Source organism: Janthinobacterium sp. FW305-128, from assembly GCF_020858135.1.
Taxonomy (GTDB): domain Bacteria; phylum Pseudomonadota; class Gammaproteobacteria; order Burkholderiales; family Burkholderiaceae_D; genus Janthinobacterium.
Window position 1 is genome coordinate 1 of record NZ_JACYMK010000001.1, and the last position, 113881, is coordinate 113881.

The following is a 113881-nucleotide window of genomic DNA, read 5'->3' on the forward strand; positions in this document are numbered from 1 at the left end:
GTCCACATCGTCAATCACTCCAAAACATCAAAGATGCTTTGACCTGAAAGTTGCTATAAAGTTTTTAAACCGTTACTTAGCTGCGTTGCAGGCCCACCTTGCCGTCCTGCACGGTGAAGCTGGCCAATGTCGCGATGCCGGATGTGTTGTCGCGTACATTTTCCAGGCCCTGGAACAGAGCCGTGCTTTTTTCTGGCGTGATCTCCAGCAACATATAGCCGCGCTTGTCGCTGCGTCCGTAGCGGATGTGCGGGTTCATCGCCACGTACTGGTCGGTGCGCGCCTGCGGGCGGGAACTCGACGTGATCGAAGTGCCGCAAAACTCGGTCGCCAGCACGGGATTATCCTTGCCGGCGGGCCGCATGGCGTTGCGGCTCAGTTCCGTCGCATAAAAAGTGTGCACGTCGCCCGACAACACCAGCGGGTTGCTGGCCTTGCTGCTGCGCAAGGCGTCGAGCAGATGCTGGCGCGCCATGGGATAGCCGTCCCAGCCATCAGTCCAGACGCGCTCGTCGCCGGGCCGCACGATGGGTACCTGACTCGATTGCGCCATCAGGGTTTGCTGGGCGAGGATATTCCAGCGCGCCGGGGAATCATCGAGACCGGTTTGCAGCCAGCGCTGCTGTTCCTCGCCCAGCATCGTGCGGTCGGGCTTGAGCAAGTCGGGACAGTTGCGCGTGGTGACGGAATTGGAGCCGCCACGGCCCGGTTTGGCGCAGGCGTGGTAGGCGCGGTATTGCCGGTCGTCCAGCACGTGGAAGCGTGCCAACCGGCCCCAGTCGTAGCGCTGGTAGATGCGCATGTCGACAAAGCCGCGCCGCCCCAGCGGCAGCAGGCGCAGCGGCATGTGCTCATAAAACGCCTGGTAGGCGGCCGCGCGGCGCTGCAGGAAGGTGGGCGTGAGCAACTCGTCGCGGTCGTTGCCGTAGTCGTTGGCCACTTCATGGTCGTCCCAGGTGACGATCCACGGCGCGGCCAGGTGCGCGCCCTGCAAGTCGCGGTCGCTCTTGTATTGCGCGTAGCGGGCGCGGTACTCGTCCAAGGTAAAACTTTCATGCGTGCGCACGGCCCGGTCCGGGTGCTGCAGCTGGTACGGCCCCCACTCATAAATGTAATCGCCGAGGAAGGCCACGAGGTCGGGCGCCGCCGCCGCGATGTGCCGGTGCGCCCCATACGCGCCGAATTCCCAGTGCTGGCACGAGGCGACGGCCAGTTTCAGCGAGGCAGGCATGGAGGCGGGTTCGGGCGCCGTGCGCGTGCGGCCCACGGGGCTGACGGCGTCGCCCAGCATGAAGCGGTACCAGTACCAGCGTCCGGGCGCCAGACCGCCCGCGTCGACGTGCACGCTGTGCGCGAGGGCGGGCATGGCCGTCGCTTGCCCCTTGGCGGCGATGCGCCGGAAAGCCTCGTCTTCGGCCACTTCCCAGCGCACGTTCAGGGCGATGGCGGGCGTGGCGGCTGCGTGCAGCGGGTCGTAGCAGATGCGCGTCCACAGCACGACGGCGTCGGGCAAGGGCGAGCCGGAAGCGACGCCGAGCGCAAACGGATAAGCCGTGCCGTTCAGGCGCGTGGCGGCGCCGGCGCTGGAACCGGACAGCACAGTGCCGGCCGCGGCCAGCGCCGTGATGCGCGCAGCGCTCAGCAAGAAGATGCGGCGCTGGCTATCCATGGTGTGGAATGATTACGACAATCAAGACGCCAATAAGGTCTCGATCGGCGGCACCTTGCGCGGCTTGCGGTCGGAGTCCGTCGCCACGTAGATCAGGGTCGCTTCCGTGACTTTCACGATGCAGGCCTGCAGGCGGTTGCGCTCGGCATACACCTCGACATTGACGGTGATCGAGGTATTGCCCACCTTGACGATGTCGGCGTAGAAGGACAGAAGATCGCCGACGAAGACGGGATTTTTGAAGACAAAGGAATTGACGGCGATGGTGGCGACACGGCCGTTGGCGCGCCGCGTGGCCGGCAGGGAGCCGGCGATATCGACTTGCGCCATGATCCAGCCGCCGAAGACGTCGCCGTACACATTGGCGTCGGACGGCGCGGGCATCATGCGCAATTCCGGCATTTTTCCGGCGGGCAGGCCGGAGGCGAGGCAGTTGTCGGGACGGTCTGGGGAGGTGCTCATCTTTTATTCTCATGAAAGGCTACAATTGCTGCGATTGAACCATAAAAAGCCGACCTTCGCCATGCGCCGTTCCCAGACTCCCCCTCCGCCCCGCTCGCCAGCTTCCGCCAGCCACAGCGATTTCGCCACCATCAAGACCTTGCTGCCCTACCTGTGGGTCTACAAATGGCGAGTATTGCTGGCGCTGCTATGCCTGGTCGGCGCCAAGCTCGCCAACGTGGGCGTGCCCCTGATCCTGAAAAAACTCGTCGACGCCATGACGATCACGGCCGCGCATCCGCAAGCGCTGCTGGTGTTGCCCGTGGGCTTGCTGGTGGCGTACGGCTTGCTGCGCCTGTCGACCACCTTGTTTACGGAACTGCGCGAATTCCTGTTCGCCCGGGTCACGCAGCGGGCCGTGCGCACCATCGCCCTGCAAGTGTTCCGCCACCTGCATGCGCTGTCCCTGCGTTTCCATTTGAACCGCCAGACGGGCGGCATGACGCGCGATATCGAACGGGGTACGCGCAGCGTCGGCTCGCTCATTTCCTACACCCTGTTCAACATCCTGCCGACCCTGGTGGAAATCACCCTCGTGCTCGGCTATCTGGTCTTGCATTACGACATCTGGTTCACCGTGATCACGGCGGTGGCGCTCGTGTCGTACATCGCGTTCACCGTGCTGGTGACGAACTGGCGCACGCATTTCCGCCGCACCATGAACGACCTCGACTCGAAGGCGAATACCAAGGCCATCGATTCGCTGATCAACTATGAAACCGTAAAATATTTCGGCAACGAGGATTACGAAGCGAAGCGCTATGACGAAGGCTTGCAGCGCTACGAATCGGCCGCCGTGAAATCGCAGACCTCGCTATCCCTGCTCAATACCGGGCAGTCCTTGATCATCGCCACGGCCGTCACCTTGATTTTGTGGCGCGCCACCGTGGGCGTGATCGCCGGCACGATGACCCTGGGCGACCTGGTGCTGGTGAATGCCTTCATGATCCAGCTGTACATTCCCCTCAATTTCCTCGGCGTCATTTACCGCGAAATCAAGCAAAGCCTGGCCGACATGGAGCGATTGTTTTCCCTGCTGAACGAGAACCGCGAAATCGCCGATACGCCGGACGCCAAGCCGCTCGTCACGCGGGGTGCGGCCGTGCGTTTCGAGCACGTGAATTTCAGCTATGAAGCCAAGCGGCAAATCCTGTTCGACGTGGATTTCCAGATCCCCGCCGGCACGACGACAGCCGTGGTGGGCCACAGCGGCTCGGGCAAGTCGACCTTGTCGCGTTTGCTGTTCCGCTTCTATGAAGTCGATGGCGGCGGCATCACCATCGATGGCCAGGACCTGCGCAATATCACGCAGGATTCCCTGCGCGCGGCCATCGGCATCGTGCCGCAGGATACGGTGCTGTTCAACGACACCATCGAATACAACATTGCCTACGGCAAGCCGGGCGCCAGCAAGGAAGCCATCGTGGCGGCAGCCAAAGCTGCATCGATCCATGATTTTATTGAAAGCTTGCCAGATGGTTACAGCTCCATGGTGGGCGAGCGGGGCTTAAAACTGTCGGGCGGCGAAAAGCAGCGCGTGGCGATTGCCCGCACCCTGCTGAAAGACCCGGCCATCCTGATCTTCGATGAAGCCACTTCGGCACTCGACTCCAAGGCCGAACAGGCGATCCAGTCGCAGCTGAAGGAGATTGCCAAAAACCGCACCACTTTGGTCATTGCGCATCGTCTGTCGACGGTGGCCGATGCCCAGCAAATCCTCGTGCTCGACCATGGCCGCATCGTCGAGCGGGGCACGCATCCGCAATTGCTGGCGGCGGATGGCCTGTATGCGCAGATGTGGCAACGCCAGCAGGCGAATAGGGACGATGAGGCGGAAGAGGACGAGTTGGCGGGGTTGGCACCGGCAAAATAAATCAGGAATGGGAAATCAGTAGGAAAAATGCTACAGCCGCGCCGATTCAGGCGCGCGTATAGCGCCTATTTGAGGGCAATCGCAGAAAACGGCTGGTCCGGCGCTGAAAATGAAATAAAATTAATTCCATTGGTGGCGTCTGCACCACAGTTGTTTCGTTCGGAATCGATTCCGTTTGTCCGCCCAGGAGAATTTATGAAATTGACCAAAATCATCGCCACGCTGCTCAGCGTCGGTGTCATCAGCAGCATGTCGCCAGTCCAGGCTCAGGAATTGACCGGCACCTTGGCCAAGATCAAGAAAGCCGGTTCCGTCACCCTCGGCGTGCGCGACGGCTCCGTGCCCTTCTCCTATCTCGATGACAAGCAGCAATACCAGGGTTATTCGATCGACCTGTGCATGAAAGTCGTCACGGCCCTGCAGAAACACCTGGGCATGAGCGAACTGAAAGTGGTGATGAGCCCCGTCACTTCGGCCAACCGCATCCCGCTGATGGCCAACGGCACCATCGACCTCGAATGCGGCTCGACGACGAACAATCTGGAGCGCCAGCAGCAGGTGGCGTTCGCCCCCACCATGTTCGTCATCGGCAACCGCGTGCTGTCGAAAAAATCCTCGAACATCAAGACCCTGGAAGACTTGCGCGGCAAGACCCTGGTCGCCACGGCCGGCACGTCGACCATCAAGCAGATGACGATTTTGAACAAGGAAAAGAACCTGGGCATGACGATTGCCGTCGGCAAGGATCATCCCGAGTCGTTCCTGATGCTGGAAACGGGTCGCGCGGTGGCCGAAGCCAACGACGACATCTTGCTGGCGTCGCAGGTGGCCAACTCGAAGAACCCGAACGACTACGAAATCACCAAGGAAGCGCTGTCTGTCGAACCGTACGGCATCATGCTGCGCAAGGGCGATCCGGCCTTCAAGAAAGTGGTCGACGATGCGCTGATCCGCCTGTACAAGAGCGACGACATCAACCGCATTTATGCGAAATGGTTTACCTCGCCGATCCCGCCGAAAAACATCAACCTGAAATTCCCGATGCCGCCGCAACTGAAGGCCGTGTTTGCCAATCCGACCGACTCCGGTGACCCGGCCGCATATGCGGCCGTACCGGAAGCGCAGAAGACTTCGGACAAACGGAAAAAGTAAAGATTGCGTAACAAACCGGGAGGCGCAAGCCTCCCGATTTATTTGCGGGACGGGTGGCCGGCTGGCCGCTGTCCTTGGGCTGCATGCGAAGGATGATCATGAATTACAACTGGAATTGGCGCATCTTCTGGGAGATTTCTCCCGATGGCGTGGGCACGTATATGGACACCTTGTGGTCTGGCCTGGTCTGGACCCTGGCCACGGCCGGTGCGGCATGGATCATGGCATTGATATTGGGCCTGGTGGTCGGCACCATCCGCACCCTGCCGAATAAATGGCTGGTGGGCGTAGCCAATGCCTACGTTGAATTGTTCCGCAACGTGCCGCTGCTGGTGCAAATGTTCCTCTGGTATTTCGTCATGCCGGAATTGCTGCCGCCGGACCTGGGCGCCTGGGTCAAGTCGCTGCCGAATGCACCATTCGTCACGGCCGTGCTGTGCCTGGGATTCTTTACCTCCTCGCGCGTGGCCGTGCAGGTGACGACGGGCATCGAGGCGCTGCCGCGCGGGCAGAAACTGGCCGGCACGGCACTGGGCCTGACCCTGCCGCAAACCTACCGTTTCATTTTGCTGCCGATGGCCGCGCGCGTCATCCTGCCGCCGCTGACCAGCGAATTTTTGAACATCATCAAGAACAGTTCCGTGGCGCTGACCATCGGCCTGATCGAACTGACGGCCAGCGCGCGCGCCATCCAGGAGTTTTCCTTCCAAGTGTTCGAGGCGTTTTCGGCCGCCACCATCATCTACGTCGTCGTCAACCTGCTGGTCGTGGTGCTGATGCACCTGATCGAGAAAAAGGTCGCCATCCCCGGCTTCATCGTCGCCGGCGCCAAGACGGGAGGACACTGATATGTTCGGTAATTTCGATTTCGACGTCATCTCTCGCTCGTGGGTCTATCTGTTCCAGACCGGCATGGTGTTTACCCTGAAACTGACGGCGCTGGCCATGGTGGGCGGCATCGTGCTGGGCACCTTGCTGGCGCTGATGCGCCTGTCCAGCAACCGCATCATCTCCGGCGTGGCGTCGAGCTACGTCAACCTGATACGCTCGATCCCGCTGGTGCTGGTGATCTTCTGGTTCTACTTCCTGGTGCCGTATATCGCCGCCTGGGTCATCGGCGCCAACGAGCCCGTGAAAGTGGGCGCGTTTTCTTCCGCGCTGATCACCTTCATCATGTTCGAGGCGGCCTATTATTGCGAGATCATGCGCAGCGGCATACAGTCGATTCCCCGCGGCCAGGTGTGGGCGGGCCAGGCGCTGGGCATGAACTACCGGCAAACCATGGGCAGCATCGTGCTGCCGCAAGCGTTCCGCAACATGATTCCCGTGCTGCTGACGCAGACCATCGTGCTGTTCCAGGACGTGTCGCTCGTGTACGTGCTGTCGATTCCCGATTTCGTCGGCGCCGCCTCGAAAATCGCGCAGCGCGACGGCCGCCTGGTGGAAATGTACGTGTTTGTCGCCGTCGTGTATTTCGTGCTGTGCTATGCCTTGTCGTTCCTGGTAAAACGCCTGCAGAAACGCGTCGCCATCATTCGCTAACCGTAAAAGAAAGAACAAGATGATTGAACTCAATAACGTCAGCAAATGGTATGGCCAGTTCCAGGTACTGACCGACTGCACCACCAACGTCGCCAAGGGTGACGTGATGGTCATTTGCGGCCCGTCCGGCTCCGGCAAGTCGACCCTGATCAAGACCGTCAACGGCCTGGAACCGATCCAGCAGGGGCGGATCATCGTCGACGGCATCACCGTCAACGATCCGAAAACGAATCTGTCGAAACTGCGCGCGCGCATCGGCATGGTGTTCCAGAATTTTGAGCTGTTCCCGCATCTGTCGATCCGCGAAAACCTGACCATCGGCCAGATCAAGGTGCTGGGCCGCAGCGCCGACGAAGCCAATGCCAAGGGCTTGAAATACCTGGACCGCGTGGGCCTGCTGTCGCAGCAGGACAAGTTCCCCGGCCAGCTGTCGGGCGGCCAGCAGCAGCGCGTGGCCATCGCCCGCGCACTGTCGATGGACCCGATCGCCATGCTGTTTGACGAGCCGACATCGGCGCTCGATCCGGAGATGATCAACGAAGTGCTCGACGTGATGGTGGGCCTGGCGCAGGAAGGCATGACGATGATGGTCGTCACGCACGAAATGGGTTTTGCCCGGCGCGTGGCGAACCGCATCGTCTTCATGGACCAGGGCAAGATCATCGAGGATTGCAGCAAGGATGACTTCTTCAACACGACGCGCTCGGACCGCGCGCGCGATTTCCTCGCCAAGATCATCCATTAACCTGCCATCACCTTGAAGTTGAGTACGCATGCCTGACATGAAACACATCGCCGGCGCCATGCTGGCGCTGGGCCTGCTGGCCCATGCCCACGCGGCCGACAAGATCGCCGTCGACATCGCCCTGCGCGACGCCACCCTGATCGACGTGGCCGGTGGCCTCGCCGTCAAGGGCAAGACCGTGCTGCTCAAGGGCGACAGCATCGTCGCCGTCGTCGATGACGCGCAGCTGCGCAGCTACGCGCCGAAGCGGACCATCCGCCTGCCCGGCAAATATCTGATGCCGGGTCTGTGGGACACGCACGTGCATTTCGGCGGCGGCCCGGAACTGATCGACGAGAACAAGCAGCTGCTGCCTTTGTACCTGGCACACGGCATCACCGCGGTGCGCGACTGTTCGGGCGACTTGCCCGACACGGTGCTGGCATGGCGCCGGCAGATCAACGCAGGCCAGCTGGAAGGTCCGACGATCTTTACCTCTGGCGCCAAGCTCGAAGGCCTCAAGCCGCTGTGGAAGGGCACCATTGAAGTGGGCACGCCGCAGGAAGTGACGCGCGCGCTGGACGGCCTGCAGGCGCAGCAAGTGGACTTCGTGAAGATCACGGAAAACACCCTGAAGCCGGAGCTGTACCTGGAAGCCTTGCGCCAGGCGCGCGAACGGGGCATGCGCACCTCGGGCCATATCCCCGTGCAGCTCACGTTGGAGCAGATGGCCGATGCGGGCCTGGGCACGATCGAACATCAATCCTACCTGCTGCGCGCCACCACGCCGCGCGAACAGGAGCTGACGGACAAGGTGGCCGCCGGCACGATGACGGGCAAGGAGGCCATGCGCGAAAGCCTGCAAAGCTACGACGAGCCGACGGCGCGCAAGGCCTTCAGCTACCTGGCCGCGCGCGGCACGGCCATCGTGCCTACCCTGTGGGGTTCGCGCGTGACGGCGTATCTGGACCGCGAAGACCACACGCACGATCCTGCCCTGCAGTACATCGGCAAGGGCTTGCGCGCCACCTACGACTGGCGCGTGCAGCGCGCCGCCAAGGATGGCCCGGATGCGATCGCCCGGCGCCACGCGCAGTTCGAGCAATCGGCACAGCTGCTGCCCATTTTGCAGCAGCAGGGCGTGAGCATCATCGCCGGCACCGATGCGGGCTTCTTGAATTCTTTCGACTACCCGGGCCAGGCCCTGCACGATGAAATCGGCCTGTATGTGCAGTATGGCCTGACGCCGCAGCAAGCCTTGCAGTCGGCCGTCATCAACGGCCCCCGCTTCCTGGGCAAGCTGGAGCGCTACGGCAGCGTGGCGGCCGGCAAGGCGGCCGACCTGCTGGTGCTCGACGCGAACCCGCTGCAGGACATCGGCGCCACGCGCCGGATCCGCCTGGTGGTCAGCCGTGGCCAGGTATACGACCGCGCCAAGCTGGACCGGATGCTGGCCGAGATCCGCGCCTGGGTGGCGCAGCAGGAGACGGCGCCGGCCAAGTCCTGATGCTCTTCGTTCTTTTTTAGTAAAGACAAAGACGGCCGGTTGATACCGGCCGTTTTGCCGTCTGCCAGCCAGCATACGCGGGTTCTCCCGGCCGGCGGGACGGTCCCGCGGCTGGTAAAATGGCGCTATTCGCAATGACCGCCTGAGAGCAGCCGCCATGTCCACACTCGATCACACCCCAGCCGCCGTTCCATCCTCCATCACCATCACCCGTCCAGACGACTGGCATTTGCACCTGCGCGACGGCGCCGTCATGGCCAGCGTGCTGCCGCACAGCGCGCGCCAGTTCGGCCGCGCCATCGTCATGCCGAACCTCAAACCCCCGGTCACCACCACGGCCGATGCCAGCGCCTACCGCGAGCGCATCCTGGCCGCCGTGCCGGAAGGCGTGAACTTCGATCCGCTGATGGTGCTGTACCTGACGAACAACACCTCGCCCGACGAAATCCGCCGCGCGCAGGACAGCGGCATCGTGCAGGCCGTGAAACTGTATCCGGCCGGCGCCACCACGAATTCCGACCTGGGCGTGACGGATTTGAAGAATTGCTACAAGGTGCTCGAAGTGATGCAGGAAGTGGGCATGCCCTTTCTCGTGCACGGCGAAGTGACGGATCCGGAAATCGACATTTTCGACCGCGAAGCCGTCTTCATCGAGCGCGTGATGCGCCCGCTGCGCAGCGCCTTCCCGGCACTGTCCGTCGTGTTCGAACACATCACCACCAAGGATGCGGCGCAGTACGTGGCCGAAGCGGAAGGCCCGATCGCCGCCACCATCACCGCGCACCATCTGCTGTACAACCGCAACGAGATTTTCAAGGGCGGCATCCGCCCCCATTACTACTGCCTGCCCATCCTCAAGCGCGAAGAGCACCGCCTGGCGCTGATGACGGCGGCCGCCAGCGGCGACGAGCGCTTCTTCCTCGGCACAGATTCGGCGCCGCACGCGCAAGGCGCCAAGGAAATGGCTTGCGGCTGCGCCGGTTGCTACACGGCCCTGCACGCGATGGAAATGTATGCCGAAGCGTTCGAACGGGCCGGCGCGCTCGACAAGCTGGAAGCGTTCGCCAGCTTCCACGGCCCGGCCTTCTACGGCGTGCCGCGCAACACGGACACCATCACCCTGCGTCGCGAAAGCTGGACCTTGCCGGCCTCGCTGCCGCTGGGCGACAGCCATGTGATTCCGCTCAACGCGGGCGAACAGATCAACTGGAAAATGGTCTAAGCGTTCATGCTGCCATCGATAGACTGGACCCGCCCCTGGTTTGCCACGGTGCTGCCGGCGCGACGGCAGCTGGACCTGCAGCGCGACACGGTGATCGCGGCGCTGAACGGACGGGCGCGGGCGCTGGACTTGCGCAATCCCACCGGCTTGCCGCTGGCCTTCGTGCCGCAAGCGGACCTGCCCGAAGGCGTGGCCTACGAGGAGTTCATCGGCGCCACGGGTGGCGTGCCCACGCGCGACAATCTGCACGACTTTTTCAATGCGCTCGTGTGGCTCACTTTCCCGCGCATCAAGCGGCAATTGAATGCGCTGCAGGCGGCGCAGATCGCCCTGTCCGGCGTGGGAAAATCGCGCGGTCCGGCGCGCGACGGCGCGACGATTTTTGACGAGAATTCCGCCTTGCTGGTGCTGCGCGACAGCGATGCCGGGCGCGCGCTGGAAACGGCACTGCGCGGGCACGACTGGCGCAGCGCATTTATCGCGCAGCGCGAGAAATTTGGCGCGGGCGGCGACGCCGAAGTCTGGCTGTTCGGCCACGCGCTGATGGAAAAACTGGTGGCGCCGCGCAAGGCCATTACGGCGCACACGCGCGTGATCTTTGCCGGCGACGCCTATTTCACGCTGGACGATGTCGCACGCCGCGCCTGGCTCGACGAGCGGGTGGCGCAAGACCTGGCGCAGCAAGGCCTCACGACGGCCGACTTCACGCCGCTGCCGGTGCTTGGTTTGCCCGGCTGGTGCGAAGGCCAGGACGACGATTTTTACAATGACGCGGCGGTGTTCCGCCCGAAGCGCAAGGCAGCAGGCGCAGAAAGAGAGTAGAACATGGAGCATACCGTCCGCTGGGGCATCCTCGGCACTGGCAAGATCGCCCGCGCGATGGCCAATGGCTTGCGCGATGCACCCGGCGCGCAGCTGGCGGCGGTCGCCTCGCGCAGCAGCGCCGGCGCGCAAGCCTTCGGTACCGAATTCGGCATCGAGCGCTGCCACGGCTCCTACCAGGCGCTGGCGGACGATCCTGGTGTGGACGTGATCTACATCGCTACGCCGCACACCCTGCATGCGGAAAATGCCCTGATGTGCCTGGCCGCGGGCAAGCACGTCGTGTGCGAAAAGCCGTTCACGATGAACGCGCGCGAAGCGCAGGCCGTGGTCGATATGGCGCGCGAGAAAAAACTGTTCTTGATGGAAGCCATGTGGAGCCGCTTTCTGCCCGCCGTGCAGGAAGCCAAACGCATCATCGCCAGCGGCGAAATCGGCGTGCTGCGGCAGGTGCAGGCCGATATCGGCTTCGTTGCCCATTTCCCGCCCGAGCACCGCATCTTCAATCCCGAACTCGGCGGCGGCGCGCTGCTCGACGTGGGTATTTATCCGCTGTCGATGGCGGCCTTCTTCCTCGGCCCGGTATCGCAGGTGCAGGCGCTGGCCGAGATGGGCGCCACCGGCGTCGATGAACAGGTGGTGTTTTCGCTGCTGCACGCGGGCGGCGGCACCTCGTCCTGTGCCTGCAGCCTGCGCGCGCAGACGCCGACGGAAATGACGATTTCCGGCAGCCTGGGCCGCATCCGCCTGCCCAGCCGTTTTTACAAGCCCGACCACCTGATCTTCGAAGCGATGGATGGCGCACGCCGCGTCGTCGCCGCACCGCACCTGGGCAACGGCTACGCGCACGAGGCCATCGAAGCGATGCGCTGCATCCGCGCCAGCCTGCTGGAAAGCCCCGTCATGCCGCACGCCGACAGCGTGGCGCTGATGCAGAACCTCGACACCATGCGCGGCCAGATCGGCCTCGTCTACCAAGCCGACCAGGCGAGAACAGGAACCCCATGACATCGCACGCATCGCGTCCCAGCCTGAAAACCGTCCTCATCGCCAGCGGCGTCGTGCTGACCCTCGCGATGGGCGTGCGCCACGGCCTGGGCTTCTGGATGCAGCCGATCTCGCAAGCGAACGGCTGGACGCGCGAAACGTATTCGCTGGCGCTGGCCATGCAAAACCTGATGTGGGGCGTCTTCGGCCCGTTCGCCGGCATGGCGGCAGACCGTTTCGGCACCATGCGCGTCGTCATCGTCGGCGCCATCAGCTACATGGCCGGCCTCGTGTGGATGGCGCTCGTGACGCAGCCCACGCTGTTCATCGTCGGTTCCGGCATCTTCATCGGTCTGGCGCTGGCCTGCACGGCCTTTGGCGCCATCAGCGGCATCATCGGCCGCAGCGCGCCGCCCGAGCAGCGCTCGTGGGCCTTCGGCATCTCGTCGGCGGCCGGCTCGTTCGGCCAGTTCCTGATGATGCCGGTGGAGCAGCAGCTGATCTCCGCCGTGGGCTGGCAGAACGCCTTTTATGTGCTCGCCGCGCTGGTGCTGCTGGCGATGATCCCGATGGCCTTCTACCTGCGCGAGCCGCCCGTCTCGCACGCCAGCGGCCCGCAGCAAAGCATCGGTGCCGCCTTCAGCGAAGCCATCGCCAGCCGTTCGTTCTGGCTGCTGCTGGCCGGCTATTTTGTGTGCGGTTTCCAGCTGGTCTTTATCGGCGTGCACTTGCCGGCCTACCTGAAGGACCAGGGCCTGATGAACCCGAACATCGCCGTCACGGCGCTGGCCCTGATCGGCCTGTTCAACATCGTCGGCTCCTACTACGCAGGCAAACTCGGTGGCAAGATCGCCAAGCGCTACCTGCTGTCTGCCATCTACGTGACGCGCGCCGTGGTCATCACCGTGTTCCTGCTGGCGCCATTGTCGGCATGGTCCGTGTACCTGTTCGCCGCCGGCATGGGCGTGCTGTGGCTGTCGACCGTGCCGCTGACGAACGGCATCATCGCCGGCATCTTCGGCGTCAAGCATTTGTCGATGCTGGCCGGGATGGTGTTCTTCTCGCACCAGGTGGGCAGTTTCCTCGGCGCGTGGCTGGGCGGCTACCTGTACGAGCACCAGGGCAGTTACCACGTCGTGTGGATGATCACCATTGGCCTTGGTCTGCTGGCCGCGCTGATCAACCTGCCCATCGACGAGCGCGCCGTCAAGCGCGTGGCGGTGGCCGCGTAATGGCCAGCTGGCGCACGTGGCTATGGCGCCTTGCCGGTGCCGCGCTGCTGGCTCTTGTCTTCCTCGCCTATCTGCGCCCCGACTTCATGCTCGACCTGGCGAACCGCTTCTGGATGTGCATGTAGGCTGCGCGGGCGCAATGTAGTTTGCGAAAAGTCGGATTACGCTACGCTAATCCGACCTACCCGGCCTGCCGCCGCGCATATCGCGTAGGTCGGATTAGGCCGAAGGCCGTAATCCGACAACACCCGAAAATAAACAATACCAACGGCGCTTAGGCCGAAGGCCGTAATCCGACAACACCTTGAAACCATGCGATACCGACGCACATCCCAGCCTGGCGGCAGTTTTTTCTTCACGGTGGTGACGGCATGCCGCCGGCCCGTCTTTACTTCGGAAATTGCCGTGGCTTTGCTCAGGGACGCTTTCCGCGCCGTGCGCCAGAAGCGGCCATTCGCTATCGACGCCATCGTCATCTTGCCCGATCACCTGCACTGTATCTGGACCTTGCCTGAAAACGATGCCGATTTCATGACGCGCTGGCGATTGATCAAGACGAGGTTCAGCAAGCGCTGCGATCTTGAAAATGTCTGGCAGCAGCGGTATTGGGAGCATGTCTTGCGCGATGAGCGCGACTTCGCCAAGCATGTCGATTACATCCATTACAACCCCGTCAAGCATGGTCTTGTGAGCAAAGCCATCGATTGGCCGTATTCCAGTTTTCACCGGTATGTAAAGCAGGGATGGTGTACTGCGGATTGGGGCGGCGATGGTGTGGATGTGGCGGGTGTTGGGCGGGAGTAGGCGGGGTCAACAATGTTGTCGGATTACGCTACGCTAATCCGACCTACCGTTTGCGTCATGAGTAGGTCGGATTAGCGCAAAGCGCGTAATCCGACATGCAATGTAAGACCTACACCTTCAAAAATTCCTCTTTCCCACCCAGCCAGCGCGCCAGGTGCGCTTCCACGGTGGCTGCGGCGGCCGCCGTGGTGGCGTGCAGCAGATCGTGCGCCACGTCGCGGGCCTGGTCGACCAGCCATTGGTCCGTTTCCAGGTCGGCGAAGCGCAGCATGGCCTGGCCGGACTGGCGCGCGCCGAGGAATTCCCCGGGACCGCGGATTTCCAGGTCGCGGCGGGCAATTTCAAAACCGTCCGTCGTTTCGCGCATGGTCATCAAACGCTGGCGCGCCACGCCGCCCAGCGGTCCCTGGTACAGCAGCAGGCAGACGCTGGCTGCCGAGCCGCGGCCCACGCGGCCGCGCAGCTGGTGCAGCTGCGACAGGCCGAAACGCTCGGCGTGCTCGATCACCATCAGCGAAGCGTTCGGCACGTCGACGCCCACCTCGATGACGGTGGTGGCCACCAGCACGTGGATATGGCCGGCGATGAAAGCGTCCATCACTTCCTGCTTTTCCGCCGGTTTCAGGCGGCCGTGCACGAGGCCCACCTGCAGCGCGGGCAGGGCTTCGGCCAGCATCATGTAGGTATCGGTGGCCGTCTGCAGCTGCAGCGCTTCCGATTCCTCGATCAGCGGGCAGACCCAGTACACCTGCCGGCCTTCCAGCGCGGCCGCGTAGACGCGGGCGATGACTTCGTCGCGCCGGTTCTGGTCGATGGCGCGCGTGACGATGGGGCTGCGGCCGGGCGGCAGCTCGTCGATCACCGACACTTCCAGGTCGGCGTAATACGTCATGGCCAGGGTGCGCGGGATGGGCGTGGCCGACATCATCAGCTGGTGCGGCACGGCCGCGCTGTCGCCCTTGTTGCGCAGGGTCAGGCGCTGGCCCACGCCGAAGCGGTGCTGCTCGTCGACGATCACCAGGCCCAGTTTCGCAAACAGCACGTTATCCTGGATCAGCGCATGCGTGCCGATCACCAGCTGCGCTTCGCCCGATTCGATCAGGGCCAGCGCCGCCGTCTTTTCCTTTTTCTTCAGGCTGCCCGTCAGCCACGCCACCTTCACGCCCAGCGGTTCCATCCAGGCGGCGATCTTGCGGAAGTGCTGCTCGGCCAGAATCTCCGTGGGCGCCATCAGCGCGGCCTGGTAGCCGCTGTCGATCGCCTGCGTGGCGGACAGGGCCGCCACGACCGTCTTGCCGCTGCCGACGTCGCCCTGCAGCAAGCGCTGCATCGGATAGGGCTGGCGCAGGTCGGCGCGGATTTCCTCGAGCACGCGCGCCTGCGCGCCCGTCAGCTTGAAGGGCAGGGCGGCGCCGAAGGCTTCCGACAAGGTGCCGACGATGGGCAGGGACGCCGCGCCTTTCGAGCGGCGCGCGCGCTGGGCGCGTTTGAGCGACAGTTGCTGCGCCAGCAGTTCATCGAACTTCATGCGCACCCAGGCCGGGTGCGAGCGGTCCATCAAGGCGCTTTCATCGATGTCCTGCGGCGGATAGTGCAGCAGGTGCACGGCGGCGCGGAACGGCGACAGCTGCATCTCGCGCAGCAGATGATCGGGCAAGGTGTCCTGCCAGTCGATGCGGCGCATGGCGTCGGCGATCTCGCGGCGCAGCACGTGCTGCGACAGGCCTTCGCCGGACGGATACACGGGCGTGAGCGCCGTGGGCAGGGGCGCGCCCTCGTTGACCACCTTATACGTCGGGTGCACCATCTCGGCACCGAAAAAGCCGTGTTTGAGTTCGGCGCGCGCGCGCACGCGCGTGCCTTCGGCCAGCTGCTTGACCTGGCTGCCGTAGAAATTCATGAAGCGCAGCAGCAAATTGCCCGTTTCGTCGGCGATCGTCACCAGCAGCTGCTTGCGCGGCTTGAAATTGACTTCGCACTTGGTGACGATGCCTTCCACTTGCCACGACTCGCCGCCGCGCAGGCAGGCGTCGCGTATCGTGTAGACCTTGGTTTCGTCCTCGTAGCGCATCGGCAGGTGCAGCACCAGGTCCATATCCGTGCGCAAGCCCAGTTTGGCCAGCCGGCTTTCCGTGCTGACCACTTTTTTGGCGGCTTTCTGCTTCGCGGCAGGCTTGGCTGAGGGCGGAAGATCGGGCTTGGGATCGGACATATGCAAGGTTTTGGTGCCGCTAGCGTAAAATAGAGGGTTGTCCGGCACACCCTGTGCGTACCGCAGTCGTAGTTGCTGCGGCGGATTATTGTAATGCCTGTATAGGCGCACAGTATAGTGCCAGATGTTCCATTGCGCACTCCTAATCATTTTTGACGTACTTTTGAAGCAAAACGCATGTATTCGCTTTCCGATTTCGATTTTAATTTGCCGCAAGAAAACATTGCGCAAACTCCGTTGGCCGAGCGCAGCGCCTCGCGCCTGTTGCATCTGGACGGCGAGACCCTGGTCGACCGCCAGTTCGCCGACATCGTAGGACAGCTAGCCGCGGGCGACCTGCTGGTGATGAACGATACGCGCGTGCTGAAAGCGCGCTTCTTCGGCGTCAAGGAAAGCGGCGGCAAGATCGAGGCGCTGGTCGAGCGCGTGCTCGACGACCGTACCGTGCTGGCCCAGGTGCGCGCGTCGAAGTCGCCGCCGCCCGGCTGCCGCATCCGCCTGGCCGACGCCTTTGACGTGATGGTCGGCCAGCGCGCCGGCGAATTCTTTACCTTGCACTTCGAGGCCGACGTGTTCGAGCTGATCGAGGCGCATGGCCGCTTGCCGCTGCCGCCGTATATCGAGCACGATGCGGACGAATTCGACGAAACGCGCTACCAGACGGTCTTCAACAAGGTACCGGGCGCCGTCGCCGCGCCGACGGCCGGCCTGCATTTCGACCAGGCCCTGCTCGATCAATTGAAGGCCAAGGGCGTCAACTTTGCCTATGTGACCCTGCACGTGGGCGCCGGCACCTTCCAGCCCGTGCGCACGGAAGTGCTGGCCGAACACAAGATGCATACCGAGTGGTACACCATGCCGCAGGAAACCGTCGATGCCGTACGCGCAGCCCAACTTGCCGGGCGCGACGTGGTGGCCGTCGGCACGACCAGCCTGCGCGCGCTGGAATCGGCCTCGCAAAGCGGCCAGCTGGTGGCGGGCAGCGCCGATACGGCCCTGTTCATCACGCCCGGCTATGCGTTTAAAACGGTAACGCGCCTGATCACCAACTTCCATTTGCCGAAGTCGACCCTGCTGATGCTGGTGTCGGCCTTTGCCGGCTATGAGCCGATCCGCAACGCCTACGCGCATGCGATCGCGCAGAACTACCGTTTCTTCAGCTATGGCGATGCGATGCTGCTCACCACGCAATCGCGCGCCGCGCTGAACCTTGATACCCCCGTGAAAGACTGACCATGCTGGAATTTACATTACTCAAGACCGACACGAGCGGCCTGACCAAGGCACGCCGCGGCACCTTGAAACTCAACCATGGTGTCGTGCAGACGCCGATCTTCATGCCAGTGGGCACTTATGGCTCGGTGAAAGCCATGTCGCCGCTGGAACTCAACGAGATCGACGCGCAGATTATCCTGGGCAACACTTTTCACCTGTGGTTGCGTCCAGGCAACACCGTCATGGAAAAATTCGGCGGCTTGCACGGTTTCATGGGCTGGAACAAGCCGATCCTGACGGATTCGGGCGGCTTCCAGGTGTTTTCGCTGGGCGCCATGCGCAAGATCACGGAAGAGGGCGTGCATTTCAATTCGCCCATCAACGGCGATAAGCTGTTCCTCTCGCCGGAAGTGTCGATGCAGGTGCAGCGCGTCTTGAATTCCGATATCGTCATGCAGTTCGACGAATGCACGCCGTACGAAATTCAGGGCCGCCCGGCCACGATCGAGGAAGCGGCCAAGTCCATGCGCATGTCCTTGCGCTGGGCGCAGCGCTCGAAGGATGAGTTCCACCGCGGCGAAAACCCGAATGCGCTGTTTGGCATCGTGCAGGGCGGCATGTTCGAAATGCTGCGCGACGAGTCGCTGGCCAAGCTCGAAGAGATCGACTTCCCCGGCATCGCCATCGGCGGCCTGTCCGTCGGCGAGCCGAAGGAAGACATGATGCGCATGCTGGCCCACGTGGGTCCGCGCCTGCCGGCCAACAAGCCCCATTACCTGATGGGCGTGGGCACGCCGGAAGACCTGGTGGCGGGCGTGTCGAACGGCATCGACATGTTCGACTGCGTCATGCCGACGCGTAACGCCCGCAATGGCTGGCTGTTCACCCGTTTTGGCGACATCAAGATCAAGAATGCCAAGTACAAGGAAGACCAGGCGCCGCTGGACGAAACGTGCAGCTGCTACGCTTGCCGCAACTTCTCGCGCGCCTACCTGCACCATCTGCACCGCTCCAAGGAAATCCTCGGCGCGCGCCTCAATACCATCCACAACCTGCATTACTACCTGGACCTGATGCGCCAGATGCGCGAAGCGCTGGACGAAGACCGTTTCCACGCGTTTACGCTGCAATTCCATGCGGAACGCGCACGCGGAACTTAAGAAAACCTTAGCTTGCGCTCTGGCGGCAGCATGGCCGGAAGTTTTGTGTATTGGTGCTTGGACGGGGGCGAGAAAGCATTGCATAATGCCTTTTTAGCCCCATTTGAAGCTGCCATGCCTGCAATTGGGGGCTTGGCGGATTGCCAATGCTAGAATACAGCGCTATTTTTTCAAACTGATTAGAACTGGAGTCACCGTGTTTTTCATTTCCAACGCTTATGCGCAAGCCCCAACCGAAGCCCTGGGCCTCGGCGGCAACCTGACCAGCTTCCTGCCGCTGGTATTGATGTTCGTGGTCATGTATTTCCTGATGATCCGTCCACAGCAAAAACGCGCCAAAGAACAACGGGCGATGATGGACGCGCTGGCCAAGGGTGACGAAGTCGTCACCGCCGGCGGCATGCTGGGCCGTGTTGTCAAGGTAGTGGACGCTTACGTCACCATCGAAGTGGCGACCGGCACCGAAATCACGGTGCAAAAGAGCTCCATTACCACCTTGCTGCCTAAAGGCACCCTGAAGGCGCTGTAATTCCTCGCTGTCATTGCCCCGGCAATGATTGAACGGGGCGGCTATCGGCCGCCCCTCGCGACGCCTCCGACGCTCAACACTGAACGCTGAATCAATATGAATCGCTATCCTGCCTGGAAATACATCATCATCGTCGTCGCCTTATTGCTGGGCGCACTCTATACGGCACCCAATTATTTCGGTGAGTCACCGGCGCTGCAAGTAACCAGCGGCAAGTCGACCGTCAAGGTGACGGGCGAGCTGATGACGCAAGTCGAGCAAATATTGACGAAAGAGAACGTCAAGTCGGAAGGTGTCACCATGGATGGCGCCGGCAACCTCGCCTCCGTGCGCGTGCGTTTCGCCGATCCCGATACCCAGTTCAAGGCGAAACTGGTGCTGGAAAAGGACCTGAATCCCGATGCCAGCGATCCCGCGTACATCGTGACGGTCAACCTGCAAGCCAATACCCCGATGTGGATGCAAAAATTGCATGCCTTGCCCATGTTCCTGGGCCTGGACTTGCGCGGCGGCGTGCACTTCCTGATGCAGGTCGATGCAAAAGCAGTATTGAACAAGAAAGTCCAGGGCGTCCAGTCCGCCGCGCGTAGCGTGTTGCGCGACAAAAATATCCGCCATGCGGGCATCGAGCGCGTGGGCGACAGCGTGCAGATCAACTTCCGCGACGCGGAAACGCGCTTGAAGGCAAAAAATGTGCTGTCCGACCAGATGTCGGAACTGGCGTTCGCCGATGCGGGCGAAGGCAGCGATTTGAAATTGAACATCACCCTGAAGCCGGCCGCCCTGAAAGCGACCATCGACGAAGGCGTAAAACAGAATATCTCCACCCTGTCCAAGCGCGTCAACGAGCTGGGCGTGGCCGAGCCGCTGATCCAGCAGCAAGGTCCCGACCGCATCGTGGTGCAATTGCCTGGCGTGCAGGACGTGGCCCGCGCGAAAGCCATCATCGGCCGCACGGCGACGCTGGAAGTGCGCCTGGTCGACGAAAGCATCGTGCCCGGCACCGAACTGTCGAGCGCTATTCCGTTCAACTCGGAATTGTTCACCGTCGGCAAGGGCGTGCCTGTCGTGCTGGCGAAAGACGTGATCCTGACGGGCGACTATATCTCCAGCGCCACGGCCAGCTTCGACCAGAACCAGCAAGCGGCCGTGTCGATCGACCTGAACGGCGACGGCGGACGCAAGATGCGCGAAGCGACGCGCGAACGCGTGGGCAAGCGCATGGCCATCGTGCTGTTTGAAAAGGGCAAGCCGGAAGTGCTGTCGGTCGCGACCATCCAGCAGGAACTCGGTTCGCGCTTCCAGATCACCGGCATGGGCGGCGCGGAAAACGCGAATGAACTGGCGCTGCTGCTGCGCTCGGGCGCCCTGTCGGCACCGATGACCGTCATCGAAGAACGCACGATCGGACCGCAGCTGGGCGCGGAAAACATCGCCAAGGGCTTCCACTCGACCTTGTACGGTTTCATCGCCATCGCCATCTTCATGATCGCCTACTACATGTTGTTCGGCGCCTTCAGCGTGCTGGCCCTGGCCACCAACCTGCTGTTGCTGGTCGGCTTGCTGTCGATGATCCAGGTGACCTTGACCTTGCCAGGTATCGCCGCTATCGCGCTGGCGCTGGGCATGGCGATTGACGCCAACGTGCTGATCAATGAACGTATCCGTGAAGAGCTGCGTGCGGGCAATACGCCGCAAGCAGCGATCGCCGCCGGCTTCGACCGTGCCTGGGCCACGATTCTGGACTCGAACGTAACCACCCTGATCGTCGGCCTGGCGCTGCTGGCCTTCGGCAGCGGCCCCGTGCGCGGCTTCGCCGTTGTGCATTGCCTGGGTATCCTGACCTCGATGTTCTCCTCCGTGTTCGTGTCGCGCGGCGTGGTCAACCTCTGGTATGGCCGCAAGAAAAAGCTGACGACCTTGTCGATCGGCACGGTGTGGGTGCCGGGCGCCAGCAAATAAGCGACGGCCCCGACTCACCCAATAGCGTCAACAGCGATCGCGTCCGGTGGCCCAGCCGCCGGACGCACAGAATAGAACTCAGAGGATTTCATGGAATTTTTCCGGATCAAAAAAGATATTCCCTTCATGCGCCATGCGTTGATTTTCAACGTGATTTCGGCCGTGACCTTCCTTGCCGCCGTCTTCTTCCTGGTGCACAAGGGCTTGCACCTGTCCGTCGAATTCAAGGGCGGTACCCTGATGGAGGTGAAATACCCCAAGGCGGCCAATCTTGAAGGCATACGCGGCACCCTCATTGCCATGGGCTATGAAGAGCCGGGCGTGACCAGCTTCGATACGGCGCGCGACGTGATGATCCGCCTGCCGGTGGAAAATGGCGTCAGCGCCGCAAATACCTCGCAGCGCGTGTTCGAATCGCTGTGCAAGGCCGAGCAGGGCACGACCAAGGCCATCGACACCGTCACCGCCAAGGGCGAACATGTGCTCAAGAGCGCGTGCATGGACACCGCCGGCAATGAAGCGGTGGTACTGCAGAAGGTTGAATTCGTCGGCCCGCAAGTGGGCGAGGAACTGGCGCAGAACGGCTTGAACGCGCTGGTGGTGGTGATTATCGGCGTGATGATCTACCTGGCCATCCGCTTCGAATGGAAATACGCTGTCTCGGCCATTATCGCCAACTTGCATGACGTGGTGATCATCCTGGGCTTCTTCGCCTTCTTCGAATGGGAATTCTCGCTGACGGTGCTGGCGGCGATCCTGGCGGTGCTCGGCTATTCCGTCAACGAATCGGTGGTGATCTTTGACCGTATCCGCGAAAACTTCCGCAAGCAGCGCAAGGCTTCCGTGCATGAAGTGATCGACAACGCGATCACCAGCACCATTTCGCGTACCATCATCACCCACGGCTCGACCCAGATGATGGTGCTGTCGATGCTGGTCTTCGGCGGCCAGACCCTGCACCACTTTGCACTGGCGCTGACCATCGGTATCTGCTTCGGTATTTATTCGTCCGTGTTCGTCGCTGCCTCGATCGCCATGTGGCTGGGCGTCAAGCGCGAAGACTTGATCAAGCCGATCAAGGAAAAAGACGAAACCGACGGCGCCGTGGTGTAAGCGCAGGTTTTTTGCAGGTCGAATGAGGAACGATCACCGTTTGCGGTGGTCGTTTTTTTTATGGTGGATGACAATGAAGCGTTTGATAGTGATGGGCATCATGGCAGGCATCGGCACCTTGGCCAGTGCCGCGCAATTGAGCCGTGCGGACAGCGGCGCCATCGCCCTGCGCGGCCCGATTGCCGAGGGCGACGTGGACAAGCTGCGGCTGCTGGCTGTGCCGGGGACGACGCTGTTGCGCGTCAATAGCGACGCAGGCGAGCCGCAGTCGGCCATGCTGCTGGGACGCCTGGTGCGCCAGCTACGGCTCGATATTGCCATCGACACCGTGTGCGCGGGCAGCTGCGCCCTGTATGTCTTCCCGGCCGCGCGGCACAAGCGCATTCCCGCCGATGCCGTGCTGGCGCTGCAGGAATCGGCATTCCAGCGCGCGCAGGCGAGCCCGGTGCAATTGCGCCGCACCCTGGCCGAGGCTGGCGTGGCGGCCGAGGACCTGGAGCGCGAAACGGCGGCACTGGCGGCCCGATTGGCCGACACGGCGGCGCAGGAAGCGGCGTTTGCCGCGGAACTGGGCATTGCTCCCGCCTTTTACCGCGATTTTCCGCAAGTGGCGGCGCAGGCCGAGAGCGTGCGCCGGCGCTTTCCCGACCAGGAGGCCGCCGTCTACTGGTGGCCGGCCGCCGCCCGCCTGCAGCGCTGCTACGGCATCGCCGGCGTGGACGAGGGCGCGCGCGCGGTTCGCCTGGCGCCCGACGGTTATCTGTACGTGCCGGCCCTGTCGGCCCTCGTCATGGGCGACCAGGCCTTGCAGGACTGTCCATGAGCCGCAGCGGCCGCTTGTTCCTGCTGATGGACGCCATGCGCGCCAGGCGCGTGCCCGTCACGGCGGCCCAGCTGGCGCAGCAGCTCGGTGTTTCCGAGCGCACGATCTACCGCGATATCCAGACCCTGGCCGAACTGGGCGCGCCCCTGCAGGGCGAAGCTGGCATCGGCTATGTGCTGCGCCGCGGCGCCTTCTTGCCGCCGCTGATGTTCGGGCCCGATGAACTGGAAGCGCTGGTGCTGGGCGCGCGCTGGGTGCGCCGGCAGGGCGATGCGGGCCTGGCGCAGGCGGCCAGCAATGCTCTCGCGAAGATCGCGGCCGCCTCGCCGCGCGATTTGCGCGACAGCATGGCCGAGACCAGCCTGTGGGTGCCGCTGGGCCGTCCCGCCGATGGCACGCAGCCGGCCGACCCGGCCGACCGGTATGTGCAGCCGGTGCGCGAGGCGATCCGCTACGAACAGAAACTCACGCTCGCCTATCAGGATGAGTATGGCAGCGCCACCTCGCGCACGGTGTGGCCGTTTGCCCTGGCCTTTTTCGAAGGCAAGCGTCTGCTAGCCGCCTGGTGCGAGCTGCGCGGCGATTACCGGCATTTCCGCATCGACCGCATCGCCAGCGTGCAGCAGCATGAGGAGCGCTATCCCACGCGCCGCCACGCCTTGCTCGACACCTGGCGCAAGGCCCACGATATCGATCCCGAATCCTGATATTCGCTCCTGACAAAAACTGTCAGTGCCCGGCCCTACGATGGTGGCTTCTTCACTCACCGGAGCCATTTACCATGCGCCTGTATCACCACCCCATGTCCTCGAATGCCCGCCGTGCCCTGATGACGGCGATCCACCTCGGCCTGTCTCTGGAGCTGGCCGAAGTCGACCTGATGAATGCGGACGACCGCCGCCGCCTGGCCGAACTGAACCCCAACGGCAAGGTGCCCGTACTGGCCGACGGCGCTTTCCTGCTGTGGGAATCGTGCGCCATCATGCAATACCTGGCCGAGCAGGTGCCGGGCCAGACGCTTTATCCGCAGGCGCCGCAAGCGCGCGCCGACGTCAACCGCTGGCTGTTCTGGGCCGCGCAGCACTTCGCGCCCGCCATCAGCGTGCTGGCCTGGGAGCGCGCCTGGAAAGGCATGACGGGCAATGGTCCGGCGGACCCGCTGGAAGAGGCGCGCGGCGAGCGCGACCTGCATGAGTGCGCCGTCGTGCTGGACGCGCATCTGGCGGCGCGCAATTGGCTCAGCGGAGACGATGTGACCCTGGCCGATTTCGCCGTGGCCGCGCCCCTGATGTACAGCGAGGCCGTGCGGCTGCCGCTGGCGCAGTACCGGCATATCGGGGCGTGGTTCGCCCGCGTGCGGCAGCTGCGTGCCTGGCAGGAAACGGAGGTGGAACTGGTGCCGGGATAATGTGCGCGCTAAGTGTGTCAACGCACGGAGCCGGCGCGGCGTACCGCATAAGATAGGGCTGTCTCTTTCAGGACATCCCTAGCTTTGGACTTTACCCGCTTTCGAGCGGGTTTTTTTTTGAATAGCGGCTTGATAAATTGATAATCGCTGCACAGATGGGACACATCCCACTTCCAGCAGGTACGCCATGTTCATGCCACGCCATCCGAAACCCCTGTTGAGTACGAAGGCGGTTGCCACGCAGGTCGTCCAGCAGAAGCAGGGGACCCAGCCCATGGACAAGCATGTGCTGATCGTCGAGACGGTCAAGCCGGCGGCACCGCCGCCAGCGGGCAAGAAGCCTGCAGGCTAGTGCACGAGCACCTTCAGCAGCGACTGCACTTCATCGTCCGATTCTTCCATGATGCTCGACAAGGTCGCATCGTCGCCGATCAGGCAATCGATGCTGCGCGCGGCGCGTGCTGCCCGTACGGCAATGGCGGCCGGGCTTTCGTTGAGGGGCGACGAGACGGGCGCCAGATCATTTGCCAGCAGCAGGGTGTCGCCCAATGATTCGGGCGGGATGGCGCGCAAGCCCTCCCACAGCGCATCGATGGCGCCCCGCACCGCTTCCGGCACCTTCAGTTTGGCCAGGACGCCGTGGCCGATGGCCTGTTCGCCATGTTCGACCCAGTCGTCGGGTTCGCCATCGAGGATGCCGGGGAATTCGGCCGCGCGCGACAGCAGATAAAACCCGCCCACTTCATGCATGATGCCGGCAAACAGGGCCGTATCGGGATCGACCCTGGTGACGCGGCGGGCCAGCACCTGCGACAGGGCCGCCACATGGGCCGTATGTTCCCATAGCTGGTTGGCCTTCGCCTGCAGCGCGGGATCGGTGATGGTGCTGCCCAGCTGGCGCACGATCAGCGATGCCACCACCGATTGCAAGGTACGCACGCCGAGCCGCTGCACGGCGTTGCGCACGCTGGTGATTTCATTGCCGGAACGGTTGAACGCCGCCGAATTGGCAATGGCCACCGTGCGCGCGGCCAGCAGCGGGTCTGCCTGCACCAGCTTGGCGGCGGCCTCGATATGGCAGTCGGGATCGGACAGCGCCTCTTGCAGCTTGAGCGAAGCGTCCACATTGGCAGGAAAGGTCAGCTCGCCACGAGCGGCTTGTGCGGCGATGCTTTTAAAGGCGTCGAGTCTGTTCATTGAAAAAATTATACTCGCAATATTTCCGTACGGAACTTTTTAACCATGATCTTTTCGCAAACAGCTTAGCAAAAGGCAAGCAAAGCCCCGTAAACGCAAAATGGGCACGCGTACAGTCGACGCGTGCCCATTTTGAACGACGAAATTTCGACGCTTAACAAAACCATTGCGAGCGGATGGGATTTGTGGCTAAGAAGCGCAACCGTACCTTAGTACGGGGGCGCCGAGCCGGTGAGCATCGCAGGCCGCAAAGCGCACCGCGCAGCAGGTCCTGTTCAGCGCTACTACAGAGCTTCGCTGAAGATCGCGTCGCAGCCTTCCACCAGCTCGTCGCTGTCTTCCAGTTCATCGGTCAAGCCCAGGTCGAACAGTTCTTCGACGGCATTCATGAAGCTGTTGTGCTTGGTGGCGCCGATCAGGCGGTAGATTTCGCCGTCTTCGTTGCGCACGCCGATGATCAGTTTTTCCTGGCGCACCAGTTCCGGCGTGCTGGCGTTGAGCAGCAGGTTGCCGATGATGTGTTTATCGAAATGTGCGGGCTTTTTGCCTTCGAGCAGTGTGGTTTTCAACTTGGTTTCCTTTGTCTTGTTTGAATGTCTGTGCTTGGTGAATGGTCAGCCGTGGCCGTTGGCGATGGCGTGCTTCAAGCCCGCCAGGGTAGTTTCCAACTGCATGAAATCGTCTTCGGTATAGCCGTCGAACAGCTGTTGGCCCTGCTTGGTCAGCTTGGGGAACACGTCATGGAACACCTGTTCGCCCTCGCAGCTCAGGCGCACATAATAGGAACGCTTGTCGCGTGGACAACGTTCGCGTATCACCAGCCCCTTTTGTTCCAGCCGGTCCACCACGCCCGTCAAAGTCCCCTTGGTAATCAGGGTTTTCTGGCCCAGTTCCTTGTAGGACATGCCGCAGGTGTTGCCGAGCGTGGCAATGATGTCGAATTGCGCATGCGTCAAGCCGTACTGGCGCACGAAGTCGCTAGAAAACCGCTCGAAGCCTTGCATGCATTCGGCCAGCAGCCGGATACTTTTTAAATATCGTTCACCCATGGCAGTGATTATATCCTTCCGCTCCGCTTTTTTCCGCCGCGCCAGGATGCGCCCTTGCATGAGGGGCTCGATGGGGCGGAAGTCCGGTATCATGTGGGCAACTCAGCCCTTGCCCCGATCCCGCCCGCCGATGTCCTTCGCTAATCTTTCCCGTATCGGCCTCGACAAACCGTTGCGTTTGCTGCTGGTGCATGCCGGCGATGCCGAGTCGATCACGTGGGCCGGCCTGGTGCAGCCGCTGCGCCTGTGCGCGCGGGCGCTGGGGCCGCAGGCGTTCCAGCTGGACGTGCGCACGCCGGAACAGGTGGCGGCGCAGGGCGGCCACTGGCATATCGCGCTGCTGGTGGCCGATGAAACGCAGGCGCCGCTGCGCAACGAGCTGTGCCGGGCCGTGATCGAGCGCTGCCGCTCGGCGCCGTTTTGGGGCGGCGTGGGGGCGGCCGTGCTGTGGCTGGCCGACGCGGGCGTCATGGATGGTGTGCGCATCGCCTTGCCGTGGGCCTTGTATGCCGATGCGGAAGCGAAGGCGGAACGGGCCATCCTGACGCCGCATTTGTTCGACATCGACGGCCCGCACATCACCTGCTGCGGCGGCGCGGCCAGTATCGACTTTTCGCTGACCCTGATCGAAACCATCTTTGGCGCCGACGTGCAGGCGCTAGTCAAGGAAGCCTTGTGCGTGGACAAGGTGCGCGGCAAGGAAGAACGCCAGCGCGTGGCCCTGCAGGCGCGCTTCGGCGTGTTGCAGCCGAAACTGTCCGAAGCGGTGACCTTGATGGAAGCCAATATCGAGGAGCCGCTGTCGACGGACGACATCGCCAGCCTGGTGGGCCTGTCGCGGCGCCAGCTGGAGCGGCTGTTCAAGCAATACCTGGGCAGCCTGCCGTCGCGCTACTACCTGGAACTGCGCCTGCAGCGCTCACGGCAACTGTTGCTTGATACACATTATTCCATCGTGCAAGTAGGCCTGATGTGCGGCTTTTCCTCCGGCTCGCACTTTTCCACGGCGTTCGGCACCCTGTTTGGCAATACACCGCGCGAAGAGCGGCAAAGAAAGCTCATGCCCCCGGTTTGATTAAGGCAAGCCCGGCTGTGATGAATTGTGAAAATCCTTGTCGCAGATTCAAAAGAGTTTTAGCATCCCGCTTTTTATAATGCAGTACACACGTAGCTGTCGTAGCTGCGGAGTACCTAACATATTGATGGGGAAATGCTATGAATGCCAAGCTTGATTCGACCGTAACGGCTCGTCCAGTCACCCGGGAAACCTTTGACCAGGTCCTCGTTCCTACCTACGCTCCTGCAGCCATGGTGCCCGTGCGCGGTTCCGGACTGGATCTGTGGGACCAGTCAGGCAAGCATTACCTCGATTTCACCTCCGGCATCGCCGTCAACAGCCTGGGCCACTGCCATCCGGCCCTGGTCGACGTGCTGACCAAGCAAATCAATAATTTGTGGCATTTGGGCAACGGCTATACGAACGAGCCTGTGCTGCGCCTGGCGCTGGCCCTGACGGAAGCGACCTTCGCCGACCGCGCCTTCTTCTGCAACTCGGGCGCGGAAGCCAACGAAGCGGCCCTGAAACTGGCGCGCAAGTACGCGCACACCAAGTTCGGCGCGCACAAGTCGCGCATCATCTCGTGCTTCAGCTCTTTCCACGGTCGCACCCTGTTTACGGTGTCCGTCGGCGGCCAGGCCAAGTACACGGAAGGCTTCGAGCCGCTGCCGCCGTCGATCGACCACATCGCCTACAACGACATCGAAGCGGCGCGCGCCGCCATCGGCGATGACGTGTGCGCCGTGATCGTCGAGCCGGTACAAGGCGAAGGCGGCGTGGTGCCGGGCAATCCGGAATTCCTCAAGGAGCTGCGCGCCCTGTGCGACAAGACCGGCGCCCTCTTGATTTTCGACGAAGTCCAGAGCGGCATGGGCCGCACTGGCGCGTTGTTCGCCTACATGGGCTACGGCGTCACGCCGGACATCCTGACGGCCGCCAAGGCGCTGGGCAACGGCTACCCGATCGGCGCCATGCTGACCACGAATGAACTGGCGCAAACGCTGGCCGTCGGCACCCACGGCACCACCTACGGCGGCAATCCGCTGGCCGCCACCGTGGCCCTGACCGTGCTCGACACGATCAACACGCCAGCGTTCCTGGCGCGGGTGAAAGAAGCGAGCGTCAACACCATCGCCATGCTGCAAGGCTTGATTACGGATTACCCGCAAGTGTTCTCCATCGTGCGCGGCAGCGGCTTGCTGCTGGGCCTGGTCGTCAGCGATGCCTTCAAGGGCCGCGCGAAAGACATCCAGAAAGCGGCCGAAGCGCAAGGCTTGATGGTGCTGATCGCCGGCATGGACGTGGTGCGCCTGGCACCGGCCCTGATCGTCTCGGACGAGCAGATTGCCGAAGCGGGCCGCTTGCTGCGCGCCGCCATCGACGGCATGCTGAAAGCCTGAGGCTAGCCTCGCTCCCTGTTTGATCACCGGCCCGCCGCTTTGCTGCGGGCCGGCTTGGTTCTGCCCCCAGCATCGTCAGCATTGAAGGAGTACCCATGTATGTTGTCCGTCCGGTAGAAATTGCGGATATTGCAGCCCTCGAAGCGCTGGCCGCGGTAACCATGCCGGGTGTCCATACCCTGCCGAAGACGCGCGAGAAAATCGCCGCCTCCGTCGAGCGCTCCATCGCCTCGTTTGCCGCCCATGTCGACATCCCCAGCGAAGAGTCGTACCTCTTCGTGCTTGAATCCCTGCTCGACAAGAGCATTGCCGGCACGGCCGCCATCTTCGCCTCGGCCGGCTCGAACGGCACCTATTTTTCCTTTCGCAACGACGTCATCCAGCAAGTCTCGCGCGACCTGAACATCAGCCACAGCGTGCATGCGCTGACCCTGTGCTCGGAGTTGACGGCGTACTCGCAGCTGTCCGGCTTCTTTGTGCGCAATATGGAGCAGGCGGGCCTGGAAGCGGCCCTGCTGTCGCGCGCGCGGCTGCTGTTCGCCGTGCTGGCGCCGCACCGCTTCGGTGACCGCTTCTTCGTGCCGCTGGCCGGCATCACCGACGCCAACGGCCAGTCGCCGTTCTGGGATGCGCTGGGCCGCAAGTTCTTCCAGATGGATTTCCTCGATGCCGAAAAAGTCATCGGCGGTGCGCGCAACCGCACCCTGATCGTCGAACTGATGCCGCACTACCCCGTGTACGTGCCGCTGCTGCCCGGCGACGCGCAGGCGGCCATGGGCCAGATCCACCCGAGCGGCGAACTGGCGTTCAATCTGCTGACGGAAGAAGGCTTTGAAGCGGACGATTACATCGACATCTTCGATGGCGGCCCGATCCTGCAAGCGCACAAGCATGCGCTGCGCTCGTTTACGGGCTCGCTCACGCGCCGCGTCGTCGCAGGCGTCACGCCCAGCCGCACGGGCCTGAAAGTCAATTATGCGGTCGCTTCCGGCGCCGAGCGCAATTTCCGCGCCGTGACCTTTGCCTGCGATGCGCTCGAAGCGCAGGACAGCATCGGCTTGCCGGCCGACCTGCTCGAGGCGCTGGCCGTGGCCGAAGGCGACAGCGTCATTTGCGTGCGTATCTAAGGGAGTTAATTTTATGCTAGTAGTACGCGCCATCAACGCCAATGACCTCGATGCCCTGTATGGCCTGGCCAGCCAGGTCGGCACGGGCATGACCACCCTCAAGCCGGACATGAAAATGCTGGGCGACCGCCTGGCGATTGCCTGCGCCTCGTTCGCCGAAACCATCGCGCCCGAAAAGCGCGACTACATGTTCGTCATGGAGGATACCGATACGGGCCGCCTGGCCGGCGTATGCGCCATCAAGGGCGCCGTGGGCCTGGACGAACCGTTCTATAACTACCGCATCGGCACCCTGGTCCATTCCAGCCGCGAACTCGATGTGTTTACGCGCATGGAAACCTTGTACCTGTCGAACGACCTGACGGGCAGCACGGAACTGTGCTCGCTGTTCCTGCACCCCGATTACCGCAGCGGCAACAATGGCAAGCTGCTGTCGAAAAGCCGGTTTCTGTTCATCGCCCAGTTCCCGCACCTGTTTACGGAAAAGCTGATCGCCGAAATGCGCGGCTACCAGGCGCCGGACGGCAGCTCGCCGTTCTACGAAGGCCTGGGCCGCCACTTCTTCAAGATGGATTTCCACCACGTCGACGATCTGACGAGCCTCGGTAAAAAATCCTTCATCGCCGAACTGATGCCGCGCCAGCCCATGTACGTGGCCTACCTGCCCGACGAGGCGCAGGAAGTCATTGGCAAGGTGCATCTGAGCACGGCGCCCGCGCGCCGTTTGCTGGAACAGGAAGGCCTGCACTTCGAGGGCTATGTCGACATCTTCGACGCCGGTCCCGTGCTGCAGGCGCGCGTGTCCGAACTGCGCGCCATGCGCGACAGCATGCCGGCCGTGCTCGACGCCGGGGCTGCGCCGGAAGCGTGCGGCGACGCCGCCCAGGCCGAGCCTTACCTGGTGTCGAACACCGACCTGAAAGATTTCCGCATGATCGTCACCAGCGCCAACCCGCACAGCGGCAAGATCGCGCTCGATGACGCTGAACTGCATCTGCTGCGCTGCCGCAACGGCGACACCGTGCGCACCTTGTCACTCAACCCGAGGAAGCATCCCCATGTCTAATGTGAATACCACGCAATCGAACTTCATCAACGGCGCCTGGCTGCCGGGCACGGGCCGCGAACTCGTCACCATCGATCCGTCGAACGGCAAGCAGACCTGGGCCAGCCTGGAAGCGACGCCAACACAGGTCGAAGAGGCTTGCCAGGCCGCCCGCGCCGCCTTCGAAGCATGGGCCGATACGCCCGTCGAGGAACGCATCGCCATCTGCGTGCGCTTCCGCGAACTGCTGAAAGTTCATGCCGAAGCGCTGGCGCTCTTGATCTCGGAAGAAGTGGGCAAGCCGCTGTGGGAGTCGCGCACGGAAGTGGCCACCATGGCCAACAAGATCGATATCTCGGTGCAGTCGTACCACGCGCGCACGGGCATCACGCAAAGCAGGATCGCCGATGGCGACGCCGTGCTGCGCCACCGTCCGCATGGCGTGTTCGGCGTCTTCGGCCCATACAATTTCCCCGGCCACCTGCCGAACGGCCATATCGTGCCGGCCCTGATCGCCGGTAACACCATCGTCTTCAAGCCCAGCGAATATGCGCCGCGCACGGCCATCAAAACCGTGCAGCTGTGGCAGCAGGCCGGCTTGCCGAATGGCGTCGTCAACCTCGTCAACGGCGGGCGCGACACGGGCGTGGCGCTGGGCGCCAATGCCTTGCTCGACGGCGTACTGTTTACGGGTTCCTGCCAGACGGGCATCAGCCTGCACCGCCAGTTCGGCGGCCAGCCGGGCAAGATGCTGGCGCTGGAAATGGGCGGCAACAACGCCCTGGTCGTATGGGATGTGAAGGACGTGGACGCCGCCGTGCACCACGCGATCTTCTCCGCCTTTGTCTCGGCCGGCCAGCGCTGCACCTGCGCGCGCCGCCTGGTGGTGCAGGATAATGCCGCCGGTGTTGCCTTCGTCGCGCGCCTGGTGGAAGTGGCCGCGAAACTGGGCATCGGCGCATCCGACGCCCAGCCGCAGCCGTTCATGGGTCCAGTGGTGTCCAGTGCCGTGGCCGCGCGCCTGGTGCAGGCGCAGGCCGACATGGTGGCCAAGGGCGGCACGGCCCTGCTGCAGATGCGCCAGTTGAATCCCGAGGCGGGCTTTGTCACGGCCGGCATCGTCGACGTCACCGCTGCCGTCGGCATCCCCGACGAGGAATGGTTCGGCCCTCTGCTGCAGGTGATCCGCGTGGCCGATTTCGATGCGGCCCTGAAGGTTGCCAACGCCACCGAATTTGGCCTGGCCGCGGCGCTCTTGTCCGACGATGCGGCCCTGTGGCAAACGTTCCAGACGCGCGCGCGCGCCGGCATCATCAACTGGAACCGTCCGACCACGGGCGCGGCCAGCACGGCGCCGTTCGGCGGCATCGGCAAGTCGGGCAACCACCGTCCGAGCGCCTATTACGCGGCCGATTACTGCGCCTATCCGGTCGCGTCGATCGAGAACAGCGTATTGGAACTGCCGGCCAAGCTGTCGCCCGGCCTGAATTTCTAAATTTTAAGGACATGCCTCCCATGCACAGCACGCGCGAATACAATTTTGACGGCCTGGTCGGGCCATCGCATAACTATGCCGGACTCTCGTTCGGCAACGTGGCCTCGTTCAGCAATGTGAAAAGCGCCTCGAATCCGAAGCAGGCCGCCTTGCAGGGCCTGGCCAAGATGCGTGCGCTGGCCGCGCGCGGCTTTGCGCAAGCCTTGCTGCCGCCGCAGGACCGGCCGAATTTCCGCCTGCTGCGCTCCATCGGTTTCACGGGCACGGACGCCGAGGTGCTGGCGCGCGCTTACCAGGAGTCGCCCGTCATCCTGGCCTGCGCGTACTCCGCCTCGCCCATGTGGACGGCGAACGCCGCCACGGTCAGCCCGTCGGCCGATACGCACGATGGGAGCGTGCATTTTACGGCCGCCAATCTGAATAACAAGCTGCACCGCGCCTTCGAGCACGCGCAGTCGGCGCGCAGCCTGCGCGCCATTTTCAGCGACGAGCAGCACTTCGCCGTGCACGACGCGCTGCCGTCGACGCCCGCCTTCGGCGACGAGGGCGCGGCCAACCACACGCGTTTGGGCGCCAGCCACGGCGCGCCGTCCGTTGAATTGTTCGTGTATGGTCGCGTGGAGTTCGATCCTTCCGCGCCGTCGCCGAAGCGCTATCCGGCACGCCAGACCCTGGAAGCGTCGCAAGCCGTGGCGCGATTGCACGGCCTCGACGCGAAGCGCACCGTGTACGTGCAGCAGAATCCGGAAGTGATCGACCAGGGCGTGTTCCATAACGACGTCATCGCCGTCGGCAATGGCAACGTGCTGTTCTATCACGAACAGGCGTTTGCCGATGAAGAGGAAAGCCTGTCGCAGCTGCGCCGCGCCGTTGCCGCCACGGGGGCGGAACTGCAAGCCTTGCGCGTGGACACGGGCCAGGTGCCGATCGCGGACGCCGTCAGCAGCTATCTGTTCAACAGCCAGTTGCTGACGAAAGAGGGCGGCAAGATGGCGCTGGTGATCCCGCAGGAATGCCAGGAAAACCGCGCCGTGTCGCGCTACCTGGAAGGCCTGGTGGCGGGCGGTGGACCGATTGATGAACTGATCCATTTCGACCTGCGCCAGAGCATGCGCAACGGCGGCGGGCCCGCCTGCCTGCGTTTGCGCGTGGCCCTGACGCAAACCGAGGCGCGCGCCATGCACCAGGGCGTGATCATGACGGAAACGCTGTACCATCGGCTGGTGCAGTGGGTGGAAAAGCACTACCGCGACCATCTGGAGCCGGGCGACCTGGCCGACCCGCAGCTGGCGCTGGAAGTGCACGCGGCGCTTGAAGAATTGACGATCATCCTCAACTTACCTGGATTGTACGACTTGTAGGCGATAGAAAAACACACAGAAAAAATCCGAGACAGACTATCCGTAGCACAGACAGAATTGGACGGGCGACCCCCGTCTCTTGACACCGCTGCCGCCCAGCCACAAGCCCGAACGACAGCGTTGGACATTCACATTACCGTAATGGAGATGCAAGATGAATCACACGCCACAAGATTTGCGTACACAAACGCTGGAGCTGATTAACGCGGCTGGCAATGCGGGCAAGGCGGCAGCGCCTGTCGTGCAGCTGGTGCAGGCATGGCTCGACTCGCTCGACGCCGAAGACCTGGCCGACATCGCGCCCGGCAGCCTGGCGCCCGTGCTGGTCGACGGCTTCACGCAAGCGGCCAAGCGCACCGGCAGCGGCTGTCAAATCGCCACCCTGCGTTACGCGGATGGCCGTGGCGGCATGGCGAGCGCCTTGCTGATCCTGAACGAAGACATGCCTTACCTGGTCGACTCCATCGTCATGGCCATGCGCCGCCAGCACCTGGCCGTGCGCGGCGTGATGAACACCGTTCTGCCCGTGCACCGCGCTCTTGATGGCAGCGTCGAAGCGGTGCGCCAGCCGGGCGATCCGCTCGAATCGTATGTGCTGGTGCTGCTCGACGAAGAACTGGCGCCGCAAGCCCTGGCCGCGCTGGTCGCCGCCCTGGAAACGGTCGCGCGTGACGCTGCCGTCGTGCGCCGCGATGCCGCCGCCATGAGCGAGCGCCTGGCCGCCGTCGCCACGGCCGCAGCGCAGCATGGCGAAGAGGGCGCGGAAGTGGCCGCCTTCCTGGAATGGGCCCGCAGCGGCGGCTTTGAAGTGTTCGGCTATGCCTACTACCGCGTCAAGCCGGGCGTGCGCGAACTCGAACGCGACATCCCGAGCCGTGTCGGCGTGCTGCAGGATACGGCGCACCCGGTCTACGGCACCTGCCTGGCGAATATCCCGGGCGACTTCGACACCCTGGCCAAGCGCGACTCGGCGCTGTCCATCGTCAAGGCCGACGTGGCGGGCACTTTGCACCGCGACCAGCAGCTCGACTTCATCGGCGTGCGCGACATGGATGCGCAAGGCGCGATCCTGGGCGAGCATTGCTTCGTCGGCCTGTTCACCCGTGCCGGCAATTCCACCCCGCTGGCGGCGCTGCCGTTTGCGCGCGGCCGCGTGGCCAAGGTACTGAGCCTGGCCGGCGTGCGCCAGCAAGGCTTCCGTGCCGAGAAATTCCGCGAAATCCTCGAATCGCTGCCGCGCACGGAAGCGCTGGAAGCGGACCTCGACTGGCTGGCGCAAGTGTGCGGTTCCGTCGTTTCGCTGTACAAGCAGCCGCGCACCAAGGTCTTCGCGCGCCGCGACGTGTACGCGCGCCACCTGAACGTGCTGGTCTACCTGCCGCGCGAGCGCTACAGCGCCAGCGTCGCATCGAGCCTGGCAAAAGCCCTGCAAGCCAGTTCCGGCGCCACCCACGTGAGCACGCAGACCCTGGTGGCCGACGGCCCGCTGGCGCGCGTCTACCTGATCGCCCACGCCGCGCGCTACCCGCTGGACCTGGAAACGGATATCGAACAGCCGCTGCTGGGCGTGCTCGATGGCTGGCATAACGGCTTTGCCGCCGTGGCCGACGCCGTGCCCGACGTGGCCCTGCGCACCAGCCTGCGCAAACTCTGCGCCACGTTACCGCTCGATTACGTGGCCGCCACCGCGCCGGCCGTCGCCTTCCGCGACCTCGACACCATCCTGCGCAATACCGATCCGGCGCACGTGGCGGTGCGCATCGAGACGGGCTTTGTGACCACGATTCGCCTGTACTCGGCCAACAAGGTGCCGCCGCTGTCGACCATCCTGCCGGCACTGCACAATGCGGGCGTGGCCATCGACCGCGAACAGGCGTATTCGGTTTCGCTGTCCGACGGCACGCGCTATTTCGTCACCAGCCTGACGGTCGATGCCGCCAGCGCGGCGAAACTGGCGCAGCCATCCGTCGTCGCCGTGGCGCAGGAACTGTTTGCCGCCCTGTTCAACGACACGGCCGAAGATGGCCGCCTGAATGGCCTCGTCATCGAAGGCGGCTTGTCGACGCGCGAAGTGCAGCTGGTGCGCGCCTACACCAGCTACTGGCGCCAGACGGGCAGCCGCTTCTCGGTGCGCTACATCGCCGAGAGCCTGCGCAAACAGCCGGCCCAGGTCAAAGCCCTGGTCGAAGCCTTCCTGCAGCGCTTCGACCCAGCGCTGTCCGATGCGCAGCACGCGGCCGCCCTGGAGGCAATCGCCGCCATCAAGGCGGGCCTGCCATCCGTGAACCATGCCGATACCGAGGAAATCCTCGGCGCGCTGGCCGACCTGATGGCAGCCACCCTGCGCACCAGCTACTTCCAGAACAATCAACAAGGCGACAAGATCATCTTCAAGTTCGACACCAGCAGCCTGGCGCTGGTGCCGGAACCGCGTCCTTACCGCGAGATCTTTGTGTTCTCGCGCCGCTTCGAAGGCGTGCACCTTCGCGGCGGCCCTGTCGCCCGCGGCGGCTTGCGCTGGTCCGACCGCATGGAAGACTACCGCACCGAAGTGCTGGGCCTCGTCAAGGCGCAGATGGTCAAGAACGCCGTCATCGTGCCGGCCGGCGCGAAGGGCGGTTTTGTCTGCAAGATGATGCCGAAGGACGCCGTGCGTGAAACCATCGCGGCCGAAGGCGAAGCCGTCTACCGCCTGTTCATTTCCAGCCTGCTGGAAGTGACGGACAACCGCTCGCTGGGTAATATCGTCGCGCCAGTCGACACCGTGTGCTTCGACGACGCCGACCCGTATCTGGTGGTCGCCGCCGACAAGGGCACGGCCACGTTCTCGGACATTGCCAACGGCATCGCCGTGCAGCGCGGTTTCTGGCTCGGCGACGCGTTCGCCTCGGGCGGCTCGAACGGCTACGACCACAAGAAACTGGGCATCACGGCCAAGGGCGCATTCGAAGCCGTGAAGCGCCACTTCTATGAAATGGACCACGACCTGAACACCACCCCGATCACCATGGTCGGCGTGGGCGACATGTCGGGCGACGTGTTCGGTAACGGCGTATTGTTGTCGCGCCAGCTGAAACTGGTGGCCGCATTCGACCACCGTCATATCTTCCTCGACCCGACACCGGATGTCGCCGTCTCGTTCGAGGAACGCGCGCGCCTGTTCGCCTTGCCGCGCTCGTCGTGGGACGACTACAACAAGGACTTGATCTCGGCAGGCGGCGGCGTGTATCCGCGTTCCGCCCGCACGATCGAGCTGTCGCCGCAGATCCGCGCCGCGCTCGATATCACGGAGACCTCGCTGGCGCCGGAAGAACTGATGCACCGCATCCTGAAATCCCCGGTGGACCTGTTCTACAACGGCGGCATCGGCACCTACATCAAGGCCTCGACCGAGACGCACGCACAGGTGAAGGACCGCGCGAATGACCATATCCGCGTCAATGGCAATGAGCTGCGCGTCAAGGTCGTGGCCGAAGGCGGCAACCTCGGTGCGACGCAAGCGGGCCGCATCGAGTTCGCGCTGGCGGGCGGACGCATCTTCACCGATGCGATCGACAATTCGGCCGGCGTCGATTGCTCGGACCATGAAGTGAACGTGAAAATCTGGCTGGACGTGGAAGTCAATGCGGGCAAGCTGACGGAAGCGGAACGCAACCGCGAGCTGTATGCGATGACGGACGACGTCGAGCGCCTGGTCTTGCGCGACAACACGCAGCAGACGCATTTGCTGGTGCGCGAGCTGCAGGCGCAAGGCGAGAGCGCCGTGCAGGATGGCTATGCCGCCCTGATCGCCAGCCTGGAAGAAGAAGGCGCCCTGTCGCGCGAACTGGAGCAATTGCCATCGGTGGCCGAACTGGCGCGTCGCAAGGCAGATGGCCGGGGCCTGACCACGCCGGAACTGGCGGTGGTGATCGCCAACGTGAAGAACCGTTTCAAGCGCATCCTGTCCGCCCTGCCGCTGACGGACGAAACGTGGGCCGAGCCGGTGCTCAAACCGTACTTCCCATCCTTGCTGGTGGCAACCCGTTCGGCGCTCGACCACCCGCTGGCCAACGCCATCCTGGCGACCGTGCTGGCCAATGAAGTGATCAACCGCTGCGGCCCGCTGATGATCCGCAACCTGGCGGCGGAACATGGCGTGGACGAGTCGGCCGTGATCCTGGCCTGGGGTCAGGCATGGGTGGCGCTGAACCTGGCGCCCGTGTTCGACGCGCTCGATGCGGATGCCCTGACGGTGCCGCGCGACGTGTCGATCAAGGTCGATGCGCAAACGCGCGTGCTGCAGCAAACGATGATCGCCGGCGTGCTGTCCGTGCCGGCCGAGCAATTGCGCGGCGCGGGACTGGCTGAACTGACGCGTTTGTTTGGCGCGGAATCGAAGCGCGAGCTGCTCAAAGCCGTCGGCATCAAGTCGGAAGCGGCGCTGGTGCCGGGCTTGACGCCGGCCTTCGTGCAAGCGTGGGATGCGGTCGATGCGCTGGAAGTCGTTGCCGGCTTCCTGTTCCCGGCCCTGTCCGTGCCGCGTCCTGCCTCGATGGACCTGGCGGCGTTCCTGCAAGTGGGCCTGGCGCTGCGCAGCCAGGCGGGCATCGATACCCTGGAGCGTGGCCTGAAGCTGGCCGCGCAAGGCAAGTCGCAGGAACAGTTGCGCAACTACGCGCAGCAAGCCCTGCGCCGCACGCAACAGCGTCTGCTGACGCAGGTGCTGGCGCGCGCCGAGCAAGGCAATGCGGGCCAGGCCGTCGATGCGGTGACGGGCGCGCTGGGCCTGTCGGCCTATGTGGCGGCGACGGAACTGGAGCAAGCCATGCTGGACGTGTGGACCTTGTCGGAAGCCGTGAATAAAATCACGGTAAAAACCCCAGCGGAAGCGGCGGTGTAATGACGCAAGATGCAACACAGCTAGTAGAGGGCGCTGGCGGCTTGCCGCCAGCCGTGCAGGCGCTGGCGCAGGCCGATTTCAGCGGTGTGGCGCAGCTGTTCGCCAACGCCGGTTTCACGGTGGCCTTGCCGGCGCCCGGCATGCTGCAAGTCGTCAAGCCGCAAGCCGATAAGGGCCGCGCCAGCGTGGCCGTTTCTGTCGGCGTGCATGGCGACGAGACGGGACCGATCGAAGTGCTCGCGCATCTGCTCGACGCCCTGTCGCGCGATGCGTCGCAGCTGGCCGTCGATTTGCTCGTCTGCGTGGGCAATGTCGACGCGATCCGGGCCGGCAAGCGTTTCATCGACGCCGACCTCAATCGCATGTTCCGTCCCGTGCGGGGCAGCCTGGCGCAAGCGGCGGAAAGCGCGCGCGCCGATGAAATGATCGCCGCGACCAAAGCGTTCTTTGACGCGGCCGGTCCCGCGCGCTGGCACCTGGATTTGCACACGGCCATCCGGCCTTCCGTGTACCCCACGTTTGCCATCGTGCCGGACCTGGTGGCCGAAGACGCCAAGGCGCAGCTGATCGATTGGCTGGGCCAGGCGGCCATCGGCGCCATCATCATGAACCCGCAGTCTGCCGGCACTTACAGTTATTATTCGGCCGAGCATTGCGGCGCGGCCGCCAGCACGGTGGAGCTGGGCCGCGTGGGCACCCTGGGGCAGAACGATTTATCGCTGTTCGACGACGTGTCGCGGGCGCTGGACGGCCTGTTGCGCGGCCTGCCTGCGCAGCCCGTCAAGGCGCAACCGCACGTGTTCAAGGTGGCGCAGGAAATCATCAAGCACAGCGAGGAGTTCCGCATGGCCTTCGATCGCGGCACGCAGAATTTCACCTCCCTGCCGCAGCACGCCGTGATCGCCAGCGATGGCGACCACGTCTACACGGTGCAGCACGCGGAAGAGCTGGTGGTGTTCCCGAACCCCGATGTGCGCGTGGGCTTGCGCGCCGGTTTGATGGTGGTGCGCGTGGCTTGATCGTCCAGTCCTCACACAGCATTTGGCGCCAGCCGGGGAAACCCGCCTGGCGCTTTTTTCATAAAAAATGCCGCACAGAAATAATTATCCATTAAGCAATTGATTGGTTTAAAATATTTACCCTTTGCAATTTTTTGGACCAATCATGTTGAAACGCCTGCTGACAGCCTTGCTGTGCCTGACCCTCTCCGGCCTCACGGCTGCCGCCCCTGCCGATGAGAAGGCGGCCGCACCGGAAATGACGGCCGAGCAATTCCTCGCCCAGCTGCACCTGCAGCGCGGCAAGATCACCTTGCCGGGCGGCATCGCCACCCTGGATTTGCCCGCCAACTTCCGTTACCTGTCGCCGACGGACGCCGAGCGCGTGCTGGTCGATGCCTGGGGTAATCCACCTGGCATGGAATCGCTGGGCATGATCGTGCCCGCCAAGACCAGCGTGCTCGAGCGCGATAGCTGGGGCGTGATCGTCACGTATGAAAAGGAAGGGCATATCAAGGATGACGATGCGGACAGCATCAAATACGACGAATTGCTCAAGGATATGCAGGCGTCCGTGCTGGAAAACAATGCGGAGCGCAAGAAGCAGGGCTATCCCGGCATCCATTTGATGGGTTGGGCGGAAAAACCCAGCTATGCCAAGGATACGCACAAGCTGTACTGGGCCAAGGATTTGATGGTCGATGGCGGCGAGCACTCGCTGAACTACAACGTGCGCGTGCTGGGGCGCGAAGGCGTACTGAACCTGAACGCGATCGCCAGCATGCAGCAGATCGAAGCGATCAAGAAAGAGATGCAGCAAGTGACGGCGTTCACGGAATTTACCGACGGTAACCGCTACACGGATTTCGACAGCAAGACGGACAAGGTGGCCGAATACGGCCTGGCGGCGCTGGTGGCCGGTGGCGTGGCCAGCAAGCTGGGCCTGTTCGGCAAACTGCTGGCGCTGCTGCTGGCCTTCAAGAAAGTGCTGATCCTGGCCGTGGTCGGCGCCGGTGCGGCCATCGTCAAGTTTTTCGGCGGCAAGCGCAAGGACAAGCCGCAGCCGCAGCCAGCACCGCAGCCGGAACCTGCGGAACAGCCCGGTCATGCGCCCGATGGCAAGGTGAATCTGGAAAAGTAGGATGAACTGAGCCGCTCGGTGCGCCGGCGCACATGCGCGCCCTGTCCGAAAACAGCGCCTCGGGTACACTGACTCATCGTTCACTATCAGGAGTCAGTCATGTCCGTGTCCATGTATCAGGCAACCATCCCCGTCTTCATCCGCGGCTTGCGGGTCGTCTCGGCCCTGCTGGAAAAAGCGCAAGCGCATGTCGAGGAAGACGGCATCGTGCCCGAGATTTTGCTGGGCGCGCAGCTGGCGCCCGACATGCTGGACTTGACGGCGCAGGTGCAGCGCGCCAGCGATACGTCGAAGATGTCGGTCGAGCGCCTGAGCGGCGTGCCGGCGCCGAAGTTCGAGGATAATGAAGCGTCGTTCGAGCAGTTACAGGAACGCATCTCCAACACCATCGCCTATATCGACAGCGTCAATGCGGGCCAGATGGCGGGCAGCGCGCAGAAGGAAGTGGTGCTGAACTGGACAGACGAGGGGACAAAATTCTCGGGCGACGATTACCTGCTCAGCTTTGCCTTGCCGAATTTCTATTTCCACGTCTCCATGGTCCACGCCATCCTGCGCAACAATGGCGTGGCCGTGGGCAAGCTCGATTATCTTGGCCCGTATGACTGAGACTGATTATTGCTGCGGTTGCTGCTGAACCTGGTTTTGCACCGCATTGCCCAGCATGCCGCCGCCGATCACGCCGGCCACCGTCGCCAGCGCCTTGCCGCGGCCGCCACCGACCTGATTGCCGATCAAGCCGCCGATAACGGCGCCCGTTCCGATGCCCACGTAGTTGGGCTGGGCGGGCGCAGGCACCGGTTGCTGCTGGCGGACCGGTTCGCGGTAGGCCGTGTCGCGGTAGCCATCGTTGTTGTCACGGTAGGCAGGACGGGCCTGCGCCACCTGCGTGTGGTGCACGACGCGCTTGTGCACGACGGGTGCCGGCGCCGGAGCGGGGGCGGCTTGTGCCACCACGGGAGCGGCCAGCGGTGCGGTTACGGGAGCAGTCGCGGGCGCTGCCAGGGCTGCCGCGTTCGCCGGCGTCATGGCGGCCACGTCGGCAGGTACATTCGCCCGCGAATTGGGCAGGATGCCGGCGATGGACGCCGCGCCCACCAGGCACAGGACCGTCACGGAAATGGCGGCGCCGGCCATCAAGGGGTGGATGCGGCTGGCGGTAGTCGTCGTGTTCATGTGTTCTCCTGGGGTGGTATTGCGGGTGTTGTTGATGTGTCCAGATTAGCGGCCCCGCCTGCCCAAGGCTAGCCCTTGCGCTGTATCAAACGTAAGCAGGTGTAAGCCGCGCTTTCCAAAGCACAGTAGAATCGGTGCTTCCCCTTTTCCGAAAGTCCGCCATGAGCCAGCTATTCACGCCGTTTGCATTGGGGCCGCTGCACGTGGCCAACCGCATCGCCATTGCGCCCATGTGCCAGTACTCGGCCGACAACGGCAACGCCACCGACTGGCACATGATCCACCTGGGCCAGTTGGCCCTGTCCGGCGCGGGGCTGCTGATGACGGAAGCGACGGCCGTCTCGCCCGAGGGACGCATCTCGGCCGACGACCTGGGCCTGTGGTCGGACGCGAATCAAACCGCGCTGGCCAAGGTGGTGCAGGCGATCCGCCGCCACTCCCCGATCCCGCTGGTGGTGCAGCTGGGCCACGCGGGGCGCAAGGCATCGAGCCGTGCGCCGTGGCAGGGCGGCACCTGCGTGCATCTGGCCGACGGCGGCTGGCAAACGGTGGCGCCATCGGCCATCGCCCACGCGCCGGGTGAAACCGTGCCGCTCGCCCTCGACGAGATGGGCTTGCTGCAAATCAAGGGAGCGTTTGTCGCCGCGGCCCAGCGCGTGCACGCGCTCGGCATCGAGGGCATCGAATTGCATGCGGCGCACGGCTATCTGCTGCACCAATTCCTGTCGCCCCTGTCCAACCAGCGCAGCGATGCGTATGGCGGCAGCCTGGACAATCGCATGCGCTTTCCGCTGGAAGTCTATGAAGCCGTGCGCGCCGCCGTGCCGGCCAGCATGGCCGTGGGCGTGCGCCTTTCCGCCACCGACTGGGTCGAGGGCGGATGGGAAATCGAACAAAGCGTGCGTTTCGCGCAGGAACTCAAGCAGTTGGGCGCCGATTTCATCCATGTCTCCAGCGGCGGCATTTCGCCGCAGCAGCAGATTCCCGTGGGACCCGGCTACCAGGTGGCGTTTGCCGAACGCATCAAGCGCGACAGCGGCTTGCCGACAATCAGCGTGGGTTTGATTACGGAAGCGCAGCAGGCCGAAGACATCATCGCCAATGGCCAGTCCGATATGGTGGCGCTGGCGCGCGCCATCCTGTTCGATCCCCGCTGGCCCTGGCATGCGGCGGCCCAGCTGGGCGCGCAAGTGTCGGCGCCGCCGCAGTACTGGCGCTCGCAGCCGCGTGAGTTCAAGAACCTGTTCGGCGACACGACTCTGGGCCAGCGCTAACGTGTCTCGTCTGCTACACTGACGCTTCTTTCCCATTTCTCCAGGACGCTTCGACATGCGCCATTGATACTGCCGTGCTGTGCACGGCCTCGCCCATCCCGCCAGCGCGCCATTGCGCCGCGCGGGTTCGCCAGCCTTGCTCAAGGAGTATCCATGCCCGCATTACTACAACTCGACCGTCTTTCCTTTGTGCTGCCCGATGGCCGCGCTCTGTTTTCCGATCTGCAATTTTCTTTTGCCCCGCAACGTATCGGCCTCGTCGGCGATAACGGCGTGGGCAAGAGCGTGCTCGCGCGCCTGCTGGCAGGCCGGACGCAGCCGTCTTCTGGCGCCGTGCGTTGTGACGGCAGTGTGCATTACGTGGCGCAGGAGCTCGATCCGGACCGCTATCGCACGGTGGCGGCGCTGGCCGGCATGGACGACTTGCTGGCCGCGCTGGCGCGCATCGCCGCCGGCAGCGTCGACGAAGCCGACTATGCCCTGGTGGGCGAACGCTGGGATGCCCAGGCCCGATTGCGCCAGGCGCTCGATGCGCTCGATTTGCGCCATGTCGATGCCGATACGCCAACGAGTACCCTGAGCGGCGGCGAGCGCCAGCGCATCGCGCTGCAGGGCGCCTGGCTGTCGCAGGCGGACTGGCTGGTGCTCGATGAACCGAGCAACCACCTTGACGCACATCAACGCGCCCGCCTGGTGGCGCAGATGGCGCGCTGGCCGGGCGGCTTGCTGCTGATCAGCCATGACCGCGGCTTGCTCGAGCACGTCGATGCAATCGCCGAGCTGTCGCCGCAGGGCTTGCGCAGCTATGGCGGCAATTACGCGCTGTATGCGCAGCAGCGCGCGCTGGAACAGGCCGGTTTTGCTGCGGCCCTGCAGGCGGAAAAGGCTGGTGCCCGACGCGAACAGCGTGAAGCGCAACAGCACGCCGAGCGCCAGCAGCGCCGAGTCGGACGCGGCGAGAGGGAAGGGCGCGAAGGCAACCAGAGCAAGCTGCTGCTCGACGCGAAAAAGGAGAAAAGCCAGGATAGCCAGGGCAAGCTGCGCGTGCGAGCGCAAGAGGCGCAGCAGGCGCGCCAGCAGCGCCTGATGGATGCCAGCGCCCGCTGTGCGCCCGAGGCCGAACGGCTGCTGCTGGCGCCCGAGAGCGCCGTGCCGAACGGCAAGCTGATCCTGGAGCTGCGCGAGCTGGTCTTGCCGCATGGCCAGGCGCAGCCTGTGAACCTGGTCTTGAGCGGGCCGCGCCGCCTGGCCGTGACGGGCGACAATGGCAGCGGCAAGTCGACCCTGCTGCGCGTGATCGCCGGACAACTGGCGCCCGCCAGCGGCGAGCCGCGCTGCCATGCGCAGGTGGCCTGGCTGGACCAGCATGCTGGGCTGCAAGACGGCGAGTGCAGCGCCGTGCAACGCTTGCAGGCACGCAACAGTATCTTGCCGGAAGGCGAGCTGCGCACGCGGCTGGCGCTGCTGGGCATTGCCGGCGCGCGCGCCACCATGCCCAGCCGTTTGCTCAGCGGCGGCGAGCGCATGAAGGTGGCGCTGGCGGCCGAGCTGTATGCGCAGGCGCCGCCGCAACTGCTGCTGCTCGACGAACCGGACAATCATCTGGACCTGGCCAGCCTGCAGGCGCTGGAGCAGATGCTGCTGCAATACCAAGGGGCGTTACTTGTGGTTTCGCACGACCAGGCATTTTTGGAGGCAATAAATCTTGACCCCGAGGGCTTGACATTGCACAAGTGACAATTTAATGAAAAAAGTCACGCTCGATGCCTGTAGAGCATGCTTCATGAACCGATGCTGAATTTTGTTTGATTGTCGGTATAATCCACTGAATAACCGGGCCTATTTGTGAACTAAAACTGCTGGTTCACCAATATGATGACGTTTAATCTGGCACTGTTGTCGGTCACTACCGCGCTGCCAGGGCGTCATCCTGCGTGCCCTGCCGTGCATGAATTTTGGTTTCGCTTATATTGTTTTCTTGGAGAAATAGCATGTCGTTTTACGAAAAAATCAAAGCCCTCAACATTGAATTGCCAGTCGTCGCCGCCCCAGCTGCCGCCTACGTGATGCATGCCCGCACGGGCAACACCGTCTTCCTGTCCGGCCACCTGGCCAAGAAGGATGGCAAGGTCTGGGTTGGCCAACTGGGCAAGGACGTCACCACGGAAGAAGGCAAGATCGCTGCGCGCGGCATCGCCATCGAACTGATCGCCACCCTGCAAGATGCATGCGGCGGCGACTTGAACAAGGTCAAGCGCATCGTCAAGGTCATGAGCCTGGTCAATTCCACCTCCGAATTCACGGAACAGCACCTGGTGACCAATGGCGCCTCGGAACTGTTCGTCGAAGTCTTCGGCGATAGCGGCAAGCACGCCCGCTCCGCCTTTGGCGTGGCGCAAATCCCGCTGGGTGCTTGCGTCGAGATCGAGCTGATCGCCGAACTGGCCTGACGCAGTAGCCTGAACACATGAGCATGCCGGCGATTGCCGCCGGCTAGCCCTTTCCTCCTTTCCAGCAAGAGCGGAACCGCCATTGGGGTGGAGGGATCGGTGTATTCAAGAAAAAAACGGAGACACGTAATGAAAACGAGTGAACAAGGCTTGCACCGCGGCCTGGGCGAGCGGCAAATCCGCCTGATGGCGCTGGGCGCCGCGATTGGCGTGGGCCTGTTTTTGGGTTCCGGCAACGCCATCAAGATGGCCGGTCCCGGCATCATGCTGTCGTACATCATCGGTGGCGCGGTCATCTTCATGATCATGCGCGCGCTGGGCGAAATGGCCGTGCACAACCCGGTTGCCGGTTCCTTCAGCCGCTATGCCCAGGATTACCTGGGCCCCCTGCAAGGCTATCTGACGGGCTGGAACTACTGGTTCCTGTGGCTGGTCACGTGTGTGGCGGAAATTACCGCCGTCGCCATTTACATGGGCATCTGGTTCCCCGACGTGCCGCGCTGGATCTGGGCCCTGGCGGCCCTCGGTTCCATGGGCGCCATCAACCTGCTGGCCGTGAAAGCCTACGGCGAGTTCGAATTCTGGTTCGCCCTGATCAAGGTCGTCACCATCATCCTGATGATTGTCGGCGGCACGGGCATGATCGTCTTCGGTCTCGGCAACGGCGGCGTGGCCATCGGCATCTCGAACCTGTGGACGCATGGCGGCTTCTTCCCGAATGGCGCGCAAGGCGTGCTGATGTCCTTGCAGATGGTGATGTTTGCCTACCTGGGCGTGGAAATGATCGGCCTGACGGCCGGCGAAGCGGCGAACCCGAAGAAATCGATTCCCGACGCCATCAATTCCGTGTTCTGGCGCATCCTGATTTTCTATGTCGGCGCGCTGTTCGTCATCCTGTCGATCTACCCATGGAATGAAATCGGCACCACCGGCAGTCCCTTCGTCATGACGTTCGAACGCCTGGGCATCAAAACGGCCGCCGGCATCATCAACTTCGTCGTGCTGACGGCAGCCTTGTCGTCGTGCAATGGCGGTATCTTCAGCACGGGCCGCATGCTGTACAACCTGGCGCTGCAAGGCCAGGCCCCGAAGGCGTTTGCGGAAACGACGGCCAGCGGCGTGCCGCGCCGCGCCATCCTCGTGTCCGTCGTGGCGCTGTTGCTGGGCGTGCTGTTGAACTACATGGTGCCGGAAAAAGTGTTTATTTGGGTCACTTCGATCTCCACCTTCGGCGCCGTCTGGACCTGGGGCGTGATCCTGGTCACGCAGATCCAGTTCCGCAAGACCTTGACGCCGCTGGAAATCAAGAACCTGGCCTTCCGCATGCCGTTCGCGCCGTATGGTTCCTGGATTTCGCTCGCGTTCCTGGCGCTGGTGATCGGCCTGATGGCGTATTTCCCCGATACGCGCATCGCCCTGATGGTGGGACCGGCCTGGCTGATCCTGCTGACGGTGCTGTACTACGCGCTGGGCCTGGCGCCCAAGGACAAGCGCGATGACGTGCCGCAAGGCTACGAAGCGGGTTGGCCAGCGGCCGATGCGCCACACATCAAGAAGTAAGCCAGCGTCGTTGAGCTGAGCCAGAAGCGCGCCCCTGCCCCCGCAGCGGCGCGCTTTTTATTTCATATTGACAATCCCAGGCCCCGCTAGCGTCCATGCGCGTTTCGCGGCGCACGCCTGGCGTTGTTTCCTTACATCAAAGTTCTGTTTAGCTGAGCCGGTGAAAGCCCTATAATCGCTTAGTTTTGAAAATGGACGCGATCTTTCCGGTTTTTTGCCAGGTAAGTAATCGCCAGGAAATTATTGTGAATTTATAGCAAACAGAAGTGGATGTGATGCAAGGCGCCCGGCGCGACGCAGTGCGAGCACTGCTAGCGATGGGTAACGCAGCAGCGCGCCACTTATGGAAGCTAGAAAACACAAGAATTTATTGGGGGTTACTCAAGGCCGGAGCGCTATTTGTTTTTACCCGTCGTACGAAAATACGTATGCCTCATAAAGGAAGTCTAGTGAGCCAAACCCTGGTCCAGAAACTCTGCCGCACCAAGCCGATCGATACCACGGTCGAATATGGTGAAGGCCTCAGCAGCAGCGGCTTGAGCCGCTCCATCGGCCTGTTTTCCCTCACCATGATCGGCGTCGGCGCCACCATCGGCACGGGCATCTTCTTTACCATGGTCGAAGCCGTGCCCAAGGCGGGCCCCTCGGTCGTCCTGTCTTTCCTGATCGCCGCCATCACGGCTGGCTTGACGGCCTTGTGCTATGCGGAATTGTCGTTCCGCATCCCCGCCTCCGGCTCCTCGTATTCGTTTGCCTACGCCACCGTGGGTGAGTTTCTTGCCTTCATCATGGCCGCCTGTCTGCTGCTCGAATACGGCTTGGCGGGCAGTGCCGTGGCCATCGGCTGGTCGTCCTACCTGAATAACTTCCTGGAAAACGCGTTTGGCTGGCATATTCCCGAGATGCTGCGCACGCCGATGATCGTTTCCGGCCCGCATGGCATGGAGTTTCACTCTGGCCACATCAACCTGCCGCCCATCTTTTTGATCTGCATGTGCGGCTTTTTGCTGCTGCGCGGCGCCAAGGAATCGGCGCTGATGAACGCCATCATGGTCATCATCAAGCTGTCCATCCTCGTATTCTTCATCGCCATTGCCTTTTCCGGTTTCAATGCCGACAACTTCGTACCGTTCTTTAATACCGACAATAGCAAGGGCTTTGCCGGCATGACGGGCGTCACCGCTGCTGCCGGCACCGTCTTCTTCTCTTTCATCGGCCTCGATACGGTAGCGACGGCGGGCGATGAAGTGAAAGATCCCAAGCGCAATGTGCCGCGCGGCATCCTGTATGGCTTGCTGATCGTTACCGTGTTTTATTTGCTGGTCGCCGTGGCCGCCCTCGGTGCGCAACAGGCGAAATTGTTCGAAGGCCAGGAAGCGGGCCTGGCGGTGATCCTGCAAAACGTGACGGGCAAGACCTGGCCCGCGCTGGTGCTGTCGGCCGGTGCCGTCATTTCCGTCTTCAGCGTAACCCTGGTGACGATCTACGGCCAGACGCGCATCCTGTTTGCCGTCAGCCGCGACGGTCTGATCCCGAAATCGTTCCAGAAGATCCACCCGCGCACCCTGGTACCGGTCAGCAATACCATCATCGTCTGCCTGGTGGTGGCTCTGGTGGCCGGTTCCGTCGATGCGACTTACCTGTGGGACATGGTCAGCATCGGTACCCTGACGGCCTTCATGGTGGTCTCGATCGCCGTGCCCGTGCTGCGCCACAAGCAGGGCGCGAACCGCATCGAAGGCTTCAGCGTGCCGTTCGGGCCGTACGTGATTCCCGGCCTGAGCGTACTGGCTTGCCTGTACATCATGCGCGATTTGCCGCATACCACGTTTGTCGTGTTCAGCGTGTGGATGACGGTGACGGTGGCCATTTACTTCTTGTACAGCATGCGCCATTCGCACCTGGGCAAGAAGGCCCGCTGATGCAGCTTGTTCCATCCAAAACCGCCGCGCTTGCCGGCGGTTTTTTTTATTTCTAACCGGAATTTACATGATGAAAATAACTGATCTGGCCGCCTGCGGCTTGCTGGCAAGCAGCTTTCTGGGAACCATGGCGCAAGCCGCGCCTGCCAGCGGGCCGGCATTGCGCGATTACCGCGCCGTGGCCCTGTCGGCCAATGGCCAGCGCATTGCCGCCATCGAGTCGAGCAAGGTGGGTGAACAGCCGCAGCGTCCGAACGCGGCCATCGTCGTGCGCGACGCCGCCAACGGCGCCATCGTGCAGCAATTCGACCCGTGCGCCGTGTGTTCCTATGACAAGCCCAGCTGGTCGCCCGATGGCAGGCAACTGGCCTTTGTCGGCTACGACGCCAAGGCGGGCACGGCGCAGCTGTACCTGGCCACGATGACGCAGGCACAGGCGCGCGTGTTGACGAGTATCAAAGGTGTGGCCAGCACGGCGCGCTGGTCGCCGGACGGCAAGCAGCTGGCGCTGCTGGCCACGGTGGGCGCGCGCAAGCTGGCCGGCGCCGTGGAGGCGGGCGCGCGGCAGGTGGGCGAGGTGGGCAGCGAAGATGATGCCCAGCGCATCGCCATCGTGCCGGCCAGCGGCGGCGAACCGCGCCTGCTGTCACCCGCCGACACCTATGTGTATGAATACAACTGGACGCCTGATGGCCGCGGCTTTGTTGCCACCAGCGCGCAGGGCAATGGCGACAGCAACTGGTGGGTTGCCAAACTCAGCCATATTGACGGGGACACGGGAGCCCTGCGCGTGATCGCGTCGCCGGCCATGCAGCTGAACCTGCCGTCGGTCTCGCCGGACGGCAAGACGGTGGCCTTCATCGGCGGCCTGATGAGCGATTTCGGCTCCATCGGCGGCGATATTTATACCGTGCCGCTGGCAGGCGGCACGCCGCGCAATCTCACGCCCGATTACCGCGGCACCTTCAATGGCGTCGTCTGGCGCGGCGCCGGCTTGCTGGCGACGGCCCTGATCGATGCGCAGCTGGCGCTGGTGCCTGTCGATGCGCAAACGGGTCCCGCCCAGCCCGTGCTGCTCGGTGAACTGAGCAGCGGCGGCAGCGATGGCCGTCTGTCGTTCAGCGCCGATGGTTTGCAGGCAGCCGCCGCGCAGGAAGACTTTACGCACGCCGGCTACCTGGTGGCGGGGCCAGTGGGCCAGCTGAAAAAGATCACGCGCGACAATGACGGCTTTGCGCCGCAGTTGACGGTGCAGAACGTGGGCTGGAACAACGAGCAATACAAGGTGCAGGGCTGGCTGCTGGGGCCGTTGAAGACGGACGCAGGCAAGCGCTACCCGATGATCGTCAACGTGCATGGCGGGCCCGGCGCGGCCGCCTCGCCCCGTTACGTGGCGGCGAACACCCTGATCCACGAATTGACGCAAAAAGGCTATTTCGTCTTCCTGCCCAATCCGCGCGGCAGCTTTGGCCAGGGCCAGGCTTTTACACGCGCCAACATGGCGGACTTTGGCGGCGGCGACTGGCGCGACATTCTCACCGGCATCGATGCCGTGCAAAAAGTGGCGCCCGTCGACGGCCATCGCCTGGGCCTGATCGGCCACTCGTATGGCGGCTTCATGACCATGTGGGGCGTCACGCACAGCGATCGCTTCAAGGCGGCCGTGGCGGGGGCGGGCGTATCGAACTGGATCAGTTATTACGGCCAGAACGGCATCAACCAGTGGATGATCCCGTTCTTCGGCGCCTCCGCCTATGACAACCCGGCCGTCTACCGCAAGGCTTCGCCCATCGAATCGATCAAGGCGGCGAAGACGCCGACCTTGATTTACGTGGGCGAGCGCGACGTGGAAACGCCGGCCGCCCAGTCGCTGGAATTCTGGCACGGCTTGCGCGCCATGGGCGTGCCGTCCAGCCTGTTCATCTACGACGGCGAAGGCCATTCCTTCCGCAAGCCCGAGCACCAGCGCGATTTGCAGCAGCGCACCATCGGCTGGTTTGAGCGGTACTTGAAGTAAGTCGCGCAGGCTTAGCGCGGGGCCACAATATGCACGATCGCCGCGCTATGCACCACGATCTTGTCCGCATCCGCCTGCAACAGGCGAATACGGCGCTGCACCAGCGGCCAGCCCGACCAGGCCACGTCGCTGACGGGCGGTGCGGCAGGGGCGGCCAGCGGCGCGCTGATGGCGGCCTTGTCATCGAGCTGCTCCAGCGCGCGCGACAGGGTCAAACACACTTGCGTGTGGCTATGGCCGAGTAGGGCGTTGACGGGCGTGACGGGCAGCTGGCTGGCGTGGCGCCCGAGGATAGAGCGCAGGGCCGCCACGTGGGCCACCAATAAGTAGTTTTGCACGATGAACAGGTTGATGTCTTCCACGGCCCGCTGCTTGCTGGCCGGTTCATCGAGCATGCGCACCAGCGCCGAGCTGAGCGCGGCCAGGCTGTCCATCAAGCGCTTGCGTTCGATGCGGTAGGCGAAATCATCGAAGCATTTTCCCTGCAGCAGCGCGAAGCTGGCTTGCATATAGCTGAGGTTCACATTCAGTACCTGGCGCACGAGGCGCGGCAGGCTCTGGTATTCCCAATTGGCCAGCACGAAGCTGAAGACGGTGGCCACCGCCGCGCCGATCAGGGTGTCGATCAGGCGCTCGCTGACGAGGTTCGGGTTGCTGGGCGCCACCAGGTGCATTTGCAGCAAGATCATCAGGCTCACGGCAATCGCCGTGTAGCGGTAACGCAGATAGATGAAGGTGGGCGTGGCCACGATGGAGAGGAATAAAATGGCCATCAGCACAATATTGCTGTGCACGAAGCGGATCACGATGGCCGTGATGATGCAGCCGATGATGGTGCCGATGATGCGGTCGGCGCGGCGCTGGCGCGTCATGCTGAAGGTGGGGCGCAGGATGATGACGATGGTCAAGACGATCCAGTAGCTGTGCGCCGCATACGGCAGCCAGTGGCCGATCAGTAATCCCACGGAGATGGCCATCGACACGCGCAGGGCGAAGCGGAACACGGGCGAATCCAGGCGCAAGTTAGCCAGCAGGGTCTTCAGTTCGTATTTCTGCTGCGACAAAAACGGCGCCATGTCCGCACCGCTCCAGAATGGCACGTCGGCATAGACTTTTTGCGTGGCCAGATGCAGCTCGGCGATCATTTTCAAAATGGCGCGGATCTTGTTGCGCTGCGCGCGCAGGGTGGCCAGCGCTTCCTGCGCACCGTCGCCTTTTGCATGCAGGCGAGCGATTTCCGCTTCGATCTCGGCCCATTCCCTGTCGTAGCTGATCTGCGCATACGAGGCGCGCTTGCGCGTGACGGCATACGCCACGGCTTCGATGTCGCGCGCCGCCTTGTAGGCCAGGTCATGCAAGGATTTCAAGACGTCGGAGTCGGCCAGGTGCTGGCGCAGCAGCGCGTAATCCGTGTGCGTGGAGAGGATCAGTTCATACAAATCGAGCATGCACACGTGCACCTGTACGACGATGGCGTCCTTGCTGTTCTTGTGGCTGCGCAGAATCAGGTCGCGCGACGCCTGCTGGCGGTCGGCCAGAATGCTTTGATGGCGCACCAGCTTGTTGAACTGTTCCGTCAAATTGAAACGCGTGTCGTAGAAATCGGCCTTGATGTCGATGTAGGCGGCTAATTCGAACAGGGCTTCGGCCAGTACTTGCTGCTTGATGCGGTGGCGCAAGACCCAGGCGATGGCCATGGCATAGGCCAGATAGATCAAGCCGCCCAGCATGAACAGGCCCGCATGGTGAAACGATTGCTGCCACGTCATCTGATGCTCCATCGACATGGTCATGATGAACAGGGCGGCCAGTTGCAAGGGCATGGATTTCTTGCCGTACACCACCATCATGCTGGCAAGAAAGCTGACCACCACGAGCACCGTCATCAGCAGCCACTGCACGGGACCGCACAGGCTGATCAATAAAGTGACGGCGCTGCACAGCAGCACCGAGGCCAGCATTTCGTTGAACTTGTGGCGCAGGGGGCTGGGCATGTCCATCAGGGTCGTGCACAGGGCGCCGATGCACACTGTCATGGCGGTGGCGCTGTCGCTGATTTCCAGGGTCAGCAAGGTCAGGCCGACCAGGCCGATGGCCACGCGCAAGCCCAGGTAAAAATAATGGCTGTAGATAAAGGTGCGCAGGTTCAGTGCGTAGTGCATGGGATTACCTTGTGGGCAGGGCACAGAAAGAGGCGCCGCACCGGGGTCTCCGATGCGGCGCCAGGATGTTGCATTCGCTACAGCCTTGATTTACATCAGGGCAATGACAGGATAGCGCCGCCATTCAGGCTCGGCAAAGCGCTGGCAGTGTTCAAAAATGAAGTCGAGCACGGCTTCCTGATTGCTCAGCAAGGCCGGATTCGCTGCCTTCCACTCGGCAAATTTAGCGGCCAGCGCAGGCTCATCGCGCAGCAGTTCCGACGCCATGTCTTCGAACACGTAATCGGAAAACGCTTCTTTCTTCTCCAGCACGCTGTTGAAGAAGCCCCAGCGGAAGAAGCTGTCGTGTGCCTGCGGTTCCAGCGTTTCCACGGCGTAGCGGGCGTTGTCCTGCTCCAGGCTGATCACATAGTCGCCCGCCTGCACGGTGAACTGGCCCGTGCGCGCTTCCAGTTCCACTGTGTCGTGGAACATGTGGCCTTCGTAGGCCGTGGCCCGCGTGCCGACGTCGGTGATGTGGTAGTAGCGCGCCGTTACCGTCTGTTCGGTGGTGATTCGGCTCATTTCGACGCCGTTCCAGCGCAGCCGTTCGATGACTTCGCGCCACGCTTGCGGCACGATATAGGCTTTCGGCGCGGCCACGGTGACGTCCGCATCGAAGCGGTTGTAGTAGGCGATGTCGCGCTCCCACGGCTGCGAGCGGTCGTACGACAGGCGCTGGTAGTTGCCCAGCAGACTCGGCGTGTATTGCGCTGCATAGCCCTTGAAGGGGAAGGTCGACGGTTGCTCTTCATTCATGGCCCAGTGGATGGGCCATGCGGCTTGCGTGCGGCCCGCTGCCTTGGCTTGCGCGCGCAGTTGCTTGATCTGTTCGCCGTGTTTGACCGTGAACGCCATGCAGATGTCGAGCAGGGCGCGCATGGATGCGTAGCGGTCGGCAAACGGTTTCAGCATGTGCGTTTCCGGCATGAAACCAATGACGTGATGCAAGGCCGCAAAGCCCGTCGAGAAACGGGGTACTTCGAGGAATTCGGCAATGCCGTGGTCGGGGCTGTCCTTGACGGGATTGACGTACGGGCAGGTGGGCCAGCCCGCCTGTTCCATCTGCGCAAAGATGTGCGGCAGCATGGTGTCTTGCAGGAAGGGTCCGAGGCCATTGCCCAGCTTATCCGTCTGCGTGTGGATCAGGGTCATCGTGTACGGGTAGTCGGCGCCGTTCGACGTGTGGGTGTCGACCATCACGTCCGGGTCCCAGCTGGCCAGCAGGCGGTTGAACACTTGCGCGTTCAGACTGTCGCACTTGATGAAATCGCGGTTCAAGTCCAGGTGGCGGCTATTGCCGCGGAAACCGAATTGCTCCGGGCCATCCTGGTTTACGCGCGACGTGTTGGCGCGGTTCAGGCTGCCATCGACGTTGTAGATCGGAATGAACAGCAGCACGGTGCTGCCCAGCGCCGCCAGGCGTTCCGGCTGCGTGCACAGGTCGCGCACGATGGCCATGCAGGCGTCGATGCCTTCCGGTTCGCCCGGGTGGATGCCGTTATTGTTGAAGAACACGGTGCGGCCCGCGCGCTTGATTTGTTCGCGGTCGAATACGCCGTCCGCGCTGATGACGCCAGCATGGATGGGCACGCCCGAATCGGACAGGCCGATCTGTTCGAAGTGCAGCACCTGCGGGTAGCGTGCGGCGAGATCTTGATAGAAGGTGATGCATTCCAGCCAGGTCGTGGTCTGGTTGTGGTTACCGAGTTCGTAGGTCGTGCGCAAGTCTGGTGGCATAGCGGTCTGAGTCTGGGAGGGGGAAGGCGCGCTGGGTAAGTACGCCCGCTAGGGGCCAATTGTAGCACCGGCGTCGGCGCCTTGAGGCGCGGCAGATGGGCCGGGCCGAACTTGTGTTATGAATACGTTTCACGCGCAAGGGAGGCGGCATGGGCAAGGCAGTGATGGCAGCGATGGCAGCGCTGGTGTGGTGGGCTTGCCTGGCGGCACAGGCGGCGCCGTTGCGCTTGCCGGCGAGCAAGGAAGCGGTGGCGCAGGGCGGCTCCGTGACCGCCGCCGCGCAGGGCGCGCTGATACGCTACCGGGGCTGGCTGCTGGCCGTCGATGATGCGGCGTCGGAGCAGATGCCTGACGTCTTGCTGACGTCGGCGGAGGCGGGCCAGGGGCCGCAGTTGCGGGTCGGCGCGACGCAGCGTGCCTTGCCCGTATGGTCGGCTTTCGAGCTCGTCAAGGGCAGCACGCGCCTGCGCATCACGGCGCTGCCGGGGCCGGATGAGGTGGCCGCGCTGCTGCTGGACTTTGGCAACGGCGATTACCGCATCGTGATTCCCGCCACGCGCATCGCCCGGCCAGCCTATCCGCTGCTGGCGCAGCGCTTTCCCGGCGCCGACCTGGCCTTGCTGCTGCACGATGGCCGGAGGGTCATGTTGCCGCTGGGAAGCGGCAGCACGCACGTGTTTGGCGAGGAGCAAGCCGTGCCTTACCGCTTTAGCAAAGTAAAACGTTAGGCAAAAAAAGCCACTCCCGCAGGAGTGGCTCAGGGAACAACCGCCCGTTGCCGGGCTTATTAGTTGTTGTTATCCGCGAATTACTCGGCGCCCATTTCTTTCAGCAGGTTGTCTGCGTGGTCGATGTGTTTCATGTTCCACAGCATGTAGCGCAGGTCGACCTGGATCGAACGGGTGTTGGCCTTGTTGTAGTCCCAGTCGGAAATGATCGAGTCCAAGGTGCCGTCGAATGCCAGGCCGATGAATTCGCCTTTCGCGTTCAGGGCAGCCGAACCGGAGTTGCCGCCAGTGATGTCCAGGGTGGCCAGGTAGTCGACCGGCACGGTTTTCAGCTTCGGATCGACGAATTTGCCGAAGTCCTTGGCCTTGATCGCGGCCAATTGCTTCGCTGGTGCATTGAACTCGCCTTCGCCCGTGGCTTTGGCGGCGACGCCATTGACGGTGGTGAAAGCGGTCCAGGTGGTGCCATCGGCGCCATGGTCACGGCCGGCAACACGGCCGAACGTCACGCGCAGGGTGCTGTTGGCGTCAGGATAGACGGCTTGGCCCTTGCTCTTCATGAAGGCGATTTTTGCTTTCATGTAGTTGGCGTAGGCTTGCTGGATCTTGCCGGCCAGTTCTTCGTCTTCCGCTTCGTTTTTCAGCGAATCCGGGTACATGGCGACGGCGGCCTGGATGAAGCTGTCCTTGCTGGCCTGGAATTCGGCTGGCGTGCGTTTCAACCATGCCGCGCGTTCTTCCTTGTCGGCCAGCTTGCTGCCCGCATACAGTTTGTCCAGGGCGGCGGCCAGGTCGGCTTGCGACATGCCGTCCTTGATGCCGATGGCGGCGTCGAAGCTGGCACGGCGTTGTGCGGCTGGTTGCGCGGCGTACTTGGTCAGGCTGTTCAGTACCAGCGCCTTGTCGACTTTTTCATCGTAGGTGCGCTCGACCGACGTGATGCTCGACGACAGACGTGGCAAATCGCGCGTCTGGTAGCCGGACTTGCGTTCCGTATCGGCCTTGGTGCCTTCGTTCGACAAACGGTACAGGCTGCGTGCCGTGCTCAGCAGGCGTGGCTGCGCATAGCTGAGGAAGAAATCGCGCTTGGTGTCGGCATCGCGCTCGGCGATCAGCTTTTCCACTTGCTCGATATCGCCGGCAAACTCCGCCTTGCGGGCAGGATTGGCGTTGACCCAGGTTTTCAGGGCTTCGTGTTCCGTTGTCTTGCGTGCCAGGAAGTCGCTGCCCGCGTAGGAATCGAGCATGCCTTGGCGGTTCTTGTAGTAATTGTTCACGCCGGCAACCTGACCCGCGTATTTCAGGGCAACGTCCTTGTTGTCCTTGGTTTCGCGCGCGATGATGGCCAGGGTTTCGCCCGACGCTTTCACGAAGGCCGGGTAGTTCCAGTCAAACGTGAACGCCACTTCCGATGGCAGGCGGTGACGGTTGGTGCGGCCCGGGTAGCCCAGCGCCATGACGAAATCGCCTTCTTTCAAGCCATCCTTGGCCAGTTTCAGTACGTGTTTTGGCTGGTACGGCACGTTGTCCTTGCTGAAGTCGGCAGCTTTGCCGTCTTTGCTGACGTAGGCGCGGTAGAAACCGTAGTCGCCCGTGTGGCGCGGCCACATCCAGTTGTCGGTGTCGCCGCCGAACTTGCCGACGCCCGCTGGTGGCGCGTGCACCAGGCGCACGTCGCGGATTTCCAGTTGCTTGATCAGGTAGAACTCGAGGCCGCCGTAGTAGCTCGACACGGTGCAGCGGAAGCCCGCTTCTTTTTCGCATTCTGCAACCAGTTTCTTCTGGTTTTTCTCGATCGCGTCGATGCGCGCCTTGCCTTGCAGCTTGGCCACGTCGGCGCTGATGATCTTGTCGCTGACATTGGTCACGGCCGAGGTGACGAAGATGCGGCTGCCCGGGGCGGCCGGCAATTCTTCAGCGAACGTCTTGGCCAGGAAACCGTTGGCCAGCAAATCGCGCTCCTTGGTCGAATTGACCGCCACGCTGTTGTAGACGCAATGGTGGTTGGTGGCAACCAGGCCTTGCGGCGAGACGAACGACGCCGAGCAGCCGCCCAGGCTGACGATAGCGCCCATCGGGAATTCGGTCAGTTTGGTCAGGGTGGTCGGATCGAGTTTCAGTCCGGCGGCTTTCAGTTCCTTGGCTACTTGTGGCAGCTGTTGGGGCATCCACATGCCTTCGTCGGCGTGTGCGAAGTTGCTCAGGATGGCGAGCGCGATGAGAGATTTTTTCATTCGAGTTCTGTTCTTTTACATTGTAGGGAAGTCGGAATCAGCGGAGTACCCGCTGATTGTGCAGCGGGCGACATAGAGTATCCGTATCGAACCCGCACTAGTCAATCACATTTTCCGGAGGGTATGTTCATATGTGGTTGCTTGAACGACATGATTTTAGGTGGCGCAGGGGCAGGAACCGGCCGCCAACGCGCATTTTTCCGTGCGGCCGCTGTGGTATTGTCCATACGTGTCCTAGCGGCAATGAAAAGTGGCCGGGCGCTTGCGCGGCCCGGCCATTTGCTGATGCGCAGCTGTTTGCCTGCTTAGCGTATTTTGCCGCGGCGTAAAAGATTGACGATGCCCAGCAGGATGACGGCGCCGAGGAATGAGACCAGCAGCGAAGCCAGACTGAAATTGTCGCTATTGATGGTGCCCGTGCCGAACAGGGGCGCCAGCAGCCAGCCGCCCAGGAAGGCGCCAACGATGCCGACGACGATATTGAGGAAGATGCCCTGTTGTGCATTGGTTTTCATGACCATGCTGGCCAGCCAGCCGATGACGCCGCCAATAACGATCCAGATAATGAAATTCATGTGGTCCTCCGCGGTGGATAAGTGGGTGTGTCATGTCAGAACAACATCATGCCAATCGATAGTGATGCCGCACGATAGAAAAGTCCAGCGGATTCTCGTCGTGCATGCAAAAGCCCGCCTGGCTGCGGGCAGCGAGGCGGGCTTGTCCTGCGGAAAGGCGGAGTTTAATCGGCCTTGATCGCTTCGACCTGGATGGCCAGCTTGACTTCCGGCGAGAACGCCGGCATGCCGTAGTTCAAGCCAAAGTCGCTGCGCTTGAATTCCGCCGTGGCGTCGGCGCCGCACACTTCGCGCTTGTAGCGCGGGTGCATGATGCACTTGAACTTGCTCACATTCAGCTTGACGGGCTTGGTCACGCCCAGCAAGGTCAGTTCGCCATCGACTTCCACCAGCTGCTCGCCGTTGAACTTGAGCGAGGTACTTTTGTAGGTGATTTGCGGAAATTTCTCGACGTTGAACATGTCCGCTTTTTTCGCGTGCGTGTTCATGGCATCGAGGCCGAAATCGATCGAATCGGCATCGATGACCAGGTCCAGGCTTCCCGTCTTGGCGGCGCGGTCCAGGGCGACCGTCCCCTTGGTCTTGTTGAACTTGCCGCGCCACACCGACATGCCCATGTGATCGGCTTCAAAGCTGGGGAAGGTGTGCGTCGGGTCGAGGTTGTAGGTGTCGGTAGCGGCCATGGCCGAACCCGCGCCGGCAGCTGCCAGCACGGCGATCATCAAGTGCGAAAGTTTCATGCAGATCCTAAAGTTGAACAGGTTGTGGAGTTGTTTTTGGTAACGCCTGAAAAACGTTCAGGGCAAGGCGCCTTGCCGAAGGCAGTGCAAATAGCACGACGAGGCAAGAGCAACGCAGCCATGGACGTTTTCTCAGGTGTTACTGAGCAGCGACGTGGAATTTGATCGTGACCTCGTCGGCAACCATGCTCGTGTCTTTCCACTCGCCTTCGCCGATGTTGTAGGTCAGGCGCTTGATCGGCAGGGCGCCGTCAAACGCGTATTTGCCGCCGTCGGCTTTTACCGCCAGGGGGAAGGTCACGTCGGTGGTCTTGCCTTTGATGCTCAGCTTGCCGGTGACCGTCAGCTTGCCCGCGCCGGCAGCCTTGATGCTGCTCGAGACAAAGGTGGCTTTCGGGAACTGGGCCGAGTTGAACCATTCTTTCTTCGCCACTTCCTTGTTGTACTCGGGGTCGCCGATATCGATGCTGGCGGTCTCGATTTCCACCGACGCTTTCGAGGCATCCGGCGTGGCCGGGTTGTAATCGATGGCGATATTGAATTTCTTGAACTTCGCTTCCACGGGCACGTTCATTTGCTTGAACACGGCCGACACGCTGGTCTTGGCGGGGTCGACTTTCAGCAGGGTGGCGGCGGTGGCGGCCACGGACAGGCCCAGCAGGGAAGCGAGGACGATGCGTTGGGTGGTTTTCATCTTGTTTTTTTCCTGTAGTTTCAGTGAGCAAGGGGACGTCGATGTCAGGGCAGCATGCGCTTGAGGACGCCATCACGGTCGATGAACTGGTGCTTCAGCGCCGCCAGCACATGGGCGGCCACGGCGGCTGCCATCGTCATGTTCAGAACATAATGAATCTCTTTTAAAAGCGGCTTAAGTTCCGGATTCGGCGCCATGAGGACGGGCAGCTGGAACAGGCCCAGGTAGACCACCGGCACGCCGGCGGCCAGGGTGTACAGGTAGCCGGAGATGGGCACGGCGAAGATCAGGATGTACAGCAGCACGTGCATGGCGTCGGCCGCCTTCTTTTGCCAGGCAACCATGCTGGCCGGGTGCGGCGGCGGCACGTTGGCCTTGCGCCACAGCAGGCGGATGGCGGCGATGGCCAGCACGGTCACGCCCAGCCATTTGTGCCAGGAGAAATATTTGAGCTTGGTGGGCGTCAGGCCGGGAATATCCGTCATGACCAGGCCCATGACGAAGGCGCTGATGATCAGCAGGGCGGTCAGCCAGTGCAGGATGATGGCGGTGGTGGTGTAGCGTTGCATCGATGGCTTTCTTGAATGTAGTACGTATTAGGACTAATTCGGCCTAATATACCAAAGAAAATCAAATTGCGCTGCGTGCTGGAGATTCTACAAGAAAGATTGCCGGAAAAACCGCGGGGCGGGCAGCATTTGTGTGCTGGCCGCCCCGCGGGAGTGGGATCGGACGATCCCCATGTGAAAACTGCTTAGATGGCTTTGGCCAATTGCGCCGCGATACCGATGTAGTTGCCCGGCGTCATGGTCAGCAGCACGTCCTTGGCATCCTGCGGAATGGCCAGGCCATTGACGAAGGTTTGCAGCGCTTCCTTCGAGATGCCCTTGCCGCGCGTCAGCTCTTTCAGCTGCTCGTACGGGTTTTCGATGCCATAGCGGCGCATCACGGTTTGTACGGGTTCGGCCAGCACTTCCCAGGTCGCGTCCAGGTCTTGCGCCAGGCGCGCGTGGTTCACTTCCAGCTTGTTCAGGCCGCGCAGGCAGCTGTCATACGCCAGCAAGGTGTAGCCGAGGCCCACGCCGATGTTGCGCAGCACGGTCGAATCCGTCAAATCGCGCTGCATGCGCGAGACGGGCAGTTTTTCCGACAGGTGCTTGAGCACGGCGTTGGCCAGGCCCAGGTTGCCTTCCGAGTTTTCGAAGTCGATGGGGTTGACCTTGTGCGGCATCGTCGACGAGCCGATTTCGCCCGCTTTCAGTTTCTGCTTGAAGTAGCCCAGCGAGACGTACGTCCAGATGTCGCGGTTCAGGTCCAGCAGGATCGTGTTGGCGCGCGCGAAGGCGTCGAACAGTTCGGCCATGTAGTCGTGCGGTTCGATCTGGATCGTGTATGGGTTGAAGACCAGGCCCAGGCGCTGTTCGATGACGGCCTGCGAGAATGCGGGCCAGTCGAAGCCGGGATAGGCCGACAGGTGGGCGTTGTAGTTGCCGACGGCGCCATTCATCTTGCCGAGGATTTCCACTTGCGCGATGCGTTTCACGGCGCGCTGCAGGCGGGCCACGACGTTGGCGAATTCCTTGCCCAGGGTGGTCGGGCTGGCCGTCTGGCCGTGCGTGCGCGACAGCATCGGCACATCGGCGTTATCGTGCGCGATCTGCGTCAGCTTGGCTACCAGGCCGTTCAATGCCGGCAGCATCACGCCGTCGCGCGCGGCCTTAAGCATCATGCCGTGCGAGGTGTTGTTGATGTCTTCCGAGGTGCAGGCGAAATGGATGAATTCCGACGCCGCCACCAGTTCCGGCACGTCCGCCACTTGTTCCTTCAGCCAGTACTCGACGGCCTTGACGTCATGGTTGGTGACCGCTTCGATGGCCTTGATGCGAGCCGCGTCGGCTTCCGAGAAGTCGGCCGCCATCTTGTCGAGCAGGGCGCTCGCTTCGGCCGAGAACGGCTTGATTTCGGCGAAACCGGCTTGCGACAGCGCCTGCAGCCAGGAGATTTCCACTTTCACGCGGTGGTGCATGAAACCGGCTTCGGACAGGATCGGGCGCAGCAGATCGGTCTTGCTGGCGTAGCGGCCATCGAGCGGAGACAGGGCCGACAGCGTGGAATACGGAGTAGTAGAAGTCATGAGAGCGGACGCAAGTTAAAGAAACGGTTGGCGTGTGGCGCGCGGGGAGGGCAGGGCTATTGCAATACAGCAACACTGACGGCGCCACAGTAAAGGACGATTTTACCACCGCTGGCCGCTGGCCAGCCGTCCATCGGGCGCCGGCGCACCGCAATTTGGCTGAATCCGGCCCCGATGCGGCATGCCTGCCACACCATGGAGACGGCTGGGCGCGTGCTGCCAAACACCGCTGCCGCCGATGCTATACTGCTTGCTGATCCTTCACCTTAAAGTAGCTATGAAACTGATCGCTTCCCTCGCCAGCCCGTATGTCCGCAAAGCCCGTATCGTGCTGGCGGAAAAAAAGCTCGACTATGTCTTCGAGCTGGAAAACGTGTGGGTGCCGGAAACCCGCATCGCCCAGGCCAATCCCCTGGGCAAGGTGCCCTGCCTGGTGATGGAGGATGGCAGCACCTTGATCGACTCGAAAGTCATCGTCGAATACCTCGACACGCTCACGCCCGTGTGCAAGCTGTTGCCGGCCGGCGGCAATGGCCGCGAGCGGGCCGATATCAAGAACTGGGAAGCGCTGGCCGACGGCATCCTCGACGCGGGCGTGCTGGTGCGCCTGGAGCGCACGCAGCGCCCGCCCGAGCAGCAAAGCGCCGCCTGGATCGCGCGCCAGCTGGACAAAGTCACGCTGGGCCTGGCGGCGCTCGAGGCGCGCCTGGGCGAGAGCGCGTATTGCGCCGGCAAGAACTACACCCTGGCCGACGTGGCCGTGGGCTGTACCCTGGGCTGGCTCAGCTTCCGCTTCCCGGAAATCGACTGGCGCGCGGATCACCCGGCGCTGGCGCGCCTGTTCGACAAACTGTCCGAACGGCAATCTTTCAAGGATACCGTGCCGCAATAAGGCGCGGACGAAAAAAAACCGGCTCTGCCGGTTTTTTTATCTGCCTCGAAGAGCAATTACTCCTCAATCGCCATCTGACTTTGCAGGTAATTCTGAATGCCGACCTTGGCGATCAGGTCGATCTGCGTTTCGAGCCAGTCGATATGCTCTTCCGTGTCTTCCAGGATCATCAGGAACAGGTCGCGCGAGACGTAGTCGCCCGCTTTTTCGCTGATGGCGATGCCTTCCTTGACGGTGGCGTGCGCGGCGCGTTCCAGCTTCAGGTCGCATTCCAGCATTTCCGGCGTGTTCTCGCCGATCAGCAGCTTGTGCAGCGCTTGCAGGTTCGGCAGGCCGTCGAGCATCAGGATGCGGTCGATCAGCTTGTCGGCGTGTTTCATTTCGCCGATCGATTCTTCGTATTCCTTCTTGCCCAGCTTTTCCAGGCCCCAGTGCTTGTACATGCGCGCATGCAGGAAGTACTGGTTGATGGCCGACAGTTCGTTGGTGAGCTGTGCATTGAGCATGCGGATGACTTCTTTATCGCCCTTCATGGCATTTCCTTTGTTCTGTGTCGCGTTCGATGATGAAACCGCAGGCTGCTGGCGTTCACGGCCGGGTGGCGCAGGGCTGCCTGGTGGCGCGCAGGTTGCCGGTTTCGCTATGCCCGCATGATAGCGCAAAATATGGGCGGTTTTCGGTGCTAAACGGCATTTTTCCGTCTTTTTAACGTAAATATCGTGCGAATAAAACCCATTCTCAAGTGGATTGCCCACTTGCGCCGTTTTTTATTTGTTAAGGAAAATGAAGGCCATTCTCATTCGCGTTTCTGGCCCGCTTTTGGCGCTGCCGGATCGCGTGCCTGACCGCGCTGAACAGGCGGGAAATGTTGGGCCATTCTTGCTTTTGTGGCTTCTTGGCCGCTGCCGGCGATGCGATAATCAGGCAGCGATATTTACTGAAAAAAGGATAGCAAGATGATGCTGCATATACCCGGCGTGCTGACGCCGGAACAGGTGACGCAGTTTCGCCAGCGCCTGGCGCAGACGGACTGGGTCGACGGGCGCGCCAGCGTCGGGGCGCAAGGCGCGCAAGTCAAGCGCAACCGCCAGCTGGCAGAGGGGTCGCCGCTGGCGCTGGAGCTGGGCGAGATCGTCAGCCGCGCGCTGATGGCCAATCCGCTGTTCTTTGCCGCCGTGCTGCCGCTGCGCATCCTGCCGCCCTTCTTCAACAGCTATGCGGGCGGCGAGCACTATGGCCTGCATATCGACGGCGCCATCCGCACGCCGAAAAACGGCATGCAGTCGATGCGCGCCGACGTCTCGTCGACCGTGTTCCTGAGCGAGCCGGACGAGTATGAGGGCGGCGAGCTGGTGGTGGTCGATGCGTATGGCACGCATGAAGTGAAACTGCCGGCCGGCGACGTGATCGTGTATCCGTCGAGCAGCGTGCATCAGGTGCTGCCCGTCACCAGCGGCGAGCGCATCTGCTCTTTCCTGTGGACGCAAAGCATGGTGCGCGAGGACTGGAAGCGCAGCATGCTGTTCGAGCTCGATCAGAACATCCAGAGCGTGCGCGCAGAACACGGCGATTCGCCGGCCACCGTGGGACTGACGGGGCATTATCACAATCTGCTGCGCATGTGGGCGGAGATGTAATCGTGGTGATGTCGGATTACGCGCGGCCTTTGGCCTCGCTAATCCGACCTACGATACTGCGTGATGCACCGGCAAAAAAAAGTCTGCCTGGCCCGGGGATGTAGGCTGGCAGACTGAAACAAGCAAATCGCTTGACTAAAAACGGGCGCAAAAAAGCAAGCAGGGCACAGGGTGCGATGCTTGCGGGCTGGCAGCGGCACTAGGGCCGCAGGAAGGCTAGCTCAGCTGGAAGGTCAGGGGGACAAGCACGTACACGGGGACGGGTTTGCCGTTTTCGATCATCGGCTTGAACAGCGCGCGCTGCGCGGCCTGGCGGCCTGCTTCATCGAGGTTCGTGTAGCCGGTCGATTTCTGGATCAGGATTTGCTCGGGCAAGCCCTTTTCATTGATCAGGATGCGCAGCACCACGGTGCCGCTTTCGCCCAGGCGGCGCGACAGATTCGGATAGATCAGCTGCGGCGCCTTGATGTATTCGACGCTGCTGACGGTGCGCGGCGTCGCTGGTGCCGGTGGCGTCGGCGACGGTGCGGCTGGCGCCGTCGGCGCGGCGGTGGCGACGGGCGCCGCTTCGGCGCGCGTCGGCTGCGGCGGCGTGATCGTCGGTTCGCTCGGCGCCACGGCGATCAGCGGCAGCGGCGGGATCACGGCGCGCGGCACGGGCGCGCTCAGTTCCACGGTTTTCGGTACGGACGGCGCCGGCGGTTTCGGTGGCGCCGGCGGGGCGATGATGCTGATGGTCGTGATGGTCGGCATGGCCGCCGTGACGACGCGGCTCAGCAGGCCGCTCTGGATGGCGTAAAAGCCGGCGATATGCAGGACGACGATGGCCATCAGCGGCGCGAATTTGTTGCGCTTCTTGTCGAAGTCGGCAAATTGCTGCACGGCCTGCACCGTTACGGGCGGGGGCATCATCGTCATGGCGTTCATCGCTTTCTTTAGTTTGTCAGTACAGCTCGCATCAATACGGTTTCTTGCAGCGCCACGGTGGCGTTCAGGTGATCGTTCAGCACTTCCCGCGCGCAGGTGTGGCATTTGCCGCAGCAGGTGGCCACGCCCAGGTCGCGGCGCAGTTCGGCCATGCTGGACAGGCCAAGATCGACGGCTTGACGGATTTCACGATCAGATATGTTGTTGCAGACACATACAATCATTGATACACCTTCTGGCTGGAGGATGAACAGACACTAGTGCTTGAAAGCATTGTTGCTAGTGTTTTAATGAGAATCATTATCATTACGTTTCATTGTCGCGCAAAGTGCAGGACAATGCAAGCGATTTTGATCAAGTGTGCGGCAGTTGGCGGCCTGGCGCGGCAGCTTGATCTGCGCTTTGCGCGCATGGCGCAGCCCTTGGCAGGGGCGGCTCTCCGGGCTAAATAAAAACAATTCGCATTCATGTTTATAATGCTGGTATTGTCTCGGACGGTCGCCGTCTGGACACATTGAAAGGCCGCTTGTCGGTAATGCGCAACAGTTGCGTTTTACCTCACAACATCAGGGCATGCGCCAGGCGCAGCAGTCTGTCCCCGGTGTTCTTAATTTGAACGGAATTTGCTCATGACTCTAGTTCCACCCCTGATGACGCTCGACGCGCTGGCAGTCGGCCAGAGCGGCACGGTGTTGCATATCACGCCCAACGCGGCAGGACAGACGGAAGACGGCGTCGACCTCGTCCGCCGGTTGATGGAGCTGGGATTCGTTCCCGGCGAACGAATCCGCATGCTCAAGCGCGGTATTCCTGGCGGCGATCCGCTGGCCATCAAGGTCGGCAATGCCACGTTCGCACTGCGCCGCTTCGAAGCGGCGCTGATCACGATTCAACCGCTGCTTCAACCGGAATAAATATGGGTGCCGTAGAAACTATCGTCGATGCGGGCGCGCACAAGCCGCCGCACCAGCCACAAATCGCCTTGCTGGGCAATCCGAACTGCGGCAAGACGGCCCTGTTCAACCGTTTGACGGGCGCGCGCCAGAAAGTGGCGAACTACGCCGGCGTGACCATCGAGCGCAAGGAAGGCCATTTCACGTCGCCAAGCGGCAAGCCCGTGCGCGTGCTCGATTTGCCGGGCGCCTACAGCCTGTCGGCCACCACGCCCGACGAAGCCATCACGCGCGACGTGGTGGGCGGGCTGCGCCGCGGCGATCCACGACCGGACGCCATCATCTGCGTGGTCGATGCCACCAATTTGCGCCTGAATTTGCGCCTGGTGCTGGAAGTTAAGCGCCTGGGCCTGCCCATGCTGCTGGCGCTGAACATGACGGACGTGGCGCGCAAGCGCGGCATGCTCATCGACACGGCCAGGCTGTCGCAGGAACTGGGCATGCCCGTGGTGGAAACCGTCGCGGTGCAGCACGATGGCGAAAAAGCCTTGTTGGATGCCATCGACGCCATGCTGCCGCTGCCTGCGGTGGAAGCGAAACCGCTGGCGGCCATCGACGCCGTGACCGTCGAAGAAACGCAGCGCGAAGTGCGCCGCATCCTGGCCGCCGTCAGCAACGACACGCGCGACAGCGGCAACCTGACGGAAAAGATCGACGACGTGGTGCTGCATCCCGTCTTCGGCCCCATCATTCTGGCCGTGCTGATGTTCCTGATCTTCCAGGCCGTGTTTGCCTGGGCTGCCACGCCGATGGAAATGATCACCGATGGCGTGGGCCACCTGGGCGCCCTGCTGACGGCGAACATGCCCGACGGCCACCTGAAAAGCCTGTTGGTGGAAGGCATCATCGGCGGCGTCGGCAGCGTGCTGGTGTTCCTGCCGCAAATCCTGATCCTGTTCTTCTTCATCCTGAGCCTGGAAGACTGCGGCTACCTGCCGCGCGCGGCCTTCCTGCTGGACCGCCTGATGGGCGGCGTGGGCCTGTCGGGCCGCGCCTTCATTCCGCTGCTGTCGAGCTTTGCCTGCGCCATCCCCGGCGTGATGGCGGCGCGCACCATCCAGAATCCGCGCGACCGCCTCGTTACCATCATGATCGCGCCGCTGATGACGTGTTCGGCGCGCCTGCCCGTGTATGCGCTGATCATCGCCGCCTTCATTCCCCAGCGCCAGGTATGGGGCTATCTGAGCCTGCAAGGCCTGGTGCTGTTCGTGCTGTACTTCGCCGGTATCATCTCGGCCATGGCCGTGGCCTGGGTCATGAAGCGCAGCATGGGCGTGCGCGGCAACCAGCCGCTGCTGCTGGAATTGCCGGCCTACCACTGGCCGCATCTGCGCAACCTGGCCGTCAGCCTGTGGGAGCGCGCGAAGATCTTCCTCACGCGCGTCGGTACCATCATCCTGAGCCTGATGATCATCCTGTGGTTCCTCAGCACCTTCCCCGGCGCGCCGGACAACGCGATCCACCCGCCCATCTATTACAGCCTGGCCGGCATCCTGGGCCGCGGCCTGGAAGTGATCTTCGCGCCCATCGGTTTTAATTGGCAGATCTGCATCGCGCTGGTGCCGGGCATGGCGGCGCGCGAAGTGGCCGTCGGCGCCCTGGGCACCGTGTATGCGCTGTCGCAAACGGGCGACGCACTGGCGTCCACCCTGGAGCCGCTGATCGCCCATTCGTGGTCGATGGCCACTGCATTGTCATTGCTGGCCTGGTATGTGTTCGCGCCGCAGTGCCTGTCGACCCTTTCCGTGGTGAAACGCGAAACGGGCGGCTGGCGCTATTCGCTGCTGATGGCCGGCTATATGTTCGCCCTCGCGTATGCCGCCTCGTTCATCACGTACCGCGTCGCCCTGTTGCTGGGCGCTTAGGAGAAAACCATGTGGCAAACCCTCATCGTCGCCCTGATCGTCGCAGCCGCGCTGCTGCATTTTTCGACCAAGTACCTGCCAGTTGGCGTGCGCCGCGCCATCGTGCGCGGCCTGGTGCGCTGCGGCCTCGATGAGGCGAAGATGTCGACCTTCTTCAAGGTGGCGCCGGGCTGCGGCAGCGGCTGCGGTTCCTGCGGCTCCTGCGACAGCCCGCCGCCGCCGTCCGCCACGCCGCCGGCCGACGGCAGCAGCAAGCGCGTGATCCTGATGCAGGTGCAGCGCCAGGATTGATGCATCGGCCTGTTCCTCGGACCCTTTGCCTTGCCGCCCGTGCCGACTATTCCGACTATGTCGCGGCCCTGAACGTAAAAAACCCGCTGCTGCGGGTTTTTTTACGCCGGTACTGCGCCTACGCCTTGCCGGCCAGCTTGTCGACGACCGGCACCAGCGCGGCAGGGCGGCAGCCGAAGGCGGCCAGGCGGCCTTGCGCGTGGGGCGCCAGGTCCAGGTCATACGGCAAACGGCCTGCCACCAGCCACAGTTTATCGTGCGGCAGGGCTTCGACCAGGCGGCGCTGGCCGTCGACGAACATGGCGTTATACGTTTGCAGCACGATCTGCCGCGCGCCTTGCGCAAAGGCGATGGCCTCGTTGACCTCGTCGTCCAGCGCTTCGGCCGACAAGGCATATTCGCGCACGTCCAGACCCGCTTCGAGCAGCGCCGGCAGCATCGAGCTGCGCGCTTCCTTATTGCGGCCCAGCGCCACTTCGTCGATCTCGCTGCGCGAGCGCACTTCCACCGTCAGCAGGGTCACGGGCAGGCTGGCGTCGAGCGGGCGGTAGTCGCCCTGCACGCGCAGCGCCGCCTTTTGCAGCAGCTGCGACAGGGCCATGGCGGCCGGCTGCATCAGCGCCGGCGGGGCGACAGGACGTTCGCGCCAGTCGCGCACGGCGCGGTTGCGCTTGAGTTCCGCCACGCGCGCGCAAGCCGCGTCGATGCGGGAGATCGCAATGTCGCCGCGCTCCACGGCGGCGATGACGGCCTCGATGGCCGCCGTCTGCTGCGCTTCGCGGTGCGAGATGAGGACGATGTCGGCGCCCGCCTGCAAGGTGGCGATGGCGCCCCGGGCGATGCCGATGCCGTCGGCGATGGCCGCCATTTCCAGGCAATCGGTGATGACCACGCCCTTGTATTGCATTTCACCGCGCAGCAGGTCCGTCAGCACGCCTTTTGAGAGCGTCGCCGGCACGCTGGTGTCGGCCTCGAAGGCGGGGAAGACCACGTGCGCCGTCATGATGGCGTCCACGCCGCCGGCAATGGCCGCGCGGAACGGCGCCAGTTCCACGGCGCGCAGGCGTTCCTTGTCGTGCGGGACCAGCGCCATGGCGTAATGCGTGTCGATGGCCGTGTCGCCGTGGCCGGGGAAGTGCTTGGCGGTGACGGCCACGCCGCTGGCGCGCTGGCCGCGCATGGCGGCCATGCCGTAGTCGATGACGGTGGCGGCATCCTCGCCATACGCGCGCACGCCGATGACGGGGTTGTTGCGGTTGTTGTTCACGTCCAGCACGGGCGCGAGCAGCATATTGATGCCCACCTGGCGCATCTCATCGCCGCTGATCTGGTTCATGCGTTCGCAGTCTTCGATGGAGCCGGCCGCCTGGAAGGCCATCGCCGCGGGAATCGGCGTGACGCCCTGCTCGATGCGCATCACCATGCCGCCTTCCTGATCGATGGAGATCAAGAGCGGGATGTCGGACACTTCCGCGTTGATCTCCTGCAGTTCGCGGCACAGGGCCGACACTTGCGCGGGCGTGTGCACGTTGCGGCGGAACAGGATCACGCCGCCTACCTTCTTTTCGCGTATCAAGGTCTTGATATGCTCGTCCGCCTGCAGGGCGTCGAAGCCCACCATGAACAACTGTCCTATTTTCTCGCGCAAACCCTGCTCCATGCTGCAACTCCTCCGGTATTGATTGTGACGACGGCATACGTATTCTGGCACCGTGGTGGCGCATCGTGGCGGTCACCGGAAAAGCTGCCTTGGTTTTGTACTTGTTTTGGTATTGTATTGGATTTGGGTTTTTGCGCAAGTGGTTATTAAGTGGTATTGCTCCACTTGCGCAAACACCGTATCAATCGAGGCGCTGGAACGAGGCCGATTGCGCCTTGGGCCAGTACAGACCGAACACGGGCGGCAGCTGCGGCAGCTGGCTCGGGTCGAGCAACTGGCCCGCTTCCAGGAAGGGCAGCAGGGCCGACGCCAGTTTCACCTGATTCGGCGAGATGCGCCGCACCAGGTGGTGCGGACGCAGTTCCTGCGGATGTGCCAGGCCGGCGGCGGCGATCAGTTCGGCCAGCGCCTTCATGGTGTTCTGGTGGAAGTGCGCCACGCGGGCGATCTTGTCGGGCACCACCAGCGCGCGCTGGCGCTGCGGGTCTTGCGTGGCCACGCCCGTGGGGCAGCGGTCCGTGTGGCAGCTTTGCGACTGGATGCAGCCCAGCGCGAACATGAAGCCGCGCGCCGAATTGCACCAGTCGGCGCCCAGCGCCAGCAAGCGGGCGATGTCAAAGGCCGTGATGATCTTGCCCGAGCAGCCGATCTTGATCTTCGCGCGCAGGTTGGCGCCCACGAGGGTGTTATGCACGAGTACCAGCGCTTCCTGCAGCGGCGTGCCCACGTGGTCCGTGAATTCCAGGGGCGCCGCGCCCGTTCCTCCTTCGCTGCCGTCGACGACGATGAAGTCGGGCGTGATGCCCGTTTCCAGCATGGCTTTCACGATGGCGAAAAATTCCCACGGGTGGCCGATGGCCAGCTTGAAGCCCGTCGGCTTGCCGCCCGAGAGCGTGCGCAGGCGGTCGATAAAATGCAGCATTTCCCGTGGCGTGGAAAAGGCGCTGTGCGCGGCCGGCGAGACGCAATCCTCGCCCACCATCACGCCGCGCGTGGTGGCGATCTCGATGGTCACTTTCGGGCCGGGCAGCACGCCGCCGTGGCCCGGCTTGGCGCCTTGCGACATTTTCAGCTCGATCATCTTGACCTGCTCCGAGCTGGCGTTGGCGATGAAGCGCTCTTCCGAAAACGTGCCGTCCTGATTGCGGCAGCCGAAGTAGCCGGAGCCGATTTCCCACACCAGGTCGCCGCCGTTTTTGCGGTGGTAGGGGCTGATGCTGCCTTCGCCCGTGTCGTGCATGAAGCCGCCGCTGCGCGCGCCGCCGTTCAGGGCCAGGATGGCGTTGGCCGACAGGGCGCCAAAGCTCATCGCCGAGATATTGAAGACGCTGGCCGAATACGGCTTGGCGCGCGGGCAGTCCGGATGGTTGCCGATCTCGATGCGGAAATCGTGGCCCGTGACCTTGGCGGGGGCGATGGAGTGGTTGATCCATTCATAACCCGCTTCATACACGTCGAGCTGGGTGCCGAACGGGCGCTTGTCCGTCTGCTCCTTGGCGCGCTGGTAGACGATGCTGCGCTGGCTGCGCGAAAACGGCGTCGCCTCGCTGTCGCTTTCCAGGAAATACTGGCGGATTTCGGGGCGGATGCTCTCAAAAAAGAAGCGGAAATGGGCGAGGATGGGGTAGTTGCGGCGCAGGGCGCGCTTCGTTTGCAGCAGGTCGCTGATGCCGACCAGGGTCAGCGCACCGGCCAGCACGGGCAGCCAGTAATGGTCATAGTAAAACAGGGACAGGACAAAGATGGCTGCCGTCGCAATGAAGGTCAGGTAGCGAAATGGTACTAGGTGCATGGGCACTCCGGGAAAGTCAGACTGATATTGCTGAGTCTACCTTCGATTCACGGAACGTGCTGGTGGGAAAGAACGCGGCGCCCATAGGACGCCGCGCACGGTACTTAGCGTTGTGCGGCGCGGATGCGCTCGATGCGTTCGGCGCTGGCCGGATGGCTCGACAGGTAGGGCGTGCCATGGTCCAGCTTGCCCAGGGCGACAAACACCTGCGCCAGGTGTTCCAGGGGAATACCGTTCTGGCGCAGCATGGCAATCGCGTAGTCGTCCGCCTCGCGCTCGACATCGCGCGAATACTTCAAGTCCAGCAGCAGCGGCGGCAAGGTCGCCACCACGGTCGACACGTCGCCGAACAGCAGCGCCGCGCCGGCGCCCACGGCCGAGGTCTGGATCAGGCGGCGCGTCAGGTGGCGCTGCTGCAAATGGCCCAGTTCATGCGCCAGCACGCCCATGATGGCGTCGTCGTCCGGCATCAGTTCCACCATTTCATCGGTCAGCACGATGTCGCCGGACGGCAGGGCGAACGCGTTCGGACCGATCTTGCTTTTGCGGAAAACGATGCGGTGCGCGGGCGCGCTGTCGCCGGGCGTTGCCAGGCGCGCGAAACGGGCGCGCAAGGCTTGCTGGCGCGCGCCATCGAGCTTGCTTGCCTCAAACACGTGGCCGTCGAGGAAATCGAGCACGCCCTGGCCCAGCTGGCGCTCGACGGACTGGGGAATCGCATACGCGACGCCCTTCGCCACCACGGGCAGCAGGTACTGATAGCTGAGCCACAGGGCCAGTACGGTGGCGACCGTGGCCAGCAGGGCGCCGCGCCAGCTTTGCTGCAGCCGCACGACCCAGCCGTCGCGGTGGCCCGTCTCATGCAGCACGTCGTTGAAGGCCGCCTGGTCGGCGATCTCCAGGTAGGCGCCGTCGGGAAAGCTGACCTTGCGCACGGCGTGGCTGCTGCGTTCGGACACGTGCAGCTCGCCCAGCGGGCAGCTGCGCTCGATATCGCCGGCCAGCACGGCCATGCCATCGCGCACGCTGAGCGTGACGTGGTACAGGCGCGAGGTCTGGCCGTCGAAATAGCGCGCGGGCACGGGGACCGCGCCCGGCGCGTGGTGATCGAGCGTCATGCTACAGCGACAGGTCGAAGTCCAGCAGATCGACCATGCCTTCGCCCGTGGCAGAGACTTGCTCGCCGGTGGCGGCGACGAAGGCGTCCAGGCTGCCATGCACCAGCATCGATGTCGCTTCCAGGCGGTACTTCAGCCAGCGCACCTGGGCGAATGGCGAAAACAGGCCCAGGGTGACGACGATACCGAGCAGGTTGGTCAGCATGACGAAGGTGGTGCGGCCCCAGGTCAGCTGCGACTGGAACTGGTGCTGCTGCAGGCGCGTGTGGTTCCAGATCAGGTTCTGGATCATGGTCAGGAACAGCGGCAGCACGATAAAGGCCCACGCATACAGCGCGGCCACGGCGCCGAAGATGCTGCCGGCCTTGGTGACATCGTTGGCATCGGTGGCAAAGGTGGCGAAGACGCTGGCGAAGACGACAAAGATCAGGACCAGGAAACCGGCCAGCAGCAGGGCGAAGAACAGCAGATAGGTCTTGTAGAAGCTGCCAACCGAGGCGTCAAAGCTGAAATTGCTGCTGCCGAAGCGGCTCTGCGTGTGCTGGAAGCGCTTCAGGCGCTGGTGCAGGAACGGCGTCATCAGGCCAGCCGTGAAGGTGTTCAGGATGGGCAGCCACAGGAAGTATTTGTAGGCTTCGCTGGCGCTGCCGTCGAAGCCGAAGCGGATGCCGCGGTAGCTGGTGTTGTAGAGCTTGAACTGCAGGCTTTTCCAGACCAGCCATGGCAGCACGGCCATCATCAGCACGAGCATGATCAGGCCGACGATGGGCGAGATCTGGAAGGCGATGTTGTAGCCGCCGATCAATACCACGGCCGCAATGCGGCCCTTCAGGATGGCGACGGCATTGCCGTGGTATTCGAAGCTGCTGCCAGCGAGGTGGGTGCTGGAATAGAAATAGCGGTTGCGGCGCACCTTGGCCCAGGCGGAATAAATGCCCAGGGTGACAATGCTCAGCAGCAGGTTGACGATCCAGATACGGAAGTATTCGCTGCCGGTGGCGCTGAAGGTAATGGCTTCACGCTTGGGCGTGGTGTTGTTGGTATCGAAATCCACGGGGGAGTTTCCTTACTTATTGGAAACAAAACAAGATAAGGGAAGATTGAAAAGTTATCAATTGAAAATAGTGTTTTTCGCAATTATTTTTGGTGTGCGGCCCCTGCCGCCGCGATTTTCCCGTCCCGGCTATACTGGGACTCAACCATTGCCAACGGAAATCGCCATGATCGTCGTCCACCATCTGAACAATTCGCGCTCGCAGCGCGTGCTCTGGCTGCTCGAGGAGCTGGGCCTCGACTACGAGGTCAAACGCTACCAGCGCGACCCGAAAACCATGCTGGCGCCCGCTTCGCTGAAGGCCGTGCATCCGCTGGGCAAGTCGCCCGTGATCACGGACGGCGCGAACACCATCGCCGAATCGGGCGCCATCATCGAGTATCTGGTCGAGCGCTACGGCAATGGCCGATTGATACCGGCGGCGGGCACGCCCGAGAAGCTGCGCTGGACCTACTGGCTGCATTTCGCGGAAGGTTCGGCCATGCCGCCGCTGCTGATGAAGCTGGTGTTCGACAAGGTCGAATCGTCGCCGATGCCGTTTTTCGTCAAACCGATCGCGCGCGGCATCGCCAGCAAGGTCAAGAGCAGCTTCATCACGCCCAATATCAACAGCCAGCTGGCCTACATGGAAGCGGAACTCGAGAAAAGCAAATGGTTTGCCGGCAATGAATTCACGGCGGCCGACATCCAGATGAGCTTTCCGCTGGAAGCGGCCGCCATGCGCGGCGGGCTCGACGAGCGCCTGCCGAAGCTGACGGCGTTCCTGCAGCGCATCCATGCGCGCCCGGCCTACCAGCGCGCCTTGGAACGGGGCGGGCCCTACGATTTCGCCAAATGAGGGGTATTCAAGCCCGATGTGCGGGGAACCATACGGTAAAATGACCGATTCAACCAGTATCCACTTACCGCATGGCCAGACTCCTCGCTATCGACGGCTTGAATATCGTACGCCGCGTCTACGAAGCCAGTCCTGAACCCGATTCCGACCTGAAGGCGGAGATCGCGCTGCGCCATGCGCTGTCGTCGTTTCGCACCCTCATCAACGACCATGAGCCCACGCACATCCTGCCGGCCTTCGACTTTGGCGGGCCCACCTGGCGCCACGCCCTGTATGCCGGCTATCGTGAAGGGCGCCAGCCGATGCCGCAAGTGCTGCGCGACGCCTTGCCCGGCTTTTACGCCACCCTGGCCAGCTTCGGCATGCACGTGGTCAGCATCCCCGAGGTCGAGGCCGACGACGTGATCGGCACGGCCGTCATGCGCTGGCTGCACGAGGGGCGCGGCGCGGCCGTCATCGCCACCACCGACAAGGATTTGCACGGTCTGATCGCCCACGGCGCGCTCGTGTGGGACCATTTCAAGGGCGTCTGGCACGACCACGCCTGGGTCGAGAAAAAGTTCGGCGTGCCGCCGGAACTGCTGCCCGACCTGCTGGCGCTGATGGGCGACGTCACCGACAGCATCCCCGGCGTGTCGAAGATCGGCCTGAAGACGGGCGCGAAACTGTTGCGCGCTTACGGCAATATCGACGCCGTGATGGCCGGCGCGGGCATTTTGCCCGGCGCGCTCGGTGAAAGCCTGCGAAAAGAGCGTGAAATACTGTATCTTTCAAGAAAGTTGGTCGAACTCAAGACCGACGTGACCTTAGGCGTGACCTGGAACAAGCTGGCGTGGGAAAAGTAGAGCGCCCAAAAAAAGCTCATGGCGTTGTTGCCTTGCCTCGTCGTACATTCGTACTGCCTTCGGCAACGCGCCTAGCCCTGAGCATTTTGATGGGCGCTCTCTGAGTGGAACTCGCAATACAAAATCAAGCAAGGGAAGTAATCATGATGTTAAAGACAGTCCTGATCGATAGCAGCGCCGTGGCGCGCGGCCTGCTGAACACGGTCCTGACCGATGGCGGCTACGATGTCTGCGGGCAGACGCATACGAGCGCGCTGGGCTTGGCGCTGCTGGTCAAGCACCATCCGCATTTCGTCTGCATCGCGCGCGAGCAGGTGGAAGATGGGACGAATATTGTGCAAACCATCCGCGCCCAGTATCCGAAGACGCTCATTTTCATGGTCTCGGGCGGCATCGACGCCGCCTCGCTGCAAGCGGCCCACGCGATGGGCGTGTCGGGCTTCATCGTGAAACCGTTCATGGCCGATACGGTCCTGAAAACCGTGCGCAATACCGTCATTGCGATGGTGCGCAAGCAGCAGGCCTTGGCCGCCGCTGCGCAAGGCAACAACTCCTAAACGCCGGCCAGGCCCGTCGCGCTGGCGATGATGCCGCCACCGAGGCACACATCGCCGTCGTACAGCACGGCCGACTGGCCCGGCGTGACGGCCCATTGCGCCTGGTCGAAGGCCAGGCCGAAGTGTTCATTCCCCTCCGGCAGCAGCTGGCAGGCCACGTCGGCCTGGCGGTAGCGCGTCTTGGCGGACAGGGCGCCTGCCTGCGGCGCCGTGCCGGCGACCCAGCTGGCCTGATCGGCCGTCAACGATGGCGACAGCAGCCACGGGTGGTCGTGGCCCTGCACCACCCACAGGGTGTTGTTGACGATATCCTTGCGCGCCACATACCAGGCGTCGCTGCTGCCGTCCGCGTTCTGGTACGACTTCACGCCGCCGATGCCGATGCCCTTGCGCTGGCCCAGGGTATAGAAACTCAGTCCCACGTGTTCGCCCACCGTCTTGCCGTCGGCCGTTTTCATCGGGCCCGGCTTGTACGACAGGTAGCGGTTCAAGAATTCGCGGAACGGGCGTTCGCCAATAAAGCAGATGCCCGTGGAATCCTTCTTCTGCGCGTTCGGCAGCGCCAGTTGCTCGGCGATCTGGCGCACCTGCGTCTTCGGGATTTCACCGAGCGGGAACAAGGTCTTGGACAGTTGCGCCTGGTTCAGGCGGTGCAGGAAATAGCTTTGGTCCTTGCTGGCGTCGACGGCCTTGAGCAGTTCATAACGGCCCGCATCGGTCGGCGCCTGGCGCACGCGCGCATAGTGGCCGGTGGCGATCAGGTCGGCGCCCAGGGTCATGGCGTGGTCAAGAAATGCCTTGAACTTGATTTCGGCGTTGCACAGCACGTCCGGATTCGGCGTGCGGCCGGCCTGGTACTCGCGCAGAAAATCGGCGAACACGCGGTCCTTGTATTCGGAGGCGAAATTGACGGCTTCGATATCGACGCCGATGACGTCGGCCACGCTGGCCGCGTCGATCCAGTCCTGGCGCGTGGAGCAGTATTCCGAATCGTCGTCATCTTCCCAGTTTTTCATGAACAGGCCGATGACTTCATAGCCTTGTTCCTTCAGCATCCATGCCGCGACCGAGGAATCGACCCCGCCTGACATGCCGATCACGACTTTCTTCTTGCTCATCTTGCTTTCCAGTGTACTTTAATAATATGGCAATGCGTATTGCTATGCGCTATTGAAAACGGACGCATGCGTGTGCAGCAGGGCCAGCGGCGCGCGCCGGCCAGCCAGGTATTCGTCCACGCACTGCAGCACCAGCGGACTGCGGTGGCGCTCCTGGCACGCCGCCAGCTCGTCGCGCGTCATCCACAGGGTGCGGATGATGCCTTCGTCCAGCGGGCGATCGTGTTCGGCGCCGGCCGTGCCGCAAAAGGTGAAGCGCAAATAGGTCACGTCCTCGCCCGTGCGCAGTGACTGGTAGCGCGACATGTACATGCCGACCAGTGCCGTGGGGATGAAATCGTAGGCCGCTTCTTCCAGCGTTTCGCGGATCACCGCCTGCTCCAGCGACTCGAACGGGTCGAGGTGGCCGGCTGGCTGGTTGAGCTTGATGCCTTCGCTGGTCTCTTCTTCAATCAGTAAAAACAGGCCATCGCGCTCGACGATGGCGGCCACGGTGACAGAGGGTTTCCAGATTCTCGGCATGATTCCATCCTTGAAAGAGCCGACATTTTATCTTGTTCTGCGCGCGCGGTTTGAAGCCGGCCTTTTGTTGCGCGGACATATTGATAAATGACAACGTTTTAGCAAATAGCGGTGGGAGGTACTTACGTCTTTCCCGGGGAGCGCACTAGCATGGGGGCTTAGTTGGCAAGATGGCAGGAAGCGCCCGCTAATATAGGCTTTCCCTGTGGTCAAAACAAGCGCGCACGCTTGCTCGACTGTGGTGAGATTGACACACCTTTCCCACAATATGGGCGCCGCGCCGCATGGTGAAACAAATCATGGATGCGGATGAAATTAGTGTCGTACGACTAAAAGTTGCTGCTTCACAAACGTTTAACGCGCTGCTTTCCGTGTTAGATTCTAGTCAGTTTATCAATTAGCGGAGGCATCATGAGGATAGGCATACCGGCCGAAACACGGCCTGGTGAAACCCGGGTGGCAGCCACGCCCGAGACAGTCAAGAAGCTGGCAGCCAAGCATCAAGTCGTCGTGCAGTCGGGGGCGGGCGTGCAAGCCTCGATTCCCGACGAGGCGTATGCCGCCGCCGGCGCGCAGATCGGTACCGCCCAGGAAGCCTATGGCTGCGCCATCGTGCTGAAGGTGCGCGCACCGGACGCCGGCGAACGGGCCCTGATGGCCAGCGGCACGGTGCTGATCGGCATGTTGAACCCGTTTGACGCCGACAATATCGCCGCCATGGCGACGGCCGGCCTGTCCGCCTTCGCCCTCGAAGCCGTGCCGCGCATCACGCGCGCGCAGTCGATGGACGTGCTGTCGTCGCAGGCGAACATCGCCGGCTACAAGGCCGTGCTGGTGGCGGCGAATACCTATCAGCGCTTCATGCCCATGCTGATGACGGCGGCCGGCACCGTCAAGGCGGCCCGCGTGCTGATCATGGGCGTGGGCGTGGCCGGCTTGCAGGCGATCGCCACGGCCAAGCGCCTCGGCGCCGTCATCGAGGCGTCCGACGTGCGCCCGCCCGTCAAGGAGCAGGTGGAATCCTTGGGCGCCAAGTTCCTCGACGTGCCTTTCTTGACCGAGGAAGAAAAGGAAATCGCCAAGGGTTCGGGCGGCTATGCGCGCGCCATGCCGGCCGACTGGATGCGCCGCCAGGCCGAACTCGTGCACGAACGGGCGAAACTGGCCGATATCATCATCACTACGGCGCTGATCCCCGGCCGCGCCGCGCCCGTGCTCATTTCCGAAGAGACGGTGAAGGCCATGAAACCGGGCTCCGTGATCGTCGACCTGGCCGTCGAGCAGGGCGGCAATTGCCCGCTGTCCGAACTGGGCAAGACGGTCGTCAAGCACGGCGTCTACATCGTGGGCGAGCCGAACCTGGCGACCCTGGTGGCGGCCGACGCCTCGGCCCTGTATGCGCGCAACGTGCTGGACTTTTTAAAGCTCATCATCGACAAGGACGATCAATTGCTGATCGACCGCGAGGATGAAATCATCAAGGCCAGCCTGGTTTGCGCAGGCAATGACATCCTCAGAAAATAACGCGGCGCCGGAGAGAACAACATCATGGAAATCAGTCACACCATCACCAACCTGATCATCTTCGTGCTGGCCATTTATGTCGGCTACCACGTCGTCTGGACCGTCACGCCGGCGCTGCATACGCCGCTGATGGCCGTCACCAATGCCATTTCCGCCATCATCATCGTCGGCGCCATGCTGGCGGCCGGCCTGACCGATGGTCCGCTGGCGCAAGTGGCCGGTACCCTGGCCGTGGCGCTGGCCGCCGTCAATGTGTTCGGCGGCTTCCTCGTCACGCAGCGCATGCTCGAGATGTTCCGTAAAAAAGAACCGAAGGCCAAGCAAGGAGCAAAAGAATGAGTCACGCCATGAGCTTCGTCACCATGAACCTGGTGACGATGATGTACCTGATCGCCTCGGTGTGCTTCATCCAGGCCCTGAAAGGCCTGTCGTCGCCATCGACGGCGCGCCGCGGCAATGCCTTCGGCATGAGCGGCATGGCCATTGCCGCCGTCACCACCGTCGCGCTGATCCTGAAACTGAAGGAACAGCAGACGGGCGGCATGGGCCTGACCCTCGTCATCATCGGCATCGTCACGGGCGGCGCCATCGGCGCCTATCTGGCGAAAACCGTGGAAATGACGAAGATGCCGGAACTGGTGGCGGCCATGCACTCGCTGATCGGCCTGGCGGCCGTCTGCATCGCCGTGGCGGCCGTGTCGGAACCGTGGGCCTTCAATATCGCGAAACACGGCGAGGCGCTGCCCATCGGTAACCGCTTCGAACTGTTCATCGGCACCTTTGTCGGCGCCATCACGTTCTCCGGTTCCGTGATCGCCTTCGGCAAGCTGTCGGGCAAATACAAGTTCCGCCTGTTCCAGGGCGCGCCCGTCAGTTTCAAGGGCCAGCACATGCTCAATCTGGTGCTGGCGCTGGTGATGGTGGGCCTGGGCCTGGCGTTCTGCTTCGCCGACGGGGTGGAGCCGGCCTGGACGCCGTTCGTCATCATGACCCTCATCGCCTTCGCGCTGGGCGTGCTGATCATCATCCCCATCGGCGGCGCCGACATGCCGGTGGTGGTATCGATGCTCAACAGTTACTCGGGCTGGGCTGCGGCCGGCATCGGTTTTTCGCTGAATAACTCGATGCTGATCATCGCCGGCTCATTGGTCGGTTCGTCCGGCGCGATCCTGTCGTACATCATGTGCAAGGCCATGAACCGCTCGTTCTTCAACGTCATCCTGGGCGGTTTCGGCGGCGATGCGCCGGCCGCAGGCGCAGCCGGCGCGCAGGAACAGCGCCCGGTCAAATCGGGTTCGGCCGACGACGCCGCCTTCATCATGAGCAATGCGGAAACCGTCATCATCGTGCCCGGCTACGGCCTGGCCGTGGCGCGCGCGCAGCACTCGTTGAAAGAACTGGTGGAAAAGCTCACGCACAAGGGCGTCACCGTCAAGTACGCGATCCACCCCGTGGCGGGGCGCATGCCAGGCCATATGAACGTGCTGCTGGCCGAGGCGGAAGTGCCGTACGACCAGGTCTTCGAGATGGAAGACATCAACGGCGAATTCGGCCAGACGGACGTGGTGCTGGTGCTGGGCGCGAACGACGTCGTCAACCCGGCGGCGAAGGACCCCAAATCGCCGATTGCCGGCATGCCGATCCTCGAAGCCTATAAGGCCAAGAGCATCATCGTCAACAAGCGCTCGATGGCGTCCGGCTATGCGGGCCTGGACAACGACCTGTTCTACCAGCCGAACACGATGATGGTGTTTGGCGACGCCAAGAAGGTGATCGAGGATATGCTCAAGGCAGTCGAATAAGCGGTATTTTTTGCCGTAGGTCGGATTAGCGGGGCAAAGCCCCGCGTAATCCGACGTATTGGGGCCAACAATGTTGTCGGATTACGGCCTTCGGCCTCGGCGGCCCCGCCTAATCCGACCTACGCTTGTCTTCAGGCTGCGACGACTTTATTGCGTCCCTGGTGCTTGGCCGCGTACAGGGCCTTGTCGGCATCCGACATGGCCGCGTCCAGGCTGGCGCCGGCCGTCAGGGAGGCCACGCCGATGCTGATGGTCACCTGCAGTTCGCCGCCATCGGGCAAAGGCGTGATGGCGGCGGCCACGGCGGCGCGGATGCGTTCGGCCACCTTGTGCGCCTGCCGCAGGCTGGCGTCGGGGAACAGCAGGCCGAACTCCTCGCCGCCGAGACGGGCCGCCACGTCGGTGATGCGTCCCGTGTCGCGCAGCGCCTGCGCCACCGTGCGCAGCACGGCGTCGCCCACGGCATGGCCGTAGCGGTCGTTGATCTTCTTGAAATGGTCGAGGTCGGCCACGCCCACGGTCAGGGCGGCGCCGCTGCGTGCCGCGCGCGCCATCGCCTGCTCGGCTTGCGCTTCATAGGCGCGCCGGTTGGGCAGCGACGTCAGCGCATCGTGCAGCGCCTGCTGTTCCAGCTGCGCCAGCAGGCTGGCGTTTTTTGCCGCCAGTTCGCGCCGTTCGCGCACGTCGAGCAAGAAGGCGCCGAAATAGCGGATGCCGTCCACCACGCCCAGGTCCAGCGCCTTCATTTCGATGGGTATCATTTGCGCATCGCGGTGGCGGATGGCGAATTCGCGTATCTTGCCCAGCACGCTGGAGGTGCGCGAGCTGCGGATGTAATTGATCACGTGGTTGTCGTGCTGCGCGCCGACGGCGTCGGGCAGCAGGCCGTTCAGGGTCTGCCCCAGCAATTCCCCGCTGGCATAGCCCGACAGCGCCTGCATGGCGCCATTGATATAGCGGATGCGGCAATGTTCATCGATGATGATGACGGCGTCGAGGGCGTCTTCCAGCAGGCGGGAAAAGAGCACTTCGGGAAGAGCGGCAGGCGGTGCTGCGGGCAATGCATCTGTCATGGAACGGTCGCCAAAAACCAGGTGACAGCCATTGTCGCATCCGCAGGCCGTTTACTCCATGCCGGAGATGTTCCCTGTTTCTTTTTCGCCCGTGCCCTTTACTTATTGTTAAGGTTCAGCGGCGGCCGTACATCATCAGGGTGGCCAGGCTTTTGCGCGCGGGGCTGAAAACGTCCAGCAAGCCCAGCGACAGGCCCAGCAAGCCTTGCGTGGGGGCGCTGCCCGTGAAGATGCGCGCCATGGTGTCGGTGACGCGCACGGTCAGGCCCCGGTCAGCCTGGCGCAGGCTGGCGTAGCGTTCCAGCCCGGCCGGGCTGCTGTCCTGCGCCAGCACGCGGGCCAGCACGGCGGCGTCGCGCAGGCCCAGGTTCAAGCCCTGTCCCGCCACCGGATGCAGGGTTTGCGCCGCATTGCCGATGGCGACCGTGCGCGCCGTGCCGTTCGCCTGCGCGTTCAGGCCCAGCGGATAGGCCAGGCGCGCCGTCGTGTGGCTAAAGCGTCCCAGGCGGCTGCCGAAGGCGGCGCCCAGGCGCGCCAGGAAGGCAGCGTCGTCCAGGGCCAGCAATTGTTCGGCGCGCGTGGGCGGCACGCACCACACCAGCGCGTAGCCGTCGTCCTGCGGCAGCAGCGCCAGCGGACCCTCGTCGGTGAAGCGCTCGTAGGCGCGATGCGCGATGGGGGCGCTTGTACGCACATGGGCAATGATGGCGCTTTGGCCATAATCGCGGCTGACGGCGCGTTCCGGCTGCTGGCCGAACAGGCCGCCCTCGGCCTGCACCAGCAGGCTGGCGCGCAAGCTCGACGCGGCGCCCGCCTGGTCGATCTGCACGGACACGCCATCGGCATCCTCCGCGCTGCCCGTGACCAGCGCCGGACGCAGGCTGGCCACGCCCAGGCGCTCGCACACGTCGGCCAGCGCGCTGACGACGGCGCCGTAACGGGCCACGTAGCCGAGCGCCTCGACGCCATGCTCGCTGCGGTCCATCAGGCTGCGCCCGAACTGGCCGCGGCGCGACACGTGGATCTGGTGGATAGGCGTCGCCTCGACGGGCCAGGCGCCCGCTTCCTCGAGTATCTGGCGGCTGCCGTGCGACAGGGCGATGGTGCGCGGGTCGCGCCGGGCCTGCTCGATGGATTTGGCGTCGAGCAGGGCGATGCCGGCGGCGCGGCTGCCGCGCTGTACCAGCAGGGCGGCCAGCGTCATGCCGACGGGGCCGGCGCCGCAGATGGCGAGATCGAAAGTGGACGGTGTATGCATGCGGCGGGGTTAATCCTGTGACATCAGTTGTTCGATTTCAGCGACGCTCCTGGGCGCCGAGCTGAAGACTTCATGGCCTTGCGGCGTGACCAGCACATCGTCTTCGATGCGGATGCCGGTATGCCAGAACTGCTCCGGCACGCCCGTACCCGGACGCACGTAGATGCCCGGTTCGACCGTCAGCACCATGCCCGGTGCCAAAGCGCGCCAAGGCTTGCCGGGCGCATCCGTGTCGCGGTAGGCGCCCACGTCGTGCACGTCCATGCCCAGCCAGTGGCTGGTGCCGTGCATGTAGAAGGGCATATAGGCCTTGTTGGCGATGACGTCCTGCACGCCGCCGCTTTTTTGCCGGTCCAGCAAACCCAGGTCCAGCATGCCTTGCGCCAGCACTTGTACGGCCGCTTCGTGGATGGCGCTGTGCGGCAAGCCGGGGCGCACCATGTCCAGCGCCGCCTGTTGCGCCGCCAGCACCAGTTCGTACAGCGCCCGCTGCGGGCCGCTGAAACGGCCGTTGACGGGCCAGGTGCGCGTGATGTCCGAGGCATAGCCATCGAGTTCGCAGGCGGCGTCGATCAAGACCAGCTCGCCGTCTTTTAATACCGCGTTATTGGCGCTGTAGTGCAGGATGCAGGCGTTGCCGCCGCCGGCGACGATGGAGGAATAGGCGGGAAACTGCGCGCCGCTGCGCCGGAATTCGTACAGCAGCTCCGCTTCCAGCGCATATTCGTGCAGGCCGGGCCGCGTGGCGCGCATGGCGCGTACGTGCGCGGCGCTGGAAATGGCGGCGGCGCGGCGCATCAGCTGCTGTTCCTGCGTGTCTTTCAGCAGGCGCATGGCGTCGAGCATGCCATTGATGTCATGCGCGATGGCGGGCGCCGTGACGCCGCTGCGGGCCTTTTGCCGCACATTGTGCCGCCAGAGCTTCACCTGCGCATCAAGGCTGCCGCCCAGCGCATAGTAGATGGCGGGGACGTCGGCCAGCAGGCGCGTCATTTCGACGTCGAGTTCCTCGATGGGGAAGGCGCTGTCAAAGCCGAAAGTGGCGCGCGCCGCCTCGGGACCATGGCGGAAACCGTCCCAGATTTCGCGCTCCGTATTCTTGGCGCGGCAAAACAGGATGGCGCGCGCGGGCGCCGTGGCGCTGGCGGCCACGAGGGCCACGGCGCTGTCGGGTTCCGTAAAGCCGCTCAGGTAATAGAAATAGCTGTCGTGGCGGTACGGATAATCGCAATCGCTGTTGCGCGGCACTTCGGGCGCCGTGGCGAGGATGGCCACGCTGCCCGGCAGCATCTGCGCCAGCAGCGCCGCGCGCCGTGCCGCGTAATTGGCCATCATGTTGCGCTGGCCTTGGCCGTGACGCCGTTGAGTACATCGAGCTGCGCCGGCGTACCCACATTCGTCCACTCTCCGGTATAGACTTCGCCGCCCACGCGGCCCTGATCCGCGTACTGGCGCAGCAAATCGCCCAGTCTGGCGTGGCTGCCGGGCTCGATGCCGTCGAACATTTCAGGACGGTACACGCCGATATTGGCGAAGGTCCACTTGGTTTCGTCTGTATTGTTGATCGAGAACAAGGTCAGGCCGAAGTCGCCCTTGGGATGGAAGTCGGGATTGGGCACCAGGTAGGTCCAGGCGATGTCGCGCTGGTCGGCCGGATACGGCGTGCCCAGCACATCCTTGTCGGCCAGCACGTCGAGCACTTGCTTGAAGTCGAAATACGGGCAATAGATGTCGCCGGAAATGGCGAGGAACGGTTCCTCGCCCAGCAAGTGGCGCGCCTGGGCGATGCCGCCCGCCGTTTCGAGCGGCGTGGTCTCGGGCGAGTACGCGATGCGCGCGCCATACGCGCTGCCGTCGCCCAGGGTTTCCTCGATCAAATGGCCCAGGTGGGAATGGTTGATGACGATGTCCGTGATGCCGGCGCGCACCAGGTTGAGCACATGCCAGACGATCAGCGGACGGCCGCGCACTTTCAGCAGCGGTTTGGGACAGGTATCGGTAAGCGGACGCATCCGTTCACCGCGGCCTGCGGCAAAGATCATGGCTTTCATGGGTATTCGTTTTCAGTATCGGTAAGTCGGCTGCGCGGACAGGCCGCGCAGCAGGAAAGTGCCTAGAATGTGTAGCCGACCTGGGGCGTTTTATTCTCCAGTGCATCGAGCAAACGCACCAGCGGCTTGAGTTCCGTGTAGCGGTTGGCCGTCTTGCGCACGTAGTCGAGCACGGTCGGCAGGTCGCCCATGTACAGATCCTTGCCGTCGCGGTAGTTCAGGCGCGCGAACAGACCGAGGATTTTCAGGTGGCGCTGCAGGGCCGTGAATTCGAAATCGCGGTAGAAGGCATCGATGTCGGGATTCACCGGCAAGCCCAGCTGCTTGGCGCGCTGCCAGTAGCGGATCACCCAGTCGAGCACCAGTTCCTCGTCCCACTGGATATACGCGTCGCGCAGCAGCGAGGCGATGTCGTAGGTGACGGGACCGAAGACGGCGTCCTGGAAGTCGAGGATGCCGGGATTGGGGATCGAACCATCGTTGATGTGCATCAAATTGCGCGAATGGTAGTCGCGGTGCATGAATACTTGCTGCTGCGACAAGATATTCGCCGTGATGGCCTCGAAGACCTTGTCCAGCTGGGTTTGTTGCACATCCGTCAAGGTGGCGCCCAGGTGCTTGCCGATAAACCATTCCGGGAACAGATTCATTTCGCGCAGGATGAAGGCGCGGTCGAATTCGGGCAGCACGTCGGGGGCGCTGGCCAGCTGGATTTTCATCAAGGATTCCAGCGCTTCGGCGTACAGCACGCTGGCGTTGTCGTGGTTCAGGGCGTCCAGATACGTGGTCGTGCCCAGGTCGGACAGCAGCAGGAAGCCCTGTTCCAGGTCTTGCGCGATGATTTCGGGTACGGATACGCCGGCGCCTTTCAGCAAGCCGGCCACCTTGACAAAGGCGGGCACGTTTTCGCGCTCGGGCGGCGCATCCATGGCGATCAGTGTCTTTCCTGGCAATGTTGTGTTGCTTGGCAGCACATCGAGACGGTAGTAGCGGCGGAAGCTGGCATCGCTGGAAGCGGGACGGGCGGATTCGGGCGCGACGAGGTTAAGCGAGGTCAACCAGGCTTTCAACAGGGTCAGGCGAGCGTCGGCGGAGACCGGCGCGGTGGAGGAATTGGGGGAGAATGACATTAAGCGGCCTGTGGAATCGGGTTGATGGTGCAGATTCCCATATAATAAGGGATTCAAATCAAAAAATCGCCTGTCAATGGTGCTTGCCCCTTCCAATTCATGAGCTGGTTTTCGGCCTCCCCCCCTTCGCAGCGCTGGGCTTTCGCCATCAGCGCGCTCGTCGCCGCCACGACGGTGCCTGTCCACGCCCAGAAAGTACCGCGTCCGGTTCATGTGGAAGATCCCGACGCGCCTACCGTCATGACGGCGAACAGCATGAACGGTCGACCGGAAAGAGAGATCAATCTCGACCAGAATGTCGTGATTGAGCGCGGAAAAACCACAAAAATGACGGCCGATACAGCTTGTTACAAACAAGTTGAAGATCAGTTCGACGCCGAGGGCCATATCAAGATGTGGCGTTTCGGCGATTACTACACGGGTGACGTCCTGAAGCTGAACATGGAGACCGGCAAGGGTTTCCTGCTCAACCCGACTTACCGCTTCGCAGTGGGCGGCGGCCAGGGCAAGGCCGAGCGCGTCGACTTCATCAATCCAGACGAAGCCAATGTTATCGAAGGCACCTACAGTACCTGCGAAGGGCCGAATCCGGACTGGTACCTGAAATCGAGCACCTTGAACCTCGATACGGGCCGCGACGTGGGCACGGGCAGCAAGACCATCATCTATTTCAAGGACGTGCCGATCCTGGGCACGCCGGGCATGTCGTTTTCGTTGTCGGGTGCGCGCCGCTCGGGCTGGCTGGCGCCCACGCCGGGCTTTGCCTCGAAGAACGGTTTCGAGCTGTTGATGCCGTATTACGTGAACATCGCGCCGAACCGCGACCTGACTCTGTATCCGCGCTACATCCAGCGGCGCGGCATTCAGCTCGGTGCGACGGGCCGCTACATGGGCGAGACGGATGCCGGCTTGTACAGCGGTGAAACGTCGTTTGAATTTTTGCCGAACGACAAGCAGACCAAGACCAACCGCTACATGATCAAGTCCAAGCATGAGCAGGCGCTGGCCAAGGGCTGGACTTACAGCTGGGATCTGCGCGAGGCGTCGGACGATAATTACCCGAACGATTTTTCGAAAACCGTCGCCACCGCCACCGAGCGCCAGTTGCTGCGCGAATTGCGCACCGATTACCGTACCGAGGACTGGAGCCTGACGGCGCGCGTGCAGAATTACCAGGTGCTGCAGGATCCCGATCCCAACGTGGTCGTGCCACGCCCGTATGACCGTTTGCCGACGGTGAACTTCCATGCTGGCAAATACGATGTCTGGGGCGGTTTCGACTGGACCTTTGACGCGGAAGCGACGCGCTTCGCGCATCCGACACAGGTGCAAGGCTCGCGCTTCGTGGCCGTGCCGCAGGTGAGTTTCCCCATCATGCGCCCTGGCTACTTCATCACGCCCAAGCTGATGCTCAATGCCAGCGCGTATCAGCTCGACAATGACGCCCGGACCAAGGCGCTGTTTAAAACCACCTCGTTTACGCGCGCCGTGCCGACCTTCTCGGTCGACAGCGGCCTGGTGTTTGAACGCGACACGAATCTGTTTGGCGCCAAGGGCGGCACGCAAACCCTGGAGCCGCGCCTGTTCTACGTCTACACGCCGTACCGCGACCAGTCGCAGTTTCCGAACTTCGATACGGCCGATGGCACGTTCAACCTGACGCAGATCTTCACGGAAAACCGTTTTGTCGGCAGCGACCGCATCGGCGACGCCAACCAGGTCACGGCCGCCGTCGTATCGCGTTTCCTGCAATCGGACGGCACGGAGCGCATGCGCCTGACCTTCGGCCAGCGTTTCTATTTTGCCGACCAGCGCGTGCAGCTCAATTCGACGACGCCCGTCAACCAGTCGCGTTCCGATATCCTGCTGGCCGCAACGGGCCGCGTGTCCGAGACTTGGGCCGTCGACAGCCTGGTGCAGTACAATCCCAGCGATCGCCAGTTGATGAGCTACAACTACACCTTCCAATATCAGCCTGCTGCCAAGAAAGTATTGAATTTCAGTAACCGTTTTCAACGTGGCGTGCTGCGTAATGCGGAAGTGTCGACGCAGTGGCCGTTGACGGACCGCCTGTATGGCGTGGGCCGCATCAGTTACTCCATCAAGGATCGCAGCATGCTGGAAAGCCTGGTTGGCCTCGAATATAAGGGCGACTGCTGGGTGTTCCGCATGGGGGCGCAGCGTTTCGTGACGACGACCAAGACTGTCTCGACGCCGATCTTCTTCCAGCTGGAATTGACGGGCTTGTCGAGTGGCCTGGGCCTGGGTGCGAATGGCCTGGAAACTTTTACAAAAACTATCCCTGGTTACCAGACATTGAGCCAGCCACTCCGTTAAGATAGTCACCGTTGCCGCCGCCGGTGTCCCCGGCGCTGGCACAAACCGGTTTTTTTATTCACCTGAACTCATGAGCGCTCTACACATTATGCGTAATGCCAGTATGCACCAACTCAAAATTGCAACGGTTTTGTTGTGCGCCATTTCCGGCGCCACGACCAGTAGTGTCTGGGCGCAACAGGCTGCGCCAGCGCCAGCGCCTGCGGCCAAGTCCGCTGCCGCTGCCCCAGCGCCAGTCAAGGGCTTCACTCCCCCTGCGTCGAGCAGTGGCCAGACCATCGACTCCATCGCCGTTGTCGTCAATGACGATGTGATCACGCGCAATGAAGTGGCGGCCCGCATCAAGAGCGTGGAGCAGCGCATGAAGGCGCAGAATATCCCGCTTCCCGACCCTGCCGACCTGCGCCGCCAGTTGCTCGAACGCATGATTGTCGAGCGCGCGCAAATGCAGCTGGCCAAGGAAATGGGCGTGCGCGTGGATGACCTGACCCTGGACCGCGCGATTGGCCGTATTGCTGAACAGCAAAAGATGACGGTGCAAGAGCTGCGCAACCAGATGGAAAAAGAAGGCACGCCGTTTGCGACCTTCCGCGAAGAAATCCGCGATGAAATCATCATGCAGCGCCTGCGCGAGCACGAAGTCGACGCGAAGATCCAGATTTCCGATTCCGAAGTGGATAACTTCCTGGAAGCGGAAAAAGCGGCAGCCAGCGAACAGGTGGAGCTGAACCTGGCGCAAATTCTCGTGCGCATTCCGGAAAATTCCAGCCCCGAACAAATCGCCGCGCGCCGCGCGCGCGCCGAAGAAGTCAGCCGCCAGCTGCGCACGGGCGCCGATTTCGCCAAGATGGCCGCCACCTATTCCGACGCCAGCGATGCGCTGAGCGGCGGCGATATCGGCTGGCGCCAGAGCGACCGCCTGCCGCCCCTGTTCACGGAACAGTTGCTGAAATTGAAGCCGGGCCAGATCACGCCTATCATCAAGAGCAACACGGGCTTCCATATTCTGAAACTGGTGGACCGCCGCAGCGCTGCCGAGGCACAAGCTGTCGCCGCCGTGCAGCAGACGCATGCCCGCCATATCCTGCTGAAAGTGACGCCAACCCTGTCGGCGGCCGAAGCCAAGCGCAAACTGCTGGAATTGAAAGAACGTCTCGACAACAAGGCCGCGAAGTTCGAAGACCTGGCCCGTTTGTTCTCGAACGACGGTTCCGCGGCCAAAGGCGGCGACCTGGGCTGGCTGTATCCGGGCGACACCGTGCCGGAATTTGAAACGGCGATGAATGCGCTGAAACCGGGCGAAGTGAGCCAGCCGATCGAATCGAGCTTTGGCTTCCATCTGATCGAAGTGCTGGAACGTAAGAGCGACGACGTCTCGAAAGAGAAGAAACGCGCTGCCGCACGCAATGCCTTGCGCGAACGCAAGCTGGAAGAAGCGACGGAAAACTGGGCGCGCGAAGTGCGCGACCGTGCTTACGTCGAATTCCGCGCGGACGACCAGTAATGCTGCTTACTGATTGCGCATGAGTAACTTGCCTGTTGTACGCCGCCCGGCCATCGCCATTACCTGTGGCGAACCGGCCGGTGTCGGTCCGGAAATCTCCATACGCGCGGCCTGGGCCATGCGCAATGAAGTCAACTGCATCCTGCTGGGCGACGCCGCCTTCCTGGCGCTGACGGCCAGCCTGATCGATCCGGAGATCCGCCTGGCGGCGCTGTCGCTGCAAGCCGTGCGCAACAGCGGCTTGCCCCAGTTCGGTCCCGGCCGCCTGGCCGTGATCGATATTCCCACTGTGAACAATGTCATTCCTGGCGTGCTGGACAAGGAAAACGGGCGTTCCGTGCTCGCTACCCTGGACGCGGCCGTGGAGGGTGTCCAGGCGGGCTGGTTTGGCGCCATGGTCACGGCCCCCTTGCAGAAGAGCACGATCAACGACGCGGGCGTGGCCTTTTCCGGCCATACGGAATACCTGGCAGAAAAAACCGGCACGCCGCAAGTGGTGATGATGCTGGCCGGCGAACCGGGCCACGGCGAGCCGACCCTGCGCGTGGCGCTGGCCACCACGCATTTGCCATTGAAGGACGTGTCCGCTGCCATCACGATGGACAGCCTGGCCGTCACGCTGGATATCATTCAGCTTGATTTGCAACAGAAATTCGGCATCGCCGCGCCGCGCATCCTCGTCACCGGCCTGAACCCGCACGCGGGCGAGGGCGGGTATCTGGGACGCGAGGAAATCGATGTCATCACCCCGGCGATTGCCGCGGCGCAAGCGCGCGGCATCGATGCGCGCGGACCGTACCCGGCCGACACCTTGTTCCAGCACAAATACCTGGCGGACGCCGACTGCGTGCTGGCCATGTACCACGACCAGGGCTTGCCGGTGCTGAAATACGCGACCTTCGGGCGCGGCATCAATATCACCCTGGGCTTGCCGCTGATCCGCACCTCGGTCGACCATGGCACGGCGCTGGACCTGGCCGCGCAAGGGCTGGGCCTGGCCGATTGCCACAGCATGGAGCAAGCGCTGCAAACGGCGCTCGACATGCTGCGCGCCAGCACCCCGACCAGAGCGTAGGTCGGGTTAGCCGCAAGACGTAACCCGACGCTGCCTGCTCAACGATCCCGCCGGCCTGTGCCGGCTTTACCGCATTGATAGAAAACACATTATGAAACACGTTGCCCGCAAACGCTTTGGCCAGAACTTCCTGCATGACCGCTTCGTCCTCGATGACATCACGGCCGCCATCGCGCCGCAGCCGGACGATGCCATGGTCGAGATCGGCCCCGGCCTGGGCGCCATGACGGAGCAGCTGCTGCGCCATTTGAAACAGATGCATGTGGTGGAACTGGACCGCGACCTGATCGTGCGTCTGGAAAAAACGTTTAATCCGGCCAAGCTGACGATCCATTCGGGCGACGCGCTGAAATTCGATTTCGCGCAAATCCCCGTGCCAGCCGGTCAGAAGCTGCGCATCGTGGGCAACTTGCCATATAACATTTCCAGCCCCCTGCTGTTTCACCTGGCGGACTTCGCGCCGCTGGTGCAGGACCAGCATTTCATGCTGCAAAAGGAAGTGGTCGAGCGCATGGTGGCCGAACCGGGCAGCAAGGCGTATGGCCGCCTGTCCGTGATGCTGCAATGGCGCTACAAGATGTCGCTGCTGTTCATCGTGCCGCCGACGGCGTTTGATCCGCCGCCGAAAGTGGAATCGGCCATCGTGCGCATGATTCCCGTGGCCGAGCGCCTGGCGTGCGACCAGGCCACGCTGGAAGCCGTGGTCATGAAGGCGTTTTCGCAACGCCGCAAGGTGATCCGCAATTGCCTGGCAGGCATGTTTACGGAAGAGCAGATCAAGGCGGCCGGCATCGACCCGACCCTGCGTCCGGAAACCGTGGGGCTGGAGCAATACGTGGCGCTGGCGAATCTGCTGAAGGCACCTGCTTGAGTTTTAACTTAAAACCACTGGTCGACCTGCTGCAAATCCTGGCGCAACGCTGAAAAACAGTCGTCCACATGGTGGTTGCGGCTGATTTCATTGCGCCGCATCAGGGCGATCTTGCGCTTGCACGTGGGCTGGCGCAGGGGTGCCACATGCAGATCCTCGTCATTGAGGAAGGTCGTGTACAGGCTGGGCATGATGCCCACGGCGATGCCCGCGCGCACCACGCCATACAGCGACTCGCTGTGTATCATCTGGTACAGGTTTGACGGGCTCAGGCCATGCTGGCGCAGCGCGCTCGAGGCGAACTCCCAGATGCTGCCCTTGGTAAATACAACGATTTCCTGGCCCGCCAATTGCTCCCAGCGCACTTCCTTGAGCGGCGCCAGCGCATGGCGTCCCGCCGTCACCAGCACCAGCTCGTCTTCGAACAGGCCCACGCTTTCCAGCGACACGGAACCGGGCACCTCGATGCCCACGCAAAAGTCCAGCTGGCCCGAATGCAGCGCATGCAGCAAGCCATCGTTGGGCATGTCCGACAGGACGATTTCCACTTCATCTCCATGCTGCTCGCAGTAGCGCGCCACCACGACGGCCGTCATCGCCATGGCCGAGGGGATGGCGCCGATGCGGATGCGATGCCGGCCGCTGCCGATGGCGCGCTGGATATCGGCAAAGGTGTTGCTGGCCGTATTCAATAAATGCGTGGCGTATTCGAGCGCCAGCTTGCCTTCGCGCGTCAGTTCCAGCTGGTGGGTTGTGCGGTTAAACAACTTTTTTCCCAGCTGATTTTCCAGCAGCTTGATCGACGCGCTGAGGGCCGGCTGGGTCACGCACAATTCCTGTGCAGCCTTGCTGAAGCTGTTTACCCGGGCTAGGGTGGAAAACGCTTGTAAATGTCGTAAGGAAATTTTCTTGCTCAGTTCATGCATGGGCGTTGCTTATTAGAAAAAGTAATGGATTTATAAAAATAAACAAATTTTCTTATCCCGCAATTTACCATATTCTGGACTGGTCCTTACTTGTCTTGAAAGCAACAATATTCGGGAGAAGCGCCTGGAATGCGGTGCCGGCACGTACGGCGGCGCGCCATGCAAGGGATGGATCAATAAAATAATTCCAAAAAAACTCAGGGTTTATTCTTTTTAGGGTGGCGGCGATGAACAAATGGATGACGGGAACGATGGTAGTGGGTGGCTTGCTGGCGGCGCACGGCGCGGCGCAGGCGCAAAGCAGCGTGCAAGTGTATGGACTGCTGTCGGCCGGTATCGGCTATGTGTCGGATGAGGGCAAAGGCAGCCGCACGCATGCGCTGAGCGGCACGAATCAGAATCCCCGCATCGGTTTCCGCGGCCAGGAAGACCTGGGCGACGGCACCAAGGCTATCTTCGTGCTGGAAAACGGTTTTAACGTGATGACGGGCACGGCTTCGCAAAGCGGCCGTCTGTTCGGCCGCCAGTCGTATGTGGGTTTGTCCAGCAACGACAAGGGTACCTTGACCCTGGGCCGCCAGTATGAAGCCGTCAAGGATCTGCTGGGTCCCGTGGTCATCGCCAGTAACGGCGTGCACATCGGCGACAACGACAATGGCTACAACAACCTGCGCGTGCAAAACGCCGTCAAGTATGTCAGCCCGAATATCAGCAACCTGTCGTTCACGGGCTTGTATGGTTTCAGCGAGAACCCGGAAGATTCGAACCGCAACCGCGTCTACAGCATGGGCGCCGGCTACAAGGTCGATGCCTTCAGCTGGGCCGTCGCCTACACCAAGATGGATCGCCCGAACAGCCCCGATGCGCCGAATGGCGCCATCGGCAATGACTATGCCAGTTCCCTGTTGATCTTCAACAAGAGCGCCGTCAAGGGCGCCGGCGTGGACAGCCAGGCCATCGCCGGCACGGGAGGCTTTTATAATGTGGGCAAGACCAAGTTTGGCGCCTTGTACACCAATGTGCGCTACCACTACCTGGATCAAAGCAATCTGACCCTGCAGAACGTGGACTTGAACGTGAACCACAAGCTGACGGAAGCGTTGAACCTGGGCGCGTCGTATTTCTATACGACTGGTAAATATGACGTGATCAACAAGACGCCGAAATGGCACCAGGTTAACTTCCAGGCCGATTACTTCCTGTCCAAGCGCACCGATGTCGCCATCACCTGGAGCTACCAGAAAGCGGCCGGCGATGCGACGTTCGCCCGCGTGTTCGGCTTCGGCGCCTCGGGCGGCAAGACGCAAAGCGTGCTGATCGTTGGCATGCGACATTATTTCTGACACTGATTCATCTTTACAGGCGCTGTCCCGCAGCGCCGTCCCCTGAAAGGAAGCATCTTGAAAAAGCACCTCATGTTGGCGTTGAGCCTAGGCTTGCTGGCCAACGCCGCCCACGCGGAAAAACGCGAGCTGGTCATTTCGGCCTATCCGATTGCCCAGCCCTTGTTCATGAAGTATGTGTACGAGCCGTTCAAGGCCAAATGCGGTTGCGATATCAAGGTGGAAACGGGGAATAATGCGGACCGCATCGCCAAGCTGGTGGTGCACGCCAAGAACCCGGTGATCGACCTGGTGCTGCTGTCCGATTCCGGCATGCTGGAAGCGGCGCAAAAGGGCGTGATCCAGCCCATGGATTACTCCAAGCTGAGCAATTACAAAGCCCTGTACGACGTGGCGAAAAACCCTATCGGCGGCAACTTCGCCGTCGGCTACACCCTGTATTCGGTCGGCCTGGTGTACCGCAGCGACAAGGTTGCCCCGCTGACGTCCTGGAAGGACCTGTGGCGCCCCGAACTGAAGGGCCGCGTGGCCTTCCCCGACGTGAGCACCACGCAGGGTCCCTTGATGCTGCGCATGGCCGACGCGGCCTGGGGCGGCAAGACGGATGACTACGCCACGGGCTTTGCGAAGATCGTCGGCATGAAGGGCAACGTCGTCACGTTCTCGAAAAACAGCGCGCAGCTGGCCGCCCTGTTTGCGCAGGATGAAATCTGGGCCGCGCCCGTGGCGCGCTTTACCTGGTCGCAAATGCTCAAGACGGGTCTGCCCCTGAAGTGGAGCATCCCGGCCGAAGGCCAGGCGGCCGGCATGAACGTGATGGGCATCGTTGCTGGGTCGAAGAACGCGGACCTGGCCTACCAGCTGATGGATTTCTGGCTGTCCAAGGAAGTGCAGACGCAGCTGGCGACCAACCTGGTCGACTCGCCCGTCAACAAGGACGTGCGCCTGTCGGTGGCGGCCGCGCAATTCAATACCTATGGCGCCGATCAAATCAGCTCGCTGAAGTTCGTCAAGCCGGAAACCATCATCAAACAGCGCAGCAACTGGATGACGCAGTGGAACAAGGCCATGAGCAAATAGTGGTGACGAGGAGAAAACACCATGTTTGCTGATCCAAAAAAGCGCCTGGGACTGCTGCTGGTCCTGCCGGCGCTGATCTTTATCGTCGTCTGCTTCCTGCTGCCCGTGCTGGCCTTGCTGGTCGACGCCTTCCGCGTCGGCGACGGCATGCAGTGGGGTGTTGAGCGCTTCGTTGCATTCTTCTCGCAGGAATTCAACCGCACCATCTTCTGGCGCACCCTGCGCATCGCCGCGCTGGTGACCCTGGCGTCCATCATCCTCGGCTATCCGGCCGCGCAAGCCGTGGCGCGCGTGTCGCCGAAGTGGCGCGGTCTGGTGGTCGGCATGATGATTCTGCCGCTGATGGTCTCGCCGATCGCGCGTACCTATGCGTGGATCGTGCTGCTGGGCCGTAATGGCGCCCTCAACGCGGCGCTCGTCAACATGGGTTTCACGGACGAGCCGCTGCGTTTGCTGTTCAGCGAATTCGCCGTCTTTGTCGGCCTGCTGCAATTGCTGCTGCCCTTGATGCTGATGTCGCTGGCGGGCGCGCTGGAAAACCTGCCGCGCGACGTGGAACCTGCCGCAGCGACTTTGGGTGCGAATCCATGGCAAGTATTCTGCAAGGTCACCCTGCCGCTGACGCAGGAAGGCCTGGTGGTCGGCGGCACGCTGGTGTTTACGGGCTGCGTGACGGCCTACGTGACGCCGGCCCTCTTGGGCGGCACCAAGGTGCTGATGCTGGAAACGCTGCTGTACCAGAAGGTCAGCGTGGAGAGCGATTTCGGCGCCGCGAATGTGATCGCCGTCATCCTCGTCTGCATGACCCTGCTGGTGAATGCCGGCCTTAAACGTATTTCCTCGAGCCGGAGCTCCGTATGAAAGAAAGCTTATTCTCGCGCGCCGTCCTGTGGCTGGTGTTCCTGTTCCTGCTGGGACCATTTGCCATCGTGGTGCTGGCCGGCTTTTCCGGTGGCGAAACCTTGGCCTTCCCGCCCGAGTCGTATTCGCTGCGCTGGATCCTCGAGGTGTGGGCTGCGCCCGAGTTCCGCCGCGCCTTCCAGACCAGCCTGGAAATCGGCCTGATCGCCACCGTCATCGCGCTGTTGCTGGGCATCCCCGTCGCGTATGCGTTTTCGCGCATGCCGCCGCCCGGTATCGGCGCCATCCGGCAAATCCTGACATCGCCGCTGATCATTCCCGCCATCCTGGTCGGTTTGGGCTTGCTGCACCACCTGGTGCTGACGATCAATGCGCCCGTGTACGTGGGCCTCTTGATCGGCCATATCGCGCTGCTGATTCCGTACTCGGTGCGTGTCGTGTACGCCAGCCTGGTCAACCTGCGCGTGGATATCGAGGACGCCGCCATCACCCTGGGCGCGTCGCGCCTGCGCGCGTTCTTCATGATCGTGCTGCCGAATATCCGCAACGCCGTGATCGCCGCCTTCTTCCTCGCCTTCGTCACCTCGTTCAACCAGGTGCCCGTCTCGCTGTTCCTCACGGGCCCCGGCATCAGCACCTTGCCGATCGAGATGCTGGGCCATATGGAAAACAGTTTCGATCCGTCGATCGCTGCCCTGTCGACCTTGCTGGTCTTGTTCACCATGGCCTTCGTGATGGTGACCGAAAAGGTGCTGGGCATTTCTAAATACATGTAAGAGGCAACACACGATGAGTTATCTGGAACTGCACAAGCTGAACCTCGGCTACGCCAAGAACACGACGTCCGTGAAAGACCTGGACTTGCACGTCGAGCAGGGCGAGCTGATTTCCCTGCTGGGCCCCAGCGGCTGCGGCAAGACCACCACCATGCGCGCCATCGCCGGCCTGATGCCGCTGCAGTCGGGCCGCATCGTGCTCGACGGCCGCGAAATCGGCAAGCTGGCGCCGAACAAGCGCAATATCGGCATGGTCTTCCAGTCGTACGCGCTGTTCCCGCACCTGAACGTGTACGACAACATCGCTTTCGGCCTGCGCCTGCGCAAGGTGGCGCCGGCGCTGCTGAAAACGAAAGTGGAAGCCGTGATCGCCGCCGTGGGACTGACGGGGTTCGAGACGCGCCTGCCGGCGCAGATGTCCGGCGGCCAGCAGCAGCGCGTGGCGCTGGCGCGCGCCATCGTCGTCGAACCGGCCCTGCTGCTGCTCGATGAACCGCTGTCGAACCTGGACGCCAAGCTGCGCGTGCAGATGCGCGCCGAGCTGCGCCGCATCCAGCGCGAACTGGGCATCACCATGCTGTACGTGACGCACGACCAGGAAGAAGCGCTGGCCCTGTCCGACCGTATCGTCGTCATGAACGGCGGGCGTATCGAGCAGCTGGCCGCGCCGGAAGCCGTCTTCAATACGCCGTCCACGCGCTTCGTCGCCAACTTCATGGGTTTCGAAAACCTGTTCGACTACCGCGACGGCGCGCTGCACCACGCCGGTGCCAGCCTGCCGTACACGTCCCCCGTCGCTGCCGGCACCACGGTGCTGGGCTGGCGTCCGGACAAGGTGCGCGTCTGCGCCGCCGACGACGCGGCAGGCCAGTACCCTGGCACCGTGCTGGCGCGCGGTTTCCTGGGCGACACCGTCGAATACCTGCTGCAAACGCCGCTGGGCCAGGTCAAGGGCATTTGCGCGGCCGGCGGCGCCGCCTGGCGCGAAGGCACGGCCGTCTCCTTCGTACTGCCTTCCGACAGCGCCCTGTGGCTGGCTGCCTGATTTTTAACCTGAGACCATCATGACCCAAGCCTTGAAAAAGATCTGGCTCGACACCGATCCCGGTTTCGACGACTGGCTGACGATGCTGCTCTTGGGCAGCAATCCCGACATCGAGTGGCTGGGCGTGAGCGTGGTGGCGGGCAATGCACCCGTCGCCATCACTTACGATAACGCCTTGCGCATCAAGGCCCATGACGGCTTGACGGTGCCGATCTACCGCGGCTGCGAAGAACCGCTGGCCGGCGTCATCGAGACGGCGCAGCGCATCCTGGGCGACAGCGGCATGCCGACCACGGGCGACATCCTGCCGCCCGGTGCGGCCAGTGATGCTGCGGGCCACGCCGTCGACGCGCTGATCGCCGCCGTGCGCAAGCATCCCGGCCAGATCACCATCATGGCGATCGCACCGATGACCAATATCGCAACCGCGCTGGCCAAGGCGCCCGATATCGCGGGCAAGATCGTCGAAATCATCCTGATGGGCGGCTCGACCGACCAGGGCAACCATACGGCGGCGGCCGAATTCAATATCTATGCGGACCCGGAAGCGGCCGCCCAGGTGTTCCAATCCGGCATTCCGCTGCGCATGTTCGGTCTGAACCTGTGCCGCCAGCTCCTGGTGACGAATGCGGAAGTGGAGCGCCTGCGCGCCCTCGGCACGCCGCGCGCGCTACGTCTGGCCGGCTACCTGGAAGCGTATGTGCGCATCCGCAGCAGCGACGGTTCCGTGCCCATGCCCATGTACGACCCCGTGGTGGCCCTGTACCTGGAAGCGCCGCAGCTGTTCCAGTTCCAGCCGGCTCACGTGGCCATCGAATTGACGGGCGAACTGACGCGCGGCATGACGGTGTGCGAATTCCGCGTGCCGCGCCGCGCCGCCATCAACACGCAGGTGGCGATGCTGGCCGATGGCCCGGCCGCCATCGAGCGCCTGATGCGCCGCCTGGCCGCCATTCTCGTCTGACCCACTTCACTACGAAACGAGCTTCATGTCTAATTCACCCCTGAGCATCGAACAGTTTTTACGCGCCATGCCGAAGGTGGAGCTGCATTGCCACCTGTTCGGCACGGTGCGGCAAGCCACTTTCCGCGCGCTGGCCGCCAAGACGGGCCATGTCGTCACCCCTGAGGAAATCGACGCGTTTTACACGCGCGGCGACAAGCCCGTCGGCGTGCTGCGCGTGCTGCGCGCGCTCGACGCGCACCTGATCGTCTCGCCGACGGACCTGTATTGCCTCGCGTATGAATACCTGGAAGACGTGCATGGCCACGGCGTGCGCTATGCGGAGTTCTTCTGGAATCCGACCGGCACCGTGCGCGTGTCGGGCATCCGCTACGAGTCGGCGCAGGACGCCATCGTGGCCGCCATCCGCGATGCGCAAAGGGATTTTGGCGTGATCGGCCGTCTGATCCCCAGCATCGACCGTGAAGCGGCTCCTGCCGAAGCCGTGCAGATGGTGGAGTGGATGAAGGCCTACCGCGCGCCGGAAGTGATCGGCATCGGCATCGACTACCGCGAAAACGACCGTCCGCCCGAACTGTTCATCGAAGCCTACCGCGCCGCGCGCGCCGCCGGCTTCAAGTGCACGGCGCACGCGGGCGAATTCGGCATGCCGTGGATGAATGTGGCGACGGCGATAGACGAATTGCAGGTGGACCGGGTCGACCATGGCTACACGATCGTCGACAACCCGGAGCTGGCGCAGCGCTGCGTGGAACGGGGCCTGGTGTTCACCGTCGTGCCCACCAATTCGTATTATCTGCGCACACTGGCGCCCGAGCGCTGGGCGCTCGATCACCCGATCCGCGCCATGGCCAAGCTGGGCCTGAAACTGCATCCGAACACGGACGATCCGACCCTGCACCACGTGACGCCGACGGGCGCCTGGATGATGATGCGCGAATTCGGCTTCGGTCTCGACGACATGCGCGGCTTCATGTTGAATGGCCTGGACGCGGCCTGGATAGACGAGTCCACGCGGCGCGACTGGCGCGCGGAATTTGCGCGCGAATTCGACGCGTTGCGGGCAAGCGTCGTCGAGTAAATCAGGCCGATGCCGGTGGCGGGGCCAGCAGCGACGGAAACGCCCGCTGCGGGCAGCTTTGGCGCTCGCACACCTTGCAGCCCGTGCCGATGGGTGTGGCGCTGGAAGGGTCGTGCAAATCGAGTCCCTTCGAATAAATCAAGCGATGTGCCTGCGAGATGTCGCAGCCCAGCGCCACGGCAAACGTCTTGCCGGGCGCACGGAAGCCTGGCGAGGCCGTGCTGACCTGGCGCGCGATCCATAAATACGTGCAGCCGTCGGGCATGCTGGCCACTTGCGTGAGCACCTGGCCCGGATGGCTGAAGGCGTCGTACACGATCCACAGCGGGCAAGTGCCGCCCACCCGTGAAAAGTGAAAGTCCGTGGCCGACTGGCGCTTCGAGACATTGCCCGCGCGGTCGACGCGCACGAAGAAAAACGGCAGCCCCGCCGCCTCGGGGCGCTGCATGGTGCTCAAACGGTGGCACACGGCCTCGAAGCCCACGCCGAACTGGTGCGCCAGGCGCTCGATGTCGTAGGCGCGCGTTTCCGCCGCCTGTAAAAAACGCTGGTACGGCATCAAGAGGGCGCCGGCGAAATAATTGGAAAACGCCAGGCGCGCGCCCGTCTGCGCGGCCGCGCCCGAGAGTCCCGCCGCCAGCACGAGCGCGTCGATCAGGTCGCTGTGCTCGAGCAGGCTGATTTGCGCCGCCATCTGGAAGGCGCGCTGGCCGCCTGTCAGGGTGTCGGGCAGAAACAGGATGTGTTGTTGCGCATCGTAGCGGTGCTTGCGCACCATGCCCGCGTCGCCATCGGACAAGCGCACCTGGATGCCGTGGCGCTCCAGCAGCCGGCCTTGCAGCGCGTCGAGCGTGCGCAGGGAGGGATCGAGTTCGCCCGCCACCCGTTCGGCCGCCCGGTCCAGCTCATCGATGTAGTTTTGCCGCCGGTTCAGGTATTCGCGCACTTCCTCGTCCGTGGAGGGCGCCGCCGAGCTGGCGCCGCGGCTGCCGTCGTCGAGGCGCGCGGCCAGGGTATCGGCCCGTTCCGCCATCACGCGGTAGCGCCGCTGCAGGAGCAAGATCGAGCGCGCCAGTTCCGGCATGTTTTCCACCAGCATTTTCAATTCCGCCATCGAGGTGGGCGGCGCGTCGGGCAATTCGCCGAACACGTCGCGCACATCGGCCACCAGGCTGGCGCTGTCGTGCTCGGAAAAGATTTGCGGGTCAACGCCCAGCACCGTGCCGATGCGCAGCAGAATCGGCACCGTCAGCGGGCGCTGGTTGCGCTCCATCTGGTTCAGGTAGCTGGGCGAGATGCCCAGGGCCTTGGCCAATGCCACCTGCGTCATGCGCCGTTCCTCGCGCAGCCGCTGCAGGCGCACGCCCATGAAAACCTTTGCCATCGCGTTTCCTCTTCCCCGTTTGTGGAATCTGCAAATTTACAATCTTTGCAGATTAACAGATTCGTCTTTGCATTATCTCGCATTTTCACGCCTTGTTTGCAGGCTGGATTGTGCGAATAATGCAAACAGACCTATACCAACCAGGAGACTCCGAGTGACCACGCAAAACACAATTCCGACCGTTCCCCTCTTGATCAACGGCGAATGGGTTGAATCCCGCACCACCGTCTGGCGCGACGTCGTCAACCCCGCCACGCAGGAAGTCCTGGCCAAGGTACCGTTCGCTACGCCCGATGAAGTCAACGCGGCCATCGCCTCGGCCCAGCGCGCCTTCAAAACCTGGCGCAAGACGCCGATCGGCGCCCGCGCGCGCATTTTCCTGAAATTGCAGCAGCTGATCCGCGAAAACATGGCCGATCTGGCCGCCACCCTGACGATGGAACAGGGCAAGACTTTGCTGGACGCGGAAGGCGACGTCTTCCGCGGCCTGGAGGTGGTGGAACATGCGGCCAATATCGGCACCCTGCAGATGGGCGAATACGCGCAAAACGTGGCCGGCGGCGTCGATACCTACAGCGTGATGCAGCCGCTGGGCGTGTGCGCCGGCATTACCCCGTTCAATTTCCCCGCCATGATCCCCCTGTGGATGTTCCCGATGGCGATTGCCTGCGGCAATACCTTCGTGTTGAAACCATCGGAGCAAGACCCGCTCGTGACGGAAAAACTCGTGCGCCTGGCCTTGCAGGCGGGCATCCCGGCTGGCGTGTTGAACGTCATCCACGGCGGCGAAGACGTGGTCAACGCCCTGTGCGACCATCCGGACATCAAGGCGATCTCGTTTGTCGGCTCCAGCAAGGTGGGCACGCATGTGTACCAGCGCGCCAGCCTGAACGGCAAGCGCGCGCAATGCATGATGGGCGCCAAGAACCACGCCGTCGTCTTGCCGGACGCCAATAAAGAACAGACCCTGAACCAGTTGCTGGGCGCCGGTTTCGGCGCGGCCGGCCAGCGCTGCATGGCGGCGTCCGTCGCCGTGCTGGTGGGCGAGGCGCGCGAGTGGCTGCCGGAACTGGCCGCCAAGGCGCAAACCCTGACGGTGGGCGCGGGCAAGGATAATCCGGATCTGGGCCCCGTGATCTCGTGCGCGGCGAAAGAGCGCGTGCATAGCCTCGTCGCCAAAGGCATCGAGCAGGGCGCCGTGCTGACGCTCGATGGCCGCGACGTGAAGGTCGATGGCTATCCGAACGGCAACTTCGTCGGCCCGACGATCTTGTCCGGCGTAAAACCCGGCATGGTCGTGTATGACCAGGAAATCTTTGGTCCCGTCCTGATCGTCGTGGAAGTCGATACCCTGGACGAAGCCATTGAACTGGTGAATGCGAATCCGAACGGCAATGGCACGGCCCTGTTCACGCAGAGCGGCGCGGCTGCGCGCTATTTCCAGGAAGAAATCGACGTGGGCCAGGTCGGCATCAACGTGCCCATTCCCGTGCCCGTTCCCCTGTTCAGCTTTACTGGCTCGCGCGGCTCCAAGCTGGGCGACCTGGGTCCGTTCGGCAAGCAGGTCGTGCTGTTCTACACGCAGACGCAGACGATTACCCAGCGCTGGTTCACGGATGCGGCCTCGGTGGGCAAGGTCAACACCACCATCAGCCTCAAGTAAGGAGTGGCCATGGACTTTGAACTGAGCGACGAGCAGCGCGAGTTCCAGCAGGCGGCGCGCGCGTTTGCCGAAGGCGAACTGGCGCCGCACGCGGCGCATTGGGATGCGGAATCGATCTTCCCCGTGGAAACCATCGCCAAGGCGGGCGAGATGGGCTTTTGCGGCCTGTACACGCCGCAGCGCTGGGGCGGTCTGGGCCTCTCCCGCCAGGACGCGGCCATCGTCTTCGAGGAACTGGCCGGCGGCTGCACCTCGACCACGGCCTACATCACCATCCACAACATGGCCACCTGGATGCTGTCGCGCTGGGGGCAGGAAGCCCTGTGCGACGAGTGGGTGCCGGCCCTGGCTGCCGGCCAGAAGCTGGCCAGCTATTGCCTGACGGAACCGCAGTCGGGCTCGGATGCGGCGTCCTTGCGCACGAAAGCCGTCAAGGAGGGCGACTTTTATCTGCTCGACGGTACGAAAGCGTTTATCTCGGGCGCGGGGCAGACGGACATGCTGATCGTCATGGCACGCACGGGCGGTGAAGGCGCGGCCGGCATTTCTGCCTTTGCCGTGCCGGCGAATTTGCCCGGTATCGTGTATGGCAAGAAAGAAGAAAAGATGGGCTGGAACAGCCAGCCCACGCGCATCATCAGCTTCGACCAGGTGAAAGTGCCTGTTGGCAACTTGCTGGGCGCGGAAGGCGAAGGCTTTACGATTGCCATGAAGGGCATCGACGGCGGGCGCATCAACATCGCCGTGTGCTCGGTGGGCACGGCGCAGGCGGCCCTCACGCGCGCGCAAACGTACATGAAGGAGCGCACGCAGTTCGGCCGCGAACTGGCCCAGTTCCAGGCCCTGCAATTCAAGCTGGCCGACATGCTGACGGAGCTGGTGGCGGCGCGCCAGATGGTGCGCCTGGCGGCCTGGAAACTCGACCAGGAAAGCCCGGATGCGACGGCATATTGTGCCATGGCAAAGCGTTTCGCCACGGATGTGGGTTTCAATGTGGCCAACGATGCGCTGCAGTTGCACGGCGGCTACGGCTACATCCGCGAGTACCCGCTTGAGCGCCACGTGCGCGACACGCGCGTGCATCAGATCCTGGAAGGGACGAATGAAATCATGCGCCTGATCGTCGCGCGAGCGATTTTGAAAGACGGCGCCACGGAGACCTTACGATGACTAAAGTGTATACGAATCTGCTGCTGGAACGCCGTGGCCATACGGCCTTGGTGACCCTCGACAACCCGCCCGCCCACACGTGGACCCTGGCCAGCCTGCACGCCCTGAAGGAACTGGTGGCTGACCTGAATGCGGACGCCGACGTGTACGCGCTGGTGATCACGGGCGGCGGCGCCAAGTTCTTCTCGGCCGGCGCCGATCTGAACGTATTTGCCGACGGTAACAAGGACACGGCATTCGCCATGGCCGCCGCGTTTGGCGAGGCGTTCGAGGCATTGTCCGCGTTTCGCGGCGTCAGCATCGCCGCCATCAACGGCTACGCCATGGGCGGCGGGCTCGAATGCGCGCTCGCGTGCGATATCCGCATTGCCGAGGAACACGCGCAGATGGCCTTGCCGGAAGCCTCGGTCGGCCTGTTGCCATGCGCGGGCGGCACGCAGCACTTGCCGTGGCTGGTGGGCGAAGGCTGGGCCAAGCGCATGATTTTGTGCGGCGAGAGAGTCGATGCGGCCAAGGCCCTGGCCATCGGCCTCGTCGAGGAAGTTGTTCCAACCGGCAAGGCTGCCGCCACGGCGTTGGCCCTGGCTGCCAAAGTGGCGCGCCAGAGCCCGAGCAGCGTGACGGCATGCAAGACCCTGATCCAGGGCGCGCGCAGCCATCCGCTGGTCAACTCCTTGCCCGACGAGCGCACCCTGTTCCTCGGCTTGTTCGATACGCAAGACCAGAAAGAGGGCGTGCAAGCGTTCCTGGAAAAACGTCCGGCGGAGTGGAAGAATGGTTGAGACTTTACTTGAAACCGTGAAAATCGAGGAGCGCGACTGTCCCGGCGGCATGCGGCTGGGCGTCATCACGCTCGACGCGCCAAAGTCGCTGCATGCCTTGACCCTGGACATGATCCGCGCCATCGATGGCGCCCTCGTGCGCTGGGCCAGCAATGACGCCATCGCCTGCGTGGTGCTGCAATCGTCGACCGACAAGGCATTCTGTGCCGGCGGCGACGTGCGCAGCCTGCGCGCGGCCGTGGTGGAACAGCCCGGTGTCGTGCCGAATCCGCAGGCGCTGGCCTTCTTTGCCGAGGAATACCGGCTCGACCACCGCATCCATACGTATGCGAAACCGCTGCTGGTGTGGGGCGGCGGCATCGTCATGGGCGGCGGCCTGGGCCTGATGGCGGGCGCCAGCCACCGCGTCGTGACGGAAAGCACGCGCATCGCCATGCCGGAAATCACGATTGGCCTGTTCCCCGACGTGGGCGGCAGCTGGTTCCTGGGCCGCATGCCGGGGCGCAGCGGTCTGTTCCTGGGTTTGACGGGCGCGCCCTTGAACGGGGCCGACGCCCTGTTCGCGGGCCTGGGCGACTATTTCCTGCGCCAGGAAGAGCGAAACATGGTGCTCGACGCGCTGACGCTGGCGCAATGGCAAGCCAGTCCGCAAGCGAACAGCGAGCAGCTGGACCGCCTGCTGCGCGGCTTCTCGGCGCCATCCTCCATGCTGCCCGTGTCCGAAGTGCGCGCTAACTTCGACGCCATCGCCGCGCTGACGCAAGCGCCCACCTTGCCCGAAGTGGTGGCTGCCATCGCCGCGTATGACGGCGATTCGGTCTGGTTGCAAAAGGCGGCCCACTCGCTGGACAAGGGCGCGCCCACTTCGGCCGCGCTGGTGTGGGCCATGCGCGAGCGCACGCGCCATCTGAGCCTGGCGCAAGTATTCCAGCTGGAACTCATTGTCGCCGTGCAATGTTGCGCCCATGCAGACTTCAGCGAAGGCGTGCGTGCCTTGCTGATCGACAAGGACAACGCGCCGCAGTGGCAGCCGGCCAGCCTGGCCGAGGTCAGCGAGACGTATCTCAATGAATATTTCACGGCGCCATGGGATAGCCATCCTTTGCGCGACCTGCATTAAAAGAACAACAGGAGACACATATGCAACATATCGCTTTTATCGGCCTGGGCAACATGGGCGCGCCAATGGCCCGCAACCTGGTGGCCGCCGGCTTCCACGTGTCCGTGTTCGACCTGGCGCCGGCGGCTGTGGCGTCGCTGGTCGAGGCGGGCGCCACGGCAGCCGCGTCCGCCAGCGCGGCCGTGCAGACGGCGGACGCCGTCATCACCATGCTGCCAGCCAACAAGCACGTGCAGGAACTGTACCTGGCGGCAGGCGGCGTGCTCGATTCGGCCAAGCCCGGTGCCCTGTTCATCGACTGCAGCACCATCGCCGCCGACGTGGCACGGCAAGTGGCGCAGGCGGCCAGCGAGCGGGGCTTTGCCATGATCGATGCGCCCGTTTCGGGCGGCACGGCGGGCGCGGCGGCCGGCACGCTGACCTTCATCGTCGGCGGCAGCGAGGCGGCCTTGCAGCAGGCGCGTCCCCTGCTGGAAAAGATGGGCAAGAACATCTTCCATGCGGGCGAGGCGGGCGCGGGCCAGGTGGCGAAGATTTGCAACAACATGCTGCTGGGCATACTGATGGCGGGGACGGCCGAGGCGCTGAACCTGGGCGTGGCGCATGGCCTCGATCCGAAAGTCTTGTCCGACATCATGGCCAAGAGTTCGGGGCGCAACTGGACCCTGGAAGTGTACAACCCGTGGCCCGGCGTCATGGACGGCACGCCCGCGTCGCGCAATTACACGGGCGGCTTCGGCACGGCGCTGATGCTGAAGGACCTGGGTCTGGCGCAGCAGTCGGCCCTGTCGGCGAACGCGCCCACGCCCTTGGGCGGGCTGGTGCGCCAGCTGTACCAGATGCATGCGCAAGCCGGCTATGCGCAGCAGGATTTCTCCAGCATCGTGCAGATGCTGCAGCCGGGCTTGGACAAACCCGCCTGAGGAATTTTGGACAAAAAAAAGCCCGCTGGTGAAAGCGGGCTAAATCCAATTCTTGGAAGAGTTGGAGGAGACAGATGCATTATGCTGCATCGCCACATATAACTCCAATTTATCTTTCGAATATCAAATATAGATTTTCGTGATATCTCTTCCTGGCAGCCGCGTCGCGGCTGCCAGCGCCACAGTCTTAGCCTGGATTGCAGGCGATCTGCACGGTGGTCACGTTTGCTTCACCCATCACACCGACGCCCGTGTTGGGTGCCACGGTGCATTTCAAGCCGGTAGGCTGGGTAAAGACGCTGATGCCATACTTGTCGCCATCGGCAACAGGCGACGCCAGGGTGAAGGTCGTGCTGCCTTTGGCCACCGTGGTTTGCGCATTGCCGTTGATCAGGACCAGGCCGTCGGCTGTCAGGCCAGTCACCGTGCCGCCTACCGTGTACGCGTTTCGCGCACAGGAAACCGATGCCTGGATACTGACGTAGTGACCGGCCGAGCCGGTTCCGCCACTGACGGTGCAAGTCATGTGGGCTGGCTGGGTCTGCACGGTGATGTTGTAGTCGGTGCCATAGTCGATGCGCTTGCCAAAGGTAAACGAGGTCTGGCCGGCTTTGATCGGGAGCGGATCGCCGCCATTGACCAGGACCAGGCCTTCGGTGTTCAAATTGCTGACGGTGCCACTGACATCATACGAGGCCTTGCCGCCGCAAGCAGCCAATCCCAGGGTCAACAGCAGCGCGGCGATAGGGCGCAGGCAGGATAACTTCATGTATTTCTCCAATCCAATATAGTGGTGACGAATCGCGTGGCTTACTGCGCCGTGCAGTTCAGTGCGGCGCCGGTCGTGGCGGCTGAGCCCATGGTGCCGACGACATCGCGGCCGTTGGCGCTGGCAGAACCCACGAAACTGCACGTCTGGCCTGTTGGATACGTCGCGATGGAAATATTGTAGGCGATGCCGTCATTGACATTCGGGAACGTATAGCTGGTGCTGCCTTTCAGCGGGCTGGTGGTGATATTGCCGATGGCCAGGGTCAAACCGTCGGCGGTCAGGCCCGTGATCGTGCCGCTCAGCGGGTAGGTATTGGTCACGCAAATCACCTGGGCCGTGGTCACGGTATAGCTCGATGCCTTGCCGGCGCCATTGGTAATCGTGCACACGGCGCCTTTTGGCTGTTGCGCGATGGTGATATCGTAGCGGTCATCGGTGCTGACCAGCTTGGTGAAAACAAAGGAAGTCTGGCCTGAGGTGACAGGCAGGCGTTCGCCGTTATTCAGCAGAATCAGGCCATCTTTTGCCAGATTGACGACTTGGCCGCTCAGATACAGATTGCCGCCGCTGCCGCCGCAGGCCGCCAATGTGACGGCGCAAGCCGCCGCCAGCATCGAGCGCAGGTACAAATTTTTCATACATTCTCCAAAACGAATTAGGTTGGGTAGCGCAACGCGGACGCTGGCGCCGCATTGGAATGGCGCCTATTTTAGTCTATCTGGCAAGCCGGATGATCTTGCCTTGTATCACCCTGTAACAATTTTTCGCCGGGAAGCGCCGGCCCGGCCCCATTTCATGGGGGCGCCGCCATGCCGGCGGCGGCGATCGGTGCGACAATAGCTGCGGGCTGCGCACCGTGACGCGGCATCTATATAGTGAGTTCCATGTATCTTGCCCCTGTAAAACCTGCCGTGCCGCCCAAGGCCATCCTCTTCGACCTCGACGATACCTTGTGGCCCATCGCGCCCGTGATTGCCGCCGCCGAAACCCTGCTGCACGACTGGCTGGCCACGCATGCGCCCAAGGTGGCGCAGCAGTTTTCCATCGAGCTGTTGCGCCAGCACCGTCTGGCCATGCTCAATGAACAACCGCATTTCCATGGCAATTTGATCGAGCTGCGCCGCGCGGGCTTGCTGACCGCCTTCGAGGCCGCCGGCGAAGATCCCGCCCTGGTCGACGGCGCCATCGCGCAGTTCCTGGCCGCGCGCCATCGCGTGCAGCCGTATGACGATGTCTTGCCCGGCCTGGCCTGGATGGGGCAGCGCATGCTGGTCGGCTCTATCTCGAATGGCAATGCGGACCTTGAAATTATCGGCCTGGCGCAGCATTTTAAAGTGTCGATTGCCGCCAGCGATTTTGGCGTCGCCAAGCCTGACGCCAGCATCTTCCTGGCCGCTTGCGCCGCGCTGGGCGTGGCGCCGCATGAGGCCGTGTATGTCGGCGACGATCTGTATTTCGACGTGACGGGGGCGCAAGGGGCGGGCATGCGTGCCGTCTGGATGAACCGCAAGGGCAGCGATGCCCATTTGGCCGCCGGCGTGCAGCCCGACGCCATCTGCGCCAACTTTGATGAATTGCTGCTGTGGCTGCAGGGGCAGCTGGAAGATTGATCGCCGTCGGACGGGCGAACGTGCATAATAGGCGCTGTTGATGCACGTTCGGCCGCTTTCGTTGCCGCTTGCTTAACAATATGCTTGTTTAAAGAATATTTGCTTACCTAAGACACCATGCAACTCGATACACGTGCCCAAACACTGCTGAAAGCCCTGGTCGAGCGATATATCGCCGACGGCCTGCCGGTCGGTTCGCGCGCCTTGTCGAAAATTTCCGGCCTCGACCTGTCGCCGGCCACGATCCGCAACATCATGGCCGACCTGGAAGAGCTCGGTTATGTGTCCAGTCCGCATACTTCGGCCGGACGCATCCCCACGCCGCGTGGCTACCGCATCTTTGTCGACACCTTGCTGACCGTCCGGCACCTGGACGAGCACATGGTGGAGTCGCGCATGCGCCTGCAGACGCCGCAGCCGCAAAAAACCATCGCCAACGCGGCGCAGATGCTGTCGTCGCTGTCGCAGTTCGCCGGCGTCGTGCTCAGCCCGCGCCGCGAATCCGTGTTCCAGCAAATCGAATTCCTGCGCCTGTCCGAAAAGCGCATCCTGCTCGTCATCGTCGCTCCCGGCGGCGATGTGCAGAACCGTTTATTGCTGACGGAGGCCGACTATACGCCGGCGCAACTGGTGCAATCGGCTAATTACATCAACCAGAATTATGGCGGCCTGTCGTTCGACGCCGTGCGCGTGCGCCTGCAAGGCGAGCTGCGCCAGTTGCGCGACGACATGGGCAGTTTGATGCAGGCGGCCGTAGAAGCGGGCAGCGAAGCGATGGCCGACCATAGCGACGACATGGTCATTTCCGGCGAGCGCAACTTGCTCAGCGTGAGCGATCTGTCATCGAATATGCATTCGCTGCGCCAGATGTTCGACATGTTCGAGCAAAAGACGGGCTTGATGCAGCTGCTCGACGTGTCGAGCAAGGCGACGGGCGTGCAGATTTTCATCGGCGGCGAATCGAACCTGGTGCCGATGGATGAGATGAGCGTGGTGACGGCGCCGTATGAAGTCAACGGCAAGATCGTGGGAACGTTGGGAGTGATCGGACCGACGCGCATGGCTTACGAGCGCGTTATCCCGATCGTCGACATCACGGCCAAGCTGCTGTCGAGCGCGCTCAGCCATCATTGATGCGGTTCAATGCTGCGCCGGCCGGCCCCTTGCGGGAACGGCCGGCGTGGGTCAGGCTGTTTTGTGCGGGCAAGCTGTCTTGGTGCAGTTGCCGTAGATGGCCAGGGCGTGTTCGGCGATCTTGAAGCCGCGCTCTTCGGCCACTTTTTGCTGGCGGATTTCGATTTCTTCGTCGAAGAATTCTTCGACCCGGCCACAGTCGAGGCACACCAGGTGGTCGTGGTGGGAGCCTTCGTTGAGTTCGAAAATCGCCTTGCCGGTTTCAAAATGGTTGCGGTTAAGCAAGCCGGCTTGTTCGAATTGCGTGAGGACACGGTAGACAGTTGCCAAGCCGACATCCATATTGTCGGCCAGCAGAATCTTGTAGACGTCTTCCGCAGTCAGGTGGCGTACCGGGCTACTCTGGAAGATATCGAGTATCTTCAGCCGTGGCAGGGTGGCTTTCAGGCCGCTTGCCTTGAGATCACTAGGATTGTTACTCATGTTTGTTGCTCGTATGTGGGTCAGGTGCTTTATCATATAGCGTTTTGTCGGGGAGTGCCAAAATATGCTTTTTTTTGGCGGGCCGGTCACTCCTGGCGTTTTGTTCATCCAATTGAGGTCATTTATGCGCGTAACCCCGGCTGTATTGCCATCTCTCTGGCACCGTATTTCATTTCGAGCACCAGTCGTGGCAGGCATGGTCTGTGTCGCGCTGGCCGTGTCCGGCTGCGCCAACCGTGGCATTCTTGGCGAAAAGCCGGCAGCTGCTCAAAAAGAAGGCAAGGAACTGGTTCCCGAACAGGGCGCACAAACGACCACCATTACGCCGCTGCAAAAATTCATGTGGTTTTTCTCGCCCTACCGTCCTGACATTCAACAAGGCAACTTTGTCTCCGAAGAGATGCTGGCCCAGTTGAAAGTAGGAATGACGCGCGACCAGGTGCGTTTCGTCCTCGGCACTTCGCTGCTGACCGATATCTTCCATGCCGACCGCTGGGATTATCCATTCCGTCTGGCGCGGGGCAGTGGCGAAACCACTAGCAGCCGCGTGGTCGTGTACTTCGGCAAGGATGGCAAGGTTGAACGTTTCGAAGGCGGCAACTTGCCGACGGAGAAAGAATATATCGACCGCATCGCCGGTCCGTCGCCATTCGCCAAGGTCGCCAAGGCTGACGTGCCTGCCGCCGTCGTGCCATCGCCCGTGGCGCCGAGCGCCGTGCCGGTACCGGCCGATGCCGCTCCTGCCATTCCTGTGAGCAAGCCTGACGTTGCACCAGCACCAGCAACGGCGCCTGCCGCCGAGCCAGCACCGACGCCTGCCGCCGAACCCACCAAATAAGTTGTTGTAAGAGAATAAAATGACTGAACTGAAAATTGCCATCGCTGGCGCCAGCGGCCGCATGGGCCATATCCTGATCGAAGCGGTCAGCAACGCGCCCGACGCCGTGCTGACCGGCGCCCTCGACCGCGCCGGCTCGCCGAGCGTCGGGCAGGATGCCGCCGCCTTTCTCGGCAAGCCTGCCGGCGTGCTGATCGCGTCGGACCTTGCCGCCGGCCTGGCCAATGCCGATTACCTGATCGACTTCACGCGCCCCGAAGGCACTTTGCAGCACCTGGCGTATTGCGCCGAGCATGGCATCAAGATGATCATCGGCACCACCGGTTTCGATGACGCGGGCAAGGCCGCCATTGCCGCCGCCGCCGAAAAGACGGCCATCATGTTCGCGCCGAACATGAGCGTGGGCGTGAATGTCACCATGAAGCTGCTGGAACTGGCCGCGAAAAGCCTGTCCGAAGGCTACGACATCGAAATCATCGAAGCGCATCACCGCTTCAAGGTCGATGCGCCGTCGGGCACGGCCCTGCAAATGGGTGAAGTGGTGGCCGGCGCCCTGGGCCGCGACCTGAAGGAATGCG

At 62.8% G+C, this 113881-nt stretch carries 102 protein-coding genes and 1 pseudogene (1 of these 103 cut by a window edge); 69 read left to right on the plus strand and 34 right to left on the minus strand.

The features are described from left to right. Positions 1–76: 76 nt before the first annotated feature. Both IGS60_RS00005 and IGS60_RS00010 read right to left on the minus strand, forming a co-directional pair. The gene (locus IGS60_RS00005) at positions 77–1669 is read right to left on the minus strand and encodes an alkaline phosphatase (protein ID WP_230501653.1); all 1593 of its coding nucleotides are present in this window, start codon (positions 1667–1669) and stop codon (positions 77–79) included. Positions 1670–1690: 21 nt separating this feature from the next. Next, positions 1691–2056 carry an acyl-CoA thioesterase gene (locus IGS60_RS00010; RefSeq protein WP_226939493.1) on the minus strand — a complete coding sequence of 122 codons (366 nt, stop codon included), beginning with the start codon at positions 2054–2056 and terminating at the stop codon, positions 1691–1693. Positions 2057–2192: 136 nt separating this feature from the next. Between IGS60_RS00010 and IGS60_RS00015 the strand changes: the two genes are divergently transcribed. The 12 genes from IGS60_RS00015 to IGS60_RS00065 all read left to right on the plus strand — a co-directional run bounded on the left by IGS60_RS00015 (position 2193) and on the right by IGS60_RS00065 (position 14035). Further along, complete coding sequence (locus tag IGS60_RS00015; protein ID WP_230501655.1) at positions 2193–4043, plus strand: ABC transporter ATP-binding protein/permease; 1851 nt, start codon at positions 2193–2195, stop codon at positions 4041–4043. Between the two features lie 195 nt (positions 4044–4238). Then, on the plus strand, positions 4239–5195 hold the full coding sequence (locus IGS60_RS00020; protein WP_070220709.1) for an amino acid ABC transporter substrate-binding protein: 957 nt from the start codon (positions 4239–4241) through the stop codon (positions 5193–5195). Between the two features lie 98 nt (positions 5196–5293). After that, positions 5294–6043, plus strand: a complete 750-nt coding sequence (locus IGS60_RS00025; RefSeq protein ID WP_121671239.1) for an amino acid ABC transporter permease — start codon at positions 5294–5296, stop codon at positions 6041–6043. 1 nt (position 6044) lies between these two features. Continuing rightward, positions 6045–6737: an amino acid ABC transporter permease gene (locus tag IGS60_RS00030; protein ID WP_230501656.1), complete on the plus strand. Its 693-nt coding sequence runs from the start codon at positions 6045–6047 to the stop codon at positions 6735–6737. Between the two features lie 19 nt (positions 6738–6756). Further along, positions 6757–7482, plus strand: a complete 726-nt coding sequence (locus tag IGS60_RS00035; protein WP_070220705.1) for an amino acid ABC transporter ATP-binding protein — start codon at positions 6757–6759, stop codon at positions 7480–7482. Positions 7483–7510: 28 nt separating this feature from the next. Next, positions 7511–8968 carry an amidohydrolase family protein gene (locus tag IGS60_RS00040; protein ID WP_230501658.1) on the plus strand — a complete coding sequence of 486 codons (1458 nt, stop codon included), beginning with the start codon at positions 7511–7513 and terminating at the stop codon, positions 8966–8968. A gap of 157 nt (positions 8969–9125) precedes the next feature. Beyond that, positions 9126–10190, plus strand: a complete 1065-nt coding sequence (gene pyrC, locus IGS60_RS00045) for a dihydroorotase (protein WP_121670645.1) — start codon at positions 9126–9128, stop codon at positions 10188–10190. Positions 10191–10196: 6 nt separating this feature from the next. Beyond that, entirely contained in the window at positions 10197–11012 is an 816-nt protein-coding gene (locus tag IGS60_RS00050) for a DUF3025 domain-containing protein (RefSeq protein WP_070290805.1), read from the plus strand. A gap of 3 nt (positions 11013–11015) precedes the next feature. Further along, the gene (locus IGS60_RS00055; protein WP_230501660.1) at positions 11016–12020 is read left to right on the plus strand and encodes a Gfo/Idh/MocA family protein; all 1005 of its coding nucleotides are present in this window, start codon (positions 11016–11018) and stop codon (positions 12018–12020) included. After that, positions 12017–13231 carry an MFS transporter gene (locus tag IGS60_RS00060; RefSeq protein WP_070220695.1) on the plus strand — a complete coding sequence of 405 codons (1215 nt, stop codon included), beginning with the start codon at positions 12017–12019 and terminating at the stop codon, positions 13229–13231. Before IGS60_RS00055 ends, IGS60_RS00060 begins: the two co-directional genes overlap by 4 nt. Next, complete coding sequence (locus tag IGS60_RS28300) at positions 13231–13356, plus strand: hypothetical protein (protein ID WP_255206293.1); 126 nt, start codon at positions 13231–13233, stop codon at positions 13354–13356. The genes IGS60_RS00060 and IGS60_RS28300 overlap by 1 nt, the downstream gene beginning before the upstream one ends. A 187-nt stretch (positions 13357–13543) precedes the next feature. Next, positions 13544–14035, plus strand: a complete 492-nt coding sequence (locus IGS60_RS00065; protein ID WP_230501661.1) for a transposase — start codon at positions 13544–13546, stop codon at positions 14033–14035. 109 nt (positions 14036–14144) lie between these two features. Here IGS60_RS00065 and recG read toward each other — a convergent pair whose 3' ends face one another. Then, entirely contained in the window at positions 14145–16247 is a 2103-nt protein-coding gene (recG, locus tag IGS60_RS00070) for an ATP-dependent DNA helicase RecG (protein ID WP_230501663.1), read from the minus strand. 177 nt (positions 16248–16424) lie between these two features. Between recG and queA the strand changes: the two genes are divergently transcribed. From queA to IGS60_RS00115, 9 genes are all read left to right on the plus strand, one after another. Further along, positions 16425–17480: a tRNA preQ1(34) S-adenosylmethionine ribosyltransferase-isomerase QueA gene (gene queA / locus IGS60_RS00075; protein ID WP_230501665.1), complete on the plus strand. Its 1056-nt coding sequence runs from the start codon at positions 16425–16427 to the stop codon at positions 17478–17480. 2 nt (positions 17481–17482) lie between these two features. After that, positions 17483–18622: a tRNA guanosine(34) transglycosylase Tgt gene (gene tgt / locus IGS60_RS00080; protein ID WP_034745502.1), complete on the plus strand. Its 1140-nt coding sequence runs from the start codon at positions 17483–17485 to the stop codon at positions 18620–18622. A gap of 196 nt (positions 18623–18818) precedes the next feature. Beyond that, on the plus strand, positions 18819–19151 hold the full coding sequence (gene yajC, locus IGS60_RS00085) for a preprotein translocase subunit YajC (RefSeq protein WP_046684538.1): 333 nt from the start codon (positions 18819–18821) through the stop codon (positions 19149–19151). A gap of 96 nt (positions 19152–19247) precedes the next feature. Then, the gene (secD, locus tag IGS60_RS00090) at positions 19248–21113 is read left to right on the plus strand and encodes a protein translocase subunit SecD (RefSeq protein ID WP_230501667.1); all 1866 of its coding nucleotides are present in this window, start codon (positions 19248–19250) and stop codon (positions 21111–21113) included. A gap of 90 nt (positions 21114–21203) precedes the next feature. Then, positions 21204–22226, plus strand: a complete 1023-nt coding sequence (gene secF, locus IGS60_RS00095) for a protein translocase subunit SecF (protein WP_070220687.1) — start codon at positions 21204–21206, stop codon at positions 22224–22226. Positions 22227–22299: 73 nt separating this feature from the next. Further along, a complete protein-coding gene (locus tag IGS60_RS00100) occupies positions 22300–23049 on the plus strand; it encodes a hypothetical protein (protein ID WP_230501669.1) in 750 nt (249 codons plus the stop codon). Continuing rightward, a complete protein-coding gene (locus tag IGS60_RS00105; protein ID WP_230501671.1) occupies positions 23046–23756 on the plus strand; it encodes a YafY family protein in 711 nt (236 codons plus the stop codon). The genes IGS60_RS00100 and IGS60_RS00105 overlap by 4 nt, the downstream gene beginning before the upstream one ends. A 74-nt stretch (positions 23757–23830) precedes the next feature. Beyond that, entirely contained in the window at positions 23831–24457 is a 627-nt protein-coding gene (locus tag IGS60_RS00110) for a glutathione S-transferase family protein (protein ID WP_070220683.1), read from the plus strand. Positions 24458–24644: 187 nt separating this feature from the next. Then, positions 24645–24809 (plus strand): hypothetical protein, encoded by a 165-nt coding sequence (locus tag IGS60_RS00115; protein WP_162995790.1) that lies wholly within the window; start codon positions 24645–24647, stop codon positions 24807–24809. Here the strand turns inward: IGS60_RS00115 and IGS60_RS00120 are convergent. From IGS60_RS00120 to IGS60_RS00130, 3 genes are all read right to left on the minus strand, one after another. Further along, positions 24806–25654 (minus strand): HDOD domain-containing protein, encoded by an 849-nt coding sequence (locus IGS60_RS00120; RefSeq protein WP_230501673.1) that lies wholly within the window; start codon positions 25652–25654, stop codon positions 24806–24808. The genes IGS60_RS00115 and IGS60_RS00120 overlap by 4 nt on opposite strands. A gap of 284 nt (positions 25655–25938) precedes the next feature. Continuing rightward, complete coding sequence (locus tag IGS60_RS00125; protein ID WP_070220679.1) at positions 25939–26223, minus strand: hypothetical protein; 285 nt, start codon at positions 26221–26223, stop codon at positions 25939–25941. A gap of 45 nt (positions 26224–26268) precedes the next feature. Continuing rightward, entirely contained in the window at positions 26269–26703 is a 435-nt protein-coding gene (locus IGS60_RS00130) for a MarR family winged helix-turn-helix transcriptional regulator (protein WP_070220677.1), read from the minus strand. A 130-nt stretch (positions 26704–26833) separates the two neighbouring features. On the opposite strand from IGS60_RS00130, the gene IGS60_RS00135 reads away from it, so the two are divergent. The 10 genes from IGS60_RS00135 to IGS60_RS00180 all read left to right on the plus strand — a co-directional run bounded on the left by IGS60_RS00135 (position 26834) and on the right by IGS60_RS00180 (position 41818). Continuing rightward, complete coding sequence (locus IGS60_RS00135; protein ID WP_230501675.1) at positions 26834–27778, plus strand: GlxA family transcriptional regulator; 945 nt, start codon at positions 26834–26836, stop codon at positions 27776–27778. A 140-nt stretch (positions 27779–27918) separates the two neighbouring features. Then, entirely contained in the window at positions 27919–29160 is a 1242-nt protein-coding gene (gene astC, locus IGS60_RS00140) for an acetylornithine/succinylornithine family transaminase (protein ID WP_070220673.1), read from the plus strand. 95 nt (positions 29161–29255) lie between these two features. Further along, positions 29256–30287: an arginine N-succinyltransferase gene (locus IGS60_RS00145; RefSeq protein ID WP_070220671.1), complete on the plus strand. Its 1032-nt coding sequence runs from the start codon at positions 29256–29258 to the stop codon at positions 30285–30287. A gap of 13 nt (positions 30288–30300) precedes the next feature. After that, positions 30301–31353 carry an arginine N-succinyltransferase gene (astA, locus tag IGS60_RS00150; RefSeq protein ID WP_230501678.1) on the plus strand — a complete coding sequence of 351 codons (1053 nt, stop codon included), beginning with the start codon at positions 30301–30303 and terminating at the stop codon, positions 31351–31353. Continuing rightward, positions 31346–32827, plus strand: a complete 1482-nt coding sequence (gene astD / locus IGS60_RS00155) for a succinylglutamate-semialdehyde dehydrogenase (protein WP_230501680.1) — start codon at positions 31346–31348, stop codon at positions 32825–32827. The genes astA and astD overlap by 8 nt, the downstream gene beginning before the upstream one ends. Before the next feature lie 20 nt (positions 32828–32847). After that, positions 32848–34188 carry an N-succinylarginine dihydrolase gene (astB, locus tag IGS60_RS00160; protein ID WP_230501682.1) on the plus strand — a complete coding sequence of 447 codons (1341 nt, stop codon included), beginning with the start codon at positions 32848–32850 and terminating at the stop codon, positions 34186–34188. A 154-nt stretch (positions 34189–34342) separates the two neighbouring features. Next, complete coding sequence (locus tag IGS60_RS00165; RefSeq protein ID WP_230501684.1) at positions 34343–39070, plus strand: NAD-glutamate dehydrogenase domain-containing protein; 4728 nt, start codon at positions 34343–34345, stop codon at positions 39068–39070. Further along, positions 39070–40089, plus strand: coding sequence for a succinylglutamate desuccinylase (locus IGS60_RS00170; protein WP_230501686.1), 1020 nt, complete (start codon positions 39070–39072; stop codon positions 40087–40089). The genes IGS60_RS00165 and IGS60_RS00170 overlap by 1 nt, the downstream gene beginning before the upstream one ends. Positions 40090–40234: 145 nt before the next feature. After that, positions 40235–41209: a DUF2167 domain-containing protein gene (locus IGS60_RS00175; RefSeq protein WP_070311516.1), complete on the plus strand. Its 975-nt coding sequence runs from the start codon at positions 40235–40237 to the stop codon at positions 41207–41209. Between the two features lie 99 nt (positions 41210–41308). Continuing rightward, positions 41309–41818, plus strand: a complete 510-nt coding sequence (locus IGS60_RS00180) for a DUF1993 family protein (RefSeq protein WP_230501688.1) — start codon at positions 41309–41311, stop codon at positions 41816–41818. A gap of 6 nt (positions 41819–41824) precedes the next feature. On the opposite strand, the gene IGS60_RS00185 is transcribed toward IGS60_RS00180, so the two are convergent. Then, positions 41825–42385 (minus strand): glycine zipper 2TM domain-containing protein, encoded by a 561-nt coding sequence (locus IGS60_RS00185; RefSeq protein ID WP_230501690.1) that lies wholly within the window; start codon positions 42383–42385, stop codon positions 41825–41827. A 161-nt stretch (positions 42386–42546) separates the two neighbouring features. On the opposite strand from IGS60_RS00185, the gene IGS60_RS00190 reads away from it, so the two are divergent. The 6 genes from IGS60_RS00190 (at position 42547) to IGS60_RS00215 (ending at position 51608) form a co-directional block, all read left to right on the plus strand. Next, positions 42547–43659, plus strand: a complete 1113-nt coding sequence (locus IGS60_RS00190) for an NADH:flavin oxidoreductase/NADH oxidase (RefSeq protein ID WP_230501691.1) — start codon at positions 42547–42549, stop codon at positions 43657–43659. 153 nt (positions 43660–43812) lie between these two features. Then, positions 43813–45396 (plus strand): ABC-F family ATP-binding cassette domain-containing protein, encoded by a 1584-nt coding sequence (locus IGS60_RS00195; protein WP_230501693.1) that lies wholly within the window; start codon positions 43813–43815, stop codon positions 45394–45396. Between the two features lie 254 nt (positions 45397–45650). Then, positions 45651–46109 (plus strand): RidA family protein, encoded by a 459-nt coding sequence (locus IGS60_RS00200; protein WP_058048365.1) that lies wholly within the window; start codon positions 45651–45653, stop codon positions 46107–46109. 129 nt (positions 46110–46238) lie between these two features. Further along, entirely contained in the window at positions 46239–47669 is a 1431-nt protein-coding gene (locus IGS60_RS00205; protein ID WP_070220650.1) for an amino acid permease, read from the plus strand. Positions 47670–48118: 449 nt separating this feature from the next. Further along, complete coding sequence (locus tag IGS60_RS00210; RefSeq protein ID WP_230501695.1) at positions 48119–49591, plus strand: amino acid permease; 1473 nt, start codon at positions 48119–48121, stop codon at positions 49589–49591. Positions 49592–49658: 67 nt separating this feature from the next. Beyond that, entirely contained in the window at positions 49659–51608 is a 1950-nt protein-coding gene (locus IGS60_RS00215) for a S9 family peptidase (RefSeq protein WP_230501697.1), read from the plus strand. 11 nt (positions 51609–51619) lie between these two features. On the opposite strand, the gene IGS60_RS00220 is transcribed toward IGS60_RS00215, so the two are convergent. Together IGS60_RS00220 and IGS60_RS00225 are read right to left on the minus strand one after the other, a co-directional pair. Continuing rightward, on the minus strand, positions 51620–53770 hold the full coding sequence (locus tag IGS60_RS00220; RefSeq protein ID WP_230501699.1) for an FUSC family membrane protein: 2151 nt from the start codon (positions 53768–53770) through the stop codon (positions 51620–51622). Positions 53771–53860: 90 nt separating this feature from the next. Beyond that, on the minus strand, positions 53861–55549 hold the full coding sequence (locus IGS60_RS00225; protein WP_230501701.1) for a M14 family zinc carboxypeptidase: 1689 nt from the start codon (positions 55547–55549) through the stop codon (positions 53861–53863). Positions 55550–55698: 149 nt separating this feature from the next. Here IGS60_RS00225 and IGS60_RS00230 point away from each other — a divergent pair, with 149 nt between their 5' ends. Next, the gene (locus IGS60_RS00230; protein ID WP_230501703.1) at positions 55699–56277 is read left to right on the plus strand and encodes a hypothetical protein; all 579 of its coding nucleotides are present in this window, start codon (positions 55699–55701) and stop codon (positions 56275–56277) included. 80 nt (positions 56278–56357) lie between these two features. On the opposite strand, the gene IGS60_RS00235 is transcribed toward IGS60_RS00230, so the two are convergent. The 6 genes from IGS60_RS00235 to purB all read right to left on the minus strand — a co-directional run bounded on the left by IGS60_RS00235 (position 56358) and on the right by purB (position 62654). Continuing rightward, positions 56358–58511, minus strand: a complete 2154-nt coding sequence (locus IGS60_RS00235) for a S46 family peptidase (protein WP_070220636.1) — start codon at positions 58509–58511, stop codon at positions 56358–56360. A gap of 305 nt (positions 58512–58816) precedes the next feature. Then, positions 58817–59086 carry a GlsB/YeaQ/YmgE family stress response membrane protein gene (locus tag IGS60_RS00240; RefSeq protein WP_034778894.1) on the minus strand — a complete coding sequence of 90 codons (270 nt, stop codon included), beginning with the start codon at positions 59084–59086 and terminating at the stop codon, positions 58817–58819. Between the two features lie 164 nt (positions 59087–59250). After that, positions 59251–59826 carry a YceI family protein gene (locus IGS60_RS00245; RefSeq protein ID WP_070220635.1) on the minus strand — a complete coding sequence of 192 codons (576 nt, stop codon included), beginning with the start codon at positions 59824–59826 and terminating at the stop codon, positions 59251–59253. Between the two features lie 139 nt (positions 59827–59965). Then, positions 59966–60520, minus strand: a complete 555-nt coding sequence (locus IGS60_RS00250; RefSeq protein ID WP_070290826.1) for a YceI family protein — start codon at positions 60518–60520, stop codon at positions 59966–59968. Positions 60521–60564: 44 nt separating this feature from the next. Beyond that, positions 60565–61089, minus strand: a complete 525-nt coding sequence (locus IGS60_RS00255) for a cytochrome b (RefSeq protein WP_070220633.1) — start codon at positions 61087–61089, stop codon at positions 60565–60567. Between the two features lie 185 nt (positions 61090–61274). Further along, positions 61275–62654, minus strand: a complete 1380-nt coding sequence (purB, locus tag IGS60_RS00260; RefSeq protein WP_070220631.1) for an adenylosuccinate lyase — start codon at positions 62652–62654, stop codon at positions 61275–61277. Between the two features lie 277 nt (positions 62655–62931). On the opposite strand from purB, the gene IGS60_RS00265 reads away from it, so the two are divergent. Next, entirely contained in the window at positions 62932–63546 is a 615-nt protein-coding gene (locus IGS60_RS00265) for a glutathione S-transferase N-terminal domain-containing protein (protein WP_230501705.1), read from the plus strand. Between the two features lie 56 nt (positions 63547–63602). Here IGS60_RS00265 and bfr read toward each other — a convergent pair whose 3' ends face one another. Further along, on the minus strand, positions 63603–64079 hold the full coding sequence (bfr, locus tag IGS60_RS00270) for a bacterioferritin (protein ID WP_034745609.1): 477 nt from the start codon (positions 64077–64079) through the stop codon (positions 63603–63605). A 423-nt stretch (positions 64080–64502) separates the two neighbouring features. On the opposite strand from bfr, the gene IGS60_RS00275 reads away from it, so the two are divergent. After that, a complete protein-coding gene (locus IGS60_RS00275) occupies positions 64503–65183 on the plus strand; it encodes a Fe2+-dependent dioxygenase (protein ID WP_035822772.1) in 681 nt (226 codons plus the stop codon). A gap of 216 nt (positions 65184–65399) precedes the next feature. On the opposite strand, the gene IGS60_RS00280 is transcribed toward IGS60_RS00275, so the two are convergent. After that, positions 65400–66101: an energy transducer TonB gene (locus tag IGS60_RS00280; protein WP_070220769.1), complete on the minus strand. Its 702-nt coding sequence runs from the start codon at positions 66099–66101 to the stop codon at positions 65400–65402. Positions 66102–66118: 17 nt separating this feature from the next. Then, a complete protein-coding gene (locus tag IGS60_RS00285; protein WP_034745611.1) occupies positions 66119–66334 on the minus strand; it encodes a bacterioferritin-associated ferredoxin in 216 nt (71 codons plus the stop codon). A gap of 405 nt (positions 66335–66739) precedes the next feature. Between IGS60_RS00285 and IGS60_RS00290 the strand changes: the two genes are divergently transcribed. The 3 genes from IGS60_RS00290 to IGS60_RS00300 are packed head-to-tail and all read left to right on the plus strand — an operon-like array spanning position 66740 to position 69219. Then, positions 66740–67024 (plus strand): FeoA family protein, encoded by a 285-nt coding sequence (locus IGS60_RS00290; protein ID WP_070220616.1) that lies wholly within the window; start codon positions 66740–66742, stop codon positions 67022–67024. Between the two features lie 2 nt (positions 67025–67026). Next, positions 67027–68928, plus strand: coding sequence for a ferrous iron transporter B (locus tag IGS60_RS00295; RefSeq protein ID WP_230501707.1), 1902 nt, complete (start codon positions 67027–67029; stop codon positions 68926–68928). A 9-nt stretch (positions 68929–68937) separates the two neighbouring features. Further along, positions 68938–69219 (plus strand): hypothetical protein, encoded by a 282-nt coding sequence (locus IGS60_RS00300; RefSeq protein ID WP_230501709.1) that lies wholly within the window; start codon positions 68938–68940, stop codon positions 69217–69219. A 118-nt stretch (positions 69220–69337) separates the two neighbouring features. On the opposite strand, the gene nagZ is transcribed toward IGS60_RS00300, so the two are convergent. The 4 genes from nagZ to IGS60_RS00320 form a co-directional block, all read right to left on the minus strand. Next, the gene (nagZ, locus tag IGS60_RS00305; protein ID WP_230501711.1) at positions 69338–70867 is read right to left on the minus strand and encodes a beta-N-acetylhexosaminidase; all 1530 of its coding nucleotides are present in this window, start codon (positions 70865–70867) and stop codon (positions 69338–69340) included. A 193-nt stretch (positions 70868–71060) separates the two neighbouring features. Beyond that, positions 71061–72671, minus strand: a complete 1611-nt coding sequence (locus tag IGS60_RS00310; protein ID WP_070220608.1) for an FMN-binding glutamate synthase family protein — start codon at positions 72669–72671, stop codon at positions 71061–71063. A gap of 104 nt (positions 72672–72775) precedes the next feature. Beyond that, positions 72776–73789, minus strand: coding sequence for a M48 family metallopeptidase (locus tag IGS60_RS00315; protein ID WP_121670623.1), 1014 nt, complete (start codon positions 73787–73789; stop codon positions 72776–72778). 1 nt (position 73790) lies between these two features. Next, the gene (locus tag IGS60_RS00320) at positions 73791–74843 is read right to left on the minus strand and encodes a YjgN family protein (protein WP_070311500.1); all 1053 of its coding nucleotides are present in this window, start codon (positions 74841–74843) and stop codon (positions 73791–73793) included. A gap of 166 nt (positions 74844–75009) precedes the next feature. Here IGS60_RS00320 and IGS60_RS00325 point away from each other — a divergent pair, with 166 nt between their 5' ends. The 3 genes from IGS60_RS00325 to IGS60_RS00335 all read left to right on the plus strand — a co-directional run bounded on the left by IGS60_RS00325 (position 75010) and on the right by IGS60_RS00335 (position 77083). Further along, positions 75010–75681: a glutathione S-transferase gene (locus IGS60_RS00325; RefSeq protein ID WP_230501713.1), complete on the plus strand. Its 672-nt coding sequence runs from the start codon at positions 75010–75012 to the stop codon at positions 75679–75681. A 71-nt stretch (positions 75682–75752) separates the two neighbouring features. Further along, positions 75753–76526: a 5'-3' exonuclease gene (locus tag IGS60_RS00330; RefSeq protein ID WP_070220600.1), complete on the plus strand. Its 774-nt coding sequence runs from the start codon at positions 75753–75755 to the stop codon at positions 76524–76526. A gap of 146 nt (positions 76527–76672) precedes the next feature. Then, on the plus strand, positions 76673–77083 hold the full coding sequence (locus IGS60_RS00335; protein ID WP_070220767.1) for a response regulator: 411 nt from the start codon (positions 76673–76675) through the stop codon (positions 77081–77083). Here the strand turns inward: IGS60_RS00335 and mnmA are convergent. Continuing rightward, entirely contained in the window at positions 77080–78201 is a 1122-nt protein-coding gene (gene mnmA / locus IGS60_RS00340) for a tRNA 2-thiouridine(34) synthase MnmA (RefSeq protein WP_070220598.1), read from the minus strand. The genes IGS60_RS00335 and mnmA overlap by 4 nt on opposite strands. A 42-nt stretch (positions 78202–78243) precedes the next feature. After that, on the minus strand, positions 78244–78723 hold the full coding sequence (locus IGS60_RS00345) for an NUDIX hydrolase (RefSeq protein ID WP_010401817.1): 480 nt from the start codon (positions 78721–78723) through the stop codon (positions 78244–78246). 411 nt (positions 78724–79134) lie between these two features. On the opposite strand from IGS60_RS00345, the gene IGS60_RS00350 reads away from it, so the two are divergent. From IGS60_RS00350 to IGS60_RS00360, 3 genes are read left to right on the plus strand one after another with little or no spacing between them, the layout of a single operon-like run. Continuing rightward, positions 79135–80247, plus strand: coding sequence for a Re/Si-specific NAD(P)(+) transhydrogenase subunit alpha (locus IGS60_RS00350; protein ID WP_070290832.1), 1113 nt, complete (start codon positions 79135–79137; stop codon positions 80245–80247). A 24-nt stretch (positions 80248–80271) separates the two neighbouring features. After that, positions 80272–80586 (plus strand): NAD(P) transhydrogenase subunit alpha, encoded by a 315-nt coding sequence (locus IGS60_RS00355; RefSeq protein WP_034745644.1) that lies wholly within the window; start codon positions 80272–80274, stop codon positions 80584–80586. Positions 80587–80594: 8 nt separating this feature from the next. Further along, the gene (locus IGS60_RS00360; protein ID WP_070220594.1) at positions 80595–82049 is read left to right on the plus strand and encodes an NAD(P)(+) transhydrogenase (Re/Si-specific) subunit beta; all 1455 of its coding nucleotides are present in this window, start codon (positions 80595–80597) and stop codon (positions 82047–82049) included. A gap of 131 nt (positions 82050–82180) precedes the next feature. On the opposite strand, the gene IGS60_RS00365 is transcribed toward IGS60_RS00360, so the two are convergent. From IGS60_RS00365 to IGS60_RS00385, 5 genes are all read right to left on the minus strand, one after another. Beyond that, positions 82181–83122, minus strand: a complete 942-nt coding sequence (locus IGS60_RS00365; protein WP_071650188.1) for a sensor domain-containing diguanylate cyclase — start codon at positions 83120–83122, stop codon at positions 82181–82183. 115 nt (positions 83123–83237) lie between these two features. Then, complete coding sequence (locus IGS60_RS00370; RefSeq protein ID WP_230501715.1) at positions 83238–84380, minus strand: UbiH/UbiF/VisC/COQ6 family ubiquinone biosynthesis hydroxylase; 1143 nt, start codon at positions 84378–84380, stop codon at positions 83238–83240. A 9-nt stretch (positions 84381–84389) separates the two neighbouring features. Continuing rightward, positions 84390–85712, minus strand: a complete 1323-nt coding sequence (locus IGS60_RS00375; protein WP_230502655.1) for an aminopeptidase P N-terminal domain-containing protein — start codon at positions 85710–85712, stop codon at positions 84390–84392. After that, on the minus strand, positions 85712–86431 hold the full coding sequence (gene murU / locus IGS60_RS00380) for an N-acetylmuramate alpha-1-phosphate uridylyltransferase MurU (RefSeq protein WP_230501717.1): 720 nt from the start codon (positions 86429–86431) through the stop codon (positions 85712–85714). The genes IGS60_RS00375 and murU overlap by 1 nt, the downstream gene beginning before the upstream one ends. A gap of 62 nt (positions 86432–86493) precedes the next feature. Then, positions 86494–87561, minus strand: a complete 1068-nt coding sequence (locus IGS60_RS00385; RefSeq protein WP_230501719.1) for an aminoglycoside phosphotransferase family protein — start codon at positions 87559–87561, stop codon at positions 86494–86496. A 99-nt stretch (positions 87562–87660) separates the two neighbouring features. Here IGS60_RS00385 and IGS60_RS00390 point away from each other — a divergent pair, with 99 nt between their 5' ends. From IGS60_RS00390 to rsmA, 4 genes are all read left to right on the plus strand, one after another. Next, the gene (locus IGS60_RS00390; protein ID WP_230501721.1) at positions 87661–89898 is read left to right on the plus strand and encodes an LPS-assembly protein LptD; all 2238 of its coding nucleotides are present in this window, start codon (positions 87661–87663) and stop codon (positions 89896–89898) included. Positions 89899–90001: 103 nt separating this feature from the next. Then, the gene (locus IGS60_RS00395; RefSeq protein ID WP_230501723.1) at positions 90002–91402 is read left to right on the plus strand and encodes a peptidylprolyl isomerase; all 1401 of its coding nucleotides are present in this window, start codon (positions 90002–90004) and stop codon (positions 91400–91402) included. A 19-nt stretch (positions 91403–91421) separates the two neighbouring features. Further along, complete coding sequence (gene pdxA, locus IGS60_RS00400; protein ID WP_230501725.1) at positions 91422–92477, plus strand: 4-hydroxythreonine-4-phosphate dehydrogenase PdxA; 1056 nt, start codon at positions 91422–91424, stop codon at positions 92475–92477. Positions 92478–92568: 91 nt separating this feature from the next. Continuing rightward, positions 92569–93348, plus strand: coding sequence for a 16S rRNA (adenine(1518)-N(6)/adenine(1519)-N(6))-dimethyltransferase RsmA (gene rsmA / locus IGS60_RS00405; protein ID WP_070220568.1), 780 nt, complete (start codon positions 92569–92571; stop codon positions 93346–93348). 8 nt (positions 93349–93356) lie between these two features. On the opposite strand, the gene IGS60_RS00410 is transcribed toward rsmA, so the two are convergent. Continuing rightward, positions 93357–94274 carry a LysR family transcriptional regulator gene (locus IGS60_RS00410; RefSeq protein ID WP_070290839.1) on the minus strand — a complete coding sequence of 306 codons (918 nt, stop codon included), beginning with the start codon at positions 94272–94274 and terminating at the stop codon, positions 93357–93359. Between the two features lie 227 nt (positions 94275–94501). Here IGS60_RS00410 and IGS60_RS00415 point away from each other — a divergent pair, with 227 nt between their 5' ends. From IGS60_RS00415 to IGS60_RS00445, 7 genes are read left to right on the plus strand one after another with little or no spacing between them, the layout of a single operon-like run. Further along, complete coding sequence (locus tag IGS60_RS00415) at positions 94502–95617, plus strand: porin (RefSeq protein WP_230501727.1); 1116 nt, start codon at positions 94502–94504, stop codon at positions 95615–95617. A gap of 57 nt (positions 95618–95674) precedes the next feature. Beyond that, a complete protein-coding gene (locus IGS60_RS00420) occupies positions 95675–96697 on the plus strand; it encodes an ABC transporter substrate-binding protein (protein WP_230501729.1) in 1023 nt (340 codons plus the stop codon). A gap of 21 nt (positions 96698–96718) precedes the next feature. Continuing rightward, entirely contained in the window at positions 96719–97558 is an 840-nt protein-coding gene (locus tag IGS60_RS00425) for an ABC transporter permease (protein WP_230501731.1), read from the plus strand. After that, a complete protein-coding gene (locus tag IGS60_RS00430; protein ID WP_070290842.1) occupies positions 97555–98334 on the plus strand; it encodes an ABC transporter permease in 780 nt (259 codons plus the stop codon). The genes IGS60_RS00425 and IGS60_RS00430 overlap by 4 nt, the downstream gene beginning before the upstream one ends. A 13-nt stretch (positions 98335–98347) precedes the next feature. Continuing rightward, positions 98348–99379: an ABC transporter ATP-binding protein gene (locus tag IGS60_RS00435; RefSeq protein ID WP_070220558.1), complete on the plus strand. Its 1032-nt coding sequence runs from the start codon at positions 98348–98350 to the stop codon at positions 99377–99379. Positions 99380–99398: 19 nt separating this feature from the next. Further along, the gene (locus IGS60_RS00440; RefSeq protein WP_230501733.1) at positions 99399–100343 is read left to right on the plus strand and encodes a nucleoside hydrolase; all 945 of its coding nucleotides are present in this window, start codon (positions 99399–99401) and stop codon (positions 100341–100343) included. A gap of 25 nt (positions 100344–100368) precedes the next feature. Continuing rightward, positions 100369–101424, plus strand: a complete 1056-nt coding sequence (locus IGS60_RS00445; protein WP_230501735.1) for an adenosine deaminase — start codon at positions 100369–100371, stop codon at positions 101422–101424. A gap of 1 nt (position 101425) precedes the next feature. On the opposite strand, the gene IGS60_RS00450 is transcribed toward IGS60_RS00445, so the two are convergent. Further along, the gene (locus IGS60_RS00450) at positions 101426–102808 is read right to left on the minus strand and encodes a short-chain fatty acyl-CoA regulator family protein (protein WP_070220554.1); all 1383 of its coding nucleotides are present in this window, start codon (positions 102806–102808) and stop codon (positions 101426–101428) included. Positions 102809–102962: 154 nt separating this feature from the next. Here IGS60_RS00450 and IGS60_RS00455 point away from each other — a divergent pair, with 154 nt between their 5' ends. The 5 genes and pseudogenes from IGS60_RS00455 to mmsB form a co-directional block, all read left to right on the plus strand. Continuing rightward, entirely contained in the window at positions 102963–104471 is a 1509-nt protein-coding gene (locus tag IGS60_RS00455; protein WP_230501737.1) for a CoA-acylating methylmalonate-semialdehyde dehydrogenase, read from the plus strand. Positions 104472–104480: 9 nt separating this feature from the next. Next, entirely contained in the window at positions 104481–105641 is a 1161-nt protein-coding gene (locus IGS60_RS00460; protein ID WP_230501739.1) for an acyl-CoA dehydrogenase family protein, read from the plus strand. Then, positions 105638–106423 carry an enoyl-CoA hydratase gene (locus tag IGS60_RS00465; RefSeq protein WP_230501741.1) on the plus strand — a complete coding sequence of 262 codons (786 nt, stop codon included), beginning with the start codon at positions 105638–105640 and terminating at the stop codon, positions 106421–106423. Before IGS60_RS00460 ends, IGS60_RS00465 begins: the two co-directional genes overlap by 4 nt. Then, positions 106416–107543, plus strand: coding sequence for an enoyl-CoA hydratase/isomerase family protein (locus IGS60_RS00470; protein ID WP_230501743.1), 1128 nt, complete (start codon positions 106416–106418; stop codon positions 107541–107543). The genes IGS60_RS00465 and IGS60_RS00470 overlap by 8 nt, the downstream gene beginning before the upstream one ends. A 14-nt stretch (positions 107544–107557) precedes the next feature. Then, positions 107558–108466, plus strand: a pseudogene (gene mmsB / locus IGS60_RS00475) (3-hydroxyisobutyrate dehydrogenase); the annotation flags it as partial. A gap of 187 nt (positions 108467–108653) precedes the next feature. On the opposite strand, the gene IGS60_RS00480 reads toward mmsB, so the two are convergent. Both IGS60_RS00480 and IGS60_RS00485 read right to left on the minus strand, forming a co-directional pair. Next, on the minus strand, positions 108654–109235 hold the full coding sequence (locus IGS60_RS00480) for a hypothetical protein (RefSeq protein WP_070220542.1): 582 nt from the start codon (positions 109233–109235) through the stop codon (positions 108654–108656). Between the two features lie 41 nt (positions 109236–109276). After that, positions 109277–109876, minus strand: a complete 600-nt coding sequence (locus tag IGS60_RS00485; RefSeq protein WP_230501745.1) for a hypothetical protein — start codon at positions 109874–109876, stop codon at positions 109277–109279. A gap of 246 nt (positions 109877–110122) precedes the next feature. On the opposite strand from IGS60_RS00485, the gene IGS60_RS00490 reads away from it, so the two are divergent. Both IGS60_RS00490 and hrcA read left to right on the plus strand, forming a co-directional pair. Next, positions 110123–110848 (plus strand): HAD family hydrolase, encoded by a 726-nt coding sequence (locus IGS60_RS00490; RefSeq protein ID WP_230501747.1) that lies wholly within the window; start codon positions 110123–110125, stop codon positions 110846–110848. Between the two features lie 117 nt (positions 110849–110965). Then, positions 110966–111982 carry a heat-inducible transcriptional repressor HrcA gene (gene hrcA, locus IGS60_RS00495; protein WP_035822689.1) on the plus strand — a complete coding sequence of 339 codons (1017 nt, stop codon included), beginning with the start codon at positions 110966–110968 and terminating at the stop codon, positions 111980–111982. Positions 111983–112033: 51 nt separating this feature from the next. Here the strand turns inward: hrcA and fur are convergent, their stop codons facing one another. Beyond that, positions 112034–112465 carry a ferric iron uptake transcriptional regulator gene (fur, locus tag IGS60_RS00500; RefSeq protein ID WP_034745717.1) on the minus strand — a complete coding sequence of 144 codons (432 nt, stop codon included), beginning with the start codon at positions 112463–112465 and terminating at the stop codon, positions 112034–112036. A 196-nt stretch (positions 112466–112661) separates the two neighbouring features. Here fur and IGS60_RS00505 point away from each other — a divergent pair, with 196 nt between their 5' ends. Both IGS60_RS00505 and dapB read left to right on the plus strand, forming a co-directional pair. Continuing rightward, entirely contained in the window at positions 112662–113303 is a 642-nt protein-coding gene (locus IGS60_RS00505; RefSeq protein ID WP_070220536.1) for an outer membrane protein assembly factor BamE, read from the plus strand. A 19-nt stretch (positions 113304–113322) separates the two neighbouring features. Continuing rightward, positions 113323–113881 carry the 5' portion of a 4-hydroxy-tetrahydrodipicolinate reductase gene (gene dapB / locus IGS60_RS00510; RefSeq protein ID WP_121670611.1) on the plus strand. The gene runs 251 nt beyond the window's last position, so 559 of the gene's 810 nt are visible here — the first part of the coding sequence; the start codon lies at positions 113323–113325; its stop codon lies off the right edge, out of view.

Excerpts from the sequence above, each read along its gene's own strand:
- IGS60_RS00005 (WP_230501653.1), bottom strand. The coding sequence starts at position 1,669 with ATGGATAGCCAGCGCCGCATCTTCTTGCTGAGCGCTGCGCGCATCACG.
- IGS60_RS00010 (WP_226939493.1), bottom strand. The coding sequence starts at position 2,056 with ATGATGCCCGCGCCGTCCGACGCCAATGTGTACGGCGACGTCTTCGGC.
- IGS60_RS00015 (WP_230501655.1), top strand. The coding sequence starts at position 2,193 with ATGCGCCGTTCCCAGACTCCCCCTCCGCCCCGCTCGCCAGCTTCCGCC.
- IGS60_RS00020 (WP_070220709.1), top strand. The coding sequence starts at position 4,239 with ATGAAATTGACCAAAATCATCGCCACGCTGCTCAGCGTCGGTGTCATC.
- IGS60_RS00025 (WP_121671239.1), top strand. The coding sequence starts at position 5,294 with ATGAATTACAACTGGAATTGGCGCATCTTCTGGGAGATTTCTCCCGAT.
- IGS60_RS00030 (WP_230501656.1), top strand. The coding sequence starts at position 6,045 with ATGTTCGGTAATTTCGATTTCGACGTCATCTCTCGCTCGTGGGTCTAT.
- IGS60_RS00035 (WP_070220705.1), top strand. The coding sequence starts at position 6,757 with ATGATTGAACTCAATAACGTCAGCAAATGGTATGGCCAGTTCCAGGTA.
- IGS60_RS00040 (WP_230501658.1), top strand. The coding sequence starts at position 7,511 with ATGCCTGACATGAAACACATCGCCGGCGCCATGCTGGCGCTGGGCCTG.
- pyrC (WP_121670645.1), top strand. The coding sequence starts at position 9,126 with ATGTCCACACTCGATCACACCCCAGCCGCCGTTCCATCCTCCATCACC.
- IGS60_RS00050 (WP_070290805.1), top strand. The coding sequence starts at position 10,197 with ATGCTGCCATCGATAGACTGGACCCGCCCCTGGTTTGCCACGGTGCTG.
- IGS60_RS00055 (WP_230501660.1), top strand. The coding sequence starts at position 11,016 with ATGGAGCATACCGTCCGCTGGGGCATCCTCGGCACTGGCAAGATCGCC.
- IGS60_RS00060 (WP_070220695.1), top strand. The coding sequence starts at position 12,017 with ATGACATCGCACGCATCGCGTCCCAGCCTGAAAACCGTCCTCATCGCC.
- IGS60_RS28300 (WP_255206293.1), top strand. The coding sequence starts at position 13,231 with ATGGCCAGCTGGCGCACGTGGCTATGGCGCCTTGCCGGTGCCGCGCTG.
- IGS60_RS00065 (WP_230501661.1), top strand. The coding sequence starts at position 13,544 with ATGCGATACCGACGCACATCCCAGCCTGGCGGCAGTTTTTTCTTCACG.
- recG (WP_230501663.1), bottom strand. The coding sequence starts at position 16,247 with ATGTCCGATCCCAAGCCCGATCTTCCGCCCTCAGCCAAGCCTGCCGCG.
- queA (WP_230501665.1), top strand. The coding sequence starts at position 16,425 with ATGTATTCGCTTTCCGATTTCGATTTTAATTTGCCGCAAGAAAACATT.
- tgt (WP_034745502.1), top strand. The coding sequence starts at position 17,483 with ATGCTGGAATTTACATTACTCAAGACCGACACGAGCGGCCTGACCAAG.
- secD (WP_230501667.1), top strand. The coding sequence starts at position 19,248 with ATGAATCGCTATCCTGCCTGGAAATACATCATCATCGTCGTCGCCTTA.
- secF (WP_070220687.1), top strand. The coding sequence starts at position 21,204 with ATGGAATTTTTCCGGATCAAAAAAGATATTCCCTTCATGCGCCATGCG.
- IGS60_RS00100 (WP_230501669.1), top strand. The coding sequence starts at position 22,300 with ATGAAGCGTTTGATAGTGATGGGCATCATGGCAGGCATCGGCACCTTG.
- IGS60_RS00105 (WP_230501671.1), top strand. The coding sequence starts at position 23,046 with ATGAGCCGCAGCGGCCGCTTGTTCCTGCTGATGGACGCCATGCGCGCC.
- IGS60_RS00110 (WP_070220683.1), top strand. The coding sequence starts at position 23,831 with ATGCGCCTGTATCACCACCCCATGTCCTCGAATGCCCGCCGTGCCCTG.
- IGS60_RS00115 (WP_162995790.1), top strand. The coding sequence starts at position 24,645 with ATGTTCATGCCACGCCATCCGAAACCCCTGTTGAGTACGAAGGCGGTT.
- IGS60_RS00120 (WP_230501673.1), bottom strand. The coding sequence starts at position 25,654 with ATGAACAGACTCGACGCCTTTAAAAGCATCGCCGCACAAGCCGCTCGT.
- IGS60_RS00130 (WP_070220677.1), bottom strand. The coding sequence starts at position 26,703 with ATGGGTGAACGATATTTAAAAAGTATCCGGCTGCTGGCCGAATGCATG.
- IGS60_RS00135 (WP_230501675.1), top strand. The coding sequence starts at position 26,834 with ATGTCCTTCGCTAATCTTTCCCGTATCGGCCTCGACAAACCGTTGCGT.
- astC (WP_070220673.1), top strand. The coding sequence starts at position 27,919 with ATGAATGCCAAGCTTGATTCGACCGTAACGGCTCGTCCAGTCACCCGG.
- IGS60_RS00145 (WP_070220671.1), top strand. The coding sequence starts at position 29,256 with ATGTATGTTGTCCGTCCGGTAGAAATTGCGGATATTGCAGCCCTCGAA.
- astA (WP_230501678.1), top strand. The coding sequence starts at position 30,301 with ATGCTAGTAGTACGCGCCATCAACGCCAATGACCTCGATGCCCTGTAT.
- astD (WP_230501680.1), top strand. The coding sequence starts at position 31,346 with ATGTCTAATGTGAATACCACGCAATCGAACTTCATCAACGGCGCCTGG.
- astB (WP_230501682.1), top strand. The coding sequence starts at position 32,848 with ATGCACAGCACGCGCGAATACAATTTTGACGGCCTGGTCGGGCCATCG.
- IGS60_RS00165 (WP_230501684.1), top strand. The coding sequence starts at position 34,343 with ATGAATCACACGCCACAAGATTTGCGTACACAAACGCTGGAGCTGATT.
- IGS60_RS00170 (WP_230501686.1), top strand. The coding sequence starts at position 39,070 with ATGACGCAAGATGCAACACAGCTAGTAGAGGGCGCTGGCGGCTTGCCG.
- IGS60_RS00175 (WP_070311516.1), top strand. The coding sequence starts at position 40,235 with ATGTTGAAACGCCTGCTGACAGCCTTGCTGTGCCTGACCCTCTCCGGC.
- IGS60_RS00180 (WP_230501688.1), top strand. The coding sequence starts at position 41,309 with ATGTCCGTGTCCATGTATCAGGCAACCATCCCCGTCTTCATCCGCGGC.
- IGS60_RS00185 (WP_230501690.1), bottom strand. The coding sequence starts at position 42,385 with ATGAACACGACGACTACCGCCAGCCGCATCCACCCCTTGATGGCCGGC.
- IGS60_RS00190 (WP_230501691.1), top strand. The coding sequence starts at position 42,547 with ATGAGCCAGCTATTCACGCCGTTTGCATTGGGGCCGCTGCACGTGGCC.
- IGS60_RS00195 (WP_230501693.1), top strand. The coding sequence starts at position 43,813 with ATGCCCGCATTACTACAACTCGACCGTCTTTCCTTTGTGCTGCCCGAT.
- IGS60_RS00200 (WP_058048365.1), top strand. The coding sequence starts at position 45,651 with ATGTCGTTTTACGAAAAAATCAAAGCCCTCAACATTGAATTGCCAGTC.
- IGS60_RS00205 (WP_070220650.1), top strand. The coding sequence starts at position 46,239 with ATGAAAACGAGTGAACAAGGCTTGCACCGCGGCCTGGGCGAGCGGCAA.
- IGS60_RS00215 (WP_230501697.1), top strand. The coding sequence starts at position 49,659 with ATGATGAAAATAACTGATCTGGCCGCCTGCGGCTTGCTGGCAAGCAGC.
- IGS60_RS00220 (WP_230501699.1), bottom strand. The coding sequence starts at position 53,770 with ATGCACTACGCACTGAACCTGCGCACCTTTATCTACAGCCATTATTTT.
- IGS60_RS00225 (WP_230501701.1), bottom strand. The coding sequence starts at position 55,549 with ATGCCACCAGACTTGCGCACGACCTACGAACTCGGTAACCACAACCAG.
- IGS60_RS00230 (WP_230501703.1), top strand. The coding sequence starts at position 55,699 with ATGGGCAAGGCAGTGATGGCAGCGATGGCAGCGCTGGTGTGGTGGGCT.
- IGS60_RS00235 (WP_070220636.1), bottom strand. The coding sequence starts at position 58,511 with ATGAAAAAATCTCTCATCGCGCTCGCCATCCTGAGCAACTTCGCACAC.
- IGS60_RS00240 (WP_034778894.1), bottom strand. The coding sequence starts at position 59,086 with ATGAATTTCATTATCTGGATCGTTATTGGCGGCGTCATCGGCTGGCTG.
- IGS60_RS00245 (WP_070220635.1), bottom strand. The coding sequence starts at position 59,826 with ATGAAACTTTCGCACTTGATGATCGCCGTGCTGGCAGCTGCCGGCGCG.
- IGS60_RS00250 (WP_070290826.1), bottom strand. The coding sequence starts at position 60,520 with ATGAAAACCACCCAACGCATCGTCCTCGCTTCCCTGCTGGGCCTGTCC.
- IGS60_RS00255 (WP_070220633.1), bottom strand. The coding sequence starts at position 61,089 with ATGCAACGCTACACCACCACCGCCATCATCCTGCACTGGCTGACCGCC.
- purB (WP_070220631.1), bottom strand. The coding sequence starts at position 62,654 with ATGACTTCTACTACTCCGTATTCCACGCTGTCGGCCCTGTCTCCGCTC.
- IGS60_RS00265 (WP_230501705.1), top strand. The coding sequence starts at position 62,932 with ATGAAACTGATCGCTTCCCTCGCCAGCCCGTATGTCCGCAAAGCCCGT.
- bfr (WP_034745609.1), bottom strand. The coding sequence starts at position 64,079 with ATGAAGGGCGATAAAGAAGTCATCCGCATGCTCAATGCACAGCTCACC.
- IGS60_RS00275 (WP_035822772.1), top strand. The coding sequence starts at position 64,503 with ATGATGCTGCATATACCCGGCGTGCTGACGCCGGAACAGGTGACGCAG.
- IGS60_RS00280 (WP_070220769.1), bottom strand. The coding sequence starts at position 66,101 with ATGACGATGATGCCCCCGCCCGTAACGGTGCAGGCCGTGCAGCAATTT.
- IGS60_RS00285 (WP_034745611.1), bottom strand. The coding sequence starts at position 66,334 with ATGATTGTATGTGTCTGCAACAACATATCTGATCGTGAAATCCGTCAA.
- IGS60_RS00290 (WP_070220616.1), top strand. The coding sequence starts at position 66,740 with ATGACTCTAGTTCCACCCCTGATGACGCTCGACGCGCTGGCAGTCGGC.
- IGS60_RS00295 (WP_230501707.1), top strand. The coding sequence starts at position 67,027 with ATGGGTGCCGTAGAAACTATCGTCGATGCGGGCGCGCACAAGCCGCCG.
- IGS60_RS00300 (WP_230501709.1), top strand. The coding sequence starts at position 68,938 with ATGTGGCAAACCCTCATCGTCGCCCTGATCGTCGCAGCCGCGCTGCTG.
- IGS60_RS00310 (WP_070220608.1), bottom strand. The coding sequence starts at position 72,671 with ATGCACCTAGTACCATTTCGCTACCTGACCTTCATTGCGACGGCAGCC.
- IGS60_RS00315 (WP_121670623.1), bottom strand. The coding sequence starts at position 73,789 with ATGACGCTCGATCACCACGCGCCGGGCGCGGTCCCCGTGCCCGCGCGC.
- IGS60_RS00325 (WP_230501713.1), top strand. The coding sequence starts at position 75,010 with ATGATCGTCGTCCACCATCTGAACAATTCGCGCTCGCAGCGCGTGCTC.
- IGS60_RS00330 (WP_070220600.1), top strand. The coding sequence starts at position 75,753 with ATGGCCAGACTCCTCGCTATCGACGGCTTGAATATCGTACGCCGCGTC.
- IGS60_RS00335 (WP_070220767.1), top strand. The coding sequence starts at position 76,673 with ATGTTAAAGACAGTCCTGATCGATAGCAGCGCCGTGGCGCGCGGCCTG.
- mnmA (WP_070220598.1), bottom strand. The coding sequence starts at position 78,201 with ATGAGCAAGAAGAAAGTCGTGATCGGCATGTCAGGCGGGGTCGATTCC.
- IGS60_RS00345 (WP_010401817.1), bottom strand. The coding sequence starts at position 78,723 with ATGCCGAGAATCTGGAAACCCTCTGTCACCGTGGCCGCCATCGTCGAG.
- IGS60_RS00350 (WP_070290832.1), top strand. The coding sequence starts at position 79,135 with ATGAGGATAGGCATACCGGCCGAAACACGGCCTGGTGAAACCCGGGTG.
- IGS60_RS00355 (WP_034745644.1), top strand. The coding sequence starts at position 80,272 with ATGGAAATCAGTCACACCATCACCAACCTGATCATCTTCGTGCTGGCC.
- IGS60_RS00360 (WP_070220594.1), top strand. The coding sequence starts at position 80,595 with ATGAGCTTCGTCACCATGAACCTGGTGACGATGATGTACCTGATCGCC.
- IGS60_RS00365 (WP_071650188.1), bottom strand. The coding sequence starts at position 83,122 with ATGACAGATGCATTGCCCGCAGCACCGCCTGCCGCTCTTCCCGAAGTG.
- IGS60_RS00370 (WP_230501715.1), bottom strand. The coding sequence starts at position 84,380 with ATGCATACACCGTCCACTTTCGATCTCGCCATCTGCGGCGCCGGCCCC.
- IGS60_RS00375 (WP_230502655.1), bottom strand. The coding sequence starts at position 85,712 with ATGGCCAATTACGCGGCACGGCGCGCGGCGCTGCTGGCGCAGATGCTG.
- murU (WP_230501717.1), bottom strand. The coding sequence starts at position 86,431 with ATGAAAGCCATGATCTTTGCCGCAGGCCGCGGTGAACGGATGCGTCCG.
- IGS60_RS00385 (WP_230501719.1), bottom strand. The coding sequence starts at position 87,561 with ATGTCATTCTCCCCCAATTCCTCCACCGCGCCGGTCTCCGCCGACGCT.
- IGS60_RS00390 (WP_230501721.1), top strand. The coding sequence starts at position 87,661 with ATGAGCTGGTTTTCGGCCTCCCCCCCTTCGCAGCGCTGGGCTTTCGCC.
- IGS60_RS00395 (WP_230501723.1), top strand. The coding sequence starts at position 90,002 with ATGCACCAACTCAAAATTGCAACGGTTTTGTTGTGCGCCATTTCCGGC.
- pdxA (WP_230501725.1), top strand. The coding sequence starts at position 91,422 with ATGAGTAACTTGCCTGTTGTACGCCGCCCGGCCATCGCCATTACCTGT.
- rsmA (WP_070220568.1), top strand. The coding sequence starts at position 92,569 with ATGAAACACGTTGCCCGCAAACGCTTTGGCCAGAACTTCCTGCATGAC.
- IGS60_RS00410 (WP_070290839.1), bottom strand. The coding sequence starts at position 94,274 with ATGCATGAACTGAGCAAGAAAATTTCCTTACGACATTTACAAGCGTTT.
- IGS60_RS00415 (WP_230501727.1), top strand. The coding sequence starts at position 94,502 with ATGAACAAATGGATGACGGGAACGATGGTAGTGGGTGGCTTGCTGGCG.
- IGS60_RS00425 (WP_230501731.1), top strand. The coding sequence starts at position 96,719 with ATGTTTGCTGATCCAAAAAAGCGCCTGGGACTGCTGCTGGTCCTGCCG.
- IGS60_RS00430 (WP_070290842.1), top strand. The coding sequence starts at position 97,555 with ATGAAAGAAAGCTTATTCTCGCGCGCCGTCCTGTGGCTGGTGTTCCTG.
- IGS60_RS00435 (WP_070220558.1), top strand. The coding sequence starts at position 98,348 with ATGAGTTATCTGGAACTGCACAAGCTGAACCTCGGCTACGCCAAGAAC.
- IGS60_RS00440 (WP_230501733.1), top strand. The coding sequence starts at position 99,399 with ATGACCCAAGCCTTGAAAAAGATCTGGCTCGACACCGATCCCGGTTTC.
- IGS60_RS00445 (WP_230501735.1), top strand. The coding sequence starts at position 100,369 with ATGTCTAATTCACCCCTGAGCATCGAACAGTTTTTACGCGCCATGCCG.
- IGS60_RS00450 (WP_070220554.1), bottom strand. The coding sequence starts at position 102,808 with ATGGCAAAGGTTTTCATGGGCGTGCGCCTGCAGCGGCTGCGCGAGGAA.
- IGS60_RS00460 (WP_230501739.1), top strand. The coding sequence starts at position 104,481 with ATGGACTTTGAACTGAGCGACGAGCAGCGCGAGTTCCAGCAGGCGGCG.
- IGS60_RS00465 (WP_230501741.1), top strand. The coding sequence starts at position 105,638 with ATGACTAAAGTGTATACGAATCTGCTGCTGGAACGCCGTGGCCATACG.
- IGS60_RS00470 (WP_230501743.1), top strand. The coding sequence starts at position 106,416 with ATGGTTGAGACTTTACTTGAAACCGTGAAAATCGAGGAGCGCGACTGT.
- IGS60_RS00480 (WP_070220542.1), bottom strand. The coding sequence starts at position 109,235 with ATGAAGTTATCCTGCCTGCGCCCTATCGCCGCGCTGCTGTTGACCCTG.
- IGS60_RS00485 (WP_230501745.1), bottom strand. The coding sequence starts at position 109,876 with ATGAAAAATTTGTACCTGCGCTCGATGCTGGCGGCGGCTTGCGCCGTC.
- IGS60_RS00490 (WP_230501747.1), top strand. The coding sequence starts at position 110,123 with ATGTATCTTGCCCCTGTAAAACCTGCCGTGCCGCCCAAGGCCATCCTC.
- hrcA (WP_035822689.1), top strand. The coding sequence starts at position 110,966 with ATGCAACTCGATACACGTGCCCAAACACTGCTGAAAGCCCTGGTCGAG.
- fur (WP_034745717.1), bottom strand. The coding sequence starts at position 112,465 with ATGAGTAACAATCCTAGTGATCTCAAGGCAAGCGGCCTGAAAGCCACC.
- IGS60_RS00505 (WP_070220536.1), top strand. The coding sequence starts at position 112,662 with ATGGTCTGTGTCGCGCTGGCCGTGTCCGGCTGCGCCAACCGTGGCATT.